Source organism: Neptunitalea lumnitzerae (genome assembly GCF_027924185.1).
Taxonomy (GTDB): Bacteria; Bacteroidota; Bacteroidia; order Flavobacteriales; family Flavobacteriaceae; genus Neptunitalea; species Neptunitalea lumnitzerae.
On sequence record NZ_BRVO01000001.1, the window covers coordinates 1,441,600 to 1,556,617 of the forward strand.

Annotated in this window: 115 protein-coding genes, 3 tRNA genes, 1 pseudogene and 1 riboswitch (2 of these 120 running past the window's edge); of the genes and pseudogenes, 50 read left to right on the plus strand and 69 right to left on the minus strand. The window is 34.4% G+C overall.

Features of this window, described 5'->3' with window-relative positions; all coding sequences use genetic code 11:
• Positions 1-680, plus strand: partial view of an ATP-grasp domain-containing protein gene (locus tag Y10_RS06425; RefSeq protein ID WP_281764537.1) — the 3' portion only. Its footprint begins 349 nt before the window's first position; the window shows 680 of its 1,029 coding nt (coding positions 350-1,029); its start codon lies off the left edge, out of view; its stop codon occupies positions 678-680.
• On the opposite strand, the gene thiD is transcribed toward Y10_RS06425, so the two are convergent.
• From thiD to Y10_RS06450, 5 genes are all read right to left on the minus strand, one after another.
• A complete protein-coding gene (thiD, locus tag Y10_RS06430; RefSeq protein ID WP_281764538.1) occupies positions 681-1,499 on the minus strand; it encodes a bifunctional hydroxymethylpyrimidine kinase/phosphomethylpyrimidine kinase in 819 nt (272 codons plus the stop codon).
• Positions 1,487-2,143 (minus strand): thiaminase II, encoded by a 657-nt coding sequence (gene tenA / locus Y10_RS06435; RefSeq protein ID WP_281764539.1) that lies wholly within the window; start codon positions 2,141-2,143, stop codon positions 1,487-1,489. Before tenA ends, thiD begins: the two co-directional genes overlap by 13 nt.
• On the minus strand, positions 2,140-2,763 hold the full coding sequence (thiE, locus tag Y10_RS06440) for a thiamine phosphate synthase (protein ID WP_281764540.1): 624 nt from the start codon (positions 2,761-2,763) through the stop codon (positions 2,140-2,142). The genes tenA and thiE overlap by 4 nt, the downstream gene beginning before the upstream one ends.
• Entirely contained in the window at positions 2,763-3,560 is a 798-nt protein-coding gene (gene thiM / locus Y10_RS06445; RefSeq protein WP_281764541.1) for a hydroxyethylthiazole kinase, read from the minus strand. The genes thiE and thiM overlap by 1 nt, the downstream gene beginning before the upstream one ends.
• A 77-nt stretch (positions 3,561-3,637) precedes the next feature.
• Positions 3,638-3,729, minus strand: a riboswitch (TPP riboswitch).
• Between the two features lie 42 nt (positions 3,730-3,771).
• Positions 3,772-4,161: a winged helix-turn-helix transcriptional regulator gene (locus tag Y10_RS06450; RefSeq protein ID WP_281764542.1), complete on the minus strand. Its 390-nt coding sequence runs from the start codon at positions 4,159-4,161 to the stop codon at positions 3,772-3,774.
• A gap of 159 nt (positions 4,162-4,320) precedes the next feature.
• On the opposite strand from Y10_RS06450, the gene Y10_RS06455 reads away from it, so the two are divergent.
• Positions 4,321-4,929, plus strand: coding sequence for an FMN-dependent NADH-azoreductase (locus tag Y10_RS06455; RefSeq protein ID WP_281764543.1), 609 nt, complete (start codon positions 4,321-4,323; stop codon positions 4,927-4,929).
• A gap of 66 nt (positions 4,930-4,995) precedes the next feature.
• On the opposite strand, the gene Y10_RS06460 is transcribed toward Y10_RS06455, so the two are convergent.
• Positions 4,996-6,288 carry an alkaline phosphatase family protein gene (locus Y10_RS06460; protein ID WP_281764544.1) on the minus strand — a complete coding sequence of 431 codons (1,293 nt, stop codon included), beginning with the start codon at positions 6,286-6,288 and terminating at the stop codon, positions 4,996-4,998.
• 98 nt (positions 6,289-6,386) lie between these two features.
• Between Y10_RS06460 and trhA the strand changes: the two genes are divergently transcribed.
• Complete coding sequence (gene trhA, locus Y10_RS06465) at positions 6,387-7,013, plus strand: PAQR family membrane homeostasis protein TrhA (protein ID WP_281764545.1); 627 nt, start codon at positions 6,387-6,389, stop codon at positions 7,011-7,013.
• On the opposite strand, the gene Y10_RS06470 is transcribed toward trhA, so the two are convergent.
• From Y10_RS06470 to Y10_RS06480, 3 genes are read right to left on the minus strand one after another with little or no spacing between them, the layout of a single operon-like run.
• Positions 7,006-7,434 carry a DUF4268 domain-containing protein gene (locus Y10_RS06470; protein WP_281764546.1) on the minus strand — a complete coding sequence of 143 codons (429 nt, stop codon included), beginning with the start codon at positions 7,432-7,434 and terminating at the stop codon, positions 7,006-7,008. The genes trhA and Y10_RS06470 overlap by 8 nt on opposite strands.
• Before the next feature lie 6 nt (positions 7,435-7,440).
• The gene (locus Y10_RS06475) at positions 7,441-8,136 is read right to left on the minus strand and encodes a ZIP family metal transporter (protein WP_281764547.1); all 696 of its coding nucleotides are present in this window, start codon (positions 8,134-8,136) and stop codon (positions 7,441-7,443) included.
• Positions 8,136-8,882: a class I SAM-dependent methyltransferase gene (locus Y10_RS06480; RefSeq protein ID WP_281764548.1), complete on the minus strand. Its 747-nt coding sequence runs from the start codon at positions 8,880-8,882 to the stop codon at positions 8,136-8,138. The genes Y10_RS06475 and Y10_RS06480 overlap by 1 nt, the downstream gene beginning before the upstream one ends.
• A 79-nt stretch (positions 8,883-8,961) precedes the next feature.
• Here Y10_RS06480 and Y10_RS06485 point away from each other — a divergent pair, with 79 nt between their 5' ends.
• Positions 8,962-10,140 carry a THUMP domain-containing class I SAM-dependent RNA methyltransferase gene (locus Y10_RS06485; protein ID WP_281764549.1) on the plus strand — a complete coding sequence of 393 codons (1,179 nt, stop codon included), beginning with the start codon at positions 8,962-8,964 and terminating at the stop codon, positions 10,138-10,140.
• A 220-nt stretch (positions 10,141-10,360) separates the two neighbouring features.
• Here Y10_RS06485 and Y10_RS06490 read toward each other — a convergent pair whose 3' ends face one another.
• Genes Y10_RS06490 through rlmD form a run of 3 tightly spaced genes read right to left on the minus strand, consistent with a single transcriptional unit; the run spans position 10,361 to position 13,031 of the window.
• Positions 10,361-11,143, minus strand: coding sequence for a DUF6048 family protein (locus tag Y10_RS06490; RefSeq protein WP_281764550.1), 783 nt, complete (start codon positions 11,141-11,143; stop codon positions 10,361-10,363).
• Positions 11,109-11,615: a DUF6452 family protein gene (locus Y10_RS06495; RefSeq protein ID WP_281764551.1), complete on the minus strand. Its 507-nt coding sequence runs from the start codon at positions 11,613-11,615 to the stop codon at positions 11,109-11,111. The genes Y10_RS06490 and Y10_RS06495 overlap by 35 nt, the downstream gene beginning before the upstream one ends.
• Before the next feature lie 3 nt (positions 11,616-11,618).
• Positions 11,619-13,031, minus strand: a complete 1,413-nt coding sequence (rlmD, locus tag Y10_RS06500) for a 23S rRNA (uracil(1939)-C(5))-methyltransferase RlmD (RefSeq protein WP_281764552.1) — start codon at positions 13,029-13,031, stop codon at positions 11,619-11,621.
• A gap of 198 nt (positions 13,032-13,229) precedes the next feature.
• Between rlmD and rocD the strand changes: the two genes are divergently transcribed.
• Positions 13,230-14,474 carry an ornithine--oxo-acid transaminase gene (gene rocD, locus Y10_RS06505; protein ID WP_281764553.1) on the plus strand — a complete coding sequence of 415 codons (1,245 nt, stop codon included), beginning with the start codon at positions 13,230-13,232 and terminating at the stop codon, positions 14,472-14,474.
• A gap of 50 nt (positions 14,475-14,524) precedes the next feature.
• Here the strand turns inward: rocD and Y10_RS16960 are convergent, their stop codons facing one another.
• The 4 genes from Y10_RS16960 to Y10_RS06520 form a co-directional block, all read right to left on the minus strand.
• Positions 14,525-14,767: a hypothetical protein gene (locus tag Y10_RS16960; protein ID WP_408733609.1), complete on the minus strand. Its 243-nt coding sequence runs from the start codon at positions 14,765-14,767 to the stop codon at positions 14,525-14,527.
• A 151-nt stretch (positions 14,768-14,918) separates the two neighbouring features.
• Positions 14,919-15,179: a CD225/dispanin family protein gene (locus tag Y10_RS06510; RefSeq protein WP_281764554.1), complete on the minus strand. Its 261-nt coding sequence runs from the start codon at positions 15,177-15,179 to the stop codon at positions 14,919-14,921.
• 90 nt (positions 15,180-15,269) lie between these two features.
• Complete coding sequence (locus Y10_RS06515) at positions 15,270-16,676, minus strand: T9SS type A sorting domain-containing protein (protein ID WP_281764555.1); 1,407 nt, start codon at positions 16,674-16,676, stop codon at positions 15,270-15,272.
• Positions 16,677-16,797: 121 nt separating this feature from the next.
• Positions 16,798-18,648, minus strand: a complete 1,851-nt coding sequence (locus Y10_RS06520) for a T9SS type A sorting domain-containing protein (RefSeq protein ID WP_281764556.1) — start codon at positions 18,646-18,648, stop codon at positions 16,798-16,800.
• Positions 18,649-18,718: 70 nt separating this feature from the next.
• Between Y10_RS06520 and Y10_RS06525 the strand changes: the two genes are divergently transcribed.
• A complete protein-coding gene (locus tag Y10_RS06525) occupies positions 18,719-19,255 on the plus strand; it encodes a Smr/MutS family protein (protein ID WP_281764557.1) in 537 nt (178 codons plus the stop codon).
• A gap of 93 nt (positions 19,256-19,348) precedes the next feature.
• On the opposite strand, the gene Y10_RS06530 is transcribed toward Y10_RS06525, so the two are convergent.
• Positions 19,349-20,239, minus strand: a complete 891-nt coding sequence (locus Y10_RS06530; protein ID WP_281764558.1) for a hypothetical protein — start codon at positions 20,237-20,239, stop codon at positions 19,349-19,351.
• A gap of 91 nt (positions 20,240-20,330) precedes the next feature.
• Here Y10_RS06530 and Y10_RS06535 point away from each other — a divergent pair, with 91 nt between their 5' ends.
• Positions 20,331-21,485, plus strand: coding sequence for a cysteine desulfurase family protein (locus Y10_RS06535; protein WP_281764559.1), 1,155 nt, complete (start codon positions 20,331-20,333; stop codon positions 21,483-21,485).
• A gap of 45 nt (positions 21,486-21,530) precedes the next feature.
• On the opposite strand, the gene Y10_RS06540 is transcribed toward Y10_RS06535, so the two are convergent.
• From Y10_RS06540 to Y10_RS06575, 8 genes are all read right to left on the minus strand, one after another.
• Positions 21,531-22,238 (minus strand): DUF4369 domain-containing protein, encoded by a 708-nt coding sequence (locus Y10_RS06540; protein WP_281764560.1) that lies wholly within the window; start codon positions 22,236-22,238, stop codon positions 21,531-21,533.
• Positions 22,239-22,372: 134 nt separating this feature from the next.
• Positions 22,373-24,259 carry a M61 family metallopeptidase gene (locus Y10_RS06545; protein ID WP_281764561.1) on the minus strand — a complete coding sequence of 629 codons (1,887 nt, stop codon included), beginning with the start codon at positions 24,257-24,259 and terminating at the stop codon, positions 22,373-22,375.
• A gap of 78 nt (positions 24,260-24,337) precedes the next feature.
• Positions 24,338-25,159 carry an HAD family hydrolase gene (locus Y10_RS06550; RefSeq protein ID WP_281764562.1) on the minus strand — a complete coding sequence of 274 codons (822 nt, stop codon included), beginning with the start codon at positions 25,157-25,159 and terminating at the stop codon, positions 24,338-24,340.
• Entirely contained in the window at positions 25,152-25,319 is a 168-nt protein-coding gene (locus Y10_RS06555) for an Arc family DNA-binding protein (protein WP_281764563.1), read from the minus strand. The genes Y10_RS06550 and Y10_RS06555 overlap by 8 nt, the downstream gene beginning before the upstream one ends.
• Position 25,320: 1 nt before the next feature.
• Positions 25,321-26,256 (minus strand): alpha/beta hydrolase, encoded by a 936-nt coding sequence (locus Y10_RS06560; protein WP_281764564.1) that lies wholly within the window; start codon positions 26,254-26,256, stop codon positions 25,321-25,323.
• On the minus strand, positions 26,249-26,752 hold the full coding sequence (locus tag Y10_RS06565; RefSeq protein WP_281764565.1) for a hypothetical protein: 504 nt from the start codon (positions 26,750-26,752) through the stop codon (positions 26,249-26,251). The genes Y10_RS06560 and Y10_RS06565 overlap by 8 nt, the downstream gene beginning before the upstream one ends.
• A complete protein-coding gene (locus Y10_RS06570; RefSeq protein ID WP_281764566.1) occupies positions 26,752-26,919 on the minus strand; it encodes a DUF4177 domain-containing protein in 168 nt (55 codons plus the stop codon). The genes Y10_RS06565 and Y10_RS06570 overlap by 1 nt, the downstream gene beginning before the upstream one ends.
• A gap of 10 nt (positions 26,920-26,929) precedes the next feature.
• Positions 26,930-27,790 (minus strand): SPFH domain-containing protein, encoded by an 861-nt coding sequence (locus tag Y10_RS06575; RefSeq protein ID WP_281764567.1) that lies wholly within the window; start codon positions 27,788-27,790, stop codon positions 26,930-26,932.
• 123 nt (positions 27,791-27,913) lie between these two features.
• On the opposite strand from Y10_RS06575, the gene Y10_RS06580 reads away from it, so the two are divergent.
• Positions 27,914-28,699 carry a S1/P1 nuclease gene (locus Y10_RS06580; RefSeq protein WP_281764568.1) on the plus strand — a complete coding sequence of 262 codons (786 nt, stop codon included), beginning with the start codon at positions 27,914-27,916 and terminating at the stop codon, positions 28,697-28,699.
• 14 nt (positions 28,700-28,713) lie between these two features.
• Here the strand turns inward: Y10_RS06580 and Y10_RS06585 are convergent, their stop codons facing one another.
• The 3 genes from Y10_RS06585 to htpG form a co-directional block, all read right to left on the minus strand.
• Positions 28,714-29,301 carry an alpha-ketoglutarate-dependent dioxygenase AlkB family protein gene (locus Y10_RS06585; protein WP_281764569.1) on the minus strand — a complete coding sequence of 196 codons (588 nt, stop codon included), beginning with the start codon at positions 29,299-29,301 and terminating at the stop codon, positions 28,714-28,716.
• A gap of 133 nt (positions 29,302-29,434) precedes the next feature.
• Positions 29,435-29,851 carry a hypothetical protein gene (locus Y10_RS06590; protein WP_281764570.1) on the minus strand — a complete coding sequence of 139 codons (417 nt, stop codon included), beginning with the start codon at positions 29,849-29,851 and terminating at the stop codon, positions 29,435-29,437.
• 125 nt (positions 29,852-29,976) lie between these two features.
• Positions 29,977-31,860, minus strand: a complete 1,884-nt coding sequence (gene htpG / locus Y10_RS06595) for a molecular chaperone HtpG (protein WP_281764571.1) — start codon at positions 31,858-31,860, stop codon at positions 29,977-29,979.
• A 181-nt stretch (positions 31,861-32,041) separates the two neighbouring features.
• On the opposite strand from htpG, the gene Y10_RS06600 reads away from it, so the two are divergent.
• The 6 genes from Y10_RS06600 to Y10_RS06625 all read left to right on the plus strand — a co-directional run bounded on the left by Y10_RS06600 (position 32,042) and on the right by Y10_RS06625 (position 37,167).
• Positions 32,042-32,503: a lipocalin family protein gene (locus tag Y10_RS06600; RefSeq protein ID WP_281764572.1), complete on the plus strand. Its 462-nt coding sequence runs from the start codon at positions 32,042-32,044 to the stop codon at positions 32,501-32,503.
• Between the two features lies 1 nt (position 32,504).
• Complete coding sequence (locus tag Y10_RS06605; RefSeq protein ID WP_281764573.1) at positions 32,505-33,197, plus strand: OmpA family protein; 693 nt, start codon at positions 32,505-32,507, stop codon at positions 33,195-33,197.
• A 368-nt stretch (positions 33,198-33,565) separates the two neighbouring features.
• Entirely contained in the window at positions 33,566-34,222 is a 657-nt protein-coding gene (locus Y10_RS06610; protein WP_281764574.1) for a TetR family transcriptional regulator C-terminal domain-containing protein, read from the plus strand.
• Positions 34,219-35,526 carry an ABC1 kinase family protein gene (locus Y10_RS06615; protein WP_281764575.1) on the plus strand — a complete coding sequence of 436 codons (1,308 nt, stop codon included), beginning with the start codon at positions 34,219-34,221 and terminating at the stop codon, positions 35,524-35,526. The genes Y10_RS06610 and Y10_RS06615 overlap by 4 nt, the downstream gene beginning before the upstream one ends.
• A 219-nt stretch (positions 35,527-35,745) precedes the next feature.
• Entirely contained in the window at positions 35,746-36,756 is a 1,011-nt protein-coding gene (locus Y10_RS06620; protein ID WP_281764771.1) for a 3-oxoacyl-ACP synthase III family protein, read from the plus strand.
• Positions 36,757-36,774: 18 nt separating this feature from the next.
• Complete coding sequence (locus tag Y10_RS06625) at positions 36,775-37,167, plus strand: hypothetical protein (protein ID WP_281764576.1); 393 nt, start codon at positions 36,775-36,777, stop codon at positions 37,165-37,167.
• 37 nt (positions 37,168-37,204) lie between these two features.
• On the opposite strand, the gene Y10_RS06630 is transcribed toward Y10_RS06625, so the two are convergent.
• The gene (locus Y10_RS06630; protein ID WP_281764577.1) at positions 37,205-37,867 is read right to left on the minus strand and encodes a hypothetical protein; all 663 of its coding nucleotides are present in this window, start codon (positions 37,865-37,867) and stop codon (positions 37,205-37,207) included.
• 234 nt (positions 37,868-38,101) lie between these two features.
• Positions 38,102-39,208 (minus strand): alkene reductase, encoded by a 1,107-nt coding sequence (locus tag Y10_RS06635; protein ID WP_281764578.1) that lies wholly within the window; start codon positions 39,206-39,208, stop codon positions 38,102-38,104.
• Between the two features lie 143 nt (positions 39,209-39,351).
• On the opposite strand from Y10_RS06635, the gene Y10_RS06640 reads away from it, so the two are divergent.
• Genes Y10_RS06640 through Y10_RS06655 form a run of 4 tightly spaced genes read left to right on the plus strand, consistent with a single transcriptional unit; the run spans position 39,352 to position 42,900 of the window.
• On the plus strand, positions 39,352-40,695 hold the full coding sequence (locus tag Y10_RS06640; RefSeq protein WP_281764579.1) for an FAD-dependent oxidoreductase: 1,344 nt from the start codon (positions 39,352-39,354) through the stop codon (positions 40,693-40,695).
• Positions 40,695-42,086 carry an MATE family efflux transporter gene (locus Y10_RS06645; protein ID WP_408733610.1) on the plus strand — a complete coding sequence of 464 codons (1,392 nt, stop codon included), beginning with the start codon at positions 40,695-40,697 and terminating at the stop codon, positions 42,084-42,086. The genes Y10_RS06640 and Y10_RS06645 overlap by 1 nt, the downstream gene beginning before the upstream one ends.
• Positions 42,087-42,096: 10 nt before the next feature.
• A complete protein-coding gene (locus tag Y10_RS06650) occupies positions 42,097-42,324 on the plus strand; it encodes a hypothetical protein (protein WP_281764580.1) in 228 nt (75 codons plus the stop codon).
• A 9-nt stretch (positions 42,325-42,333) separates the two neighbouring features.
• Positions 42,334-42,900: a phosphatase PAP2 family protein gene (locus tag Y10_RS06655; RefSeq protein ID WP_281764581.1), complete on the plus strand. Its 567-nt coding sequence runs from the start codon at positions 42,334-42,336 to the stop codon at positions 42,898-42,900.
• Here the strand turns inward: Y10_RS06655 and Y10_RS06660 are convergent.
• The 4 genes from Y10_RS06660 to Y10_RS06675 all read right to left on the minus strand — a co-directional run bounded on the left by Y10_RS06660 (position 42,884) and on the right by Y10_RS06675 (position 47,917).
• Entirely contained in the window at positions 42,884-43,516 is a 633-nt protein-coding gene (locus Y10_RS06660; RefSeq protein WP_281764582.1) for a lipid-A-disaccharide synthase N-terminal domain-containing protein, read from the minus strand. The genes Y10_RS06655 and Y10_RS06660 overlap by 17 nt on opposite strands.
• On the minus strand, positions 43,509-44,222 hold the full coding sequence (locus Y10_RS06665) for a glycosyltransferase family 2 protein (protein ID WP_281764583.1): 714 nt from the start codon (positions 44,220-44,222) through the stop codon (positions 43,509-43,511). The genes Y10_RS06660 and Y10_RS06665 overlap by 8 nt, the downstream gene beginning before the upstream one ends.
• A 64-nt stretch (positions 44,223-44,286) precedes the next feature.
• Positions 44,287-45,369 (minus strand): methylmalonyl Co-A mutase-associated GTPase MeaB, encoded by a 1,083-nt coding sequence (gene meaB, locus Y10_RS06670; protein ID WP_281764584.1) that lies wholly within the window; start codon positions 45,367-45,369, stop codon positions 44,287-44,289.
• Positions 45,370-45,526: 157 nt separating this feature from the next.
• The gene (locus Y10_RS06675) at positions 45,527-47,917 is read right to left on the minus strand and encodes a TonB-dependent receptor domain-containing protein (RefSeq protein WP_281764585.1); all 2,391 of its coding nucleotides are present in this window, start codon (positions 47,915-47,917) and stop codon (positions 45,527-45,529) included.
• Between the two features lie 111 nt (positions 47,918-48,028).
• Here Y10_RS06675 and Y10_RS06680 point away from each other — a divergent pair, with 111 nt between their 5' ends.
• Entirely contained in the window at positions 48,029-48,385 is a 357-nt protein-coding gene (locus Y10_RS06680) for a CoA-binding protein (RefSeq protein WP_281764586.1), read from the plus strand.
• Here the strand turns inward: Y10_RS06680 and Y10_RS06685 are convergent.
• Positions 48,362-49,798 carry a sodium:solute symporter gene (locus Y10_RS06685; protein ID WP_281764587.1) on the minus strand — a complete coding sequence of 479 codons (1,437 nt, stop codon included), beginning with the start codon at positions 49,796-49,798 and terminating at the stop codon, positions 48,362-48,364. The genes Y10_RS06680 and Y10_RS06685 overlap by 24 nt on opposite strands.
• Positions 49,799-49,905: 107 nt before the next feature.
• On the opposite strand from Y10_RS06685, the gene recR reads away from it, so the two are divergent.
• The 13 genes from recR to Y10_RS06750 all read left to right on the plus strand — a co-directional run bounded on the left by recR (position 49,906) and on the right by Y10_RS06750 (position 59,931).
• Complete coding sequence (gene recR / locus Y10_RS06690) at positions 49,906-50,523, plus strand: recombination mediator RecR (protein ID WP_281764588.1); 618 nt, start codon at positions 49,906-49,908, stop codon at positions 50,521-50,523.
• 7 nt (positions 50,524-50,530) lie between these two features.
• Complete coding sequence (locus Y10_RS06695) at positions 50,531-51,679, plus strand: glycosyltransferase family 2 protein (RefSeq protein WP_281764589.1); 1,149 nt, start codon at positions 50,531-50,533, stop codon at positions 51,677-51,679.
• A gap of 90 nt (positions 51,680-51,769) precedes the next feature.
• Positions 51,770-53,095 carry a dihydrolipoamide acetyltransferase family protein gene (locus Y10_RS06700; protein WP_281764590.1) on the plus strand — a complete coding sequence of 442 codons (1,326 nt, stop codon included), beginning with the start codon at positions 51,770-51,772 and terminating at the stop codon, positions 53,093-53,095.
• 114 nt (positions 53,096-53,209) lie between these two features.
• Positions 53,210-53,986 carry a 3'-5' exonuclease gene (locus Y10_RS06705; protein WP_281764591.1) on the plus strand — a complete coding sequence of 259 codons (777 nt, stop codon included), beginning with the start codon at positions 53,210-53,212 and terminating at the stop codon, positions 53,984-53,986.
• A gap of 5 nt (positions 53,987-53,991) precedes the next feature.
• Positions 53,992-54,603, plus strand: coding sequence for a fumarylacetoacetate hydrolase family protein (locus Y10_RS06710; protein ID WP_281764592.1), 612 nt, complete (start codon positions 53,992-53,994; stop codon positions 54,601-54,603).
• Positions 54,604-54,936 carry an Hpt domain-containing protein gene (locus Y10_RS06715; RefSeq protein WP_281764593.1) on the plus strand — a complete coding sequence of 111 codons (333 nt, stop codon included), beginning with the start codon at positions 54,604-54,606 and terminating at the stop codon, positions 54,934-54,936.
• 6 nt (positions 54,937-54,942) lie between these two features.
• A complete protein-coding gene (locus tag Y10_RS06720) occupies positions 54,943-56,193 on the plus strand; it encodes a competence/damage-inducible protein A (protein WP_281764594.1) in 1,251 nt (416 codons plus the stop codon).
• A 76-nt stretch (positions 56,194-56,269) separates the two neighbouring features.
• Positions 56,270-56,509, plus strand: coding sequence for a 50S ribosomal protein L28 (rpmB, locus tag Y10_RS06725; RefSeq protein WP_281764595.1), 240 nt, complete (start codon positions 56,270-56,272; stop codon positions 56,507-56,509).
• Positions 56,510-56,523: 14 nt separating this feature from the next.
• The gene (gene rpmG, locus Y10_RS06730; RefSeq protein ID WP_112373121.1) at positions 56,524-56,706 is read left to right on the plus strand and encodes a 50S ribosomal protein L33; all 183 of its coding nucleotides are present in this window, start codon (positions 56,524-56,526) and stop codon (positions 56,704-56,706) included.
• Positions 56,707-56,718: 12 nt separating this feature from the next.
• Complete coding sequence (locus tag Y10_RS06735) at positions 56,719-56,874, plus strand: DUF4295 domain-containing protein (RefSeq protein WP_281764596.1); 156 nt, start codon at positions 56,719-56,721, stop codon at positions 56,872-56,874.
• A gap of 150 nt (positions 56,875-57,024) precedes the next feature.
• Positions 57,025-57,978, plus strand: coding sequence for a signal recognition particle-docking protein FtsY (gene ftsY / locus Y10_RS06740; RefSeq protein ID WP_281764597.1), 954 nt, complete (start codon positions 57,025-57,027; stop codon positions 57,976-57,978).
• The gene (locus Y10_RS06745; RefSeq protein ID WP_281764598.1) at positions 57,978-58,259 is read left to right on the plus strand and encodes a hypothetical protein; all 282 of its coding nucleotides are present in this window, start codon (positions 57,978-57,980) and stop codon (positions 58,257-58,259) included. Before ftsY ends, Y10_RS06745 begins: the two co-directional genes overlap by 1 nt.
• Before the next feature lie 37 nt (positions 58,260-58,296).
• Positions 58,297-59,931, plus strand: a complete 1,635-nt coding sequence (locus tag Y10_RS06750) for an ABC-F family ATP-binding cassette domain-containing protein (RefSeq protein ID WP_281764599.1) — start codon at positions 58,297-58,299, stop codon at positions 59,929-59,931.
• 91 nt (positions 59,932-60,022) lie between these two features.
• On the opposite strand, the gene Y10_RS06755 is transcribed toward Y10_RS06750, so the two are convergent.
• Entirely contained in the window at positions 60,023-61,645 is a 1,623-nt protein-coding gene (locus Y10_RS06755; RefSeq protein ID WP_281764600.1) for an OmpA family protein, read from the minus strand.
• Between the two features lie 172 nt (positions 61,646-61,817).
• Complete coding sequence (locus Y10_RS06760; RefSeq protein WP_281764601.1) at positions 61,818-63,344, minus strand: GH3 auxin-responsive promoter family protein; 1,527 nt, start codon at positions 63,342-63,344, stop codon at positions 61,818-61,820.
• A gap of 130 nt (positions 63,345-63,474) precedes the next feature.
• Between Y10_RS06760 and Y10_RS06765 the strand changes: the two genes are divergently transcribed.
• Complete coding sequence (locus Y10_RS06765; protein WP_281764602.1) at positions 63,475-64,269, plus strand: DUF2797 domain-containing protein; 795 nt, start codon at positions 63,475-63,477, stop codon at positions 64,267-64,269.
• A 59-nt stretch (positions 64,270-64,328) separates the two neighbouring features.
• Positions 64,329-64,550, plus strand: coding sequence for a hypothetical protein (locus Y10_RS06770; protein WP_281764603.1), 222 nt, complete (start codon positions 64,329-64,331; stop codon positions 64,548-64,550).
• A gap of 51 nt (positions 64,551-64,601) precedes the next feature.
• On the opposite strand, the gene Y10_RS06775 is transcribed toward Y10_RS06770, so the two are convergent.
• The 3 genes from Y10_RS06775 to sppA are packed head-to-tail and all read right to left on the minus strand — an operon-like array spanning position 64,602 to position 69,802.
• Entirely contained in the window at positions 64,602-67,259 is a 2,658-nt protein-coding gene (locus tag Y10_RS06775; protein ID WP_281764604.1) for an AsmA-like C-terminal region-containing protein, read from the minus strand.
• A gap of 56 nt (positions 67,260-67,315) precedes the next feature.
• On the minus strand, positions 67,316-68,023 hold the full coding sequence (locus Y10_RS06780) for a queuosine precursor transporter (RefSeq protein WP_281764605.1): 708 nt from the start codon (positions 68,021-68,023) through the stop codon (positions 67,316-67,318).
• A gap of 3 nt (positions 68,024-68,026) precedes the next feature.
• Positions 68,027-69,802, minus strand: coding sequence for a signal peptide peptidase SppA (gene sppA, locus Y10_RS06785; RefSeq protein ID WP_281764606.1), 1,776 nt, complete (start codon positions 69,800-69,802; stop codon positions 68,027-68,029).
• Between the two features lie 72 nt (positions 69,803-69,874).
• Between sppA and folK the strand changes: the two genes are divergently transcribed.
• Complete coding sequence (folK, locus tag Y10_RS06790; protein ID WP_281764607.1) at positions 69,875-71,005, plus strand: 2-amino-4-hydroxy-6-hydroxymethyldihydropteridine diphosphokinase; 1,131 nt, start codon at positions 69,875-69,877, stop codon at positions 71,003-71,005.
• Between the two features lies 1 nt (position 71,006).
• Here the strand turns inward: folK and Y10_RS06795 are convergent, their stop codons facing one another.
• Together Y10_RS06795 and Y10_RS06800 are read right to left on the minus strand one after the other, a co-directional pair.
• Positions 71,007-71,534, minus strand: a complete 528-nt coding sequence (locus Y10_RS06795; RefSeq protein ID WP_281764608.1) for an RNA methyltransferase — start codon at positions 71,532-71,534, stop codon at positions 71,007-71,009.
• Between the two features lie 79 nt (positions 71,535-71,613).
• The gene (locus tag Y10_RS06800; protein WP_281764609.1) at positions 71,614-72,066 is read right to left on the minus strand and encodes a DUF1573 domain-containing protein; all 453 of its coding nucleotides are present in this window, start codon (positions 72,064-72,066) and stop codon (positions 71,614-71,616) included.
• A gap of 190 nt (positions 72,067-72,256) precedes the next feature.
• On the opposite strand from Y10_RS06800, the gene mutS reads away from it, so the two are divergent.
• From mutS to Y10_RS06820, 4 genes are all read left to right on the plus strand, one after another.
• Complete coding sequence (mutS, locus tag Y10_RS06805; protein WP_281764773.1) at positions 72,257-74,830, plus strand: DNA mismatch repair protein MutS; 2,574 nt, start codon at positions 72,257-72,259, stop codon at positions 74,828-74,830.
• A 123-nt stretch (positions 74,831-74,953) separates the two neighbouring features.
• A tRNA-Gly gene (locus Y10_RS06810) sits at positions 74,954-75,026 on the plus strand.
• A 15-nt stretch (positions 75,027-75,041) separates the two neighbouring features.
• A tRNA-Leu gene (locus Y10_RS06815) sits at positions 75,042-75,127 on the plus strand.
• Between the two features lie 76 nt (positions 75,128-75,203).
• Positions 75,204-75,289, plus strand: a tRNA-Leu gene (locus Y10_RS06820).
• A 76-nt stretch (positions 75,290-75,365) separates the two neighbouring features.
• Here Y10_RS06820 and Y10_RS06825 read toward each other — a convergent pair.
• The 6 genes from Y10_RS06825 to Y10_RS06850 all read right to left on the minus strand — a co-directional run bounded on the left by Y10_RS06825 (position 75,366) and on the right by Y10_RS06850 (position 83,977).
• Entirely contained in the window at positions 75,366-77,603 is a 2,238-nt protein-coding gene (locus Y10_RS06825) for an ATP-binding protein (RefSeq protein ID WP_281764610.1), read from the minus strand.
• An 84-nt stretch (positions 77,604-77,687) separates the two neighbouring features.
• On the minus strand, positions 77,688-78,548 hold the full coding sequence (locus Y10_RS06830; protein ID WP_281764611.1) for a hypothetical protein: 861 nt from the start codon (positions 78,546-78,548) through the stop codon (positions 77,688-77,690).
• Positions 78,549-78,673: 125 nt separating this feature from the next.
• Entirely contained in the window at positions 78,674-80,473 is a 1,800-nt protein-coding gene (locus Y10_RS06835) for an ABC transporter ATP-binding protein (protein WP_281764612.1), read from the minus strand.
• Positions 80,424-82,157, minus strand: coding sequence for an ABC transporter ATP-binding protein (locus Y10_RS06840; protein ID WP_281764613.1), 1,734 nt, complete (start codon positions 82,155-82,157; stop codon positions 80,424-80,426). The genes Y10_RS06835 and Y10_RS06840 overlap by 50 nt, the downstream gene beginning before the upstream one ends.
• A gap of 80 nt (positions 82,158-82,237) precedes the next feature.
• A complete protein-coding gene (locus Y10_RS06845) occupies positions 82,238-83,311 on the minus strand; it encodes an L-dopachrome tautomerase-related protein (protein ID WP_281764614.1) in 1,074 nt (357 codons plus the stop codon).
• Positions 83,312-83,374: 63 nt separating this feature from the next.
• Positions 83,375-83,977 carry an NAD(P)H-dependent oxidoreductase gene (locus tag Y10_RS06850; RefSeq protein WP_281764615.1) on the minus strand — a complete coding sequence of 201 codons (603 nt, stop codon included), beginning with the start codon at positions 83,975-83,977 and terminating at the stop codon, positions 83,375-83,377.
• 99 nt (positions 83,978-84,076) lie between these two features.
• Between Y10_RS06850 and Y10_RS06855 the strand changes: the two genes are divergently transcribed.
• The gene (locus Y10_RS06855) at positions 84,077-84,976 is read left to right on the plus strand and encodes a LysR family transcriptional regulator (RefSeq protein WP_281764616.1); all 900 of its coding nucleotides are present in this window, start codon (positions 84,077-84,079) and stop codon (positions 84,974-84,976) included.
• Positions 84,977-85,100: 124 nt separating this feature from the next.
• On the opposite strand, the gene Y10_RS06860 is transcribed toward Y10_RS06855, so the two are convergent.
• Positions 85,101-87,248: a glycoside hydrolase family 97 protein gene (locus Y10_RS06860; RefSeq protein WP_281764617.1), complete on the minus strand. Its 2,148-nt coding sequence runs from the start codon at positions 87,246-87,248 to the stop codon at positions 85,101-85,103.
• Positions 87,249-87,259: 11 nt separating this feature from the next.
• Positions 87,260-88,630, minus strand: a complete 1,371-nt coding sequence (locus tag Y10_RS06865) for an alpha-amylase family glycosyl hydrolase (protein ID WP_281764618.1) — start codon at positions 88,628-88,630, stop codon at positions 87,260-87,262.
• Between the two features lie 283 nt (positions 88,631-88,913).
• Between Y10_RS06865 and Y10_RS06870 the strand changes: the two genes are divergently transcribed.
• Positions 88,914-90,545 (plus strand): DUF6377 domain-containing protein, encoded by a 1,632-nt coding sequence (locus Y10_RS06870; RefSeq protein WP_281764619.1) that lies wholly within the window; start codon positions 88,914-88,916, stop codon positions 90,543-90,545.
• A 41-nt stretch (positions 90,546-90,586) separates the two neighbouring features.
• Here Y10_RS06870 and Y10_RS06875 read toward each other — a convergent pair whose 3' ends face one another.
• The 8 genes and pseudogenes from Y10_RS06875 to Y10_RS06920 all read right to left on the minus strand — a co-directional run bounded on the left by Y10_RS06875 (position 90,587) and on the right by Y10_RS06920 (position 95,697).
• Positions 90,587-91,366 (minus strand): haloacid dehalogenase type II, encoded by a 780-nt coding sequence (locus Y10_RS06875; RefSeq protein WP_281764620.1) that lies wholly within the window; start codon positions 91,364-91,366, stop codon positions 90,587-90,589.
• Between the two features lie 51 nt (positions 91,367-91,417).
• Positions 91,418-92,023, minus strand: coding sequence for a TetR/AcrR family transcriptional regulator (locus Y10_RS06880; protein ID WP_281764621.1), 606 nt, complete (start codon positions 92,021-92,023; stop codon positions 91,418-91,420).
• Between the two features lie 179 nt (positions 92,024-92,202).
• A complete protein-coding gene (locus tag Y10_RS06885; RefSeq protein ID WP_281764622.1) occupies positions 92,203-92,376 on the minus strand; it encodes a hypothetical protein in 174 nt (57 codons plus the stop codon).
• Between the two features lie 34 nt (positions 92,377-92,410).
• Entirely contained in the window at positions 92,411-92,575 is a 165-nt protein-coding gene (locus Y10_RS06890; RefSeq protein ID WP_281764623.1) for a DUF1328 family protein, read from the minus strand.
• 445 nt (positions 92,576-93,020) lie between these two features.
• Positions 93,021-93,908 carry an ACP S-malonyltransferase gene (fabD, locus tag Y10_RS06900; protein WP_281764625.1) on the minus strand — a complete coding sequence of 296 codons (888 nt, stop codon included), beginning with the start codon at positions 93,906-93,908 and terminating at the stop codon, positions 93,021-93,023.
• A gap of 63 nt (positions 93,909-93,971) precedes the next feature.
• Positions 93,972-94,825: pseudogene (locus tag Y10_RS06910) on the minus strand (fructosamine kinase family protein).
• 4 nt (positions 94,826-94,829) lie between these two features.
• The gene (locus Y10_RS06915) at positions 94,830-95,315 is read right to left on the minus strand and encodes a dihydrofolate reductase (protein WP_281764627.1); all 486 of its coding nucleotides are present in this window, start codon (positions 95,313-95,315) and stop codon (positions 94,830-94,832) included.
• A 7-nt stretch (positions 95,316-95,322) separates the two neighbouring features.
• On the minus strand, positions 95,323-95,697 hold the full coding sequence (locus Y10_RS06920) for a 2TM domain-containing protein (RefSeq protein ID WP_281764628.1): 375 nt from the start codon (positions 95,695-95,697) through the stop codon (positions 95,323-95,325).
• Between the two features lie 121 nt (positions 95,698-95,818).
• On the opposite strand from Y10_RS06920, the gene Y10_RS06925 reads away from it, so the two are divergent.
• The gene (locus Y10_RS06925; protein ID WP_281764629.1) at positions 95,819-96,298 is read left to right on the plus strand and encodes an SRPBCC family protein; all 480 of its coding nucleotides are present in this window, start codon (positions 95,819-95,821) and stop codon (positions 96,296-96,298) included.
• Between the two features lie 10 nt (positions 96,299-96,308).
• Complete coding sequence (locus tag Y10_RS06930; RefSeq protein ID WP_281764630.1) at positions 96,309-97,400, plus strand: aminotransferase class V-fold PLP-dependent enzyme; 1,092 nt, start codon at positions 96,309-96,311, stop codon at positions 97,398-97,400.
• Positions 97,401-97,433: 33 nt separating this feature from the next.
• Here Y10_RS06930 and Y10_RS06935 read toward each other — a convergent pair whose 3' ends face one another.
• The 4 genes from Y10_RS06935 to Y10_RS06950 all read right to left on the minus strand — a co-directional run bounded on the left by Y10_RS06935 (position 97,434) and on the right by Y10_RS06950 (position 101,296).
• Positions 97,434-98,222: a hypothetical protein gene (locus Y10_RS06935; RefSeq protein WP_281764631.1), complete on the minus strand. Its 789-nt coding sequence runs from the start codon at positions 98,220-98,222 to the stop codon at positions 97,434-97,436.
• Between the two features lies 1 nt (position 98,223).
• Positions 98,224-99,195 (minus strand): L-histidine N(alpha)-methyltransferase, encoded by a 972-nt coding sequence (locus Y10_RS06940; RefSeq protein ID WP_281764632.1) that lies wholly within the window; start codon positions 99,193-99,195, stop codon positions 98,224-98,226.
• Between the two features lie 10 nt (positions 99,196-99,205).
• Positions 99,206-100,369 (minus strand): ergothioneine biosynthesis protein EgtB, encoded by a 1,164-nt coding sequence (egtB, locus tag Y10_RS06945; RefSeq protein ID WP_281764633.1) that lies wholly within the window; start codon positions 100,367-100,369, stop codon positions 99,206-99,208.
• 102 nt (positions 100,370-100,471) lie between these two features.
• Positions 100,472-101,296 carry a thymidylate synthase gene (locus tag Y10_RS06950; protein WP_281764634.1) on the minus strand — a complete coding sequence of 275 codons (825 nt, stop codon included), beginning with the start codon at positions 101,294-101,296 and terminating at the stop codon, positions 100,472-100,474.
• Positions 101,297-101,509: 213 nt separating this feature from the next.
• Between Y10_RS06950 and Y10_RS06955 the strand changes: the two genes are divergently transcribed.
• The 3 genes from Y10_RS06955 to Y10_RS06965 all read left to right on the plus strand — a co-directional run bounded on the left by Y10_RS06955 (position 101,510) and on the right by Y10_RS06965 (position 104,041).
• A complete protein-coding gene (locus Y10_RS06955) occupies positions 101,510-102,070 on the plus strand; it encodes a YceI family protein (protein WP_281764635.1) in 561 nt (186 codons plus the stop codon).
• Positions 102,071-102,098: 28 nt separating this feature from the next.
• Complete coding sequence (locus Y10_RS06960) at positions 102,099-103,373, plus strand: hypothetical protein (RefSeq protein ID WP_281764636.1); 1,275 nt, start codon at positions 102,099-102,101, stop codon at positions 103,371-103,373.
• A 137-nt stretch (positions 103,374-103,510) separates the two neighbouring features.
• A complete protein-coding gene (locus Y10_RS06965) occupies positions 103,511-104,041 on the plus strand; it encodes a YceI family protein (protein ID WP_281764637.1) in 531 nt (176 codons plus the stop codon).
• Here the strand turns inward: Y10_RS06965 and Y10_RS06970 are convergent.
• The 4 genes from Y10_RS06970 to Y10_RS06985 all read right to left on the minus strand — a co-directional run bounded on the left by Y10_RS06970 (position 104,030) and on the right by Y10_RS06985 (position 108,131).
• Entirely contained in the window at positions 104,030-105,670 is a 1,641-nt protein-coding gene (locus tag Y10_RS06970; protein WP_281764638.1) for a NupC/NupG family nucleoside CNT transporter, read from the minus strand. The two genes, Y10_RS06965 and Y10_RS06970, sit on opposite strands and share 12 nt — an antisense overlap.
• Positions 105,671-105,687: 17 nt before the next feature.
• Positions 105,688-106,314, minus strand: a complete 627-nt coding sequence (locus Y10_RS06975) for a bifunctional nuclease family protein (protein WP_281764639.1) — start codon at positions 106,312-106,314, stop codon at positions 105,688-105,690.
• Positions 106,315-106,397: 83 nt separating this feature from the next.
• A complete protein-coding gene (locus Y10_RS06980; RefSeq protein WP_281764640.1) occupies positions 106,398-107,360 on the minus strand; it encodes an electron transfer flavoprotein subunit alpha/FixB family protein in 963 nt (320 codons plus the stop codon).
• 24 nt (positions 107,361-107,384) lie between these two features.
• On the minus strand, positions 107,385-108,131 hold the full coding sequence (locus tag Y10_RS06985) for an electron transfer flavoprotein subunit beta/FixA family protein (RefSeq protein ID WP_281764641.1): 747 nt from the start codon (positions 108,129-108,131) through the stop codon (positions 107,385-107,387).
• Between the two features lie 373 nt (positions 108,132-108,504).
• On the opposite strand from Y10_RS06985, the gene Y10_RS06990 reads away from it, so the two are divergent.
• From Y10_RS06990 to Y10_RS07005, 4 genes are all read left to right on the plus strand, one after another.
• On the plus strand, positions 108,505-109,500 hold the full coding sequence (locus tag Y10_RS06990) for a pyruvate dehydrogenase complex E1 component subunit beta (RefSeq protein ID WP_281764774.1): 996 nt from the start codon (positions 108,505-108,507) through the stop codon (positions 109,498-109,500).
• 76 nt (positions 109,501-109,576) lie between these two features.
• Positions 109,577-112,075, plus strand: a complete 2,499-nt coding sequence (locus Y10_RS06995) for a DUF5686 and carboxypeptidase-like regulatory domain-containing protein (RefSeq protein WP_281764642.1) — start codon at positions 109,577-109,579, stop codon at positions 112,073-112,075.
• A gap of 103 nt (positions 112,076-112,178) precedes the next feature.
• On the plus strand, positions 112,179-112,706 hold the full coding sequence (locus Y10_RS07000; protein ID WP_281764643.1) for an inorganic diphosphatase: 528 nt from the start codon (positions 112,179-112,181) through the stop codon (positions 112,704-112,706).
• Between the two features lie 144 nt (positions 112,707-112,850).
• Complete coding sequence (locus tag Y10_RS07005; RefSeq protein WP_281764644.1) at positions 112,851-113,270, plus strand: hypothetical protein; 420 nt, start codon at positions 112,851-112,853, stop codon at positions 113,268-113,270.
• Here the strand turns inward: Y10_RS07005 and Y10_RS07010 are convergent.
• The 3 genes from Y10_RS07010 to Y10_RS07020 form a co-directional block, all read right to left on the minus strand.
• Entirely contained in the window at positions 113,267-113,881 is a 615-nt protein-coding gene (locus Y10_RS07010) for a deoxynucleoside kinase (RefSeq protein ID WP_281764645.1), read from the minus strand. The two genes, Y10_RS07005 and Y10_RS07010, sit on opposite strands and share 4 nt — an antisense overlap.
• Complete coding sequence (locus Y10_RS07015; protein WP_281764646.1) at positions 113,881-114,666, minus strand: hypothetical protein; 786 nt, start codon at positions 114,664-114,666, stop codon at positions 113,881-113,883. The genes Y10_RS07010 and Y10_RS07015 overlap by 1 nt, the downstream gene beginning before the upstream one ends.
• Before the next feature lie 67 nt (positions 114,667-114,733).
• Positions 114,734-115,018 carry the end of an OmpP1/FadL family transporter gene (locus tag Y10_RS07020; RefSeq protein WP_281764647.1) on the minus strand. Its footprint extends 960 nt past the window's final position, so 285 of the gene's 1,245 nt are visible here — the last part of the coding sequence; its start codon lies beyond the right edge, outside the window; it ends in the stop codon at positions 114,734-114,736.

Consider the following 115,018-nt stretch of genomic DNA (forward strand, 5'->3'; position numbering starts at 1 on the left):
TAGGTTTAGAGCAATATCATAGCACGGTGAGAACTTCTTATTTAATACAAGAAGTAATTCCTTTTAAAAATGAAGCGGGGATATTTTACGTTCGTAAACCGAATGAGGATAAAGGAAATATTACAGGTATTGTTTATAAAGAACTTTTAACCGTAGTGGGCGATGGAACATCTTCTGTGGAGGAATTATTGAATACCAATAAGCGCTTTGCTTTTCAATTGAAAACATTGAGACAATCTCATCAAGATGAGCTGAAGACAATACTAGAAAAAGGAGTGTCTAAAGTATTGGTACCTTATGGTAATCATTGTAGAGGCGCTAAGTTTTTAGATGCCCGTAGTATGATAACCCCCGAATTGGAAACTTGCATTGATGAGGTTTGTAAGCAAATTCCAGGCTTTTATTATGGTAGAATAGATTTAATGTTTGCGTCGTGGGAGTTATTATCCGCAGGGAAACAATTTGCTATTGTAGAGTTAAATGGGGCGGTAAGTGAACCCGCCCATATATATGATCCTAAGCATACAATTTGGTTTGCCTGGAAAGAACTTTGGAAACATTTTAATTTAATGGCAGGAATAGCCCGGTTAAATAAATCAAAAGGACTCAAAAATGTACCAGTAACCAAAGGAGTCATTGAACTATCTAAACATTTTAAGTACTTAAAAAGTATTCAGTAGTTAATCCCAAAACTTATAAAAGTGAGCAACGGGTCCGTGTCCTTTTCCTAAGGTATAGTCTTTTCCTTCTACTAAGGCCTCGTGTAAATATTTAATACCTTGTTCAACTGCTTTTTCCATAGAGTTACCTTTTGCTAAAAAAGAAGCTATAGCAGCGGATAACGTACAACCCGTACCATGGGTGTTTGGTGTGTGTATCCTGTTGTTTTTAAAGGTATGTATGGTATCAGTTGTAAAACTATATAAAACATCTGTCAATGTATCTTCTTCAAAGTGGCCTGCTTTTAATAGAACAGAAGTGTTGTATTGTTTTCCTAATACGGTAGCATACTCAGCCAATGTTTCTTGATGCTCAATTTCTTTTCCAATTAATAAAGAAGCTTCAGGTAGGTTAGGGGTTATCAATGTGGCTATTGGTAATAACTCATTTTTAAGGGTAGTTATAGCTTCTTCTCGTAACAACCGATCTCCCGAAGTTGCAATCATTACCGGGTCTAATACAATATTTTTAACAGGGTACTTAGCCAGTGCCTCTTTAACCGTTTGTATAACCTCGCTACTATGTAGCATCCCTATTTTTACCGCATCAAACGCAATATCTGAAAAAACAGCTTCTAATTGGTCCTTTAAAAAACTAACAGGAACCGCATGTATGCCTTGAACCCCTTGTGTGTTTTGAGCAGTTAACGCTGTTATTGCAGAGGCCGCATAGCATCCGCAAGCGGAGATTGCTTTAATATCTGCCTGTATGCCGGCACCACCACCAGAGTCGCTGCCTGCAATGGTAAGTACTTTATGATATTGTTTTATATTTTCCATGATTCTAATTGATAAGCGCTATCCCAAAATAACCATTCCATTTTAGAAGCCATTGTAAAGGCTTTTGTCATTTCGGCTTGTTGTTGTTCAGTAGCTTGTGATGCTATTACGTTGGTAATTTCAATGGCCTTTCTAACAGATTCGGCAAAAGCCTCACCGCCATAGGTGTTTATCCATTCTTGGTATGGGTTTTCTGCTTTTGTTTGGTTCGCTAATATATAATCGCCTACTTCTTTATATATCCAAAAACATGGTAATACTGCTGCAATAGCTACTTCTAACGGTTTGGTGGCTAGTTGAGCTTCTAAATAATTTGTATAAAGGGTGCATGCAGGAGATTTTTCAATACTACTTGCTACATCAAAAGTTGTTAAAAAGGTTTTGTGTAGTTCTCTTTCTACCATAATAGTTCCTGAAGAAAACTCAAGAAAATCTTGTACATGGTTGGCATCTGTAAGTTTACTGGCAATACCAGATAAAACTCTCCCAAATGTAGCTAGATACAAAGCGTCTTGCTGTATATAAAAAGAGAATTTTTCTTTGGGTAAAGTGCCCTCCATAAGTTCAGTAATAAACGGATGTAAAAGAATTTTATCGTAAATAGGAGTAATGGTACTCCAAGCATTGGTACTCCATTTTGTCATGATAATAATTGTTTTAAATGTTTAGCAGCTTTCTCGGGGGAAGGCGCTTTCATAATGGCAGATACTACAGCAATACCATTGGCACCTGCTTGTTTTATTTGTTGCGCATTGGTAGCATCAATCCCTCCAATAGCTACGGTTTTGTGTTTGGTAATAGTGCTTATTTTTGTTACCCCTTTTATTCCAAAAGCTATTTTAGTATCGGTTTTTGTAGGGGTGCTAAACACAGGAGAAATGCCAATATAGTCAACATCTAGTGTATTGGCTTCTTGTACTTGTTCATAGCTTTCTACAGAAAGACCTATAATTTTATCAGCACCTAGTAATTTTCTGGCAATGTGGTATGGCATGTCGTTTTGTCCAATATGCACTCCGTCTGCATCTATGGCTAAAGCAACATCTACTCGGTCGTTTATAATAAGCGGAACGCTATACGTACTTAAGATGGCTTTAAGTTGTTTAGCAATTTCTATAAAGGTTTTGGTGTCTGCTGTTTTTTCTCTTAGTTGTACCATAGTTACGCCTCCCTTAACCGCTTGCTCTACAACCGTAGGTAATTCTTGTAAAGGAACCATGGAACTGTCTGTAACCAAATATAAAAGTAAGTCTGCAGTTTCCATTATGCTTTGTATAAATCTGAAACTTCTTTAGCTGTAATTGAATATAAAGCATCTAAAAAGTGTAATTGTAAAGTTCCTGGGCCTGTAGCTTTTTCTGCGGCTAACTCACCTGCAATGCCCATAATAGCCATAGCACTGGTACATGCTTCTAAGGTATTGTTTTCAATTACTGAAAAAGCCCCACATAGGGCAGAAGCCGTACAACCTAACCCAGTAACCTTTGGCATTAATGGATGTCCGTTTTCAATTGTATAGGTAGTTGTGCCATCAGTAATATAGTCGGTAGCTCCGCTGATAACTACAATACTATTTGTTTTTTTTGCTAGCTCTTTTGCTCCGGTTACAGCATCATCGGAAGCCATGGTACTATCTACACCTTTGGTTTGAATCCCCTCATTTACGAGTGCCATAATTTCAGAAGAATTCCCTCTAATAATGGTAGGATTACAGGTTTCAATAATTTCCCAACACGTTTTAGTTCTGAATGGTGTAGCACCTGCCCCAACAGGGTCTAAAATAATTGGAATACCTTTTTTGTTTGCAGCTTTACCAGCCGCTAGCATACCTTCTACCCATTGCGCATCTAGAGTTCCGATATTGATAACCAAAGTACCGGCAATGGCTACCATTGCTTCCATTTCCTCTATTGCATGCGCCATTACAGGAGATGCGCCAACTGCTAGCAACGCATTGGCCGTATTATTCATAACTACGTAGTTGGTAATATTATGTACTAAAGGACTTTGCTCTTGTACTAATTGAAGATTCTTAATAATGTTTTCTTTGTTGAGTTTCATACTTACATATTTAAAATAAAAACGTCATTTCCTGATACGGTATAAGGAAATGACGTGTCTATGTTTTTTGAAACAAACATTAAAATTAACATCATTCCCTACGCTGGTACTAACCAGATCAGGTAAACGGGTATCATCTCAGCCATACATGGCACCCCGAAATGTTATGGTAAATGTACAATATATAAATAGCTTGGTAAAGCTATTTATATTAATAATCTTCTTTAATTTTTTCTCTGTGATTTAATCCCCATTTGTATAATTCCTGTATGGCGTTGTCTAAAGTTTTACCATAAGGGGTTAAAGCATATACTAAGATGTTCGTATCATCATCTCTTTTTATCTTGGTTACCAGTTTGTTTAATTCCAATTCTTTCAATTCTTTGGCTAACATTCGGTCTGTAATTTTAGGAATATCTCTGCTTATTTCATTAAAGCGTTTGTCGCCAAAAGTAAGGGATACTATAATGGGTAATTTCCATTTTCCATTAATTACGTATAAGCTGTCCTGAACAGCTTTCATGGCTTTTAAACAGTTTTCAGGATTTTTCTCATCATGTTCTAATATTTCTATATCGGCTAATGGTGAAATTTTGTTCATGGTAATATGTTTGTAGTGTAGTCTATTTATAGGTGTTACTATCATTAAGTATAGTGTATAGCTATCTAATAGTACTTACTTTTGTATAGCAAAAATAAGAAATATTTTAAGACCTCTTGGAGAGGTATATCCCCCCAAGCGCAAAATCTAATAGAAATTATGAGTAAAACAATTTTAAAAGTAGTTAGTAGTTTTAGAGGTGATCAATCTGCAAGTAATGCTTTAGCTGATGCAATTGTAGCAAAATTACTGTCTGAAAATGAAGGAGCTAAAGTAGAGGTAAGAGATGTAAGTAAAGGTATGGCACACTTAGATGCTCAATTATTTACAGCCTTTATAACACCAGAAGCTGATAGAACTGAAGATCAAAAAGCAGCAGTTGCAGTTTCTGATGCTATGATAGAAGAATTATTTAAAGCAGATTACTTGGTTATTGGTGTACCAATGTATAATTTCACTATTCCTTCAGTATTAAAGTCATGGTTAGATCATGTTGCTAGAGCTAACGTTACCTTTAAATATACAGAAAGCGGTGCCGTTGGTTTGGTAGAAGATACAAAAGCATATTTGGCAATAGCAACTGGAGGTATTTATACAGATGCTGCTAATGCTCCTTATGATTTTACCGAAAGTTACCTAAAAGCAACTTTGGCATTTATAGGTGTTACAGATGTTGAAACTTTTAGAGCAGAAGGAATGGCTATTCCTGATCTAGCCGAAGGAGCTGTAGATAAAGCTATTAAAACAGTTGAAGCATTTAGTTTTTAATTTAATTTTTCCTTTAAATTTTAAAAAGGTCAATGTTTACAAGAGCATTGACCTTTTTTCTTTTAATTATTCTGTTAATACAGATTGTAATGCTTCAAGTTTTCCGTCAATGGTATCTGTAATATTTAGTTGAAGCAGATGTGCTATCAAAGGATAAATATGTACGTTTTCAACAGCTGATTGCACATAGTTCTTTTTAATATTAGGCCCCTCTATATAGAAAATAGCTCCCATGTTTGTATTTTTAAAAGGATCATACCCATGAGTACCGCTTGGTTTCATGGCTTTAGAGCGTTTACTTTTTCTGTAGGTAATGGTTTTTGGTGCTTCGGTAATTAATACCAAATCTCCTATTTTATCAGGGTTTTGATAGTTTAGGTAGTTAGGTACAGCCTCTTGTTTATAGGTTTTGAAGCCTGTTTGTTGAGAAAGAATGTTGTATAACCTTTCTTTTTCGGTATCATCGGTAGTGTAAATCATGGCTACAGGGCCTTTGTAAAACTTATTTTCGCCCATATCTATATAGTCGTGTAAATTAATTTCTGCTGTCACATCATCCATACCATGGTCTGAAGTAACAATTAGATACACAGGAAGGTTTGATTTTTTAATACCTTCTCTAAGTAATTCAATTTGGTGGTCTACTAGTGCTACAGCATTTTTAACTTTGTTGTTGTCTGTTCCAAAACGGTGACCTTGTGTATCTACAATAGAAAAGTATAAAGTTATCATGTGGGGTCTTCTTTCTTCAGGTAATTCTAACCATTCTAGTACACGCTTTACACGGTGCTCATATAATCTTTGTTGGTTAAATATGTAATAATAGGTAGGGTGCATACCATTTATATTGGCTTCTGAGCCTACCCAAAAATAAGAGGCGCTACACATACCTTGTTGTTGAGCTAAATTCCAGATAGGAGTACCGCCATACCATGCTCCATTTTCTACTACTTCTCTTTTACTTATTTTGTATTGTTCTTGTTTCTTTTTATCGTAAAACGAGTTGGAAACAATACCATGATGGCCAGGGTACAACCCTGTTGCTATGCTATAATGATTTGGGAATGTTTTAGAAGGAAAGCTAGGGATTAATTGTTCAACCGAACTTCCGCTTTTTGCCATCTCCAAGATGTTTGTAGCGTTGTATTTTTGAGCGTAGTCATGTCTAAAACCGTCTATAGAAACCATAATAACGTATGGTTTTTCAAGCGTTTCTTTTGAGTTTGTGATTTCGGTATTGGTAATTTCTTGGGCAACAGTTTCTTCGTAAGAGATGTTTTCTTGCCCCATTGCTATAAGAGAAACTAAGAACAAGGTACTGGTACTTAGTGTTTGAATTACTTGTTTTAAAAAACTCATTTGCTTTCTAGTTTAAAAGGGAAAGATACTAAAAAGAGTAGTTGTAACTATGCGGTTTTCAGTTGCGATAATGTTATTTTTGTAATAAAAAGGAAGCGATGGCTAATCAAACACAAAAAGAAGAGTTTTACAATGCATTAACCCACGGAATAGGGTTTTTGTTAAGTCTTTTAGGGTTTGTTTTATTGTTGTATTATCAGCACGAATCAAAGGTTTGGAATTTTACTAGTATTCTTTTGTATGCTGTATCTCTTAGCTTTTTGTATATGGTTTCAACTCTTTATCACTATGCTAAAAACGAAAAAAAGAAATACTACTTTAGAATATTAGACCATATTAGTATTTATTACTTAATAGCCGGTACTTATAGCCCAGTAGTGTTACTTACCCTTAGCCATAGTAAAGGTTGGTTACTGTTTTGGCTAGTTTGGGGTATAGCAGCGGTGGGTACGTTATTAAAAATATTCTTTACAGGAAAGTTTGAGGTTGTGTCTTTGGTACTCTATTTAGTGATGGGGTGGCTAATTATGTTTGATATAAGTACGCTAAAAGAAGTTTTGCCTGCAGGTGGTATGAACCTTTTAATTGCAGGCGGAATAGCATATAGTGGTGGTATTGTTTTTTATGTATGGGAGAAATTACCTTTTAATCATGTGATATGGCATTTATTTGTACTAGCGGGTAGTATATGCCATTATTTAATGATTTTTATGTACATTATATAGCCTTTATAACATCTTCGTAATCTCTGTAAAAAGCCTCGAATTTTTGCATAGTTTCATTTAAGAATACCATGGCTTCTTGCCAAGTATTTTTGTTATGTATAGAAACTCCCGTTTTTTCAACATAGATTCTAGAAATTTCTTTTCCGTTTTCAAGAAAAAAACAATCTTCATAAATTACATCAGGAATGGTTTCTTCTAGTAAACTTTTTAAAGACACCATTTTTTCATAATAAGCAATTCTTTTTTCTAGGTCTTGATCTTCAATATCAATCATTACCCTTGCTTTTTTGGTGTCAAAATGAAACTTAAAGCTAAAATCTTTAATTTTTGTGTGGTATAAAATCCATTTGGTTGGAAATGATTTTCCAAAAGATATCCAAAATTCTTGTCGTATTTTTCTTGATTCTTCTCTGCTAAACATATTTTTCTAATCAATAAAATAAGCGGCTATAACACCTAAAATAATTACTAGTATTTTGCTAAGGTTAAACTTATGGTTTTCTGAGCTTTCAAACAAGATGGTGCTACCAATATGTAATAATACCCCAATAACTAAAGCCGAAATATAGGCTTCATATTCGTGGAAAATAGTAAGGTTTGTGTTTAAAAAAGTTCCCAGTGGGGTCATTAATGCAAACATTAATAAGAATGCTGCAATTTTTGGTTTGCTAATATCCGACTCTAAAAAGAAGGTACTTAAAATAATTGCAACAGGCAGTTTATGAATTACTATTCCGTATACCAATGTGTCATGGTGGTGCAGCGGAAACCCTTCTAATAACGCGTGAATACTTAAACTAGTAAAAAGCATCCAAGGAAAGCTTTTTTGTTTCTTGTTTAAGTGTACATGGCCATGTTCTGCTCCTTTAGAGAAAAATTCTAAAAAGATTTGCAAAAGAATACCAGCCATTAGAAAAATACCAATAGTTTTAGTATCAGTTTCATGTTCATGTTCATGGTGGTGACCATAAACTTCAGGTAATAAAGAAAAAGCCGTTAGCGATAATAAAAAAGCACCACTAAAGGCTAGTAATAATTTTAGATTATTGGAATTTTTGGGGTGAATTGTCACTACAAACCCAAATCCAACTAGTACTGATACAATGGGTAAAATGTAGTTCATTATTTAAAAATTAGGATCATTCTATCGGATTCTTTTTCGTCAAATTTTTTTAGTTTATAATCTCCAAAAACATCTAAAAGGTATATACCAGCTTGTTCAAAGTAGTTTTCAAAATCTTGTAAAGTGAGTGCTTTAACCCGTTCTGTAAAGTCATAGTCTTCACCATCTTTACTAAATTTTATATTCTTGAAAATATAGCCGTCTTCTACATATTTATGTATGTTAAAGGTAATACCTTCTACTGTTTTCTCCTCTTTAGACGTTAAACACTCTATAACCTTTCTTGTGTTCATAAAATCTATTACACCAAAACCGGTTTCATTCAAGTTTTCTTTTAACGCTTTTAATGCTTGTAGGTTATCTTCTTCATTTTCAAAATATCCAAAACTGGTAAACAGATTAAAAACTGCATCAAATTTTTTGGAGTAGGGGTTGCACATATCGTGTACTTCAAAAAACAAGTTGGGGTTTTCGTATTTTTTCGCATAGGCAATGTTTTCTTCAGAAATATCAATTCCGGTAACATTATAACCTATAGAGTTTAAATAAATACTGTGTCTACCTCTACCACAGGCTACATCTAAAATATGGGCTTGCTCTGGTAAGTTAAGGTAGTTGGTTAGTGTATCCATAAACCCTTTTGCCTCACTATAATCATGGTTTTTATAGAGAATGTGGTAAAAAGGGGTATTGAACCAACAGGCATACCATCCGTTATTATCAGATGTTTTTTTAAATATGGACACTTAATTTTTATCTAAAAAGTTAATCTTACAAATTTACTGTATTTTTGTTGAAAATTTACCATGTTTATAAAATTGAGGTATGGCGCAGAACTTTAAAATGTTAGCAAAAACTCTTTATGGGTTTGAAGATATATTAGCAACCGAGTTAAGAAATTTAGGAGCTCTAAAGGTAGAGAAGGGAGTAAGAGGTGTGTTTTTTGAAGGAGACACCGGGTTTATGTATAAGGCAAATTTATCTTTAAGAACGGCTTTAAAAATTTTAAAACCTATAGCTTCATTTCCTATTAGAAATGAAAAAGACTTATACGATAAAGTATATGCAATGAATTGGGATAGGTTAATGACGGTGAATAATACGTTTTCTATTCATGCTACTTTGTCTGATGCTATTTTTAATCATACGCAATTTGTGGCTTTGAAAACTAAAGATGCAATTGCAGATAAATTTAGAAATACCGAGGGAAGAAGACCTAATGTAGATGTTAAGCACCCTGATATTAGTATTAATGTACATATTCATAAGAACAAAGTAACTATTTCTTTAGATAGTTCAGGAGCCTCTTTACACCACAGAGGGTACAGAACAGCTACTAATATAGCGCCAATTAATGAGGTGCTTGCAGCCGGTATGCTATTGTTAAGTGGATGGGATGGTCAGTGTGATTTTATGGACCCAATGTGCGGTAGTGGTACTATCTTGGTAGAAGCCGCCATGATTGCTTGTAACATACCTGCTAACATTAACCGCAAAGAGTTCGCTTTTGAGAAATGGGCTGATTTTGATGGTGATTTGTTTGAAAAAATAATGGATAGTAGCTTGAATAAGGCAAGAGAATTTCACCACAAAATTTACGGGTATGACAAAGCACCATCTGCAGTAATAAAGGCTAAAGATAATGTTAGGAATGCTAATTTAGCTGAGTATATATCTATTAAAGAGTATAACTTTTTTGACACCTACAAACCTGTAGAAGGTAAATTACATATGGTGTTTAACCCACCTTATGGAGAGCGTTTACAAATTAATATGCCAGAGTTTTACAAGTCTATAGGAGATGCCTTAAAGCAACAGTATTCAAACACCACAGCTTGGTTAATTACTTCTAATATGGAGTCGTTAAAATTTGTAGGGTTAAGACCTTCAAGAAAAATACCTTTATATAATGGTAAGTTAGAAAGTAGATTTGTAAAATACGATATCTATGAAGGTAGTAAAAAAGGTAAATATTTAAATAATAAGCATGAAACCAAAGAATAAGGCTTTAGTTTTTAATTTTATATCTTTTGTATGTGCTTTTCTATTATTAAGATTAGCGGTAATCCCATACTTAGTAAATAACGAAATGTTGGTTATTTTTTTATCAGCATTTCTATCTATACTAATTGCCCCCAAATTTTTCAATCAAAAATTTGAGGGCAAGGAAGTTGTATTTATGAAAATATTGTTTAAAAAAGATCCTATTAAATTAGGTTAGTCACTAATTTAATTCAGTAGGAGCTTCTTCTTTTGTGTCGTTTTCTTTTTTACTAGATTTTGATTTTTTATAAAGAGGAATTAAGTAGGTAAGCGAGTAGTTGTACCCCATTCCAATAGAGCTGCCATCGGTTATTTTATTAAAGCCGGGTACCCAAAGGTTTGGGAAATTATCTGCTGCTTTATCTGTAATCATATAGTTTAGGCGTACAGAACCACCCAAAAATACGTTGTGTACTAATTCTACCTTCATGCCTAATACAAACTCTAACCAATGAGCGCTTAGCCCGCTATGTTCTTGTAAAATAGCCTCGGTTGTGCCAGAAGCAGTTTCATTCCAATACGGATTTCCAGGGAAAGGAGTATATTCACTAACATCTTGGCTAAAAGTAGAAAAACCATATCTAAACCCTAAACTAATTATATTCTCCATCCCAAACCAGTTGTCGTAACTATTATAGTCACCTCCTAGTTTAATATAATTACCTGTTGTAGTAAAAGTATAGTAATCTTCTTCGGTTATTTTTTCTTCATAACCTAATTCTGCAGCTGCATACCATCTGTAATTTAAGCGGTAATCTGCTACAATTTCTAATCCGCTGTAATTGTCATCAGCAAATGATTGAATGAGCCTACTTAAATCTGCACCCACTCGTAACCCATAACGTTGTTTGTATTCGGTAACAGAGTCATTTGTCTCTTCTTCAGGGGTAGTGTTTTCTTGGGCTAGGGCACCTAGACACCAAAAAGCACTAATGATATATGTTAACGTGCGCTGCAACTTCATCAGTAACTTCGTTATTTTCAATTGATATATTTGTTATCCAGTTATCGGTATCAGGTGTTATTCCGGCAGTTAAACTACTATAGTTTACCTTGTAACCACAAGCTCTAGAAACATATATCTCGTTTATATTATAGTAAAAAGTAAGTACATCTGCATTACCAACTTCTTGGTCATTTTCATCATCCCCAGAGTTGGTTATAAATACATAAGAAGTGCTGTCTTCTAAGGTTTTTAACGGTATGGCTATACTATCTGTAGTGGTTCTGTCTATAACAGCACCATCAGGGTCTAAACCTTCACCATATACGCGTAATAGCGTTACATCTTTAGCGTCAGAAACATTATCTTGGTCGTAAAACGTAATAATTAATTGTGGTGTTACCGCATCTACACAGATGTCGTCTTTCTCACAACTAACCATTGAAAGTAATGCTATAATGGGTACAACTATGGCTGCAGCAATTCTTTTCATATATTATTTTCTTTTTTCCAGTAAAACTACGTTCTCAACATGGTGTGTTTGCGGAAACATATCTACCGGTTGTACTTTAGTTACTTGGTATACTTCATCCATTAAAGCAAGGTCTCTAGCTTGTGTAGCACTATTACAACTTACATATACTACTTTATCAGGGGCAATATTAAGTATTTGTTGTACTACATCTTTATGCATACCATCTCTTGGCGGATCTGTAATAATAACGTCAGGATTTCCATTTTCTGTTATAAACTGAGCGTTAAAAACATTTTTCATGTCGCCCGCATAAAATACACAGTTGTCAATTTTATTGTTAGCAGCATTCTCCTTAGCATCTTCAATAGCTTCTGGTACTGCTTCTACACCTACTACTTTTTTAGCTTTTTTAGCTACAAATTGTGCAATGGTTCCTGTACCTGTATACAAATCGTATACCAATTCTTCTCCGGTTAGTCCGGCAAAGTCTCTGGTTATTTTATAAAGCTCGTAGGCTTGTTCAGAATTAGTTTGGTAGAAAGACTTTGCGTTAATTTTAAACTGTAGCCCTTCCATTTCTTCAAAAATATGATCGCGTCCATTATAACAAATTACTTCCTGATCGTATATTGTATCATTCCCTTTTTCATTAATTACATATTGTAATGATGTAATTTCAGGAAATTCAGCTTTTAAATAATCCAATAGCAATTCGCGCTGCTCTTTATTTTCTTTAAAGAACTGGATAAGAACCATAATTTCACCAGTAGAGGTAGTACGTATCATTAAGGTACGTAATAAACCTTCTTGGTTTCTACCATTATAAAATGGTAAATTATGCTTTGTAGCAAAGGCTTGTGTTTTATTACGTATATCGTTACTAGGGTCTCTTTGTAACCAACATTTATTGATGTCTAAAATTTTATCCCAAGCCCCTGGTATATGGAAACCTAGAGCATTTCTATTGTCAATTTCTTCATTGCTTTCAATTTCTTCACGGGTTAGCCATCTGCTATCAGAAAAAGAAAACTCCATTTTATTACGGTAAAAGTATTGTTCTTTAGAACCCGAAATAGGGGTTACCTCCGGAAGCTCAATTTTACCTAGGCGTTGTAAGTTGTTTACAACTTCTTTTTGCTTAAAGTAAAGTTGCTCTTCATACTTCATATGTTGCCATTTGCAACCTCCACAAACACCAAAATGTTCGCACACTGGTTCGGTACGTTTGTCTGAAAGCGTATGAAATTTGATAGCCTCCCCTTCGTAATAACCAGTTCTTTGTTTGGTGGTTTGAATATCTACCACATCACCTGGTATGGCATTGGTTAAAAAAATAACTTTTCCGTCAGGTGCTTTTGCTACACTTTTACCTTTAGCACCAGCGTCTATCACTGATACGTTCTCAAAAACTTTTCTTTTATTTCTTCTACCCATGTGGCAAAAATAGGATGTTTTATTTACATTTTATACTTAAAACTAATTATTGTAGAAACAGGGGTTTAAAAGAGATTAGGTTGAATAAGTTTTAGATGTACTGCATATTTATTAAATTGCAGTGCTTTGGTAAAAGGATGATTTCTCTCCTGTTATAAAAAGTAGGAATGGTGAAAGTTTGATTATAAAAAAGAATGTATGTCAGTATTAGAACAAATGACTTCTCAAGATGCAATTGATTTAGAAAACAAGTATGGAGCTCATAACTACCATCCGCTACCTGTAGTGCTTAGTAAAGGCGAGGGAGTATATGTATGGGATGTTGAAGGTAAAAAGTACTATGATTTTCTATCAGCGTATTCTGCGGTAAATCAAGGGCATTGCCATCCTAAAATTATTGGAGCTTTAACTGAGCAAGCACAAAAACTTACCTTAACCTCTAGAGCATTTTATAATGATGTTTTAGGTGTTTATGAAAAATTTGCGACTCAGTATTTTGGTTTTGATAAAATGTTGCCAATGAATACAGGAGCAGAGGCAGTAGAAACTGCTATTAAGCTTTGTAGAAAATGGGCGTATGAGAAAAGAGGTATAGAAGAGCATAAGGCTAAAATTGTGGTATGCGAAAATAATTTCCACGGTAGAACTACTACTATTATATCTTTTTCTAATGATGAGGATGCTAGAAAGAATTTTGGACCTTATACTCCTGGATTTGTTAAAATACCTTACGATAGTATTGAAGCCCTTGAAGAAGTATTGAAAACAGAAAGTGATATTGCCGGATTTTTAGTAGAGCCTATACAAGGTGAAGCCGGAGTGTATGTGCCAGCTGAAGGATATTTGAAAAAAGCGAAAGAACTTTGTGAAAAGTATGGTGTGTTGTTTATTGCCGATGAGGTACAAACAGGTATTGCCAGAACGGGTAAATTATTAGCAGTTTCTCATGAAGAAGTAACCCCTGATATTTTAATTTTAGGAAAAGCTATTAGTGGTGGGGTATACCCTGTAAGTGCTGTATTAGCTAACGATACCATTATGGAAGTGATAAAACCAGGACAGCATGGGTCTACTTTTGGCGGAAACCCGTTAGCAGGTGCTGTAGCTATGGCTGCTTTAAATGTAGTAGAAGATGAGCAACTTGCAGAAAATGCTGAAACACTTGGGGTTTTATTCCGTGAGAAAATGAACGATTATATTAAAACTTCTAAAATAGTAAATCTTGTTAGAGGTAAAGGGTTGTTAAATGCTATTGTAATTAATGATAGTGAAGATAGTTCTACTGCTTGGGATATTTGTGTAGCTCTTAAAGAAAACGGTTTACTTGCTAAACCAACCCATGGTAATATTATACGTTTTGCGCCACCATTGGTAATGACAGAAGAGCAATTACTAGAGTGTGTAGGTATTATTACTAAAACTTTAGAAGCTTTTGAAGCATAAATTAATTTATACTTTTAAATATATAGAAGGCCGCTTTATAGCGGCTTTTTTTATGGAGCTAATATTGTAAAAGGATACACCGGTATATTACGGAACAACCAAAAAGCTAGTACTGTAATTAAAACTATTATTGGAAATTTTGGGTGATACACCATATTATTAATTTCTTTTTCCGGATGTATTTTTTGAAGTGCTTTTATCAAGAGGTTGTAAAAAAATATTAATAATCCTGGTATAAACAGAGCATTAAATGATAGTGTTTCTAAAAAATGTAAGTGTAAAATACTGTGCATAGCTCTTTGGCTACCACAACCTGGACAGTATAAACCTGTTAAGCTGTAAAACGGACACTTGGGAAAAAGTGAAAACTCTAGCGGATTGTATAAAAAATATATTGCTGCTAAACTTAGCAGCAATATACTTAATATGAAATATGTTATTTTTTTAGTAAGCACCCCCAGCAACACCTGCTACCATTAGTATGATATACAAAATGGTACCTACAAGACCTACTATTAAGCCCCACATAGTCCATTTTTTAGCATTTCTAGAAGCTTCTTCTGCAGCAGCAAAGTTTCCTGCAGCGTACTCAGAATTTACTTTTGAAGCATTTACAATACCAATAATTCCGAAAATAAGACAACAGAAAATGGTGACCAAGATAGATTCTACCAAGTAATTCTTGGGTTTCATAGGTGTTTCCATAGTTAGATATGTTAGTTATATTTATATAAATCTAAAGTATAAAAAAATGAGTAATTATCAAATATTATAAGGTTTTACCTATACTTTTATTTAATCTATAATTATTTTCTTGGTAATTGTTTGGTTATCTGCTGTTACGTTAATTAAATAAATTCCAGGAGCAAAGTTACTGGTATTCACGGTGTAGGTACTGTTATTACTAATGTTAGTATCGTCTAAAATGGTTTGGCCAGTTAGCGTAAATACACTAATGCTCTCAATGCTTTTTAGGGTGTTATTTTCTATAGTAAGCACTTCTGTATACTTATTTAGGTACATAGTAATATCTAGGTTTTGAGAAACTGAATCAGTACTTAAAAAAGCGGGGTCAAAATAGGAGGCTATAAAATTAGGTAAGCCTTGCATAGCTTCTTTATTACTACCCAAATAAATAGCGTCTTGTACATAATTACATCCAGTACCAATCACATTTGGGTTTTCAATTACACTTAAATAATTAGTACCTATAGCATAAGAGACAGGGGTGGTTCTGTAAATTCGCCCATCTTCTGCTAATTGTAATGCTCCTCTATAACCACCAGTACCCGTTACTTGGTCTATTATTAATTGCGAAGCTTCAATATCGGTAGCGGTAAGATCAAACTGAACTAAAGCAGAATCTTGAGTTGAATTATAGGAATGTGCATATAATACATTGCTGTTAGGAGAAAATTCTATTCCGTAAAGTAGATCGGCAGTATAGTTAATCTCAAGTTGAATAGCCGTGTTGACCATTCCTGTGGTAGTATTAAAATCGCATAGGAATAAATTATCTTGATCATTTGTGGCTATAGCAATCTTGCTTCCATCAGGTGAAATTTTGAGGTAGCCTCTAGCATCTGGTGAATTAGAGTTTACATAGCTATCTACAGAAGTTGTGTTTACCCCAGAACTTGTAATTTCAAATGCTTTAAGTAATTCGTATGTATTAGAATTATTCTGAGCAAAAGTGATAACCCAGTAGCCTCCATTTGCGGAGTGGGTAGCACATAATTTTTCAGATGTATTATTTAAGAGTACAATATTTTTTTGAGTGGCAACAATTGCTCCATTACCATTGTCTAAAGTCATATCTACAACAGAGTAAGCCAAGGGGCCTGAAGCATCATCAATGGTAAAAATATAGTATTTAGTTGGGGCATTTACAAAAGGAACAATTAGTGCAGATTGTGTACTTGAGTTATCCCCAAGAAGCCCGGTTCCGTTAACCATGATGTTATTTTGCGCATTGTAAACATCAGTGCCATCTGTATAAAATAGAATGTTTCCAGCTCCGTCACTTATGCAAGCACTCCCTTCTGTGGTATTTAATTGTCCATTTGTAAGTGCTCCTGAAAAAGCATGAGTTGTGGGGTCAAAGGAAATTCCGGCATATTCACCAAAATACCAATTTTCTGTTTGTGCATTTAAAGTGTAAACACATATTACACAAAGTAGTAATACGTAATTTTTTATCATTTTTGTTATTTATTGGTTATCGGCTTCAATGTAATAAATTACTTTTATATATAACTGTACCGAATAAAAAAAATCCTGACTAAAATTTAGCCAGGATTCTTGTTATTTTATATAATAAAGATTATTTCTTAATAACCACCTTCTTAGTAATTACCTGATTGTTTGTTGTAGTAACATTTACTAAATAAACTCCAGTTGCTAAGTTAGAAGTATTAAAGCTATAGTTAGCTTGTGCTCCTAATTTCTGCTCATTAATAATAACCTGCCCGTTCATGTTGTATAAAGAAACATTCTTTAAGTCGTACATGTTAGGGTTTCCAATAGTTAATTGGTGTGTAGTATTATTTTGGTGTACGTTAATACTGCTGCTAGCTAAAACTGTTTCGTTACTCATAGTTGCATTAGAAAAAGATACAAAGTATCTATCTGTTACATCTGTTTCAGTAGTATTAAAGGTGTACGAGGTATTGTTATCAATTTGATAATAAGTACCTGTGTAGCTATCAAAAATAAATACTGGTTGCGTAGAATCTACATTAATATAAGCACCTACTAAAATTTTGAAAGATGAATTAGCTCCGTCTGTTTTAAAATGAAGCGGTATCATTTCGTTTACATTAAAAGCAGTACTTTGAATAAAGTAATCTTCTCCTGCAATATCAAAAGCAGCATCTGTAGCTAAACCAGAAGATGAAATACCATCAAAACCATAATCAAAACCTAAAGAGCTATTATCGTTTAGTGTTAACAATAAATCTCTTGTATACGTTTCATTAACAATTACTTGAAAAACATATTTTGGTCTTTCGTATGATCCGTCTAATGTTTCAGTACCACCACCATTGTTATAAACTACCTCGGTAGCAGTGTTTACATTTGCTGTACCATCATTAGTAAAGGTTTTCTGATTGTTAGCAGCTTCCTTATTAAAAATAGAGTATAAAGCAGTATCTTCTTGGTAATAAACTCTATATGAATTTTTAAAAACAACAGAGGTATCAGCGGTTCCTTCTAACATAAATCCTTGTGCGATAGGAGAAAATCTTCTACCAGAAAAATAGTTTGAGTTAGAAATTACAGAAGAACCAACAGTAGAACCAGCTTGGTCATAAGATTGGTAAGTAGCTGGGGTGTACACTCCAGTTCCGCAATCTGCTAGGTTATCACAGTCTGGTACCCAAACCCCATAACCACCAATATAATCTGCTACGTAGTGGCTAGTAACTGTTTTATCTTGTTCCCAGAATAATATAGAAGGTTCTATTTTACCTTGGTTGTCAGGGTCTAAAAGAAAGGCAGCTAAGTCAATTGCTGATGGGTACGGATTTCCAGCAAGGGTTTCCTGTCCATCTTTAACTTCTACATAAATATCACCATCGTTTGGTCTACCTCTAAAGTCATAAGGTTGTTGATTTCCAGAAATGTTAGTTCCTTTCATACTAAAACCATAACCCGGCTCAGTAAACCCAGTGGCGTTAGAGCTACCAATAAAAGACCAGTTACTGTAGGTAGTACCTGGTAAATATTTGTACAACCACAATCTAGAAATTGTTAATGGTTCTGTAGTCCCGTTATACCCTCCAATAAAAGTAGCATCAACACTGGTTGTTAAACCAGTAGTATCCATAATAGCGCCACTTTCTAAAGGGAAAAAGCGCGCGTTTCCGGTAGCTTCATCTCCAGGGCTACCTACTGGGCTACTCCAGTAGTTGTATGTAAATTGTGTTGCATATCCTTCCTGAATCAAAGAGATTTTTCCGTTACCCGTATTGGTAGACGTTCCATTAGTACCTTGAAGTAATTGACCTTCGTTACGTAAATAAAGAACACCTAAATTACTTAAATTGATATCTTGTTTTACATAAAGGTATGTATCTTTGACATAAACAAACGAGTTGTCATTAACTCGTAACTGGGCATGAGTTACTGCTAGTATCAGTAAAGCTGGTAATAATAAAACAATTTTTTTCATAACTCATTAATTTCGTTAAGTCTAACCTAATTTGGGTTTTGATTTTTAATATAGCAAAAATATATCATTTATGGAAATAAAAAAAGGAGATACGGTAGAAGTAATAGATGATTCGTTGAGTGGTAAGGTTTTGAAGCTGAATGAGAAAGAAGTAACTTTTGAGACAGAAGACGGATTTGAGATGACTTTTCCTAGAAATGAAGTGGTGGTTATTAAAAATGCTATATCGGTAGCTAATTATGAAGTTGCTGAAATATTAAGTGAAAAAGAGCTTAAACCTAGAAAAAAACAAATAATAAAGCCTAAAAAACAACGAAATGATCCTAAATTAGAGATTGACCTTCATATAGAGAAGTTGGTGAAATCTCCTAGGGGTATGTCTAATTACGATATGCTTAATCTTCAATTAGAAGTTGCCGAACGTCAGCTAAAATTTGCTCTAAGCAAACGTATACAAAAAGTGGTGTTTATACATGGTGTAGGTGAAGGAGTGTTAAAAACCGAATTAGAGTTTTTATTTTCTAGGTATGAGAATGTTAGATACTACGAAGCTGATTATAATAAATATGGTCTTGGGGCTATGGAAATTTATATAACACAAAATTAAAAGCGTATTCTAAGTGTTATTTTAGAATACGCTTTTAGGTATATATTTTTAAGATCTTATATTTATTTTAAGCTAACTGTTAAAGTGTAACTATTAAAATTCTGGGGTTTCTTCTATGGTTTCTGTTTCAGAATAAGTGCCAAATTCTACCAAATCTAAACGTAATTCTACACCCTCGTCACTGGTAAAAGAAATGTCGGCACCAGGTACAATATAATTTAAGTAGGTACTATAATACGTGTGTTCTATATATTGTGTAATACTAACTGCTGTGGTTTCAGATGCTAACAAGTAGTTTTGTGTATCGTTGCCGGCTTCATAGTCATCTGTAGGGTCTAAATTACCATTAATATCTTCATAAATAGTATCAACGCCGTCTCCATCATCATCTGCGTCTAAATAATTTGGAGTCCCATCACCATCGGTATCATCGTTGGTTGGGTCTCCATCACCGTCAATATCTTCATCTATAGTAGGTATGTTGTCGCCATCATCATCAAAATCTTTATAGTTTGGTATACCGTCTTCATCTGTGTCTAATGCATCTGGGTATTCTCCGTTTTCATCTATTACCCCTGGTTGTTCATTTTCAAAAGGAACACCATCATTATCGTCTTCCTGTAAGGTGGTGGTAATGGTAACTGTACCACTTAAAACTACCCACTCAGAAACTACCGTCGGGTCGGTTGGTTGAAACTCATTACAGAAATAGTTAGCAGCATTGCCATTATACACGCGGTACACTAACGAGTTTGTTGAGTTGTTAATAGTGTATGTGCTTTCTCCTATTTCTCTGATAATGTTGTTGTTGGTAGGAATGTATAATGATAACGATTCGGTGCTGCTATTTCTCAGTTTGTAAAATAAATATTCTCCACATAGTTGTACATCGCTGTCTGAAAAATCGATATCTGCAACGGCTATTTCTCCGTCATCACAACTAAAAAGTAAAGTAATAAGTAAAAGGGAAAATATTTTTTTCATGTGCATTTTTTTTAAGCTAAGCAAAAATAGTTGAATACAGGTTTATAACGAAGTTAATTGTAAATAATTTTATTTGAAGTAATTTTGCCTAATGAAAAAGGTGTATTTAGATAATGCTGCTACTACGCAATTAGATGAAGATGTGTTGCTTGCTATGCAAGAGGCTTTGGGTAATTATTATGGTAATCCGTCTTCTACACATAGTTTTGGAAAAGCGGCTAAAACATTAGTAGAGAAGGCTAGAAAAAAAATTGCAGGTTTAATTGGTGCCGATGCTTCTGAAATTATTTTTACTTCTGGTGGAACAGAGGCTAATAATATGGTGTTGCGTTCTGCAGTAAGAGATTTAAAGGTAACTACTGTTATAACTACGGCTATAGAGCACCATGCAGTATTTAATACGGTGTTACAGTTGCAAAAAGAATATGCTATTAAAGTAGCATTTGTTCAGGTGCAAGCCAATGGTTTGGTAGATTTAGATCACCTAAAAGCATTGCTAGAACAACACGCTGCAGAAAAAGTATTAGTAAGTTTAATGCACGTGAATAATGAAACTGGGATTATTCTTCCTCTAGAAAGCGTGGGGAATTTGTGTAAATCTCATGGAGTATTATTTCATTCAGATACGGTACAGTCTATACATCATTTACCTTGTAAGCTTTCAGAATTACCTGTTGATTTTATAACAGCTTCAGCACATAAATTTCATGGGCCTAAAGGTATTGGGTTTGTTTATATAAAAAGAGATTCTGGTATTAGAGCTTTGTTATTTGGTGGTGAGCAAGAAAGAGGGGTTAGAGCTGGTACAGAAGCTGTACATAATATTATAGGGCTGGAAATTGCTTTTGCTAAAGCTATTTCTTTAATGGATGTTACAGAAGCTCATTTGCTTGAGATTAAAACCTACTTTATGCAACTTTTGACTACTAATTTTCCAGAAGTGGTTTTTAATGGTGGTTCAGATGATGTGCACAAAAGTGTTTCATCTATACTTAACGTACGGTTTCCTTTTAATGCTGAAAAAGGGAAGTTGTTGTTGTTTCATTTAGATTTACTTGGTGGTATTGCTTGTAGTGCAGGTAGTGCATGCCAGTCTGGTAGTAACAAGCCTTCTCACGTGTTATCAGAAATTTTAACTAATGAAGAACTTAGTAAGCCATCGGTTCGTTTTTCTTTCTCAAAGTATACTACTAAAGAAGATATAGATCATACCATTAAAATATTGGTAGATTTTGCAAAAAAATAACCCCCGATACTATCGAGGGTTGTTTTATAATTTTTATTCAGCAGTTTATTGTTCTGCTTTCTTGATGTCTTTAATAAACTTATCTAACAATTTTCCGTATTTGGAAGCTGCTACCTTATCGGTTAAAGAGTTGTTTATTGTATCTAAGAATTTTACTCCGGTATTGTTTAAATCTGTTAAAGCAATATAAGGAGCCACTTCAGCATCTTTATGATTGATGCAGAAGTTGATACTGTATAAATAACTTCTTTTGGTATTGTTATCAATTAAAACATCAAAAGAATCTATTTTTTGTTGTGATAATTTTTTAGCGCCTTTTAATTTAGTTTCTAACCAGTCTAAATTCTTTCTGTTGAATTTAGATTTTGTTTTGATGTATTCATCATAAATCTCCTGATTTTTAGAGCCTGTAATTTTTGCATTTACTGTAAAATATTGTCTGGTAGATGCCACATTAATAGTTCCAGGTTCTCCAAATACCATTAACTGGTCGTTAAATGGGTTTTCGTCTTTTTTGTCTAAATGCAAAAAGAATACCTCTGGCTCCTCTAACGGAATTTCAAATTTGAATTTTCCTGTTCCATCTAAATTTAAAGTGTCAATATTTACAACGGTAGAATCATTCATTCTTTGGAAATATAAAGTCCCTAATTTAAGACCTTCAATATTACCTTCAAGAATCATGGTGTTTTTGTCTTTACTGCACGCACCAAATAAAACTGCTAATGCAATAACTGTTATAAGTTTTTTCATTCTAATACTGGCTAAATGTAATTGTGGCAAATATCATAGATATTTTAAGAAAACGGAAATTTTTTTCAGAGAACTATAAAATAAAAGGCAACCTATTTAGGTTGCCTTTATATTTTTTAAAAAGTGTACTTGTGTTAGTTTTTCAACCAAGCATTTCTTAGTGTTGTTTGTGCCTCAGTAGCATCATCAGCTGGTTTAAGAATATTTTGAACACCTTTTGGAGCTACGTAAGTACCTTTAAGTGTAACTTCTTCACCATCTCTAACTACAACCATTTCAATTTCATCTCCTGGAGTCCATCCAAAAGAACTAATAATCATTTGTTGTACATTGTCAAGTGTGTATTCTGTACCGTTGATAGATTTAATAACATCACCACCTTTAATACCTAATGCGGTAATAGCAGTATTTAACTCAATACCATCTCTAAAGTAAATGGTTTTGTCTTCTGGGTTAGCATCTATATAAGGTGTTTGTTGATCCATTAAGAAAAAGTTGAAAACATCTACTTCTTGTGTTGCTGGCTCTAAACCTACTTTTGCAAAATAATCGTTGTAAGGAATAGGGTTGTTAGCGCCCACTACATATTTTTCTATGAACTCTCCTACCGCAGGGTAGGTAAGATTAGTAACCTCAGCAATAATTTCTTCATCTTTAAAAGATTTATGCATACCATATTTGGTAGATAATTGCTTCATTAACCATAAAATACCTTTTTCTCCATTACTTTCTTCTCTAATAATAATGTCTAAACACATGCTTATTAATGCTCCTTTTTCGTATACATTAGCATAGTTCTTTTTATAAGGGTCATCTAATACATTTTTACTCATTACAGTAAAAGACATGTTATCATCAAACATTTGAGAGTTGTTTATTTTACCTAAAAGTCTAGAGTAAAATTCTTCCTCTGTAATTAACCCTTGGTTAATTTGGAATAAGTTAGCAAAGTATTCTGTAGTACCTTCATACATCCATAAGTGCTCAGACATTTGAGGGTCGTAATAATCAAAATACTGAATTTCATCTGAGTGAATCGTTAATGGCGCAACAATGTGGAAAAACTCGTGAGAAACAATGTCTGTTAAGCTTTGTTTTAATTGGTCTATTCCCATTGCTTCTGGCATAACTACTGTGGTAGATGTATGGTGCTCTAAAGCTCCAAAACCTTTAGCATCGTCTTCTTTCATAGTAGATAAGTACAATAAAATATCATAGCTTTTTGTACTGTTTATTTCTCCTAAGAAAGTTTTTTGTGCTTGCATCATGGTTTGCATAGCCTCTTTTAGGTCGCTAGCTTTTACTGCTCCTGTTGGAGAATATACAGAAAGCGTAACCTCAATATCATTTACTTTAAATTTAGCTTGATCTAATTTAGAGTACATAATAGGGTTGTCTGTAACTTCAAAATATCTTGAAGCATAGAAAACATCTGTAGTAGGATCTTCTGAAGGAGTTTCAGAACTCTCTAAAGAAGTAGAAGCTTTAAATTCTGCTGGATGCTTAAATGTTAACTCATATGGTCTTTCATCTAATCCTTTAAAATATCCAACAAACATGTGAAGGTTTAAAAAGAAATTTTGACCTTCTAAAATGTTTGTTCCTGAAGGAGAAAAAACATCTTCTCTATCTACAAAAGAAGCACCAGATTCAGAGTCAAACGTATCGTTTACCCAAAACGTAATTTTATCTAATTTGGTAGCATTATTAATTACCCAAGAATTAACGTCTGGTTTAGAAACTGCTAATTCCTTTCCGTTATAATCATATGCTTTAAAATCTTCAATAAACTGCCCGTAGTTATCTGCGCTATACGTACCAGGTACGGTTTTAGGAATATAAAATGTTACAGATTCTTCAGTGAATCTACCCGGATCAATAGTAGACATCACTTTATCGTCTTTAACATTGGTAAGATCTATAGTAGCTTTTACAGGAGTTTCTGTAGCCAGATCATTAACTTTAGGAGTACAGCTGAAAATAAGACCAGCTGAAAATAGGGTTAATGCGAGTTTTTTCATTGTTATCTGATTCTTTTAAGTGTCAAAATTATTTTATAAGACGTAAAGAAATGTATATGTTACAGGTTTCACAAAAAATTATGAAAATATTTGCTTTAAATAAACTGCAACACCGTCTTCTTTATGGTGTAGGGTGATGTCTTTCGCTACTGCTTTTACCTCGTCTCTGGCATTTGCAACAGCAATACCAAAACCTACATTGCCAATCATTTCAGCATCGTTATAATTATCGCCAAAAGCAATAACATCGGCTAAAGAGAAATCTGTGTATTTAAAATCTAATAGTTTTTTAATACCTGTAAGTTTAGAAACCTCTTTAGGAGCAATCTCAATATACGTATCTTTAGCTCTGTATAAGTGTAAGGTATTTTCAAACTTACTTTTGAAATGGTTAAATGCTTCTTCTATAAGGTCGGCATCTCCCATGCAGGTAATTTTATGAGCTCCTTTTTCTTCTTTATCCCATTTTGCAATAGCATCTGCATTAGGTTTAATTTCCGGAGCTACCTTTGTATTATTTTCTTCACGTTTTGCCCAATAATCATATTCTGGTGCGTACCATTCGTCGTTATTATATAAGCTTACATGAAATTTACCTTTTGGGTTATTATTGTTATAGTCAACAATGTATTTAATTACCTCTAACGGTACTTCTACAGAGTGTATAGGTTTATCGTCTACTAAAACGAGGGCGCCGTTATAGGCTATTATAGGTTCTTCTAAAATAGCTAGCTTAGCTTGTAAATGTCTCATTTGTTTAGGCATTCTGGCAGAAACTAAAATAACGGGTACGTTATTTTTAATAGCATTAATTTCAGAAATAGTAGCTTCTGAAAGATCTCTGTCAGCGTTTAGCAGTGTACCGTCAATATCTGAAAAAACAATTTTAGGTTTATTCATCATTTTTATTTTTGGGTTGTCTATTAGCATCTTTTAGCGCCTGCATCAACATCCATTCAATTTGGCCATTAGTACTTCTAAACTCGTCAGAAGCCCACTTTTCAATAGCCTTTAACATGTCTTCATTAATCCTTAATGCAAATGCTTTCTTTTTTGACATATTATTCTTTTATAAATTCTGAAATTGTACTTACCAGTAGAGAAGATAAAGGAAAATCTGGGTTGCTATATGATTGCTGATTTTCTTGCATGTTTTCAACAATTTTAAGAGGATGATTCATTTTAGGAATCACCTTTAAAATAGAGGTAGTATTTTGCTTGTGTAAAGCTTGAGCGTCTTGCTCGGTTACTTGCAAATCTGAACTTCCTTGAAGAATGAGTACCGGTATTTTTAATTTGGCAATTTCTTCTACTGGATTATATGTATTCCACGATTTAAAGAACTTTTGATTTTGAGGAGCAAATATACTCATTAAATTAGGATCTACCTTTGCTATGGTGTCGGTTTCCATGAGTTCTTTAAAATGTGCTTTTAAGATGATACTAAGAGAATCATTACGTTGACTCAATTGCCTTTCAAGCGTTGTTTCTATTTTTGCAGCAGGACCCGCTACCGATATGTATTTGTCTACCTTACATTCTTGTGCAGCTAGCATTGCTATTAACGATCCTTGACTATGACCTATAAGTGTAATGCTGTTAAATCTATGATCGTCTTTAAAGTTATTGGTGGCTAATACAGCATCCTCAACAAAATCTTTAATGTTTACTCCTTTCATTAAAGTTGGTAGGTTTGCTAAGGTGGCCGTTCTTTTATCGTACCGGTAAAAAGCAATTCCTTTTTTGTTTAAGGAATCGGCTAGTTGTTGTATATAACCAGGATTGTAAATACCCGATTGATTTCCGTTTCTGTCTACATTACCGCTTCCATGTATAAATATTGCTAATGGTATTGCTTTGTCTGTTTTAGGATAAGATAAAGTACCGGGTAATTTTATAGAGCCGTTTTTCAAATCAATATCTTCAGAAAGTATTTCCTGAGAAAACGTAAAGTGAGAAACTATAAAGGTAGCTATTGCTATTATTAACTTAGCCATACTGTTCGGTTGTTTTTAGTTTTTTTAAAAGAGTATAAAATTCGTTAGGCTTTTTAGTTCCTATTAAGATTGGTTTTTTAGCTCCATATTCTATTCTAATTACTTTTTCTAGTCCCATAGAGGTAATCATGTCATAATCTTTAAAGAAATTCCATTTACCCATGCCATACCCATAGTTTAGTTTGTCGTAAGATTCTATTTGAAAACTTGTAATGCTTTCTAAGGGAATAGTTCTGAATTTCATTGCAAACGGAGGGTATTTATAATGAATACCATTGATGTCAATTTTAGTATGCTGAATCATATTTACTATAAGTAATGCCGATAGTATGTTAATGCTAGTAACAATACTCATAGCTATTACAAATTCTTTCAAAGGCATTTCACCTTTGTTGTATTGATTAAACATAATGGCTAAAATCATGATAAAATCTACTCCTAGAATAATAAAAATCCAGTTACCAATACGTTGTTTTTCATAAAATTCAGTGTTCATTATCTATCCCTTTCCATAAAAGCCTTTAGGTTACCAGCAGCATCGCCAATAACATTTACCACTTTCCAGCCTATTTTAGCCTCTTGGTTTATAAGTTTTATAAAATCGTCTTCTTTCATTACTTTAAATGGTCCTAAAACCTGACTAATAATTTTGTATTCTCTCATGTTGTTTATTTTAATGATTTAATGTACCTGCATTAACTACGGGCGATGCATCTTTGTCGCCACAAAGTACTACCATAAGATTGCTTACCATAGCAGCTTTGCGTTCTTCATCTAAGTCTACTACCTCTTTTTTACTTAACTCTTCAATGGCCATTTCTACCATGCTTACAGCACCTTCTACAATTTTGTGTCTGGCAGCAACAATAGCCGTGGCTTGCTGTCTCTTAAGCATTGCATTGGCAATTTCTTGTGCGTAGGCCAAGTAACCTATTCTTGCTTCTAGTACTTCTATACCTGCCATAGCAAGGCGTTCTTGAACTTCTTTCTCTAAGTTTTCACTAACCTCGTTTACGCTAGATCTTAATGTGATTTCTTCGTCATGTCCATCGTCATTAAAATTATCATAAGGGTACATACTTGCTAATTTTCTAACAGCAGCATCTGTTTGTACTCTTACAAAGTTTTCATAGTTATCTACATCAAAAGCAGCTTTGTAAGTATCGGTTACTTTCCATACTAAAATGGTGCTAATCATAACCGGGTTCCCTAGTTTATCGTTTACTTTTAATCGCTCACTGTCAAAGTTGCTAGCTTTTAATGATACTTTCTTTTTTGCATATAAAGGATTTACCCAATAAAGGCCATTGGCTTTTATGGTGCCTGTATATTTTCCGAATAGTAATAACACTCTAGATTCGTTAGGGTTTACTAAAACTAACCCGAAGAATAAGATGAAACTAATGGCTGTAACAACAAAAAGTAAAGGGGTTTTAAAATAAATAGCAGCAGCAATACTACCCCCAAATGCTAGTAATAAAACAAAAAACATTAAGTAGCCGCCTGATGGAACAATGGTTTTTTCTTGAGTCATAATTGATATGATATTAAAATGATATCATAAATATATAAAATTAAATTTTAATTTATTGAATGTTTTAACAATTAATTAAAAGTGTGCTACCTACCTTTGCGGTAAACCACAATTTTGTTAGAGATGAAAAGATTATTAGTACTGTTGTTTTTTGTGAGCTCTTTTATGCTGAACGCATCTAATGAGCAACCCGTAATGTGGGGTGCAACGGGCCACCGAGTTACAGGGGAAGTTGCTGCTGATTACATTAAAAAAAGTACCGCAAGAAAAATAGAAAAGTTATTAGACGGACACGGATTGGCTGAAGTATCTACTTTTGGAGATGATATTAAGTCTGATAAGCGCTTTAGAAAATTTGGTGCTTGGCATTATGTAAATATTGACCCTGGAAAAGAATATGGAGATGAACCTGCCAGTGCTTACGGAGATATTATAAAAGGTATTGATACTTGTATGGTGGTTTTGAAAAGCGAAACTGCTACTAAGGCAGATAAGCAATTTTACCTGAAAATGCTAGTGCATTTGGTGGGCGATTTACACCAACCTTTACACGTTGGAAAAGCAGAAGATTTAGGAGGTAATAAAATTAAAGTAACTTGGTTTAGAGAAGATAGTAACTTGCATAGAGTGTGGGATAGTGAAATGCTAGACCATTATAATATGAGTTATACTGAAATTTCAGGGAATTTTCCTGAGCTTACTAAAAACCAAGTGAAACAATTACAGAAGGGTTCTGTACTGGATTGGGTAAATGAAACTCGTAAATTGGTAGATAAGGTGTATGCATCTGCTAAAGATGGAGACGATTTAGGGTACCGATATATGTATGACCATTTTGGTGAAGTACAAGAGCAATTGGAAAAAGGAGGGGTGCGTTTAGCGAAACTGCTTGATGAGGCTTTTAAATAAAATAGAATTTACTATTATACAATCACACGGAACGTTAAATTAATACGTTCCGTTTTTTGTTTTTTGGTTTTGGGAATGCTGTGTAACCAATGGTGTTGTGTGCTACCCTGCATTAGTAATAAACTACCATGGGTTAACTCTATATCTTTTTTAATATTAAGGGTTCTGTGTTTTAGTTTAAATTTTCGGGTAGCTCCAAAGCTTACCGAGGCAATTACGGGGTTTTTTCCTAATTCTTTCTCATTGTCGGCATGCCAGCCGTTGCTGTCTTGGCCGTCTCTATATAAGTTCAATAGGCAGGTTGTAAAATTTGCTTTTACTGCTAGTTCTACTTTAGACTTAATTTCTTCTAATGTTTCCGTAAAAGGTAGTGGTTCCATAGTAATGCCAGAGTAGCTATAACTAAGTTGGTTATTTCCGTATAAAGCAGTAAGTCTTGGTTGTGGGTATGTTTTGCCAAAAACCTTTATATTATCTTGTTGCCAAGGGATGTTTTGTAATAACTCTTGAAAATAAAGATTACTCTCTTCTGTGCTGAAAAATGACTCGTAAAATTGAATGTCTGCATCAGGTAGGTTAAAAGATTCACTTGGTAAACTCATTATTTAAACTCTTAAAGAATACTAAGCCATTTGAAGACTTGGTGTGTGTAAGTGCTTAAAAATACAAAGAAAAAATAAGGGGGATGGTAAGGGTGTTTAATTTTAAGAAGGTAAAGTGAAGGGGGATTGGGTTTTAAGCAATTCTGCTTAACTCTTTCCATTTGGTGTATTCTAGTTTTCTAAAGCGTTTTGCTTTCCAGTTTTTATTGATTTGTTTTTCATCAACAATTTCAAAGCATTCGTTTCTTAACGCTTTCCAATTGTAATTCATGTTAATGTCGGTGGCTACTACAGAAGATTCAGAAGGGAAAGCAATCCATAATTCACCATCGTCATTTACTTTAGGAAGTAAGGTGCTTAGTTGATTTTTTAAATTCTCGATAGACTGTATGAATAGAATACCGTAATCAAACTTGTTGAGTTGCACTAACGATTCGAAGATTTCAACATTTTTAATGGAGCTAAAATTCTTTTCGAATTCCTCCGGGAGATTCAGTACCAGAATCTCTGTCTGAAAAAAGACATTTAGTTTTTTTAGAATAGATTTCATAACACCCTGCATTTTAATTTGTTAACAGCCTTAAGGTACGAAAATTATAAATGCATGAATAAAAAATAATTAAAAAAAGAAACCCCTGCAATTGCAGGGGTTTTATGATGTTAGAAGGACTGATTTTATTTAATCATTCCGTAACTTCTTTTAACAAAGTTGGTAAGCTCTTCACCTTTTAAAAGTCCTTTAGATAGCTTAGCTAAATCTAAAGCTTGGTTGGTAAGGCGCTCTTTATCTTCTTTGCTTTCAGCTTTAAGAATATCACCAATTAACTCAGCGTTGGTATTAACTACTACATTGTACATTTCTGGCATGTTACCCATACCAAACATACCACCACCAGTTTGTTGCATTTCCTTCATTCTACGCATAAACTCTGGTTCTGTAATAATAATAGGTGCAGCATCGCTATCTCTACTTTCTAACTGTACCGTATATTTATCTGCCGGAATAATCTCAGTTAGCGTAGTTTTTAATGTTTCTTGTTCTTCTTCAGAAAGTTTAGAGATTTTCTCTTCGTCTTTCTGAATTAAATTATCAACATGGTCTGCATCTACTCTGGTAAATTTAACCTTCTCTTTGTCGCCTTCTAATTTTTGAATTAAGTGAGCAACAATAGGAGAGTCTAATAAAAGAACTTCGTAACCTTTAGCTTGTGCATCTACAATATAACTGTGTTGCGCTTCTTTATTGCTAGCGTAAAGAATAACGGTATTATCGTCTTTATCTGTTTGGGTAGGTTTTACTTTTTCTACTAACTCATCGAAAGTATAGAATTTACCATCAATGGTTGGGTATAATGCAAATTTGTCTGCTTTTTCGTAAAACTTATCTTCAGATAGCATACCATATTCAATAACTATCTTAATATCGTTCCATTTGCTTTCAAAATCTTCACGGTTTTCGTTGAATAAAGATTTTAATTTATCGGCAACTTTACGAGTGATATAGCTAGAGATTTTCTTTACGTTACCATCGGCTTGTAAATAACTTCTAGAAACGTTTAATGGAATATCTGGTGAATCAATTACCCCGCGTAACATGGTTAAAAATTCAGGTACAATACCTTCTACGTTATCAGTTACAAATACCTGGTTTTGGTATAACTGAATTTTATCTTTCTGAATATTTAAGTCGTTAGTTAACTTAGGGAAGTATAAAATACCTGTTAAGTTAAATGGGTAATCTACATTTAAGTGAATATGGAATAAAGGCTCTTCAAATTGCATAGGGTACAATTCACGGTAAAAACCTTTATAATCCTCAGTCTCTAACTCTGTTGGTTGTTTTGTCCAAGCAGGGGTAGGGTTGTTAATTATATTGTCTACAGTAATTTTTTCTGGTTCTGCACCTTCTTCAGCATCTTCTGGTAATGGTAAAGTTTCTTCTTTAGTACCAAATTTAATAGGAATAGGCATAAACTTGTTATACTTAACCAATAACTCAGAAATTTTATGATCTTCTAAAAACTCTGTTGAGTCTTCAGCAATGTGAAGAATAATTTCGGTACCTCTGTCAGTTTTATCAGCAGCTTCCAACGTGTATTTAGGAGAACCATCACAAATCCAGTGAGCAGCAGGCTCATCTTTAAAAGACTTAGTAATGATTTCTACTTTTTCTGCAACCATAAATGCAGAGTAAAAACCTAAACCAAAGTGTCCAATAATTCCGGTGTCTTTAGCACTGTCTTTGTATTGGTTTAAAAACTCTTCTGCACCAGAAAAGGCTACTTCATTAATATACTTTTGTACTTCGTCAGCTGTCATACCAAGACCTTGGTCTTTAATATGAAGTTTTTTACCTTCTTTGTCTATGCTAACTTCAATAATTGGGTTGCCATATTCAACAGCAGCTTCACCAATACTAGTTAAGTGTTTTAATTTTAAGGTAGCGTCTGTTGCATTAGAGATAAGTTCTCTTAAAAAGATTTCGTGATCACTGTAAAGAAACTTCTTTATCAGTGGAAAAATGTTTTCTACAGATACATTAATATTTCCGGTTGCCATAATTTTAATATTATTTTTTACCGCTTTATTCAAATAAGATACCAAATTAAAATAGCTGACAGATTGACATTTTTAAGAGATTTATAGAACTCTTTAACAAAAGTATAAGTCTAAATTTTTGGAAACAGCTTGTTTTCGAATCTATTTTTGTAGTAGAAAAAATTACAAAGAAAAAATTGCTATGAAAAAAACAATCTTACTGCTTTTGGTAGCAGTTGTAAGTTTAGTGTCTTGTGGGCCTAAACTGAACAATGCAGCTCAAAGTGATTTAAAAGGGAGTTGGACGGTAACCAGTGTTACTTACAAAAACTCTAATGTTATTGATATAACCTCTTTTGGGGTAGCAGAAGCTAAGTGCTTTGAAGGAAGTGTTTGGAACTTTATACCAAACAATAATAAGGGAACCTTAACGCTTAATAATGCTGAGTGCTCTTATTTTGAATCTCCTATTGTATGGACTATTACAGATGCCGGAGCTTTTACCCTTAAGTTTGTAGGGGAAGAGGCAAAAGCAAAAAACGTAACACAAGGTTTTAACCTTACGGTAGGTAATCAAACAGAAACTAGTTTTCAGTTGATAGATTATGTAAATGTAGCTGGTAGTAGTACCAAAGTTGTGTATCAATTTCAAAAAATAAGCTAAGATGAAAAATTATAAAAATTATATAATGATAGGTGCCCTTACGGTAGGTACCTTTTTAAATACTAGTTGTGATGCGGTAAAAAATTCTAACAATACGCAAAAAGGTGCTGTTATTGGTGCCGCAGGAGGTGCTGTTATTGGTGGTGTTATAGGCAACAACGTTGGTAGTAAAGATAATGGTGCTCTAGGTGCTATTTTAGGTGGTGTTATTGGTGGTGCTACAGGTGCTGCTATTGGTAACCGAATGGATAAGCAAGCTCAGGAAATTGAAGAAGTTTTGCCAAGTGCTGAAGTTGAAAGAGTAGGGGAAGGTATTAAGCTTACTTTAGGTGAAGATTCTGTTAGGTTTGATTTTAATAAATCTTCTTTAACCAGTGCAGCAAAAACTAATTTAGATAAATTGGTGCCTGTGTTTGAAGATTATGCAGATACTAATATTGTTGTGTATGGATATACAGATAGTAAAGGTAGTGACGATTATAACTTAAAATTGTCTGAACAAAGAGCTGCGTCTGTAAAATCGTACCTTGCTTCTAAGGGAATTTCTAGTGCTAGAATTGAAACGATGGGCATGGGGGAAGCAGACCCAATTGCAACAAATGATACCGATGCTGGAAGAAGCCAAAATAGAAGAGTTGAGTTTGCTATTGTAGCCAACCAACAAATGGTAAATGATGCACAGACAGGCAATTAAATTTGATTTTTAATATTATTTCGCTAAATTTAACAAAACCTTATATTTATTTATTTTCTAAAAAATGGAAAGAGGTGTAATTTAGCATCATGATTAGGAGGGGGATTTATTGCTAGAAAAAATAAAAGAAAAGATTAAAAAAATAGGTTAGTTTGTTTATTTATTGGTTAGGTTGTTTGAAAACGCACTTTGCTTCTTTAAAGTGCGTTTTCATCTTTTTTAGGCTTATCCTACGCTTCTTCAGAAACCTATTTTTTACACAGTATCCAATAATAAAAAATCTGATTTTCAATAAATTAATGCTTGTACATACTTCGACAGCTTGCCTCGAAGTAGATAATTAATTATTTTTAGTAAAAAAATTGAAGATGGCTACAACAAAGAAAATTACCGAAGACCAAATTATTAGTGCTTATATGAATTTTGTTTTAGAGCATGAGAAAGCTCCTAAGACTGTCTATAAGTTTGCTAAAGAGATTAAGATTAAAGAAGAAGATTTTTACCAGTTCTTTGGTTCTATAGATGCTTTAAAGGGACATATTTGGAAGAAATTCTACACCAATACAGAAGGTGTTATTTCTAAAAATGACGAATACGAAGCATTAACTACCAGAGAGAAAATGCTAACGTTTTTCTTTACTTTTTTTGAGTTACTAACCATGAATAGAAGTTATGTGCTGTTTGTACTAAAAGAGCACCAAAGTGTACTAAGAAACTTAGAGCAGTTAAAAGGATTGAGAAGTGACTTCAAAGGATTTGTAAAAGAGCTTGCGAAAGCTGAAAACAATCATAAGAATTCTAAATTTTTAAAGCAGTCGCCAGAGTTAATAGCAGAAGGTGCATGGATACAGCTTTTGTTTTTAATGAAGTTTTGGATGGAAGATAATTCTGCTGCGTTTGAGAAAACCGATGTGGCAATTGAGAAATCTGTAAATACCATTTTTGATGTATTTGATAATACACCTTTGGAGAGTTTGTTAGATTTTGGAAAGTTTTTAGTTAAAGAAGCAAAAGCAACAGTTTGAAAACATTAGATAAAATACCAACAGGAAAAGTAGAACGTGCTACCAAATTGGTGAAAACCGGTGTTAAAATAGGTGGTAACTACATGAAGTATTATGGCGGAAAGTTGGTGAATCCTTCCTTAACCAAGGATCAGTTGAACGAAGACAATGCTGCCGATATATATGACGGATTAAAAAGCCTTAAAGGAAGTGCTTTAAAAGTGGCTCAGATGTTGAGCATGGAGAAAAATTTATTGCCTAGCGCTTATGTAGAGAAGTTTTCGCTATCTCAATTTTCAGTGCCTCCCTTGTCTGCTCCATTGGTTAGAAAAACCTTTAAAAAGTATTTAGGAAAATATCCTGAAGATATTTACGACCATTTTGAAAAAGATAGTGTAAATGCGGCTAGTATTGGCCAAGTACATAAAGCTACTAAAGATGGTAAGCAGCTTGCGGTTAAAATTCAATATCCGGGTGTTGCAGAAAGTATTAGTAGTGATTTGGCTATAGTGAAGCCTGTGGCTATTAAAATGTTTAATCTACAAGGCAAAGATTCTGATAAGTACTTTAAAGAAATTGAACATAAGCTTGTAGAAGAAACCAATTATGAGCTTGAGGTGAAACAAAGTAAAGAGATTACCGAAGCTTGTAGTGTAATAGATAATATTCATTTTCCTAAGTACTATGAAGAGCTTTCAAGCGAGCGTATCATTACCATGGATTGGATGACAGGTGTGCATTTGAGCGAGTTTACTAAAATACCTTTTTCTCAAGAAGTAGGGAATAAGCTTGGGCAAGCCCTTTGGGATTTTTACATGTTTCAGATACATGGATTGCGTAAAGTACATGCCGACCCGCATCCGGGGAATTTCTTAGTGAATAAGGATAACGAACTTATTGCTATAGATTTTGGGTGTATTAAAGAAATTCCAGAAAGTTTTTATGTTCCGTATTTTGAATTGGCACAACAAAATGTTTTTGAAGATGAAGCCTTGTTCATGGAAAAAATGAAAGAGCTTGAAATTTTTAAGGAGGATGATACTCCTGAAGAACTCACTTTTTTTAAAGCTTTGTTCAAGGAAATGTTAGGGATATTCACATCGCCTTTTAATCAGGAAGAATTTGATTTTGCTTCTGATGATTTCTGGAATGCGATTGCTGCGTTAAGTGAACGTTATTCTTCTGACCCTACTATAAGAAAGATGAATGGGAATAGAGGGTCTAAGCATTTCTTGTATATGAACCGAACGTTTTTTGGTTTGTATAATTTATTACACGATTTAAAAGCAAAAATTGAAGTAAATCATTTTAGAAAATATCTTTAGTGAGCCAAACATTGAAAAGTAGAATTGAGGATTTCTCATTTCTAGGTAAGCTAAGCAGTTTATAAACTCGAAGACTGAGTAGATGTTGAAAATATTAAAAAATCGTCCTTATTGAGGGCGATTTTTTGTTTTTAGTTAAAAATAGCCCCTTTGTTTAATAAAATTGATAAAAAATGTAAATTGCATATCTAATTAAGTTAGATACAATAGATCATGAAAATGTATGCTTCTAAGATTTCCGGATTAGGGTATTACGTGCCGGATAATATAGTTACCAACGATGACTTGTCTAAGGTAATGGACACCAACGATGAATGGATTCAGGAACGAACAGGTATTAAAGAACGTAGGCACGTTATTCCAAATGGTGAAGACTCTACGACAACCATGGGCGTAAAAGCAGCTAGAATAGCAATAGAACGCTCTGGTTTAAGTACAGATGATATAGATTTTGTAGTGTTTGCTACGCTAAGTCCTGATTATTATTTTCCAGGGCCAGGAGTTATGGTGCAAAAAGAACTGGGTTTAAGAACCGTTGGGGCTTTAGATGTTAGAAATCAATGTTCTGGTTTTGTTTATGCACTTTCTGTAGCAGACCAATTTATAAAAACTGGTATGTACAAGAATGTATTGGTTATAGGTTCTGAAGTACACTCAAAAGGATTGGATATGACTACGCGTGGACGTGGCGTTTCTGTAATCTTTGGAGACGGTGCTGGTGCTGCTGTGTTAAGTAGAACAGAGGAGGAAGGAAAAGGAATTTTATCTACGCATTTACATTCTGAAGGAGAGCATGCTGAAGAGTTGGCCTTAATTGCACCAGGTATGGGTAAACGTTGGGTAAACGATATTGTAAAAGATAATGATCCTGATGATACAAGTTACTACCCTCACATGAACGGACAGTTTGTATTTAAGAATGCCGTGGTTCGTTTTTCTGAAGTTATTATGGAAGGCTTACAAACTAATAATTTAGAGGTTGCCGACATTGATATGCTCATACCACACCAAGCCAATTTACGTATCTCTCAATTTATACAGCATAAGTTTAAATTATCTGATGATCAGGTGTATAATAATATTCAAAAATACGGTAATACAACAGCGGCCTCTGTGCCTATTGCGTTAACCGAAGCCTGGGAGAAGGGTAAAATAAAAGAAGGAGATACCGTAGTTTTAGCGGCCTTTGGTAGTGGTTTTACGTGGGCAAGTGCTATAATTAAGTGGTAATTTTGTATTATTGTTAGTATGAAGAGATTACTAGCATTAATTTTAGGTATTTCCCTGTGTTGCATTGGGTGTAGTTCAGACGATTCTGGAACTAGTAGAGTAGAGGTGAGAGTGCAAAATGTAAGCAATTATACGTTTGCTAATGTAGTAATGGATGTTGCTACGGGTAACAAATCGTATGGAGATTTAGAACCTGGCGCGTATTCTGAATACAAAGTGCTTAATTTGGCGTATGCCTTAGCCTATGTGCAAGTAGATATAGATGGAGAAACCTATTACATACAGCCTATAGATTATGATGGTGAGGAGACCTTATCAGGAGGTAGTTACACCTATCAACTTAATGCCAGTGATGACGCTTCTGACCCCTACGGAAGGTTAACACTAACCGTAATTTCTGATGATGAGTAATGTTTAGATACTATTGAATATATGAAAAGCCCATTTTTTAATGGGCTTTTTCTTTTTGTAAATCGTCTTTATAAATATAATTGATAAGAAAAAAAACGGCAATGGCTCCAAAGCTATGCCATAGCCAATGCGTTCCCATAGATAAGTCTAAATAACGGTCGGTAACCCTAAAGGTTATTGCTAACGCAAAACTAACTACTCCTAATACGACCCATTTCAAATATCTCCATTTTGTTTTATACAGGTATACAAAAATAGGAAGCAATACCGCTACTGCTGTAAATACATAGCCTGCTGAAGTGGCAAACTTTCTTGGTATTGGTAAGGCTCTAATTCCGAAGTTTATAGTTAAGGTTAAAAATATCCATATAAGGCGTACCCAAACCAATTTGGAAGATTTGAAGATAAAATAAAAGGTAGCAGCTAGGCACGATAGCATTATAGGCACCCAGTCCATATATAACCATATATTAGCGCTACGAGTAGCGTGATAAATGGTACCACCTATATAGCCAATAAAAATAACCGGTATAATGCAGCTTATAAATACGTGGTTCTTTGGGTTTTTATAAACCTTTAGACTAAAATAAATTAGTACTGCTAAAAACAAAAGATTGCTAAAAGTGTTGAATGGCTCAACAGGAAACCGAGTCATAATGGTTTCCTTGTAAATAGGACCTGAATCGTGGGGTGAAATCATTAACAGTTAATTAGAACGTGTTTTTAAAGATACAAAAGGGTATCGAAAATTTATTTACAGAAAAATGTTTTTTTAACCCGTGTAAAAATGCTTTTGGCACGGCTGTTGATATTACTTTATTAGAGCGTAGGATGATGTTGTATTTTTAAAATTATTTGAACCTAAATTGCTTCCAATAAATAAGCAATACAGCCTGAAGGACATAGCGGACTTCAGGCTGTTTTTATGTGTTTACTAGGCTACCGTTTCTTTGTAAGTAGGATAGTCTATATATCCTTCGGTACCTGGAGTGTAAAAGGTGTCTTGGTCCCAATCGGCAAGGGGTGCATTTTGCTCAAAACGTTCTACTAAATCGGGGTTAGAAATAAATGGTTTTCCATAGGCAACCAAATCGGCATTACCTTCTTCAATAACCTTATTCCCTTTTTCTTGATCAAAGTTGCCATTGATAATTAACGTACCATTATACATTGGGCGGTAGTGCTTAGCAATATCTTTTACCAAAAAGTCTATCTCTGAAACATCTGTAAAAGGTTCAGATAAGTGTAAATACGCTAAATTATAGTCGTTTAATTTAGTTACGATACGGTCAAAAGTAGGAATGGTTTCCTCATCTGCCTTAATACCAAACAGGCCGTGTAGTGATGGATTCAAACGAAGGCCTATTTTATTTTCAGGCATAATAGTTTTTACTTCATCTAACACTTCAAATAAAAAGCGTATTCTGTTTTCAATGCTTCCTCCGTAATCATCGGTACGGGTATTAGATGATTTACTAAAAAACTGATGGAATAAGTACCCGTTAGAAGAATGTATTTCAACACCATCAAAACCGGCTTTCATAGCATTTGCTGCAGCATTTTTAAAATCGGCAATGGTTTGTTTAATATCTTCAACGGTCATTTCTTTTGGGGTTACCGTATCTTTAAATCCTTCCTGTGTAAATGATTTTTCGTTTGGATTAATGGCGCTTGGCGCTAGTGGAAGTTCTCCGTCATGAAAATCAGGATGCGAAATACGCCCTACGTGCCATAGCTGAATAAAAATCTTTCCACCTTCTTGGTGTACCGCATCGGTAACTTTTTTCCAATGTGCTACTTGCTCATCAGAATAAATTCCTGGTGTGTTGATATACCCAACCGCACGTTCCGACACTTGACTACCTTCTGTAATGATAAGTCCGGCACTACTGCGTTGTGTATAGTAGGTAACATGTATATCTGTTGGTACGTGTTCTGGGTTGTTGGCTCTACTTCTGGTCATAGGTGCCATAACTACCCTGTTTTTAAGGGAGATGTCTCCCATTTTATAACTTTTTAATAAAGATTGTTCAGTACTCATAGTTTTTTAATTTTTAATAAAAATAATGATTAGCGTAGTTATTGGCTGTTAATGATGTGCTAAACTCTATAAATGTTAAAGGCGTAGGTTTTAATTGTGTACCTTTGCGGTCTTTATTACGTAGAATACAGAATAGTTTTTTCATGCAAACACCAAATAATGTTGCCATTGTGGGCAGTGGGTTAGTGGGTTCTTTATTAGCAATGTATCTGTTAAAGAGAGGTCATAAAGTAGATATTTATGATAGACGAGAAGATATCAGAAATATAAAGTTTTCCGGACGCTCCATTAATTTGGCTGTTTCAGAAAGAGGATGGCATGCATTAGATGCTATTGGTATAGGTGATGAGGTTAGAAAAATTGCTATTCCTTTGTACAGAAGAGCTATTCATACCCTAGAGCAACCCATGTATTTTCAACCTTACGGAAAAGAAGGCGAAGCTATTTATTCTATCTCTAGAGGGGCATTGAATAAATTAATGATTGACTTGGCGGAAGAAGCAGGAGCCAATTTTCTTTTTGACCAAAAGGTGTGGGATGTTGATTTGCCAGAGGCTACACTTTATACAGGTGGTTCTGATAAGTCTGACCGTAAAGCAAACAAATATGATGTAGTTTTTGGTGCAGATGGTGCTTTTTCTAGAGTACGACATAAAATGCAACGAAGAAGCTTGTTTAACTATAGTCAGGAGTTTTTAGAAACAGGCTATAAAGAACTTACCATTCCTGCTAATGAAGATGGTACCCATAAATTAGATAAAAATTCTTTTCACATTTGGCCAAGAGGTAGGTTTATGTTAATTGCCATGCCTAATACAGATGGTAGTTTTACCTGTACTTTGTTTTTGCCTTATCATGGGGAGGTTTCTTTTGATACTTTGAATACAGAAGAAAGTATCAAAGCGTTTTTTGAAACGTATTTTCCAACGGTTATAGAAGTGATACCTGATTTGATAAAAGACTTTACCGAGCACCCTACTAGTGCGTTGCTTACTATTAAATGCTACCCTTGGACCTATTGGGATAAAGTAGCTTTAATAGGTGATGCTGCCCATGCCATTGTACCGTTTTACGGGCAAGGGATGAATGCCGGTTTTGAAGATATTACGGTGTTAAATGAGTTGATGGAAGCGCATAGCGATAATTGGGAGGCTGTTTTTAAGGCGTATGAAACGTCTAGAAAACCAAATGCCGACGCTATTGCTGAGTTAAGTTATAGAAACTTTATGGAAATGAGTACCAAAACAGCAGATGCTTCTTTTATTTTACGTAAGAAGATTGAAGCTAAGTTTTATACAGAACACCCTGATAAATGGGTGCCGTTATATAGCCGTGTTACCTTTTCTAGAAAGCCGTATGCAGAAGCTTTAGACCAGGGAGATAAGCAACGTTTAATTATGGATGAGGTAATGAAAATGCCTAACATAGAGCAGTTGTGGGATAGTGAGGAAGTAATGAACAAAATTGAACGATTGATTGCAGAGTAATGATTTCGCTTGCAAATTACACTAAAGAGTTTACTTATAATTTAAAGCTTGCATACCCAGTTATTTTGGGTATGTTGGGCCATAGCCTAATAGGTTTTTTTGATAATGTAATGGTAGGGCAGTTAGGTGCTAAAGAATTGGCATCGGTATCTTTAGGAAATAGCTTTATGTTTATTGCTATGTCTTTTGGTATTGGGTTTTCTACCGCCATTACACCATTGGTTGCCGAGGCTGATGCAGCCCACAATAAACATAATGTAAAAGCAGCTTTAAAGCACGGACTGGTATTGTGCACAATAATGGGGTTAGTACTTTCGGTACTATTGCTGTTTGCAAAGCCATTAATGTATACAATGAAACAACCAGAAGAGGTGGTGTTGCTTGCCTACCCATATTTAGATATTGTGTCGTTTTCCTTAATACCTCTTATTGTATTTCAGGCATTTAAGCAGTTTGCAGATGGATTGTCTGAAACCCGTTATGCTATGTATGCTACGTTTTTAGCTGTATTTTTAAATGTAGGTATCAACTACTTGCTAATTTTTGGTATTGGCTTTTTTCCTAAAATGGGCATTATAGGTGCTGCATGGGGTACACTGCTTTCTCGTGTTGCTATGGTGGTGTATATGTGGTATTTATTAGCACGTAGAAAGAAATTTCATGATTATGTAACGCACTTTAATTTTAAAGAAATTAAACGTTCTGTAATCTCAAAGCTGCTAAAACTAGGAATACCATCATCTTTTCAAATGTTGTTTGAAGTGGCCATTTTTACTGCAGCAGTATGGCTAAGTGGTATGTTGGGTACCAACCAACAAGCAGCTAACCAAATAGCGCTAAACTTGTCTAGTATGACATTTATGGTGGCTACAGGGTTAAGTGTAGCTGCTATGATTAGAGTGGGGAACCAAAAAGGAAAAGAAGCTTATGTAGATTTAAAAAGAATTGCTTTGTCGGTTTTTCTTCTTGCCTTGGTGTTTGCTGTTTTCTTTGCACTATGTTTTATATTGTTTAATCAATATTTACCTACTATTTATTTAGATGAAAATGATTTGGTAAACGGAGCAGATAATGTAGAAGTGCTAGCGGTAGCAGCAGAACTCATGTTGGTGGCAGGGTTGTTTCAAATATCAGATGCTATGCAGGTGGTTGGTTTAGGAGCCCTTAGAGGGCTGCAAGATGTGCTAATACCTACTGTTATAACCTTAGTTTCTTATTGGGTAATAGGGTTTCCGGTATCTACTTATTTTGGGTTGTATACCGATTGGGGTAGCATGGGTATTTGGTTTGGTTTACTTGCTGGTTTATCATCCGCTGCAATATTTTTGTATCTTCGTTTTCAATACATCACTAATAAACTTATAAAGCAATCTAAAGAGGTTGCTGTTTAACATATATATTATGGAAATACCTAAATTTTTAATCTGTGACAATACCGATTTCCCTGATGCGAATTTCGTTATTCATACTGATTTTCCTCGATTTATCATTGACTTAGTGACCGATGAGGTGGAGTGGTTAGAAGATATTGATAAGTCTGAAATTAAAGATTTGGAAGAAGAGTTACCTGATTTAATTGAACAGGCTACCGAGTTTTACGATAGAGAAGTAGGTAGATATGATTCTTAATATTTAGACATGGAAGAATTAATACACTTAGACCAACAATTATTTTTGTATTTAAACGGATTAGGATCTGAATCGTTTGATGGGTTCTGGATGTTTATTACTAATAAATGGGGGTCTATACCATTGTACGTTTTACTATTGGTTTTATGTTTTTGGAAATTAGGTTGGAAAAAAACATTGGTAGTATTAGTGATGGTAGCTGTATTAATTGCCGGAGCTGACCAGCTTGCAAATGCATTTAAATATGGTTTTAAACGTTTAAGACCTTGTTATACTGTAAATATTGCAGATCAAATGCGATTGGTAAAAGACTGGTGCGGTGGGCAGTATAGTTATTTTTCTGCACACGCGGCAAACTCTTTTGCTGTAGCTATATTTTTTGGGGTGTTATTTAAACCTTATTTTAAGTGGTTGTTGCCTGTTTTAGTATTATGGGCACTTGCAGTTGGTTACAGTAGAATTTATATTGGAGTACATTTTCCGTTAGATGTTTTAACGGGCTTCTTTTTTGGTAGTCTAATAGCTTCTATTGTGTTTTTTATATACAATAAAGTAATTGCTAAGTGGAAGCTGTAACACATTTTTTGTGAATAGTCATATTTCTTATATAGGTAATAGTACCAAAAATGTGACCTACTAAAAGTACTGGGTCTGCTCTAAAAATGGCGTAGATAATAATTAAAATAGCGCCAGTTAAACTAAATATCCAGAACCCCATGGGTAGGGTAGATTCTTTTTTCTTTTCAGAAACAATCCATTGGTATATAAAGCGTGACTTAAAGATAAGTTGGGCGGTAACCCCTAGTGATAATAACCAAAAAGGCATGGTAGATTCATTGAATAAACTATGCATATCATAACGGTTGTTTTGGAAAGAGTAGGAAATAATAATTATCGGGAAAATCCATAAAAAAGCTTTTAAAGGAATGGTTACTTTTTTCCATTGATGCTGCAATTGAATGTTTCTTATATATATGTAATACGTAAATATTTCGCCTAGAATAATAGGGAAATCATTTCTTAAGTATCCATAGATAAAAAGTAAAAAAGAGGCCACCAGACTTATAATCCAAAAATAACGAGGTATGGTTACCTGTTTGTTTTTTTCTGAGATAATCCATTGTAATAATACCCTCCATGAAAATAGAAGTTGTGCTGTAAGACCAATACCATAAATAATCCAGCTATTCATCTCTCTTGATTTTGTAATTAATATACCGTTTTTTCATCCAGAGAAAAATAAAGCAATCTAATAGTGGACCTACCAATCGGTTCCATATACCAAATTTGGGAGTTCCTGCAATCCTTGGGAAGTGTTGTACGGGTATTTGAAGCACAGTGCCTTTTTGAAGCTGAATCATAGCCGGGAAAAACCTGTGTGTGCCTTTAAACATAGGGATTGTTTTAGCACTACTGGTTTTAAAAACTTTTAAAGGGCAGCCGGTGTCGTCTATACCGTCTTTAGTAAAGGTACGTCTTGTAGTGTTTGCTATTTTAGACGATAATTTTTTTAAGGGAGTGTCTTGTCGGTTGGTTCTTATACCTGTTACTAAATCATGCTCATGTGCATGTGCTAGTAGTAAGTTAAAATCTTGTGGCGAGGTTTGTAAATCTGCATCTATGTAACCTACATACTTGGTTTCTACATGGTCAAACCCAGCTTTAATAGCGGCACTTAACCCTTGATTCTTTTCAAATTCTAAAAATGAAAAATGGGTGTTTCTAGCACAGATGGTTTCTATTAATTGTTGGCTATTGTCTGTAGATCCGTCGTTTACAAATAGAACAGCACTTTGTTTAGAGGCCATAGTAAGAAAGCTGTTCAACGCTTCTTCAAGGCGCAACAGATTCTCTTCCTCATTATACAAAGGAACTACAATTGTAAACTCGTATACCATGCTATACTAACTATTACAAGTATATTTAAGTGGTTTTGTTGCTTGGGGAGCTTATCAAATATAATTATAAATTATAATATAGGTTCAATAAATCGGTAGCAGCAGCAAAAGGGGATGCTTGCATAGCATCTATGGCCGCAATTTTTTCTTTTAGTTCGTTTTTAATAACCGGGTTTTGATAGAAATTAGATTTCAATTGCTCGTCTATAGTTTGTAAAAACCAAAACTTTTGTTGCTCTAATCGCTTTTGGTTAAAATGTCCAGATTCGGTAGTTTGAGTTCTAAAGTTTTCTATCAGTTTCCAAACATTTTCAACTCCTTCGTCATATAAGGCAGAGGCGGTTAACACTTTTGGTATCCAACCGTTGGCTTTTGGTGGGTATAGGTGTAATGCACGTTTAAATTCTACTTTAGCTCTTTCAGCGGGTTTTAAGTTATCGCCATCTGCTTTGTTAATTACAATAGCATCTGCCATTTCCATAATACCACGCTTAATACCTTGCAATTCATCTCCTGCACCAGAAATTTTTAGTAATAAGAAAAAATCTACCATACTATGTACCGCAGTTTCACTTTGCCCAACCCCTACAGTTTCAATAATAATGGTATCAAAACCACAAGCTTCGCACAGAATAATTGTTTCTCGTGTTTTTCTGGCAACACCGCCTAAAGAGTTTCCGCTAGGGGAAGGGCGTATAAAGGCATTTTTGTCTTTTACTAAATCTTCCATACGGGTTTTATCACCTAAAATACTTCCTTTACTAATGGAACTAGAAGGGTCTACTGCTAACACGGCTACCTTTTTTCCTAGTGAGGTAAGGTGTTTTCCAAAGCTTTCTATAAAAGTACTTTTGCCAGCTCCGGGTACACCAGTAATACCTATTCGCACAGATTTATTAGCTTTAGGTAAACAAGTGGTAATAATTTGATTTGCTTTTTTAGAATGCTCTGGATTGGTGCTTTCTACTAAAGTAATAGCTCTACTTAAAGCAATGGTATCACCATTGCATATTTTTTCAGCTAATTCATCAGGATTTACCTCTCTGCTTCTAAACCTTTTTACGTTGTTTATAGCAGTATCACTAGTGTTAAGTGGTTGTGTAACCCCTTTCTTTTCGTGTAGTGCAGATGGTTGCTCTTTGTTCAAAACTAAAAACCTTTTCCTGTAAAAGTAGCAAAGATATTTTCAGTTTCAAAGCTAACAGCAGCCTATTTTAATGAGATTTATCATTGGTAACAGGGTAAAAAAATACCCGAGCAATTGCCGGGTATTTTGTTTACATGTGAAGTGTATTTTTTAGGTTTTAGAACATTCCGCCACCTTGTTTTGTGTTGTCGTCTCTGTTTTTTCTGCGTAAAGCACGGTTTTTACCACTTCCAAAATTATAAGAAGCCCCTAGGTAAAGTGTATTACTTTCCCAAGTAAATTCGCCATTTTGTTTGTATGGTCTGGTAGCATCAAATGCAAAACGCATGGTGTTAAATACATCGTTTACATTTAGGCTAAGCGTACCTTTTCCTTCTGCAAAAGAGTAACGCGCCCCAGTGTTTACAAAATACATAGCCTTTGGGTTAAACTGTAATGATTTATTAGGTCCTCGATAAAAACCAAAAATAGATAAGGTTATTTTTTTAGAAATAGGGAAATTATTGTTCATTCTAAAATTATAAGAAGTGTTGTCTACTTCTGCATATTCGCTACCAACAAAACCTTTTTGAGTTTGGTTAAATAAGTCAAAGCTAGCATTAAAGTTCCACCATTTAGTAGGCTTATAGTTAGATGATAATTCTAAACCATAAGAGTTGTTGTCAGCAAAGTTTTGATAGGTTAATATCAATTTATTTTCATCCAACTCATCTATTAATAAAGCTCTGCTTATTTCATCATTTAATTGTCTGTAAAACACACCACCGGTAAAACTACCTGCTTTTAATCTGCGTGTATAGTTAAAGTCTATAGAGTTTGTAAACTGAGGTGTAAGCGCAGGGTTACCATATGAGGAAATACGAGGCGAACTCCATTCTCTAATAGGGTTTACTTGCGATATACCTGGTCTGTCTACTCTACGGCTAAAGCTTATTTGGTAAGCATTTTTTTCTGTTGGCGTATATTTTACAAAGGCAGATGGGTATACTTGTGTGTATTTATCTGTAAATGCTCTTACCGAATTTGTGTCTGCTTTAATGTCTACGGTTTCAAATCTGGCTCCTACTTGGTATGACCATTTTTTGAAATTCTGACCATAGGTAGCATAGGCAGAATAAATATCCATGTCGTAAACAAAATGGGTGCTAGGGGTAGCAATTAAATCACCAGATGAATTATATGATAAACCAGTAGAATTGTATTTTATATCAGTACTAAATAAACGTGTTTGTGCTCCTAATTCTAGTTTAGAATTTTCGGTTAATGGGTTTACATAATCTAAATTAACAGTGGTTTGCGATCTGTCGGTATCTACAAAATCTTGGTAGTCTGGTAAATCACCAGAGGTGAATATAAAGTTAGAATCTTCATCGTCAGTAAAATCATTATAGTCTGCTTCTAACTCTATATTATGTCCCTCTTTTTTAAAATCATGTTTAAAATCAAAATTGTATTGGCTACTATGATTATTATTAGCGTTGTTAAAATACTGAGTTTGATCTAAGGTAGGATCATCATAAAATAGGATGTCTGTTACCGAATTGTTTTTACCATCAAAAATATTCTGATTGGTGAAAAATGATAACGTGTTATTGTCATTTAGATAATAATCAATACCAATTTTATACAAATGAGATTCATTGTTGTTTCTCATGTCCATAAACTGCTCTGTGTTATCATCAAATCGGTAGATATTCCCGCCATTTACGTATTTGCCAAAGTTATTACCATAGGTGCCGTACAAGTTAAATTTACCGTTACGGTAGTTTAAGTTGATGTTGCTATTAAATTTAGGTTCTTCGCCTTGTGTATACCCTGCCGATACATTTCCGTTGAAACCAATATTTGCATTTTTATGTAATACTATATTAATAATACCGCTCATGCCCTCAGGGTTGTATTTAGCAGATGGGTTGGTAATTAATTCTATTGATTTAATAGAAGAAGATGGTATTTGTTTTAATAATTGATCTACTGGTATGTTAGATAATTTGCCATCTACCATCACGCGCACGTTTTGGTTACCTCTTAATGATAAGTTACCATCTTGGTCTAAATTTACAGATGGAATGTTGTTCATAATATCAGCTGCAGAGGCTCCTACAGTAGTAAGGTCTTTTCCTATATGAACTACTTTTCTATCTATTTTTTGTTCAATAGTAGAACGTTCTGCTACCAGCTCTACATCGTCTAGCTGTGTAACATTTTCTGAAAGTTCTATGGTGCCTAGATTTACATTTCTGGTTCCTTTGTTAATCGTAATATCTTTGGTATAAGGCAAGAAACCTATAAATTGAATGTCTAGGGTATATGCGCCGTCTTCAAGATTTTTAATTTCAAAGTCTCCTTTGTCATCTGTAACTACTCCGGTTATAATTTGTTGGTCTGATTTGCTCTTTACAGTAACCGTAGCGTAGGGAATAGGTTGCTTAGAGGTTTGGTCTATAATAGTACCTTTAATACCTCCTAATTTATCTTCAAGATTATAGGCATGGGCATACGTCGACACTAGCACCATAAGTGCTAAAAAAAAGCTAAATTGTTTCATTTGGTCTGCTCGATTTTTGATTGATGAAATTTAAACGTTATCTTGTAATAGCGTTTGCCTAAAAGACGCGTGAACTGAAAAGGTGTTACAACGTTTAACAGATTTTAACAAATGAAGACTTTAGTTATAGGAGCCTCTACTAACCCGGATAGATATAGTTATAAAGCAGTAAAAAGATTGCTTGATAAAGGTATGGATGTAGAAGCAATAGGAATGAAAGAAGGGAAGATAGGGCCTGTTACCATTAAAACAGATAAGTTTGATACCGATGGTGTAGATACGGTATCGTTATATGTGAACCCAATGATACAGGAGTCTTATTATGACTACGTGGTTAATCTGCAACCACGAAGAGTTATTTTTAATCCTGGAACAGAGAATTACGAGTTTATTCATAAACTGAAAGAAGAAGGTATAGAGGCTGAGGTAGCCTGTACTTTAGTGCTACTTTCTACGAACCAATATTAATAAACCAATAAAGGTTAAAAGTCCATTAATCATTAAAACGGCGTATCCTAGTTTGTGTCCGTTTAGGGTACAGTTATAATCAATTATATAGGAGATAATAGGCGATGCAATGGCTACAAGTGGTACCCAAACATCTTTCACTTTAGCCTTTGTGATTAAACCAAAGCTGTATAACCCTAATAATGGACCATAGGTATAGCCGGCAAAACTGAAAAGTTTGTCAATAATACTTTCGCCGGGTACTACATATCTTAGAATAATAATGGCTAAAAACAAGATGAAAGAGATTAGAATGTGAATTTGTTTTCTAATTTTTACCTGTTTTTGTTCGTCGTATTTTTTATTGATTTCTAAAATATCAATACTGAAACTTGTAGTTAACGAGGTTAAAGCGCTATCTGCGCTACTATACGCAGCAGCTATAAGTCCAATAAAAAAGAAAATAAATACTAAAGATCCAAGGTTGTTTTGAGCAATGGTAGGGAATAGTGTGTCTCCACTAGCTTCAATACCGTTGGCTGTTGCATATTCTGTAAGTAACAAACCTAAGGTTAGAAAAATAAAGTTAACAACTACTAGTATTAATGATAGGGAGAACATATTTTTTTGCGCATCTTTTAAAGATCGGCAGGTAAGGTTTTTTTGCATCATGTCTTGGTCTAGTCCCGTCATTACAATAGTAATAAAGGCACCTGACAAAAACTGCTTCCAGAAATAGCTTGCCTCTCCAGGATTGTCGAAGTAAAAAACTTTAGATAAACTACTTTCCGAAACATATGTAACCAATCCTGTAGCACCAATGTTTAAGTCGTTATAAATAGTAACAATAGTAACCCCTAGTGCTATAAGCATAAACAAGGTTTGTAGGGTGTCTGTCCAAACAATAGTTTTAATACCACTTTTAAAAGTGTACAGCCAAATAAGTAAAATAGTAATGGCAACCGTAACACTAAACGGTATGTTTAGTTCGTCAAAAATTAAAAGTTGTAAAATTTTAGCCACCAAAAATAACCTGCAACTAGCACCAATAATTCTAGAAAGTAAAAAGAAAGAAGCACCTGTTTTATAAGTTGCGTTGCCAAAACGCTCTTGTAAATAGGTGTATATAGAGGTAAGGTTTAATTTGTAATAGAGTGGTAATAATACTTTTATAATAACCAAGTACCCCAAAACATACCCTAAAACCATTTGCATATAGCTAAACTTGCTAGCTGCTACCCAACCTGGCACCGAGATAAATGTAACACCCGATAGCGAGGCTCCTAGCATACCAAAAGCAACTACATACCACGGCGATTGCTTGTTACCTTTAAAAAAAGCATCGTTACTAGAAGATTTTCCTGTAAAAAATGAAACTAGAATTAAAAGCCCAAAGTAGGCCGCAATTATAAGCAATATGTAAAGTGGCGTCATTAGAATATCGTATAAGAGCAAATTACAAATAATTTGAATCAATATGCAAATCTCAATTTTTTCTATAATTAAAACGGAAGAATATTAAAAATTGTACCTTTGCGGCAATGGAATTTTCTTCAAAGCTTTTAGAAAATGCAGTAGCAGAAATGGCTCAATTACCCGGAGTGGGTAAGCGAACCGCGCTACGATTAGTACTTCACTTGTTGAAACAACCTGAAAGTCAGACTGAAAGGTTGGTTTCTGCATTGCATTCTATGCGAAACGAAATCCGATTTTGTAAAAAGTGTCATAATATTTCTGACGTTGCTTTATGTGATATATGTGCCAACCCAAGACGAGAAAGCGAATTGGTTTGTGTGGTGGAAGATGTAAGAGATGTCATGGCAATTGAGTCTACCGGGCAATTTAAAGGGGTGTATCATATTCTAGGAGGTAAAATTTCTCCTATTGATGGCGTAGGGCCAGGCGATTTACATATAGAATCGTTGGTAGAACGTGTGTCTTCTGGGGAAGTTAAGGAAATTATTTTTGCCTTAAGTAGTACCATGGAGGGTGATACCACTAATTTTTATATCTATAAACAAATAGAGCCTTTTAAAATAGTAACCTCTACCATAGCTAGGGGTATTTCTGTAGGAGGAGAGTTAGAATATGCTGATGAAGTAACATTAGGAAGAAGTATTATCAATAGAATTCCTTTTGAAAATTCTTTAAAACAATAAGTATATAATGAGGCTCTCTGTTGTTATCTTAAATTATAATGTTCAATACTTTCTAGAGCTTTGCTTGCAGTCTGTAGTAAAGGCAACGTCTCACCTAGATGCTGAAATTATTGTGGTAGATAATGCCTCGGAAGATGGTAGTGTAGCCATGGTGCAAACACAATTTCCTGATGTGCGGTTAATTGTGAATAAAGATAATACTGGTTTCCCTAAAGGAAACAATATGGGGGTTGATATAGCAAAAGGGGAGTATGTGTGTATTCTTAATCCTGATACGGTAGTAGCAGAAGATACATTTGACAAGCTCTTTGATTTTGCAGAAGGAAAAGATAAACTAGGTATTGTTGGTCCTAAGTTGTTAGATGGTTCTGGTAAGTTTTTGCCCGAAAGTAAAAGAGGAGTGCCAACACCTTGGGTAGCATTTACTAAGTTTTTAGAGTTGTATAGATATTTTCCAAAGCAATGCGGAAAGTATTATTTTATGGAGTTAGACCCTAATGAAACAGGAAAGATAGAGATTTTAGTAGGTGCTTTTATGTTTATGAAAAGAAGCTTGTATTTAAAACTAGGAGGTTTTGATGAAGGCTGCTTTATGTATTCTGACGATGTAGATATATCTTATATGGCACTGAAAGAAGGGTATGATAATTACTATTTTTCAGAAACAAGAGTAATTCATTATAAAGGAGAAAGTACTAATAAAGACGAAACTTTTTTAAGGCGCTTTAGAGAGGCTATGAATTTCTTTTATAGAAAACACTTTAAGGTGAATATCTTATTTGATTTGGTAATGCGTATAGGAGCAAAAATTTTTAGTTTGCTAAAACTACTGCGTATGAAACAACATGCCAATATTCATTTTAAACCAGAGAAGTATTATTTAATAAGTACAGATGCTAGTTTGGTAGAAGATTTAAAAACGTCTTTGAAAAAAGAAGTGATACTAACTACCTTTGAAGAGGTACAGACCATGGGGCCTGATGATAAGCATATAGAACTTCTATTTGATGCTAATACATTAACATTTAAACAAATAATTCAATATTTTAACATATTGAGTGGCAGAGGGTTTACTTATAAGATGATTCCTATGAGTAAACGGTATGTTTTGGGTAGTAATTTTAGTGATGCAAAGGGAGAAGTGAAATTCTTTTAACTAAAATTTATTAAAGAGTATTCAGTTAGATTTAACTTATTTAGTTAATTTCGCAAATATTGTATAAAAAATCAACATTCAATTAGTAAAATGGCAAAATATAAACTATTGTTACCGAAAATGGGAGAAAGTGTTGCAGAAGCAACCGTTACATCTTGGTTAAAAGAGGTTGGCGATACTATTGAAGCAGATGAAACTGTAGTAGAAGTAGCTACAGATAAAGTAGATTCTGAAGTACCATGTGAAGTAGAGGGAGTTTTAGTAGAGAAGTTCTTTGAGGCTAATGATGTTGTGAAGGTAGGAGAGGTGCTTGCTATAATAGAAACTGATGGAGAGGTATCAGATGATGCGTCTGAGTCAGTACAAGTAGTGGCTGAAGAAGCAACAGCGCCAGCTGAAGTAGAAGCTATAGAGGCTACTATGACGGCGGCAAAAGAAACAGTTGCTAACGAAGCGCCTGATTTTGACCAGTCGGAAAGATTTTATTCTCCTTTGGTTAAAAACATGGCTAAGGAAGAAGGTATTTCTATTTCGGAGTTAGAAACTATTTCTGGTACCGGAAAAGATGGTAGGGTTACCAAAAACGATATGCTATCTTATTTAGAGCAACGTAAAAGTGGTGTTGCACCAGCAAAACAGGCTAGCAAACCTGTGCCTGTTGCACCTGTGCAGCCTACACCAAGTAGTGTCCCTGTTTCTGTTAATGGTTCTGATGAGATTATTGAAATGAGCAGAATGGGTAAATTAATTGCTCATCATATGAAAGAGAGTATTAGTACTTCTGTTCATGTGCAAAGTTTTATTGAGGTTGATGTAACTAATATCTGGAACTGGAGAAATAAAGTAAAAGCTGCTTTTGAAAAAAGAGAAGGAGAGAAATTAACGTTTACACCTATATTTATGGAAGCGGTAGCTGCTGCATTAAAGCAATACCCTCTTCTAAATATTTCTGTAGACGGAGATTCTATAGTAAAACATAAAGATATAAACTTAGGTATGGCGGCTGCTTTGCCTGATGGTAATTTAATTGTTCCTGTGATTAAGAATGCAGATCAGTTAAATATGGTAGGTATGGCTAAGAAAGTAAATGATTTAGCTAACCGTGCCAGAAAAAACCAATTGAAGCCAGATGAGATTAAAGGAGGAACTTATACGGTAACAAACATTGGTATGTTTGGGTCGGTAATGGGAACCCCAATAATCAATCAGCCTCAAGTTGGTATTTTAGCGTTAGGAGCTATTAGAAAGGTGCCTGCGGTAGTAGAAACACCTGAGGGTGACTTTATAGGAATACGAATGAAAATGTTCCTTTCTCATAGTTACGATCATAGAGTAGTTAACGGTGCTTTAGGAGGTCAGTTTGTAAAAGCTGTAGCCGATTATCTTGAAGCTTGGAATGTAGATAGAGAAGTTTAGTAAGCAATGTCTTGCTATACTAGAAAAAATATGGGTAAATCATCGTGATAATTTTTTTGATGGTTTACCTTTTCTTATTTTTAACAAAAATGATTTAAAAATCAACGATTCATAATGGAGTTAAATCTTACCAGGCCTATCTGTTTTTTTGATCTGGAAACTACCGGAACAGACATCACAAAAGATAGGATTGTAGAAATATCAATTTTAAAGGTGTTTCCTAACGGAAATAAAGAGAGTAAAACGTGGCTAGTAAATCCTGAAATGCCTATTCCAGATCAGGTGGCGGCTATTCATGGTATCACCGATGATAAAGTGGCAAATGAGCCAACCTTTAAAGAATTAGCTAAAACCGTATATGCTATGATAAAAGATAGTGATTTAGGGGGGTATAATTCTGATAGGTTTGATATTCCTTTATTAGCTGAAGAGATGTTAAGAGCAGACGTTGATTTTGATCTTAAAAACACCGTGGCTGTGGATGTACAAACCATTTTTCATAAAATGGAACAGCGTACTTTAAAAGCTGCTTATAAGTTTTATTGCGATAAAGACTTAGAAGATGCGCATAGCGCCGCTGCAGATACCAATGCTACCTATGAGGTGTTAAAATCTCAGTTAGATAGGTATGAGGGTGTTTTAGTAAACAATATTAAAACGCTGTCTGAATTTACCAAACGTAAAAACAGTGCAGACTTTGCTGGGTTTATAGCATTTAATAAAGAAGGAGAAGAAGTATTTTCTTTTGGTAAACATAAAGGTAAGAAAGTGGAAGATGTATTAGAGACTGAGCCAGGGTATTTTGGTTGGATTATGAATGCAGATTTTCCTTTGTATACTAAAAAAGTGCTTACTAGTATTAAGTTGAGAAAGTTAAATACGAAGCTGTAAGTGTTATGAAAATTATTTGCATAGGAAGAAATTATGTAGATCATATAGAAGAGCTAAAAAATGAACGCCCTTCTGAGCCTGTTGTGTTTATTAAGGCAGACAGTGCAGTGTTGCCAAAACAACAAGATTTTTATATTCCTGAGTTTTCAGATGATGTGCATTATGAGGTTGAGGTATTAGTGAAAATACATAAAGTAGGGAAGCACATAAGTGAGAAGTTTGCTCATAAATATTATGATGAAATTGGTTTAGGGATTGATTTTACTGCCAGAGATTTACAGGCTAAATTAAAAGACAAGGGATTGCCTTGGGAAAAGGCAAAATCTTTTGATGGTGCTGCGGTAATTGGGCAGTTTTTTCCGAAAACTGAATTTGAAGATTTAGACGCAATACTATTTTCATTAGCTAAAAATGATGAGGTGGTTCAGAAAGGAGATACCTCTTTTATGTTGTGGAAAATAGATGAAATTATAGCGTACGTGTCTAAGTATTTTACCTTGAAAAAAGGCGATATAATTTTTACTGGTACACCTGCAGGGGTGGGAAAAGTAAATCCGGATGATGTGTTAACTGGAACATTGAATAATAAGGAAGCATTAAAAGTAACTGTAAGATAAATGTATAATTTAACTAAAATAGAAGAGCTTTCAGGGGGAGATGAAGACTTTATAGTGTCTGTGGTAACTCTTTTTATAGAAGAGGTTCCTGAAGATATGCAGAAGATAGAAGAGGGGATAGCGGAGAAGGATTATCATAAAGTATATCAGAATGCACATAAAATAAAGCCTAACGTAGATTTGGTGGGGCTAGATGTTGCTTTTCAGGCTATTTTAGAAATAGAGCAAAGCGCAAGAGCAGAAAACCATGAGGAAGTAGTAGCTAAATATGAAGTTATTTATAAAGAAATAACTACTGCAATAGCTGATTTAAAAAGAGATTATAATATTTAAACTTGTATGTTTGCTGAAATAATTACCATTGGGGATGAGATTCTCATTGGTCAGATCATAGATACTAACTCTGCTTATATAGCTAAAGAGCTGAATAAAATAGGAGTAGGAGTGTATCAGATTTCTTCTGTTCAAGATACTGAAGCACATATTTTAAATGCCTTAGAAGAGGCGTCTTCTAGAGTAGATATTGTTATTATTACGGGTGGGCTAGGGCCTACAAAAGACGATATTACCAAGCACACTATTTGTAAATATTTTAATGATACCTTGGTTCAAGATGATGCCGTGTTGGCTCATGTAGAGGAGTTGTTTGCTAAGTACATAAAAAGTACACCTATATCCGACCTTAATAGAAAGCAGGCTTTGGTACCTTCAAAAGCAACTGTGTTGATGAATTTGTTTGGTACTGCGCCGGGAATGTGGATAGAAGATAAAGGAAAAATATTTATTTCAATGCCTGGGGTGCCTTTTGAAATGAAAGGTTTGGTAGAGCGCGAAGTATTACCTAGGCTACAGTCTAAATTTACATTGCCATATATTATTCATAAAACGGTTTTAACTGCTGGTTTAGGGGAGAGTGCTATTGCTGAAAAATTAGATGCTTGGGAAGATACATTGCCTGAGTTTGTAAAGCTAGCTTATTTGCCTAATTTTGGTAGAGTAAGATTACGTTTTACAGCTAAAGGAGCTGATAAAGAGGTGTTAGAGCTTGCGTTGAATGCAAAAGTAAAAGAGCTTCATGAGTTGATAGGAGATATTATATATGGCTATGAAGATGATGGTGATATAGAAGTTTTGATAGGGCAGCTCTTAAAACAAGAAGCAGCTACTTTAGCAACTGCTGAAAGTTGTACAGGAGGTAAGATTGCAGAGTTGGTAACATCGGTGCCTGGTGCTTCTGAGTATTTTAAAGGTGCTGTAGTAAGTTATGCTACCGAAGTTAAAGAAAAGGTGTTAGGAGTGCCTAATGAGGTAATAAAAGCACATTCTGTAGTGAGTGCTGAGGTGGTAGAGTTGATGGCTTTAAATGTAAAAGAGCTGTTGGCAACAGACTATGCAATTGCAACAACTGGGAATGCCGGACCAGAAAAAGGAGATTCTGATGCCGAAATAGGTACAGTTTTTATTGCTTTGGCCGGACCTAAGGGGGTGATTTCTAAAAAGTTTAATTTTGGTAAAAACCGCGAAAGGGTTGTTAATAAAGCGGTTTTGGAGAGTTTTGAGCTTTTAAAAAATGAAATTATAAAAAAATAAAGAATCTAACTTGCGCGTTCAAATTATAATTCGTTAATTTGCACCCTGTTTTAAATAACACAAAAGAAATAAGAAGATGTCAAGAGTTTGTGAACTAACTGGTAAGAAAGCTATGGTGGGAAATAATGTTTCTCACGCAATGAACAAGACTAAGCGTAAATTTAACGCTAACTTAACTAAGAAACGTTTCTATATTCCTGAGGAAGATAGATGGATTACGTTAAAAGTTTCAGCAGCAGCTATTAAAAATATCAACAAGAAAGGTATTTCTGCTGTTTTAAAAGAAGCTAAAGCTAAAGGTTATTTAACCAAGTAAAATATTTTTGGACGATGGCAAAGAAAGGTAATAGAATTCAGGTTATATTAGAATGTACAGAGCATAAAGAAAGTGGTATGCCAGGTACTTCTCGTTATATTACAACAAAGAACAAAAAGAATACTCCAGACAGATTAGAGATTAAGAAATTTAATCCTATCTTAAAGAGAATGACTGTACATAAAGAAATCAAATAATTTAACTAAGTCATGGCAAAGAAAACGGTAGCAACTTTACAAACAAGTTCGAAAAGATTAACAAAGGCTATGAAAATGGTGAAGTCTCCTAAAACTGGAGCTTACACTTTCGTAGAGTCTGTAATGACACCAGAATTAGTTAACGACTGGTTAGCTAAACAAAAATAATAACAGTTCACAAAGTTATTTATTTATAATATATAGCTGCTTTCTATTTTAGAGAGCAGCTTTTTTTATATTCCTGTGGTATTTGCTGGTTGGAATTTGTTAATTTCAACTAAAACGCTTTATTTTAGCTTAATATTTACTTTTAATACAATGAGTTTATTTAAACGCATATTTTCCTCAGAAAAAAAGGAAACTTTAGATAAGGGTTTAGAGAAATCTAAGGATAGTTTTTTTTCTAAACTGTCAAAAGCTGTAGCTGGAAAATCAAAGGTTGATGATGATGTTCTGGATAATCTGGAAGAGGTTTTAGTTACTAGTGATGTTGGTGTGGAAACTACATTGAAGATTATTGAGCGTATTGAAGAGCGTGTTGCAAAGGATAAGTATTTAGGTACTTCTGAATTGAATGTGATTCTTAGAGAAGAGATTGCTAATTTATTGGCTGAAAATAACTCTGGAGAAGAAACTGAATTTGTGGTGCCTGGTAATAAAAAGCCATACGTTTTAATGGTGGTGGGTGTAAATGGTGTTGGTAAAACAACTACCATTGGTAAATTGGCGTACCAATTTAAAAAGAGTGGTAAAAAAGTGGTTTTAGGTGCTGCAGATACCTTTAGAGCAGCAGCTATAGATCAGCTACAAATATGGGCAGACAGAGTTGATATTCCTATTGTAAAGCAACAAATGGGTAGTGACCCGGCTTCTGTTGCATTTGATACTTTAAAGTCTGCTGTTACTATGGATGCTGATGTGGTTATAATTGATACTGCAGGTAGGCTTCATAATAAGGTTAATTTAATGAATGAGCTTTCAAAAGTAAAGCGTGTAATGCAAAAAGTAATACCAGATGCCCCGCATGATGTATTATTAGTATTAGATGGTTCTACTGGACAAAATGCTTTTGAACAGGCTAAACAATTTACCAAAGCAACAGAGGTTACTTCTTTAGCGGTTACAAAATTAGATGGTACTGCTAAGGGTGGTGTAGTTATTGGTATTTCAGATCAATTTAAAATTCCGGTTAGATACATTGGTGTAGGAGAAGGAATTGAAGATCTGCAAGTATTCAATAAATTTGAATTTGTAGATTCCTTTTTTAAATAATGAGGGATAGAACAGGTTTGTTGAAAGTAGCCCAAAGGGTTGTTGTATTTTATTGCTTCTTTTATAGCATAGTAAAAGTGTATGCTATCATAAAGGGGAGCTGGTTGCTCCCTAATCTCATGATAATTCTTGGCTTATTAGTACTTGGTGCTATTGGAGCTTATTTAATGAAAATTCATAAGTATACCTGGATATACGCAGGTATAGGAGTGGTTTTAATTTCTGCTTTGCGTTATTATGAGGTGGAATGGGTAACTGCTATGCACGAATTTTTCGGATAGATTTTCATATTTTTTCTAATATAATCTCATACAATCAATGATTACAGTTGATGCTATTAAGGTGGAGTTCGGAGGAACCACCTTGTTTGATAATGTATCATTTGCCATTAATGAAAACGATAAAATTGCATTAATGGGTAAAAATGGTGCAGGTAAGTCTACTTTAATGAAAATTATTGCTGGCTTAGCTAAGCCTACATCTGGGGCAGTATCGGTACCTAAAGAAAGAACCATTGCATATTTGCCACAGCATTTGTTAACAGAAGATAATGCAACCGTTTTTGAAGAAAGTTCTAAAGCATTCGCTACTATTTTTTCTATGAAGGAAGAAATGGATGCTATTAATGAAGAGCTTACTGTAAGAACAGATTATGAGAGTGATGCTTATATGAAGCTTATAGAGCGTGTTTCTGAGCTTAGTGAAAAGTATTATGCTATAGAAGAGATTAATTATGAGGCAGAAGTTGAAAAGATTCTTCTTGGTTTAGGGTTTGTTCGTTCCGATTTTAACAGGCCTACCTCTGAGTTTAGCGGTGGTTGGCGTATGCGAATTGAACTGGCTAAGCTACTGTTGCAAAAGCCTGATTTAATTTTGCTAGATGAGCCGACTAACCATATGGATATTGAGAGTGTGCAATGGTTAGAAGAGTTTTTAATAAATAGTGCTAATGCTGTAATGGTAATATCGCATGATAGGGCTTTTGTAGATAATATTACCAATAGAACTATAGAGGTTACTATGGGGCGTATTTATGATTATAAAGCTAAATATTCCGATTATTTAGTGTTACGACAAGAGCGAAGAGCGCACCAACAAAAGGCATACGATGAGCAGCAAAAAATGATTGCTGAAACCAAAGAATTTATAGAGCGTTTTAAAGGAACTTATTCTAAAACCTTACAGGTTCAATCTAGAGTTAAAATGTTGGAAAAATTAGATATGGTTCAGGTGGATGAAGTAGACACGTCTGCACTTAATTTAAGATTTCCTCCTTCTCCAAGATCTGGCCAGTATCCGTTAACGGTTTCAGATTTATCTAAAAGTTATGACGATCATGTAGTGTTTTCTAATGCTTCTTTAGTTGTTGAAAGAGGGGAGAAGGTTGCTTTTGTGGGGAGAAATGGTGAAGGTAAATCTACCATGATTAAAGCAATTATGGGTGAGATTGATTTTGAAGGTGGTTTACAATTAGGACACAATGTGAAGATTGGATATTTTGCTCAGAATCAAGCGTCGTTGTTAGATGAGTCACTTTCTGTATTTGAAACTATAGATGTAATAGCAGAAGGAGATATAAGAACTAAAATAAAAGATATTTTAGGGGCTTTTATGTTTGGTGGAGATGATGTGACTAAAAGGGTGAAAGTATTGTCAGGGGGCGAGAAAACACGTTTGGCAATGATAAAATTGTTGTTAGAGCCTGTGAATCTTTTAATTTTAGATGAGCCTACTAACCACTTAGATATGAAAACTAAGGATATTATTAAGGAAGCTCTAAAAGATTTTGACGGTACCTTAATCTTGGTTTCTCACGATAGAGATTTCTTAGATGGATTGGTTACTAAAGTTTTTGAGTTTGGTAATAAAAGAGTAAAGGAACATTTTGAAGATATTAATGGCTTCCTTGCCATGAAAAAAATGGAAAACCTTAAAGATATTGAACGAAAATAGTGAGTAGTTTTCTTTTAGAGAATAGCTTATAAAATACCAGAAATAAAAAAGCCTGTCAATTGACAGGCTTTTTTAATATGCTATATTTTTATTAGTTAAGCGCTACAGTAGTGTTTGTTTTTGCTTTAACTCTAATTTGTACTCTTCTGTTTTGAGAAAGTTGAGACTCGTCACATTCGTCACAACTTAATGTTGGGTGGTGTTCACCGTAAGCATTTACATTAATAATTGAAGCATCAACGTTTGTGTTTGCTATGATGAAATCTTTAACTGCTTCACCTCTTCTTTCAGATAATTTCTGGTTGTAATCATCAGAACTTCTTGAGTCAGCAAAAGCTTCAATTGTAATTTCATAAGCATCAGTAGTTCCTAATTCTTGAATTAAGTCGTTTAACTCGTCAGCACTTACAGTTGCTTTGTTAGTGTCAAATAAAACAACTTTATCTAAAATGAATTCTTCAGCATATAATGGCTCAACTTTTTCAAGAGGAATAATCTCATTGTAAACAAAGTCAGCTTTATCACCGTCTAATGCTTCAAATCCTTTAATGTTTTGCTTAAATCCTTCTTTCTCTGTGTAAATAGCGTAAGAAGCGTATGGTAAAACATTTAAGTGAATTTGTCCGTTTTCATCGGTAGTTGTAGTAGCGTACACTCTGTTGTACTCGTCTTTAATAATAACATTTGCATTTGCTAATGGACTGTTGTTATCATCAAGAATTATAATATCTAAGAATTGTTTGATTTTGTCTCTACTAAAAGCATACATATCGTAACCACCTTTACCACCTTCTCTGTTAGAAGTAAAGAAACCTTCGTCTTGAGCGTCAATCATAAAACCAAAGTCATCAGAGATACTGTTTATAGATGATCCCATGTTTACTGGGAAGTGGAATTTATTGTTGATAAACTTACTTTCAAAGATGTCAAAACCTCCTAAACCGTAATGTCCTTCAGATGAGAAATATAAAGCGTTGTTTAGGTAGTAAGGATAATTTTCGTCTTTAGAAGTGTTTATTTGGTTTCCTAAGTTTCTTGGTGTTCCACAAGAACCATCTTCTGCAATATTCACCACAAAAATATCGTATCCTCCTAAAGTTCCTGGCATGTTAGATGCAAAGAAAAGTTGACTACCGTCTTTGGATATGTATGGTGTATCATAGTCGAAACCTTCCATGTTAAAATCTAACATTTCAAGATTTACCCATTGTCTTTCTTTTTTATCTAAAACAGCTCTAAATATTTTTAAAGGCTCTTTATCTCCTTCTTGTACATTTCTAGTAAAGTATACAGTTTTCTCATCACCTGTAAAACTAACGTGAGTTTGGTTTGTCTTTTGTTGATTTAAAACACTAGAGAAAAAAGTTGAGTGAACAATCTCTCTATCTTTAGCGATGTCTCCACAAAATAACTCTTTGTAAGCCTCATTAGTGTTAGGATCGATCTCAGATTTGAAAAGACCAATTTTTTTAGCTGAAGAATAAATTAACTTATTCTTGTATACGTGATTTGTAAGATCTGAGAACTCACTATTTACTTCAAGGTTTTTAACTTCGTAGTTAAATCCGCTTGGATCTAATTTGTTGATTCTTCTTTCTCTAATCGGAAAACGTTCAACTGAATTATTCCCTTCTGCGATTGCAACATCTTCCTGAGCATTGATTCCTGTTAAAGATGCAAAAAATAATAATGCGATTAAATTTAAAGTTTTCATTTCGATTTCGGTTTAAGTATTTTTTAGCGACACTTCAAAAGTACTACTAGAACCCTCCGGAATACAAAAATGTAAAACCTTATTTGTTAAGTTGTTAGTTATCCTCGATTAACTGCATAATTTGTTACTTTTAAGTTTGTGTTAAGCGTATAAAAATATGTAAAGTGGTGATTTATAGCATTATAGTTTGATTCATTTTAAGTAATTCCTCGATGTAACTCCTGTGGTTAGACAGTCTTGGTATTTTATGTTGTCCCCCGAGTTTATTATGTTTTTTAAGCCAATTGTAGAATAATTTTTCTCTAGCAATGTGAACTTTAGGTAAGTTTAGCGTTATGTTTAAATAACGTTTGGCTTCATAATCTGAGTTAAGTTCCATTAGTTTCTTGTCGAGAATAATGGTAAACTCTGTTAGGTTATTCGGACATTTTTTAAATTCTATCATCCATTCATGTGCACCTTTTTCAGTACCTTCCATAAAAATAGGTGCAGCAGTATAATCTATTATTTCACAATCTAATTGTAAGCAAGCATGTTTTAAAGCTTCTTCTGCGTTTTCAATAATTAGCTCTTCACCAAAAGTATTTATGTAATGCTTGGTACGTCCGGTAATTTTAATGCGGTACGGACTTAGTGAGGTGAATCTAACAGTGTCTCCAATTATATATCTCCACAAACCTGCATTAGTAGTAATTACTACAGCATAGTTGGTGTTTAATTGTACTTGCTCTAGAGGTAGGGTTTGTTGGTTAGGGGTACCGTAGGTATCCATAGGTATAAACTCATAAAAAATACCGTAATCTAGCATCAGCAAAAGTTCCTTGCTATCGTTGGTGTCTTGTATAGCAAAAAAGCCTTCAGAAGCATTGTAGGTTTCATAATATCTAAAGTTTCCATTAGGAATGAGTTTTTGGTATTGGTCTGCGTAAGGGGTAAAGCTTACACCTCCATGAAAGTATACTTCCAAATTTTCCCATATTTCTAAAATATGTTGTTTGCCCGTTTTTTCTATCAGTTTGTTTAATAATACTAGCATCCATGAAGGAACACCAGCTAAACTGGTTACGTTTTCTTGCAGGCTTTCTTCTATAATGGCTTCCATTTTATGTTCCCATTCGCTCATTAAAGAAACCTTGTTAGAAGGGGTGCTGCTAAATTCGGCCCACAGGGGCATATTGTCTATTAAAATGGCTGAAAGATCTCCAAAATAAGTGCCATTGTCTTCATAGATTTTTTTACTACCACCAAGGCGTAAACTTTTACCTAAAAATAATTCAGAGTCTTCATTGTTATTTAAGTAAATACACAGCAGGTCTTTGCTAGATTTAAAATGGCAATCTTGTAAAGATTCTTCACTTACCGGAATAAATTTACTTTTAGCGTTTGTGGTTCCACTAGATTTTGCAAACCACTTAATTTCCGTAGGCCAAAAAATATTATGCTCTCTTTTTCTACATCTTTCTATGTAGGGCTCAAAATCTTCATACGTTGTAAGTGGTACGTTGTTTTTAAAGGCTTCGTAGTTTTTTAAACTTTCAAAATCATATTGTTTACCGTACATAGTTTCACCTGCTATATCTAATAGCTGGTGTAATAATTCATTTTGTACTTCATGTGGGTACTTTAAAAATAGTTCTATCTGATGAATTCTTTTTTTTAAAAACCAGGAAGCAACTGAATTGAATATAGGAATCGGCATTTTTTTGGCTACTTTTACAATTGTGAATTTAATCTATTTTAAGTATCCTTAAAATAGAAATCGATTCTCTAAAATAACTATAAAATAGTTAGCTAAAATAGATAGATTAATAAAATATAAAAGATTTAACATGTTTGAAGGTGTTCTTATAAAAATGATAACAGAATTGGCAGACCCAATACAATATTACTTGAAGTTTGCGAATGATTATATAAATATGAACCAATTACTAGACAAAAAGATAGCTATAAAATTTGTGAAGTATGAGTGTTTAAATTGTCATTTGAATAAGCCTATTTACCGTCAAGGGTTTTGTAAGTCTTGTTTTTTTGAGATACCTCAGGCAGCCGATTGGATTATGCGCCCTGAGCTTAGTAAGGCGCATTTGAATGAGGAGGATAGAGATTTGGAATATGAGAAGAAGGTGCAGCTACAGCCTCATATTGTTTACTTAGCTAATAGTAGTAATGTGAAAGTGGGAGTTACTAGAAAAAATCAAGTGCCTACTAGATGGATAGACCAAGGGGCTCATGAAGCTATTGAGGTGGTAGAAGTACCTAATAGATATTTAGCTGGTATAACAGAGGTGGCGTTGAAAGATCATGTGGGTGATAAAACCAACTGGAGAACCATGTTGAAAAATGAGATTAAGGATGAAGATCTTCAGGAATGGAAACATAAATTAAAGGAGTTTTTACCAGAAGAAGTTCAGGAATATTATTTGCCTAATAGCACAGAGCTTAATTTGAATTTTCCCGTATTGGAATATCCTACGAAATTAAAAAGTTTGAATTTAGAGAAGACACCCGAGTATGAAGGGGTGCTGAAAGGTATTAAAGGGCAGTATTTAATTTTTGAAGATAATACGGTTTTTAATGTAAGAGGTAACGAGGGTCAGGTTGTTAATATTTCTGTAGTGCGTTAATTGTTAGTTAAATAGAATGTGTTTGAGGTTGGTTTTAAGTATCTTAAAAAGAAAAACTTATGAAGTTACCAATCTCTTTGTATGTACTTACAACCAGTTTGCTGTTAGTGGCGGTTGTAATAATGGTGGGGATAGAGGTGCCTTTTAAATGGATTTTTATTACAACCATATTTGGGCAGGCTCTTTTAGTTTACATGGTTTATAGGGTATTAAAAGATGAATATGCTACTACCAAAACTTTTGATAATTTTTATGAAGATTATCCCATAGAACGAAAATAAAAAAGGCAGCTTTTAGCTGCCTTTTTTATTATGTACTAATAAGTGATTTCTTTATTCCTTTTCTTCTTCGTCACTTTTCTTTTTCTTGTTAAACAAACCGTTTAATGTGTTTTTTACAGCGTTTTTTACATCGGTTTTTGTATCAGACTCTTTCGTGTCTGTAGTATCTGTGGTGGTTTCGTTATTGCCGCCATTAAGAAAACCTGATAGGGTTTCTTTTACTTTATCAGTACCTTCTTTTACAAGTTTATCTTTTTGTTTTTCTATAATCTGATTGGTTAAATCGGTTACTGCTTTGCTAGCGTCTGTTTTAATTTTAGGACTCGTAAAAGTTCCTGTGATATTTGCGGTTACAGGTACTATGGTGTTCTCCATACTAGAGTCGTTTAGCTGACTTAACAACTTGGTTACATCACTTCCTAAATACTTAGCAGGGATGTTAAATGTAGCATTGTAACTCATGGTTTGGTCAAAACCGTGTGTACCCGATATATCTATAGCGATATCTTTATATTTAATTTGGAATGGAGAAACGGTTACTTTTCCGTTTTCAAATTCTAATAACGCTTTTAAATCTTTAAGGTTTAAATCAGATAAATTAATAAAACTAAGGTTGCTGTCTAAACTACTCAATACTTTAGAGTCGGCAGTATTAATACTATTACCTATAAGTTCTGCTAAGGCATTACCTGATAATGTGGTTAAATCAGGAGCCAAAGAATCGTCTAAATTACCAGATAAGCTTAATGAAGAATTTAAAGTACCTTCAATAGCGTCTGCAATAGGAGCTAAAGCTTTCAATAATTCTAATTCTTTAAATGCCTCAGATATGGTAAAAGATTTAATACCTAGATCCATATTAAAATTAGGAATGTCACCTTTGGTAGAAGCGCTACCATTTAAAGTTACGGTACCTCCTAAAAGGTTGGAAGAAACATCTTTTAGCGTAGCTGTTTCGTCTTTAATAAGTAAAGTACCCTTGGCGTTAGTAAGGTTTAAGTTGTCATATTTTACTTGTTTCGCATTCACAGTAACCGTAGCATCTAAAAAGTCAGGTATTTTTATTTGCGCGTCTTCGGTAGTGGTAGGGGTAGTAGTGGTTTCTGTAGTGGTAGTTTCTGGTTCAGTTTCTTCCACCATAAAATCACTTAAAGCAAAATTGTTAGAAGTAATATCAAAGTTTCCTTTTAGTAATTCATCATTAAACATATAACCTAAGAAATTACTAATGGAACCGGTAGCTTTAATGTCTGTAGAGCCCGATTTAGCATCAAATTCATTCAGACTTACTTTGGTATTATTAAAAGTTAAAGCCGTTTTATTAATAGTTAACGGATTTGCCATAGCATCTGAATTGTAAGTAAAACCGCTCAGTTGCATACTACCACTGTTGGTAGTGTTTTGGTATTGTTCACTTTCTATAGTAGCCATATCAAAAGCTGTAGAAATATCTGCTTTTAAAATACCAGATAATGGAATGTCTAACTCTACAGGGTAGGCTTTGCTTAGGTTAGCTAAGTTTACAGTTCCTTTAAAATTAGCTTTGGCTGTAAAGTTTTCCATTAAGTTGGTCATTAATGCCTTTGCAGCAAAGGTATCTTGGTCTATTTTAAATGAGAAGTTTTCTACGTTTACTACCATATCATCCATCATTCCTGTGCTGTTAGAAATATTAGTTTTAATGCTAATGTTTTCTACAGTTTTAGGTAGGTCTGGATATTTAAAACTTGCATTATCAGAACTAATGTCAACCGTAAGTGTTGGCATATCGTGCGTTTCATCAATCACACCTTTGGCTTCCCCTGTAATACTAAAAGCGCCTTTAGTTTCTACACCTTCAATATCTTTAGAATAAGTTTCAGGTATTAAAGCTAATAAGTTTTTAAAGTCGGTAGTAGGGGTTTTAAAACTAATGTCTACCATTTGGCCTTCGTCTAGTAATTGAACGTATCCATCAAATACCAATGGTAATTTATTGATAAGTAATTTGTTATCTAAAAACGAATATTTGTTGTTTGGTAAATCAATTCCAAATACAGCATCTAAGGTTAGCGCATTGTTGTTTAAATATGCGGTGCTATCCATTATAAAACTAACATTAGCAGTAGTTTTAGTAGTAAGCTTAGAATTATCTAACGATAAATCACCACTTCCAGAGTGGTTTAAATCGGTTACTAGAAATTCCATTCCCGTACTTGCATCAATATAATCTACTTGAGAGTTGGTAATTTCGTATCCTGAAACAGATAGCTCAAATCCTGAAGTACTTTCTGTAGTAGTGGTTTCTTCTTTTGTAGTGGTTGTTTCTTTTGAAATGTCGTAATTAGCTTCGCCGTTTTCGTTTACCAATACTTTTACTTTGGCACCATCAATGGCAAAATAGTCTAAGGTTAGTGGTTCATCTCCACTAGCAAAAAGTTGCGCTAACGACATTTTAAGGTCTACCTGTTTTACGGCAACCAAGGTGTCACCTAAAAACGGAGCGTAATTTACTAAACTAACATCAGATACGCGAACCGATGCATTGGGGAAATTTCTAATTAGACTAATGTCTGTTTCTGCAAATTCTAATTTTGCATTTAAGTTTTCGTTTACACTGTCTTTAATAAGCTGTTCTATCTTGCCTTTAAAAACAAATGGTATAGTAACTAATAATACAAAAATCACAAGAATAACAATTCCTGTAATCTTAAGGATTTTCTTCAGCATTTTGGATATGTTAAATTAGAAAGATGAAATTACTGCATTTGTAATTTAAAGAGTGTTTAATCTATGTTAATTTCTTCTCCTTGCTTTAATTTAAAGCGTTTATTGAACAGGTAAGTGAATAAATACAGCAATGGGGTGTCTAATAGTGCTACTATAAGTTTAAAGATAAAACCACTTATTACTAGACCGGTAAACATGCTCCAAGGTAATACTTCAAACAAGCATAATAATAAGATAACCGTAAGGGTGTCTATAAATTGTGAAGAAATAGTAGAGAAGTTGTTTCGTAACCAGAGGTGTTTTCCATTCGTGAATTTTTTCCAGAAATGGTAAATTCTTATATCTACAAATTGAGCAAATAGGTATGCCATCATTGATGCTAAAACTGCTACAGGGGATAACCCAAAAACTTTAGAAAATACCTCGTTGTTAATACCAGAATAGGAGGTGGCTTCTGTGTGGTTAGCAATAACAATAATGAGCATTGAAAATAACGAGGCTACGATGCCTACTTTTACAACCTGATTAGCTTTTTCTTTGCCGTAGATTTCAGAAATTAAATCGGTGATTAAAAATGTAACCGGGTAGGGTAACAGTCCTACAGAAATTTCAAAAAGCTTTGCACCGTAAATTTCAACCTCTCCAAACGGATACCAAAAAAAGAACTTTTGAAAAATAAGATTCGAAACTACCAAAGAGGTAATGAATATTGCTCCTAAGTAAAGGTAAATTTGAAATGCTAACTTCTTATCTTTTTCTGTCATAGGCTACTTTATATCAAGCTCATAAGGTAGTCTGGCTTGTATTCCTTTTAGTTGGTTTAATTCGTTTAATTTCTTTAAAATAGTATAGGTTTCAGTTCCTAATTCCTTTTCTAACTGTTCTTCTGCCAAAGTACTACTAGAGGCAAAACGGCCTAATAAGGTTTCTAACGAGGTTATATTCTCGTACTTAGGGTAGGTTTCTATGCTATACTCTGTAATATCTTTATCGTTAGCTAATGCTTCTATGGTAGCATTTAGTCCGCCTAGTTCATCTACTAGTCCTTTGTCTAAGGCATCTGTACCACTCCATACTCTACCTCTTGCAACGGCATCTACTTCTTCAAAAGTCATGTTTCTACCTTTAGCAACTTTGTTTACAAAGGTTTTATAGAAGTTTTCAATACTTTCTTGTATTTCGGTTCTTTTTTCCTCTGTTAACCCTTGAAAAATGCTATAGCCGTTAGAGGATTTGTTGGTGCCAACTTGTTGTGAGTTAATTCCCCAATTGTTAGCAAGTTCTTTAATATTTGGTAAAAGTCCAAATACACCTATAGACCCAGTAATGGTATTTGGTTCTGCAAATATTTTTTCAGCACCACAAGAAATGTAATATCCTCCAGAGGCTGCATAATTACCCATAGATACATAAACAGGTTTTACACTTTGTGTAACTTGCACTTCTCTCCAAATAATATCTGAAGCTAAAGCGCTACCGCCTGGAGAGTTTACACGTAGAACAATACCTTGTACGTCGTCATTTTCTCTGGCTTCTCTTAAAGCTTTTATCATTACATCCTGACCAATAATTTGGTTAGAACCTTCTGCATATTGTATTTCTCCTTGAGCAAAAATAACGGCTATTTTATTTGGCTTTTGGCCTATAAACAATTTTTTAGAAATATGCTCGGCGTACTCGTATATATTAACTGTTCTAAGTTCTTCAAAAGCCGGTAAGCCAGAAGCATCTTTTAAAAGCTCTTCGTATTGGTCTAAGTAAAATGCCTTGTCTATAATATGGTTAGCTACGGCTAGTTCGGCAGTTCTTGCGCCAAGTTCATCGGTTATGGTGTTAAATTGAGCAAAGTCTATACCTCTTGAGTTTGCCATGTCTGTGGCAATGGTTTTCCAAATTGAGCTTAATAATTCTGTAATTTGCTCTCTATTAGCAGGGCTCATTTCATTTTGTAAAAAAGGCTCTACAGCACTTTTATATTCTCCGTGTCTAATTACTTCTAATTTTATGCCTGTTTTATCTTGTAGGTCTTTGTAAAATAAAATTTCAGAAGAAAGTCCTTTGAGCTCTAAATCACCAACGGGAGTTAAAAAAACAGAATCGGCTACAGAAGCTAAATAATAGTCTTTTTGAGAATAACCATCAGAATAGCTGTATACAAATTTTCCTGAAGCTTTAAAATCTTCAATAGCGTCTCTAATAGCTTTTATATTTGCAAACCCACCTTGTATAAAGGTTGAGTTTTTAATGCTAATACCTGTGATGTCATCATCTGTTTTAGCATACTCAATAGCATCTAGTATGTGGTATAAGCCTGTATAATTTTCGTAGTTTAAAAATTCTAAATCTACATAGCTGTATTCGCCACCATAATCACTTAAAGGTAAATCAAGGTCAATTTCCAGAATACTATTGTGTTTTACTAGTACAATGTTTTCATCGGTAGAGGCTGCTGCTGTTGCAATTAGCAGAAAAAATAAAAAGATAAGTCCTGTTGCAATAAAGAAGCCTAATATAGCGGCAAGCAAATTTCTTAAAAAAGCCATATAAATCTGTTCATTAAAATACGGGCAAAGATAACTTATTGTGCATTGTTTTTATTTATTTTGCCCTTGATTATGAAAAAGCGTTCAAAAGTTTACATTGCTATTGGTAGCAATTTGGGAAATAAGTTACAGTATTTACAAAAATCATTAGTGTACATCACCAATGAGATTGGAACCATTGTGAAGATATCGCCTATTTTTGAAACTCCTGCTTGGGGTTTTGAAGGTGCCGACTTTTACAATGCATGTATTGCTGTGCAAACTTTTGAACCTGCTCAAGTAGTACTGCAAAAATTATTGCACATTGAAACGGAGTTGGGTAGGACACGTGCTGGAGGAGATGGGTACCAGTCTAGAACCATTGATTTAGATATTCTGTTTTACGATGATGAAGTAATTGATACAACCGATTTGCAATTACCGCACCCACAATTACACTTGCGTAATTTTGTTTTGGCACCCCTAGCAGCCATAGCGCCTGGTAAAGTACATCCTATATTTAAAAAATCAGTATTAGAATTGTTAGAGCAATCACCTGATGCGGGTGTTTGTAAAAATGTGGGGTATTTGCTGGAAGACCCTAAAAGAAAGCAGTTGTTTGCTAACTACAATTACATAGCTATAGAGGGTAATATTGGCGCTGGTAAAACTACCTTAGCAACTAAAATATCGGAAGATTTTAATGCTAAACTGATTTTAGAACGTTTTGCAGATAATCCGTTTTTGCCCAAGTTTTATGAAGATAATGCCAGATATGCATTCCCGTTAGAGATGTCTTTTTTAGCAGACAGATACCAACAGATATCTGATGATTTAGCGCAGTTTGATTTGTTTAAAGATTTTGTGGTGTCAGACTATGATGTGTTTAAATCGTTAATATTTGCAAAGGTAACCTTGCAACAGGAAGAGTTTAGCTTGTACCGAAAACTCTTTACCATTATGCACAAGGAAATGATAAAACCCGATTTGTACATTTACTTGCACCAAAACACGGAAAGATTATTGGCTAATATAAAGAAACGCGGTAGAATGTACGAACAAAAAATACCAGCTAGTTATCTTGAAAAAATAAACGAAGGGTATACTGAGTTTATGCGCTCTAAAAATGAGCACAATGTATTGGTAATAGATGTTTCTGATAAAGATTTTGTAGCCAATCCTGAAGATTATGAGGCTATTTTAGATCAGATTGCTAACTTCTAGGTTATTGTAGTTTTGTAAATAAATCCCATAGTACTACCCCTGTACTTACCGAAATATTTAAAGAGTGCTTGGTACCGTATTGCGGTATTTCAATAACACCATCACAAGCCGAAACAACTTTTTGAGCAACTCCTTTTACTTCGTTACCAAAAATAACAGCATACTTTTTAGAGGTGTCAGGTGTAAATTCATTTAGCATGGTAGCGTTTTCAGCTTGCTCTATAGCTAAGGTTTGTATGTTTTCTTTTTTTAAGTCTTCTACCAATGCTAGGGTATCTTCTTTATATTCCCAGTCAACACTGTCAGTAGCACCTAAAGCGGTTTTGTGGATGTCTTTATGTGGTGGAGTAGCCGTAATGCCACACAGGTAAATTTTTTCTATTAAAAAGGCATCAGAGGTTCTAAAAACAGAGCCAATATTGTTCAAACTTCTAATATTGTCTAGCACCACAATTAAGGGTGTTTTTTGACTTTCTTTAAAAGCATCAACATCTATACGGTTTAATTCGCTGTTTTTTAATTTTCTCATGGTTCCTTCTCTTTGTTTTGTGGTAAAAAAAAAACTTCCTCTGGTTAAGAGGAAGCTTGTATTTGTATGTAATTACAAATTACTTTTTGTCAGTAGCTACAGGAGCGTTAGGATCTGGTTCAACCGTACCGGTAATTCTAACTTTTTTCACTGGTGCATCTACTGCATTTGAGTTTACAGTTACCATTTTAGTAAAATGACCTACTCTGCTAGTAGCATATTTTACTTTAATAACACCTGATTCTCCTGGAGCAAAAGGCTTGTTTAACGGAGCAGTAGGAACTGTACATCCGCAAGAACCTTTTACGCTAGTTAACACTAAAGGAGCATTTCCTGTGTTTGTAAATTTAAACTCTCTAACACCATCACCTTTAAACTCAACTGTACCGTAATCTAAGATTTCAGTATCAAAAGAAATTTTTGGTCCATCAGCAGGAACTTCTTTTGCAGTTGTAGTAGTTGTAGTTGTTTGCGCAAATGTTGCAGTTAAGCTAAATAAAGCTAAACCACATGCTAATATTAAATTTTTCATATCTATAGTATTGAGTTTGTTGGTCAAATATATAAAATACCATGCCAAACAATCAATTTTGTTGCGAATATTTTATTTTTTTTAACAGTTTTAGGAGCTGCTATAATTCCTTAACTTCGCATTTTTAGTAGAAATTATAAAATCATAAGGTTTGTCGGCAAAATCCACTGCAAAAAAGGAAACTCCTTTAATGAAGCAATACAATCAGATAAAAGCAAAATATCCTGATGCGATGTTGCTATTTAGAGTAGGAGATTTTTATGAAACGTTTGGCGAAGATGCGGTAAAAGCATCGCAAATATTAGGTATTGTTTTAACCAATAGAAATAATGGTAGTGAACGTTCAGAGCTTGCCGGGTTTCCGCACCACTCGTTAAATACCTATTTGCCTAAATTGGTCAAAGCAGGGCAAAGGGTGGCTATTTGCGATCAGTTAGAAGACCCTAAACAAACCAAAACCATTGTAAAGCGTGGTGTTACCGAGTTGGTAACTCCAGGAGTTGCCTTAAATGACGATATTCTACACGCTAAAAGCAATAACTTTTTAAGTGCTATTTCTTTTGGTAAAACCTTTATAGGAATTTCTTTTTTAGATGTTTCTACAGGGGAGTTTTTAACGGCTCAGGGCTCTGCGGAGTATATAGATAAACTATTGCAAAACTTTGCCCCTAGTGAGTTATTGATTTCTAAAAAATGTAAAAAGCAGTTTCAAGAAACCTTTGGGAGTGATTTTCATACTTTCTTTTTAGAAGATTGGATTTTTCAGGAAGATTATGCTAATGAAACCCTTACGGGGCATTTTAAAACCAACTCTTTAAAAGGGTTTGGGGTAGCACATTTAACCGATGGTATTTTAGCCTCGGGGGCAGTGCTGCATTATTTAGGGGAAACCCAGCATAAGCAGCTACAACACATTACCACCTTAGCCAGAATTGCTGAAGATGAATATGTGTGGATGGATAGGTTCACCATTAGAAATCTTGAATTGTACAATGCTACTGCAGCTAATGCTGTTACCTTGTTAGATGTGATAGATAAAACTATATCGGCTATGGGAGGGCGTATGCTCAAACGTTGGTTGGCATTACCTCTTAAAAACAAAGACCGTATACTAGAGCGCCACAAAGTGGTGAAGTTTTTATTAGATAACCCACCGCTATTGCAAAAAATGCAATCGCAAATTAAGCAGATAGCCGATTTAGAACGATTGATTTCTAAAGTAGCTACCGGAAGAATTTGTCCGAGGGAGGTAGTGCAGTTAAAAAACTCTTTAGAAGCAGTAGTGCCCATAAAAAGTTTGGCATTACAATCGGGAGATGAGGCGTTGACTGTAGTAGGAGATAAGCTTCACGATTGTGAATTGCTGCGCACTAAAATTAAGGAGATGATTAATGAAGAGGCTCCTGTGAATATTTTAAAAGGACAAACCATTGCGGAAGGATTTTCTGAAGAATTGGATGAGTATAGAGGTTTAGCCTATTCTGGTAAAGATTATTTAGATAAAATGCTGGAGCGTGAAACTGAACGTACTGGCATCCCTTCTTTAAAAATAGCGAGTAACAATGTGTTTGGGTATTATATTGAAGTACGTAATACGCATAGAGATAAAGTGCCAGAGGAATGGACACGTAAACAAACCCTAGTAAATGCCGAGCGTTATATTACAGAAGAGTTAAAGGAGTATGAAGCAAAGATTTTAGGAGCGGAAGAAAAAATAACGGTGCTTGAGCAAGAGTTGTTTCAAAAATTGGTACAATGGTTACAAGGGTATATTACACAAGTACAATCAAATGCGGTACTTATTGCGCAATTGGACTGTTTATGCGGATTTGCACAACTGGCAAAAGAACATAACTACGTACAACCGCAGTTAGATGATACGTTTGTGTTGGATATTAAAAACGGTCGCCACCCGGTAATTGAAAAACAATTGCCTATTGGAGAGCCTTACATTGCCAATGATGTGGTTTTAGATAGAGAACAGCAACAAATTATTATGATTACCGGACCTAACATGAGTGGTAAGTCGGCTATCTTACGACAAACTGCTTTAATTGTGTTGTTAGCGCAAATAGGTTCGTTTGTACCAGCCGATGCGGTAAACATGGGCTTGGTAGATAAAATATTTACCCGTGTAGGGGCTAGCGATAACATTTCTATGGGGGAGTCTACCTTTATGGTAGAAATGAATGAGACGGCTTCTATTCTTAATAACATATCAGACCGCAGTTTGGTGTTGTTAGATGAAATAGGTAGAGGTACCAGTACCTATGATGGTATATCTATTGCCTGGGCTATTTCTGAGTATTTACACGAGCACCCTGCAAAAGCTAAAACTTTGTTTGCAACCCATTACCATGAGCTTAATGAAATGACCAATACCTTTAACCGTATTCGTAATTTTAATGTAGCGGTAAAGGAAACCAAAGACAATGTGTTGTTTTTACGTAAGCTGGTAGAAGGTGGTAGCGAGCATAGCTTTGGTATTCATGTAGCTAAAATGGCAGGTATGCCACAACAGGTAATTAAACGTGCTAATAAAATATTAAAGCAGTTAGAGAAATCGCATGCTGGGGAACACACCAAAGAAACCATGGCAGAGCTAGATGATGAAATGCAATTGAGCATTTTTAATTTAGACGATCCGTTGTTAATGGAGATTAAAGAAGAGATATTACATACCGATATAGATACGCTAACCCCAGTAGAAGCGCTTATGAAGTTGAATGAAATTAAGCGAATGTTGGTAAAGAAAACAAAATGATGAATTGATTTTTAAGGGGTTATAAAAAAATGTGATTTTTTTGATGCAAAAAACTTTGACGTTGCCATAAATGTGTTATATTTGCATCCGCAATCAAGGAATTGCAAACGTTCTTAAAAATATGCGAAAATAGCTCAGCTGGTAGAGCGCAACCTTGCCAAGGTTGAGGTCGCGGGTTCGAACCCCGTTTTTCGCTCATGTACTGTATAACGCTCGAGTGGTGGAATTGGTAGACACGCTGGACTTAAAATCCAGTGAACAGTAATGTTCGTGCGGGTTCAAGTCCCGCCTCGAGTACAAAAAGCCTTATCGCTTTTGATGAGGCTTTTTTTCTATTTTCAAGTAGTGTTATGCAGTTATATATACAATATTCGCTCGAGTGGTGGAATTGGTAGACACGCTGGACTTAAAATCCAGTGAACAGTAATGTTCGTGCGGGTTCAAGTCCCGCCTCGAGTACAAAAAGCCTTATCATTTTTTTGATAAGGCTTTTTTGTTTTTTTAAGGTTTTAAGTGATTTCCACCAATCCTACCGCTAAGAAACCTTCATTGTTTTCTCTGAAAGATATTTTTCTAAGGTAATTTTTAGATTTTCAAACAGTACGGGTTTGGTAATAAAATCGTCCATACCCTCTGCCATAGCTGTTTTACGGTCTTCTTCAAAAGCACTTGCGGTAATTACAATAATAGGGATAGGGGTGGCCTGGTATTTTTTGGTTTGTTTTATTTGTTGGGCGGCTTCTATGCCATTCAGAACAGGCATATGAATGTCCATAAGAATCAAATCAAAATCTTCTTTTTCGTACAGGTCAACAGCTTCTTTTCCGTTGGGGGTAATTACGGTAGTTATTTGCAGTTTGGTAAGCATTCGCTCTATTACCAATTGGTTTATTTTGTTGTCTTCTGCCAACAACACGCGGTTACCTTTTAGTAGGGTATGTTTAGGGGTTTCGGTACCAATAATATTGGGGTGTACTTCATTTACCACTTCAAAAGTAAGGGTGAAGTAAAACTCGGTACCTTGGTTTAAGGTGCTCTCTAAATGCAACTGACCGCCCATAAGCTGTACTAGTTGGTTGCTAATGGTAAGTCCTAGTCCGGTACCACCATATTTTCTGGTGGTAGAAATATCGTTTTGTACAAAGGCTTCAAACAGTTTTTCCTGTTCGTTTTTGGCAATACCTATACCAGTATCTTTTACCGAAAATAATATACTAACGCAACTAGGTGTTTTAGAGGCCAAGGTTACATTTAGGCTTACATGGCCGCTATGCGTAAACTTAATACCGTTACTAATAATATTTAGTAATACTTGTTGTAAACGTAATACATCGCCCTTTATAAATTGTGGTATTGTAGTATCTATATGCATATTAAAGGCAATATTCTTTTCGCTTACTTGGTGTTTAAAAATGCCTTCTAAGTTTTTAAAAATTAAATGAATATTAAATACATTGTTTTCTAGCTTCATTTTATCTTCCTCTAGCTTAGAGTAGTCTAAAATCATATTTACTAACTCTAATAGGTGATTGGCAGAGTATTTAGCCAAGCTAATGTTTTGCTGTTGTACTTTGTTTAGCGGGTCTATTTCTATTACCTGAAGCATGCCAATAATACCATTTAAAGGGGTTCTAATTTCATGACTCATATTGGCAAGAAAACGCGATTTGTAATGGGCATTACGTTCCGACTTTTCCTTTTCTTCATTGAGTCTGCGGATGGTTTTGTTTAACGATTCTTTGAGTAGTTGAAAATTGGCAAATAGCTTTTGTATTTCAATAGACGACAATTTAAAGTCGGGTGTGGGTAGTTTTCTATCCGGGTTGTTTAGGAAATCACTTAAAATATAAAACCTGAAATTTTCGTTGAGTAATTTAATATCGTGGGTAAGCGTTTTTACCAAAAAGGCACTTACTAATATGGCTATAATGCCAATAAATAGGGTTTGAATGATAAGATAATTAGAGTTGGCTTTGGTTAAGGCCAACAACTTTTGCGATACCTCGCCCTTAATTTGAAATAAGGAATTGTTTAAACTGTCGTGTAGATGTTTTACATCGGTAATGAGTCCGGTTTCGTCATAAAACCCAAGAGCTTTGGTTTTGGTTACGTAGAGGTTAAACGTTTCAGCATAGTTTTTAAGTAAATCTTTACCATGTGTGTTCAGGTTGTTTTCTGTTAAGATGGTACTCACGAGGTGGTTGAACTTAGTTTGGTAGATGGTATCAGCCCTCAGCATAAAATCTTTTTCGTGTCTTCTTAGTTGTAAAATAGAAGCTTCAGGTATTGCAGATAAGCGTTCTATTTCGTGTGCCATGGTTCGCATTTTACCTTCAATACCATAGTCTTTAAAGCCTCTTTCTTGTATTGCTTTACGGGTAGTTTGTGATAGCGCTATTAATTGTTGGTACTGTTTCCTTACCTTAATTAGGGAGTCTTGCACCGTTAGACTTAACGTTTTGGACTCTTCTTGTAAGCGTAGTAAGGTTTGGTAATTAACTTTTAAATTGCTGAGGTAGTTGTCTATAGTTTCCTGTTTGTCTTGTGTATAAAACAGAGGATCTTTATAGCCTGCCAAAATGAAATTTTGGTAATGGATGAAATTTTCAGAAAACTTATTTTGTAATTCTGATAGCTGAAATGAGAATATAGAAACCTGATTGGTTTCCTTATCGGTACGCAAATATAGGAATAGCCATAGGGCTAGTATAAGTGCTAAACTGATAAAAGAAAGCCATATTTGAAAGGCTAAATTTTTAGTGCGAATCTTCAAAATTTTGGGGTTATTCTAAAATTTTGAAAATACTATCTAACCAATTCTTTTAGGTTACTGAAATATGAAATAAAGGTTAAACCTTTAAGCTTTTAGTGATACTTGCGGTTTTTTGTGGCTTATAAAATAGTAGGCTATAAAAATAACCAGCAAGGCGCTTAAAATAGATACTTCTAACCAGTACTCTAAAGGATGAATCCATATTTCTTTAAAGAGGTTCCAGCGTCCTAGTATTTCAATGAAATTCCAAAAGATAATTACTGTAGGTACGGCATATCTAATAGCGTAATCAAACTTTTTAATCTTTACAAGGGTTTTCATTAGGTATAACGACCATAATAAAGAGCCAAAGGCAGTGATGTACGTAATAGGGTGTTTGTCTCCGGCAATATCTTTGTCGTACACCATTAGAAGTACTAAATAGAAAGTCCATAAAATCATGATGGTTTCTATAAAGGTAACCAAAGCAAGAGGTCGGCCTTTATCTTTAGATTTTAAACTTTTTTTGATACCAATGTGCTTTTGTATCCAATTAAAAAATTGACATTTATTAGAAGAAAAGATGTAGAGTAAGAAGAAGGAACCTAACAGCCCAATGCTAGAGGGCATGATAAGATATTCTGGTTTTGTAACCACTGTACCATTTTCAGTAAGGGGTAATGTGCCAATTTTTTCAGCAATCCAAACAAAAGAAAATTCAATCCATCCGGTCCATACCAAGACACCGCCGAGTAACCCTAATAAGGTGGCTACCGATTTTTTCTGCTCAAAATAGAAGCCACTACGCAAAGCTATCACTCCTAAAAATCCTATAATAAAAGCACCTGATAGTTTATAATCTGCAAGTATTTGATCGTTGAGTACCATTAAGGCGTGCCCAATAGGCATAAAGAATAGAACAATAAGAAATGAGAGAATCCCTATTTTGTAATGCTGTAGTTTCATGTTTATTTAGATTGAATCTAAACAAATGTAAATAGAAATCTACTACGTATTTTCTTGAAATAACTTTATTACTTTTCCTATGATTTTTGTTAGCTGCTAAGGGTGTTTTTTAAGGGTTTCTTGAATTAAGATGATTTGTGTCCGCTAATAAGTTTTGCAACAGCATCCTGTAAAGAGCCAGCAGGTTCTACTTCTTTATTGTTGATAAAGAAAATTTCATCGGCATTTTCAATTGTATTTAAGCGGTGGGCTATAATTACTGTTGTGGTATGCGATGGTAGTTGCTGTAAAATTTTATCGAGCAACTGTTCGGTAACTGTATCAATATTAGCAGTGGCTTCGTCTAGTATTAAAATATCCGGATTTCTAAGTACGGCTCTTATAAATGCAATCACCTGCTTTTGCCCTAAACTAATACTATTGTTATCGCTTACAGTGGTATGTAAACCATCGTTAAACAAGCTTAATAGTTCTTCTAATCCGGAGGTTTTTAAAAGTTCGGTAAGTTGCGCATCCGAATAATTTACGTAAGCTTCATTACCGTATAAGATATTGTCTTTTACGGTACCTGAAAACAAAAACGGATCTTGTAGAATAAAACCAATTTTTTCTGCACGCTCTTTTGAACTATAGGTTTTTATGTTTTTACCATTTAAAAATATAGTACCCTCGGTAGGGTCAAACAAACGAGCAATTAAGGAAGCTGTAGTGGTTTTTCCACCACCAGTAGGGCCCACCAAAGCGTACGTTTTTCCTTTTTCAAAATGAAAGCTTACATTGTGTAATACCTCTTTTCCTTCTGGGTAGGCAAAATATACGTTGTTAAAACTTAGTGCAAACTCATGGGTTTCTTCAGTAGTAGGTAACGATTCCTGAACCAAATCGTTTTCCATGTTTAGTATTTGCGAAATTCTATCCCAGCCTGCCATAGCTAACTGAAAGTTTGTCCATAACGAGGCTATTTGTTGCAACGGCTTGTAGAAGCTATCCGAATAACTAATATAACTTACCAATATACCCACGGTAAAATCGCCATTGATTATTAAACTAATCCCATAAATAAGCACAATTAATTGTGCAAAATTGGCTCCCAATCCATACACAGGTACAAATAGGTTGTTAGCCAAGCCCGATTTAATAGAAGTCGTATAATTTTCGTTATTGGCTTTAGCAAAGCGCTTTCTAAAATAATCTCTACGGTTAAAGGCTATAATAACTTTAAAGTTATTCAAGCTTTCTTGTACTTCAGAACTTAAGTTGCCCGAGGCTTTTAGGCTTAATGCATTTCGTTTTTTAACCCATGGAGAAATTGCCATGGTGAAAATAAAGATGCAGATACCTGGTACTAAAGTAGCCATCCCTAATTTGGGGTGTATGGTAAGCAAAAATACCGCTGCGCCAATCATCATAGCCATATTACCCACAAACTGCATTAATGATTGTGAGAAAAACTGGTTGATTTTATCGGTGTCGTTGTTTACTCTGGAGATGATATCTCCTGTTTTATTTTGATTAAAAAAGGCAATGGGTAATTCCTGTAACTTATTAAACAACGCATTACGTAATGTAAATAGCATACGTTGCCCCACAGAGCCCATAACTTTGGTTTGCAAATATTGCGTAGCACTGGCAATAAGGTACATAAGTAAAATATACAGCGCATATTTTAATAAGCTCTTATAGTCGCCCGTTACCACCGCATGGTCTATAGCATACCCCACCAACAACGGAGCTACCAATTTAGAAGCCGCATTGATAATGATAATCACCAATGCCAGTAACAAGTTTTTACGTTCGTGCGGAATAAGCTGAAACAACTTACGTAAACCTTTTACGTTAGAAGTTTTCTTCTCTTTATCAAATAAGGTGTTCAGATTATAATTCATACGTACTGGTGCTTTGTTGTGAATTAAATATTTGAACATACTCCGGACTACTTTGCAGTAGGTCTTCATGTTTGCCAGAAGCCAGTAGTTCACCTTCCATTAACAGCAGTATGGTATCATAGTCTTTCACTGCATTTATTTTTTGTGTGACCGATAGTAAGGTAATATCTGGGTAATACGTGCGTAGGTTTTTCCAAATGGTTTGTTCCGTTTTGGTATCTACTCTTGCGGTAAAATCATCTAAAAATAAAATTTTAGGATTTTGCGCTAAAGCCCTTGCCAACATAATACGTTGTTTTTGTCCGCCCGATAGGGTAGTGCCACGTTCCGAAACATCGGTATCTAGCCCTTGTGGTAGGTCTTTTATAAAACCTGCTAAGTCTGCGGTTATAATTGCTTTTTCTAGGTCGGCATCACTTACATCATTGCTAAAAGAAATGTTTTCTCTAATACTCATGTTAAACATTACACTGTCTTGAAAAACCAATCCTACCTGCTTAAAAAAGGCATTGGTTTCAAACGCTTCCATGGGAGCATTGTTATATAAAACACTACCGGAATCTGGTAATAATAACCCAGTTAAAATATTTAGTAATTGTGTTTTTCCGGCTGCGGTAGGACCAATTATTGCGGTCCGTTGTCCGGGTTCAATGGTAAAACTTACATCCTTCAACACAGGCTTTTGTTCAAAAGACAGGTGAATGTTTTGCACTGAAATTTCACCTGTTAAATCATCGGTTTTGGTACCTGAATACTCTGTGTCTTCAGCTTCTAAAACATCTTTAATTCTGCTGTACGATGCAGTAGCCTGGGCTATAATATTGCTCATAAACCCAATAACCAAAATAGGAAAAATTAATAAAGCCAAGTAGCTTCTAAAAGCGGCAAAATCACCAAGGGTCATATCGTCTTCAATTACATAATGTCCTCCCAAAGTAAGAATGGTAAGGTTTGCTAAATTGGCTACCAAAATGATGATGGGAATTAACGAGGCGAATAAGGTAACTATAGAAATACCTAAGTTCTTAGCCTTATCATTCATTTGCATGAATTTGTAATATTCCAATTGCTGTGCGTTGATAACACGTATCAAAGCAGCGCCAATAATACTTTCACTAATAATATTGTTGAGTTTATCTATTACCTCTCTACTTTCGGTAAACAATACTTTTACTTTTTTAAGCACTAAATAGAATGCTACCCCAATAATAGGGATAATAGCAATTACAGTAAGTGCTAATTTCCAATCGATGGTTAATAGTAAAACACAGCCCCCAATAATAACAAAGGAAGAAGAGGTTATAGAAACCACCGCCTGTGATACAAATAGCTTTATAGAATCTATATCTGAGGTGAAGTTGGTTAATAATTTTGAAGGATTAGCCGACTGCACAAAAGCATGACTTTGATTGGATATTTTATTGGACAAGCGCGTACGCAAATCTCGGGCAACCTTTTCAGAGGTGTAGGTTTGTAAAATACTCTGTAGGTAGGTAAAAATAAAAATAACTACCACCACTATGCCAAACATTTTTAGCAAGGCATCTGAGTTAAATTGATTGTTGGTAAAATCATCAATTCCGTTTCCTATAATTTTAGGAATCCACAAATTGAGTCCGTTACTTACTAACGCAAAGATAACTAGCAGTACCACCAAACTACGGTAGGGCTGTAATATCTTAAATATATTCGGTTTTTTGGCTTTTGGTGATTTAGATTTCACTTACGTATGTTCGTTAAGATGAATAACTAAATTCAAAAGTATAATTATTTTTTGGTTATGTGTTTTAAGCCTATGGTAAATTATAGTTTCACCTTATAAATCGTAAACTCCATATCAGAGATATCTCCTTTCACTTCATGAATGCGGGAGTTGGTATAGTATAGAAAACCATCAAAAATACTAAAGGTATCTGCCCATTTAACGTGGTCTCCTTCTAGTAGTGTTTTTAATTCTCCGGCAGGTGTTACGTAATTAATTTTATCATTTTCTATATCGGCTAAGTAGAGGTTTCCTTTGTTGTCGAAAATCATACCATCGGGTGCTCCGGTAGTAGCAATTTTGGTTACACTTTCTTCAATGCCTTTTTCAGTTCCGTTACGTAGGGAGTCGGTAGGTACGGCATATAACGTGTAGCCCGTTAAGGCATGGTAAAATAAGCTATCGTTTTTTAAAGCTATACCATCGGAGTGTACGGTACGTTTTTGGGTTTCGCCATTAAAGGTTAATTCATGTACTTCTGCACTGGTAGAAGTGTGTGCATCTAGCAGGCGCTTACTGGTATTTGTGTCTAAGTTATACACCACCAAACCGGGGGCTGCACTATCTGTAAAATAAAGACTGTTGTGTTTGGTGTCTATACGTATATCATTAATGTATGAGGTAGGCTTGTAACTACCTTCGGTAAGTTTTAAAATGCTTTGAAGTTGATTGGTATTAAGGTTAAACACAAAAACTCTGGGTGTATCCAATACTTTTTTAAATTGTGGGTTTCGGGTATCTACCACATACAATAAACTGTCTGTAGCTACTACCGATTGCACTGCTACAAAAGTAGAGTCGGTAATAGGTTGGCCAATTTCCCAGGTGTTCCAATCGGCATTAGGGTAGGGCTTAGGAATATCGTTTTCAAAAACTTCTATAACCGAATTGTGTACTCCTTTTCTCCATCTAGGGAAGTTGGCAAAAATTCGTCCGGTTTCAGTTACGGTAATACCAGTAACTTGTTGTCCTTTAAAGCGGGCAACCTCAATAGCAGTATTTGCTTTTGCTATGGTGTCGTTTATTTCTTCTTCCTTTTTTGTTTTAGTAGTATGGCAAGAGGTTAATAGTATTGTAAATAAAACAGGAAGCAGTTTAGTTATGTATCGTTTCATTTTTTTATTTAAAAATAAATAAGTTGGCTTTAGAAACCAACTTATTAAGGAAACTTAACTGTTTTAGTTAATAAACAATGTGTTTAAATGTGTAAGATATTCTTTTTTCAATGCTTCAATACGTTTGGTACCTCCGTTTTTTTCAACATCGTGAAAGTGCATGCTAGGAAGTGCTTCCATAGCGATAAACTCGTTCATTCTATGAAACCCAAATAGAATACCATCATCTACACTTGTTTCTTTAAAAAATTCACCTGGTAATGTGAAGGCTGTTTCAGGAGCATTCCAGCTGGTGGTGACCATGTATTTTTTACCATGTAGTAAACCTCCTTTGCCGTAATTAACATTAGGGTTATCACTTTTTCTACCGTCGCTATAATACATGCCTTTCCTATGTCCGGCAGTAAAAACTTTATCTATATATTCTTTTAAAGCAAATGGCATAGCAAACCACCATATAGGAAAATGGTATATTACAATGTCTGCCCATAAGTATTTATCTACTTCACTTTCTAAATCATAAGGTTCATTAATGTCTGTTATTTTTAATTCAAAAGAGTTGTTACGAGTAAAAAACTCTTGGTCTAGTTCTAATAAGGTTTTGTTGAATCTGCCTGGAGAGTGTGCAAATATTTTGCCTCCATTTATTACAAAAATTTTCTTCATACTTTCTTGATTATAATTATTTCAGACAAATTTATGGAGATGTGTTTTCTAATAAAAATAATATAAATTTGCAATTAGTATAATAAAAGTTATAGATGTATGGTGGCTAATTTAGAATGGTTTAGAACTTTTAAGGCAATCTATGAAACCGGGACAATGAGTGGAGCAGCTAAAGAACTCTATATTTCGCAACCAGGGGTAGGCTTACATTTAAATGCATTGGAAGCCTATACAGGTTTTGCCTTATTTGAGCGTACTGCTAGAAAAATGATACCTACGGAAAGAGGTAGTTTACTCTACCAGCAGATAAATGCATCTCTTGTAAATCTCACGGACATTGAAGGTAGGTTCAAAAAAAAATCTGGAGAGGAACGGCTTACCGTTAGTGTAGGGATGTGTGTTGAAACGTTTCAGCAGGCCTTGGAAAAGCACATACCTACATTAGACTTTAATTTAATTATGCAGTTTGACTCTAATGAGAAATTAGTAACAGCTTTGGAAAATGGAGCTATAGATTTGATATTAACTTCTGAAACAAGAGGTAATAATTTATTAAGTTTTACACCTTATACAACTGAAAAATTAATGCTTATAGCGGGTAAAGAAATGAAAAAGGAACTAGAAGAGATGCCTGATATGCAAGATTTTAAAACATTTAAAAAATGGTTAAAGGAGCAGCTCTGGTATAATACTGCTGCAGACATGAAGCTTCTTATAAAGTTTTGGGAGCAAAACTTTAAGGAACTTCCAGACTTTTTACCAAACTATATTGTGCCTAATAAGTTTTCTATTATCAGATGTTTATCTGCAGGGAAAGGACTAGCGGTATTGCCCGATTACTTATGTCAAAAGGCATTAGAGACTGATGAAATAACAGTAGTATGGGAAGGGTATTCTCCTGTTGAAAATCCGTTATACTTTGGGAAAAGAAAAAAGACTTTATTAATGAAAGAGATTTTGCATTTGGAAAATTTACTATTAAAAGAGTTTAGTAAATAAGTGAAGTTTGATAAAAAAGCAACTCCTATCAAAAGGAGTTGCTTCGTTTTTTGGTTTGTGCCAAAATAACATGTTGGAGGTTTATGCGTTGTTACAGCACATAAACAGCTTTAAGTGTTTATTGTTATCGGATTCTTTTTAATCCTTTTAGTTCTTCTTTACTTGTAGGAGCTTTAATGCTTATAGCAAACCCGCCGCTACGTGCTATCCATTGTTTAAGTTCACTTTTAGAAGTAACCACAACTTTAGTAATGGTATATGCCATGGAGTTTTTATCAAAGCTAGCATCTTTAGCATCGGCATAAATGGTAGCAATAAATTTTTCTCCTTCTGGTAAAAAGCTAAAGTCTACTGTGGCAGTACGTTCGTTTTCATCGGTAATAGCACCCACAAACCAAGCATCTTTACCTTTAGCTTTTCTGGCAATGGTGATATAATCGCCTGGCTCTGCTTCTAGAATATAAGTGTTGTCCCAATCTACCGCTACGTCTTTAATAAACTGAAAGGCATCTGAAAAACGCTTGTAGTTATCTGGTATATCTGCTGCCATTTGTAACGGACTATACATGGTAACATAATACGCCAATTGTTTGGCGAGGGTAGTGTTTACTCTTTGCGTACTTCCTATACCATAATAACTTAAATCAGTTTGAAATATCCCTGGAGTAAAATCCATTGGGCCACCCATTAAACGGGTAAACGGTAATATGGTTGTATGGTCTGGGTTTAAGCCTTGCATAGCTTCAAACTCGGTACCTCTTGCGGACTCTTGCGCAATCCAGTTAGGATACGTTCTATGTAAACCAGTAGGTCGTACAGCTTCATGACTATTTACCATTACTTTATAATCGGCTGCTCTTTTAGCTACATGAATATAATGGTTCACCATCCATTGTGAGTCGTGATGCTCACCTCTAGGGATAATTTGTCCAACATATCCTGTTTTTACTGCATGATACCCATTATCTGCCATAAACTGAAAAGCTCTGTCTAAACGACGCTCATAGTTAGTAGCCGATGCAGACGTTTCATGGTGCATAATTAATTGTACCCCTTTACTAGCAGCATACACTTTTAACTCTTGTACATCAAAATCTGGGTACGGAGTAACAAAGTCAAAAACTTCTTCTTTCCAGTTACCAATCCAGTCTTCCCATCCAATATTCCAACCTTCTACCAATACACCATCGATACCATTTTCTGCAGCAAAGTCTATATATTCTTTTACATGGTCAGTGGTAGCACCATGCTTTCCATTAGGAGTTAGTTTCGTAAAATCGTCTGAAAGTTTTACGTTATTTTCTTTACCATATGCCCAAGTACTTTTGCCTGCTACAAAGTATTCCCACCATACGCCAATATATTTCATTGGTTTAATCCATGAGGTATCTTGGTAATCGGTAGGCTCATTTAAATTTAATATAAGGTTAGAGGCTAATATATCTCTGGCATCATCACTTACAATAATGGTTCTCCATGGGGTTTGCGTTTGCGTTTGCATATACCCTTTGTTACCCACTGCATCAGGTGTTAAGTGCGACTTCATTGCAAAGGTTTCTGGGTCTACCTCAAGTGCCATTGCCGGGTAGTTAACCAAAGCAGCTTCGTGAATATTAATGTACAAGCCGTCTTCAGATTTCATCATAGAAGGTGTTTGTACCGAGGTAGTTTCAATAGGACTTTGCGCACTGATGTACTCAATACCTTCCTTTTGTATTGCTGCTATTTCTGAAATTTTAGAGGTTTTGTACGCATACTCATTGGTGTCATAATCTCCTGGAATCCAAAATATTTTATGATTTCCTGCTAACTGAAATTGCGTATGTTCCTCTTTAATCACAAAGTATTTTAGGTGGTCTTGCTTAGGGAATTCATATCTAAAACCAAGCCCATCATTAAAAAGGCGGAACCTTACTAAAAGGGTTCTGTTTTCAGAGGGCTGGTTTAAGGTAATCAAGAGTTCTTTATAGTGATTTACTATGGTTTTCTGCTCTCCCCATACCGGATTCCAAGTAGTGTTTGTTTCCGTCTCTTTGGTCTCGGTAATTTCAAAATTGTTTAAAAACGAAGCACCTCTGGTTAATTCTATCCCCAGTGTACTTGGTTTAATAACAGCCTTACCTTTGTAGGTAAGACTGTATTGAGGGGTGCCTTCATCGGTAAGATGAAATGATAAAGTCAACTCGTTGTTAGGAGATGTAATAGTTTGTGCCTGGGAAAATATGACTAGCATTAAACATGCTAGCAGTACTATTATTTTTTTTGTAGTCATGATCATGTGCATTAGTTATGTACTACAATATATTGGTAAGGAGCTAAAGCTACTGTTCCGTCTGTTGTAAAATCAGTACCCGAATATGCATCTACCCATCCTGTTTGTGATAGACCTTCTGGTAAGGTGTAGGTTGTATTGTTGTTAGCAACATTTACCATTACTAGCACAGTTTCAGTAGTAGTTTCCATAGTGAACGCCACAACCGATCCGTTACTATATCCCGTAAACGTTCCTGTTTTTAAAGCTTCACTGTTTTGTCTGAAAGCTAATATTTTTTGATATTCAGCATATACATCATAGTCAGCCATACTCCAATCAATTGGGTCTGGAGAGAAAAATGTTAATTGTTGGTTATAACCAACTTCCTGACCGTTGTAGATAAATGGAACCGATCTCATATAAGAAGCTAATACAAAAGCAGCATTAGCACCCTGCTGACCACCAAAAAGCGCATTTGGAGTGCCATCGGTATGGTTTACATCGTGGTTTGTAGTGTAACGTACAATTCTATCTGTTTCGGCAACTGAGCTATATGCCGTTTCACTAGATGATTGTAAACCATTTGCGTTACCACTGTTAAAAGCTGTTTTTAATGCACCGTAATAATTAAACCCGAATATATAATCAAAACCAGCATCAAAATGATTGGTTCTGTCCCCTTCAGCTAAAAATAACATCTCTTGGTTTTTGATAGTTCTTAAGGCTGCAATACCATCTGAATAGAAAGCAAAAGGCATTCCGTCTGCATAATCAAATCTAAACCCGTCAATATTGGTATTATACACCCAATACGCTAAGGCATCTACCATAGCCTCTCTTACGTTAAACATGGTGTAGTTTAATTGGGCAACATCTGTATAATTTGTGTTTGGGGGAGAAATAATATTTCCTTCATTATCTTGTTGATAATATTCAGGATGTTCTGTAATCCATGGGTGGTCCCATGCAGTGTGGTTAGCTACCCAGTCCAATATTACTGCCATGTCTAAACTATGTGCAGTTTCTACCAAGGTTCTTAAATCTGCTAACGTTCCTAAGTTCGGATTTACCGAGGTATAATCTTTTACGCTATAAGGAGAACCAATAGAATTTACTTCTCCTATTGGGTATATAGGCATTAGGTAAACTACATTAGCTCCTAAGTTCTTAATGTGTTGTAAATTTGCTGTAACAGCGTTTAAAGTACCTTCATCTGAAAATGAAGTAATGTTTACCTGATAAATAATAGCATCTTCTTTAGATGGCATATTAGTAAAGGTTTCGCCATACTGTTCATAATCAAATGAAACTTGTTGAGTGTTATCATCATCTGAGTCGCAAGAGATACTAAAGAACCCTACGGCTAAGATTAAAAGAAAAGGGATGAATATTCTTTTCATAATTTGTTTAAATAAATGATTTAACTTGTATATTTTGTTTGTTAGCCCAAAAATAGCTACAACGATGTACTATTAGAAAAGGTAAGACTGTAAATCAAGGTTTTTATTTGATTAAAGTGTTGTTTTATAGTTTTTTAAGTAAATTTTAAGGGTTCGAAATCAAGATTTTTTTTAAATATTTCAAGGTGATATAAGTTATATTTTTAGTAGTTTTTTAAATGATAACGATTTCTTTTGTAACATTGCAAAAAGGTATGGGGCAAACTAAAGTGTAAGATGATATATGCATAAAGAGGAGAGAAGACAAATGTTATGTTTGGTATGGATGCTTATGGGTTTTTTGTTGCTAATGCCTATAACAAATGCTTATGGACAAGATAAAAAGTTATTAAAAGAACTAGATGCCGTTATAAGGGAAAGTGTCCGGTACCAGAATGATAAATATGCTAGCATAGAAAAACTAAAGCCAAGCATCACCCAATATACTTATGCAGGTAATCAGGTAGCGCTATTAGCTACGTATACAACCCTCTTTAGAACCTATCGCTCTTTTCAGTATGATTCTGCTTATTTGTATTTAGATAAAGCGAAGCAATTGGCTACAGTAATACATGCTAACGATACATTAAGCGATTTACAAATAGAGGAAGGTTTTATATTAATGTCGGCTGGTTTGTTTAAAGAAGGACTTGATGTGTTAGAAAGCATTGATGTGAGTGCCTTAGATACTATACAAAGTTTTAAGTACTATAATACCAAAGCACGTACCTATTTTGATTTAGCAGCGTATACAGATGATGATAGGTTTAGTATACAGTATGTTCAAAAAGGAAATACTTTGCTAAATAAAGCTATTGCATTTACCGATAAAGATTCTCCAGAGTATTGGAGTTCTATAGCGCTTAGGTACCTTATGATAAGAGATTGGGATAATGCCCATAAAAGTTTTACGTATTGGTTAGATAATTTTGAACTTTCACCAGAGGCGTATGCTATTGCCACTTCTTCGTTAGCCTATGTATATGAAATGACTGGAGATAAGGATAAGCAGATGAACTACCTTATTAAAGCGGCAATAACCGATATAAAGCATGGCATAAAGGAAACGGTAGCCTTACAGAACTTAGCCATTATTTTATATGATAAGAATGATGTAGCGCGTGCTTATACCTACATCAGTCAGGCAATGGAAGATGCTTCTTTTTATAATGCCAGACATAGAAAACTAACAATATCATCTATATTACCCATTATAGAGGAGGCTCAGCTAATGCAAATGGAACAGCAAAAAAGCAAGTTAAGTTTTGTTGTTGTTATTTTAGGAGTATTAGCGGTGTTAAGTGTAGTGCTTCTGTTGGTATTGATAAAGCAATTAAAAGAAAAAAATGCTTCTAGAAGTATGTTAGAAGCTAGTAACCAAAAGTTGCAAGAACTGAATAGAGACTTGCATGAGGTAGACAGTATTAAACAAGAGTATATAGCGTATTTTTTAAAAACATCTTCTTCTTTATTAAATAAGATAGATTCTATGCAAAAAATTGCCCACCAAAAAGTAATAGTTAATAGAACTTCTGAGTTATTAAAGAGTTTGCGAAAATATAATGTTAAGAATGAACGTGCTTTTCTGTTTCAGCAATTTGATGAGGTATTTCTACAACTTTTTCCATCGTTTATCACAAGATATAATGAGTTGTTTTCTGAAGAAAATAGGATTGTAATAGCAGAAGGAAAAGGTATGAATACAGAAGTTAGAATTTTTGCACTGTATAGACTTGGAGTTCAAGATAGTCAGCAGGTAGCGGAGTTTTTAGATTTATCTGTCAATACCATTTACAGTTATAAAGCAAGGGTAAAAGCAAAATCGTTGTACAAAGAAGACTTTGAAGCTAAAATTATGGAAATTAAACAGCTTTAAATATAAGAGGTGATTAGTATCACCTCTTTAGTTATAAACCTTTACAGATTAATCAATTTTTTAGAGATACGAGATAAATCAAATTCATTAAGCTCTGGAGAAGGGGCTAAGGGGTATAGCTGAGCTCCGGGTCTGTTAACAAAAGCTGCACGCCAACCTGCTGCAAGAGCACCCGCAATGTCCCATCCGTGAGCGGCTATAAGCATGGATTCACTAGGTTCAATATTCATTTGCCTAGAAGCCCAAGCGTATGTTTCATGATGAGGTTTAAATTTTCCAAGGGCATCTATGCTTAACATCTTGTCAAAGTAGTGTGTTAGACCGGCATTTTTAAATTGGGTACTAACACCCTTTTGTGATGAGTTGGTGAATGATACTAATGTATAATTATTTTTTTTAAGTAGTTCTAGTGCTTCAATAACTTCTGGGTGTGGGGGTAATGATCTTAATGGAGGGATGATAATGTTTTCAGCCTCTTTTTGTGAAATTTTTATGTTATTGTTAGCGGCAACCATTACCAATGCGGCTGCACCAATTTTACCAAAGTCATCATATTGGCGAGTAACAGTAGTTACCAAAGAGTATTGTAACATTGTGGTAAACCATAACTTTAATAAATCCGTATTTCCATTTAAAGCATTAGAAACATTTGTTTTCATAGCTGTTAGGTCTAGCAATGTTTCGTTTACATCAAAAAATAAGACTTTTGGTCTTTTATTGGGGGTGCTGCTTAGTTCTTCTGCACTAGCAAAAGTAGGGGTGGTGATTCCTGCAATACCTGCTAAACTTGCTTTTTTAATAAATGATCTTCTTGAACTCATAGGTGTTAATTTTAAAAACATACTTAGCGGTATGTTTTGGGTTAAAAAAAATTATAGTGAATCTATATAGTTTTCTAAGGCTAGTATATATTGGTTTATAATAATGTCGTTACCATTATATAGTTTTCTAATGCCTCGTACGCCTTCAAAAGTGCTAATTAAATAAAGGGCTGTAGCATTACTGTTGATGTTTTGTTTTATTTCTTTATTAAATTTACCCTTTTCAATAAGCTCAGCAAGTGCATGTTGCCACTCTTCAATAATATTTTTTAGTGCATTTTGGTATAGTACATCCGTATTTCCAATTTCATGGATAAAGTTGTTTACTGGGCAACCTAAATTTTTTTCGATTGATGAAAAAGATTGTATCCTTTCTACAAAAAGTAGTTTAAGAAGTTCTTTACTAGGTGTATCAGGATGATTATAAATGGGAGCAATCATACCAGTAAGAATACGATCTTTAATTTTTTGCTGAATAACAGTGGCTCCTAATTCTTTTTTGTTTTTAAAATGGTGGTAAAACGCACCCTTAGTCAACTTCAAATCAGAAGTAATAGTGTCTATGCTTGTGTTGTTAAAACCATACTGGTAAAAGCGTTCAAAAGCTTTCGTTACAATAAGATTCTTTGTTATTTCTGATTTTACATCTTGCTTCATAATTACAAATATACAAAAACATACTTACTAGTATGTTTTGATGAAAAAAATAAACGCATTTTAATTTTTAAAATGCGTTTATTCTAAACTTTATAAAGTTTCACGATAATCGATAGTAAAATCGATTCTTGTAGTACCTAGATTATGGGGGTTACCATAAAATAGCATACCTAATATCTTTAATCAACAGCGTCTTCTACGTCGTCGGCTGCATCTTCAATGCCGTCTCCTACGTCATCGGCTGCATCCTCAATTTTCTCTCCTGTTGTTTTGTTCTCTCTACAACTTACAAAAGTTGTGGTGGCAGATAATGTCATAAACATTACCATAACCGTTAAAAATGTTTTCTTCATAGCTTTTATTTTTTTTAGGTTAATTAATGTTATCTTAGTATTTTCTTGCTCCTCTGGTTAATAGAGAAATAACAAATAATACTAAAAATACAAAGAATAAAATTTTAGCAATTCCTGCAGCTGCTCCTGCTATTCCACCAAATCCTAAAACTGCGGCTACTAGAGCAATAACGATAAATGTAATAGACCATCTTAACATAACTTTCTTTTTTTTAAATTAATATGATATAAAGATACTGGTCATTTGTTCTGAAAATTTTATTTTAAAAGTATTTAACGTTATTCTCAAAATAAATGTTAAACCGTTGATTTTATGATAATTATTAACACTTTATTTGGATTTCTGTGTAAAAAGTGTATTATTGGGTACGAATCAAAATTTTATACCATTTCATGAAACTGATTAAAGTTCAAAGAAGAACTAAACAGGAAAAAAGGTTTTCAGAAGATATGGGTATGTTAAATGCAAAGGTTACCTACATAAAAAAAACATTTGCAAGCGTACCGTACAAAACTTTGCATAAGTACCGTGAAACGTACTATGGAAAAGTAAAAGATTGCAGCGATTGTGTAATTGATCTTTAAATAATAAAAAAAATCCCTTTCATTTGAAAGGGATTTTTTATTTGGTACTTACTGTATTGTTATTCTTCTATAGTTGCAGAAGCAACATCCGAAGCTCTGTTGATTTTTTTAACCAATCCTTGTAATACTTTACCTGGGCCTACTTCTGTAAATAACGTAGCGCCATCTGCAATCATTTGCTCAACACTTTGTGTCCATTTAACCGGAGCAGTAAGTTGTGCAATTAAATTCTTTTTAATTTCAGAAGGATCTGTAACAGCAGTAGTAGTTACATTTTGATAAATAGGACACGTTGGTGTATTAAATGTAGTAGCTTCAATAGCTGCTGCTAATTCTTCACGTGCTGGCTCCATTAGTGGAGAGTGGAATGCACCTCCTACAGGTAATACCAAAGCTCTTTTAGCTCCTGCTTCTTTCATTTTCTCACAAGCTGCGTTGATAGCTTCTATTTCTCCTGAGATAACTAATTGCCCTGGGCAGTTATAGTTTGCAGGTACCACTACACCTTCTATTTCTGCACAAATTTTTTCTACTTCTGCATCTGGTAGGGCTAATACTGCAGCCATAGTACTTGGGGTTACTTCACAAGCTTTTTGCATTGCCATAGCTCTTTTAGAAACTAAGGTAAGTGCATCTTCAAACTGTAAAGTGCCATTGGCTACTAAAGCAGAGAATTCTCCTAAAGAGTGACCAGCAACCATGTCTGGTTTAAAGCTGTCTCCTAATACTTTGCTTAAAATTACTGAATGTAAAAATATAGCAGGTTGTGTTACCTTAGTTTGCTTAAGGTCTTCCGCAGTACCTTCAAACATAATGTCGGTAATATGAAATCCTAAAATGTCATTAGCTTTTTCAAAAAGCTCTTGCGCTAAAGGACTCTTTTCATATAGGTCTAACCCCATTCCTACAAATTGTGCTCCCTGTCCGGGAAATATGTATGCATTCATAATTTTCTATTTAATTGATGGCAAATTTATAAAATTCTAATCTATTGAAGTTTAAACTGGCAATTATCTATTGTAATTATTGTAAATTCTCTTTACACTCCCAAGATAACTTGACCCAAAAAGGTTTAAGTGTACTAATAAATAATAGAGTTGCCATATATCTAATCGTTTTTTCCAACCATTTTGTAGCGGGAATGTATTGTGGTAAGATTTAAATAGTGTTTCTGAAAACCACCAAACAAATGCATCATGGCTATATCCATTTCTCTTGGGGCGTATGCAACAGCAGGGTCTATAAGACAAGGATTCCCGTTTTGATTCACCAAGTAATTACCACTCCACAAATCACCATGAATAAGAGAGGCTGGCTCATCTGGTATTTCAGCCTTGATATTCTTATAAAACGTGTGTAAGTTGCCAAAGGTAAAACCGTTTTTAGCAGCCATTTGAAACTGTGGTTCTAGTCTTTTTTCTATATAAAACTCCGGTGCCTTTGTGTAATTACCTTTATTATATTGGGGTAGGCTTCCTATATAGTTATCTGTTTCTAATCCGAATACAGAATGCTCCTTTTTATGAAGTAGCGCCAATTGTTGACCGAAATCTTCCCAAAAAGAGCTAGACGGAGATTCGGTAACAATGTGCTCCATTATAATATAGGAGGTACTTTCTAACTGGCCTGTACTATATACCTCGGGTATTACAATGCAATTAGTTTTTTTAAGAAGCCCTAGGCCTACAGATTCCGCTTCAAACATTCCCGGAAAGGTATGTGCATTATTTATTTTAATAACCCTGTTTCCTTCAGAGGTAGCTAGTAAATAGGTGTCATTAATATCTCCGCCAGATAAAGCGGTATAATTGCTTAATTGAAACCCCTCTTTTAAAGCTATCTTATGTAGAATTTCTGAACCGATGCTTTTATTTTTTTCTTAAATAAGTTTCATAGGTAAATGAATAGGCGTGTTTTGCATCCTTATCATGAAATTCAGAATTCATTATTTTCCAATTTTGTGGTTTTATTTCAGGGAAAAAGGTGTCTGCCTCAAAACTGCCATGCACTCTAGTTAACTCAACACAGTCTGCGTAGGGTAGCCCTAATTTATAAATTTCGCCACCCCCTATAATGTAAGGTTTGTCATCGTTTTTGGCTATAGCCAAAGCATCCTCCATAGAGTTAACCACAATACAACCCTTAGGACTATAGTCTGTACTTCTGGTAATAACAACATGAGTTCTGTTAGGTAATGGTTTTGGAAAACTTTCAAAGGTTTTACGCCCCATGATAATGTGGTGACCAGTAGTTAATTGCTTAAAACGTTTAAAATCGTCTGGCAAGTGCCAAACCAAATCATTGTCTTTACCCAATTCATTGTTTTCGGCTGCTGCGGCAATGAGAGTTAGCATATTATTACTATTTTTTTGGGATTAATGGATATTCTTTATCTACTTCTTCTTGTAATTTAGCTATTCTTCTTTTTTGTATTTTAACAAGCTTATCTCTTTGCGCTCTTTGCCATTCTTGCCCTAAAAATCTATTAATAATAAATACATTTATGGCGTGGATACAAACTAAAAATGCCCAAACGGTCATAGCCCAAAGCGCCCAATTGGTTTCTGGGTAATAGTTTAAAACTTTATTAAATAACAATAGGAAAATGCTCCCTACAAGAAATAATATGGCGTGAATATATAAAAACCTTTTTTGTTTTATTCTTTTTTGTGCAGTTTCTATAAGTTCATGCTGTGATATTTCTAAAGTATCTTCTTTTTTCTTTTGGGTGGTCATAATCGTGTTTTTTATAAAGATACAATTTTCTTTAGCTGAGTGCTTGTAGGTTTTTATAAATGTGAGTTAAAAATACTTAGAGATATCTAAATAATGTAAATCACTGTATTACATTTGTTGTATGCCAATAATAGAATTAAAAACCTATATAAATGCTCCCATAGAAACGGTATTTAATTTATCTAGAAGTGTAGCGCTTCATACATATTCTACTATTAAAACTAATGAAGAGGCTGTAGATGGTGTTACCGAGGGATTATTAAAAGAAGGTGATACGGTTACTTGGAGAGCTAAACATTTTGGAGTTTACCAATATTTAACGGTTGCAATAACGGCCTATGATTTTCCGTGTTTTTTTCAAGATAGTATGCTGAAAGGCATTTTTAAACAAATGGAACATCAACATTTTTTTACTAAAGTGGGTGAAGCAGTTTGTATGCATGATATTTTTGAATATAAAGCCCCTTTAGGAATTTTGGGTACTGTGGCAGATGTATTATTTTTGAAGCGTTATATGTACAATTTTTTAAAAGAAAGAAATAGAATTATAAAACAGGTTGCCGAAAATGATGAAGCCTCTTTGCAATTCTTAAACAAATAAAATCCTTATAATGAAACAAGTTCAAAAAGAGTTTCCGGTAGCAACTACGTATACCTATGTAAATACAGCAGCAAGTGGTTTATTGTCTGAAAATATGTTAGACTACAGACAAGAGCATGATCTTGATTTTTTAATAGGAGGAAGTATGTTTAGAGAAAAGCAAGTGTCTTTTTTTAATGAAGTACGTGCTTCGGTAGCTGGCTTTTTTGAAGGAGCTAAAGATAAGGTGGCTTTGGTACCTAATTTTAGTTGGGGTATGAATGCTTTATTAGAAGGGTTACCTTCTAATTCTAAAGTATTATTGCTTGATATGGATTATCCCTCTATTAATTGGCCTGTAGAGAGCAGATTTAGTTCAGTTATAAAGTTGCCAATTACTTCAAACTTGGAAACGGTGATTAAGGAAACTGTAGCTAAAGAAGGCGCTACCGTTTTTGTTTTTAGCATTGTTCAGTTTATTAATGGAGTTAAAATAGATTTAGATTTTATTAAAGAATTAAAAGCTGAATATCCTGATTTGTTATTGATAGCAGATGGTACGCAGTATTTTGGTACAGAGCCTTTTAATTTTACGGAGTCTGGAATAGATGTAATAGGAGCCAGCGCTTATAAGTGGATGCTAGGAGGTTATGGTTGCGGTTTTTTTATGTTTACAGATGAGGCTCTTAAAAGATTTGATGTAAAAACGGTAGGTATGGCATCTGCCGACGGAAACATGAACGCCGAAAACATATCATTAGTTAAAAAATTAGAACCAGGGCATTTAGATACGCTTAGTTTTGGTACCATGAAATTTGGTATAGATTACTTAATGAGCTTAGACCTGAGTGCTGTAAAAGAATATCTTACAATTTTAACGGAGAAAGCGTTTAATGGGTTTAAAGATTTAGGACTGTTAGATGCAGAAGTTGTAGATAGAGAAGCGCACAAGTCTACTATATTTAGTTTAAAGCTAGAAGAAAAGTATATAAGCATTCTTAGAGAGCAAGGCATTATAACATCGTACCGCGGGGATAGATTACGTGTTAGTTTTCATGTTTATAACACCGAGAAAGATGTAAATAAACTTTTACTTGCTTTACGTAAGTCGTTAGGTAAATAATATTACCTAGATATTGGCTATTAGAAAATATGTCTAAAGTATTTTGGTTAGGGCAAAAACAGCTTCGTTATAAAAACTGGTTACACTGTTTAAAGTAATGTTATCTGTAAAGTTTGCAGGTAACAAAATACCTTTCCAGTCTTCTTTAATATGCCATTGCCCAACAGAAAGTTGGGTAGGGTTGGTATAAGACAGGTTTTCATCTTTAGCCCATGCGTATGCATAGAAATAAGGTACATTGCAAATATGGTCTGCAATGGCATAACCGCACCCAATAATTTTTTCAAAGCTATCGTCAGTAGCTTTGTTAATGAGCATGCCAGTATCAAAATGATGAGGCCATACAAATATTTCTGAGGTTTTAGAGTGTCCATTCACTGCTAAAGATTCTAAACACTTTTGAGCTATATTTCTATGTTCTATAGCTGTGTAAATAGCCATCTCATCTTCGTTGTCAACAGCAACAAATCCGTTAAATGGAGTTGGTAATTTGTATCCTAAGTTGGTAGTAAAGTTTTCGGCTGAAATACCGAAGTCTTCTAAATTTTCTACAATCCAGTTTTTGATAGTGTCAAAATCTACACCTAACAGGTCTAATTCATAAGTAGTGTCATTGTGCTTTATTCGTAGCATAATGTCCTTATAACTTAATTCTATATAAGTGTTACTAACTTTTTGTGATTGTAAGGCGCTTTTACCTATGTCCCATTTCATAGCAGTTTGACTATCGTCTGATTGTTTAGGTAAAAAACTATTACTAAAAGCACCAAGAAATTGCGCTATATGGTGAAATTTTTCTTGTATACTATTTAATATAACCATGCTATGAAGATTTAAATAAGTAATTCTTAAAACATTTTTTAGCGTCGGTAAAACTATTTACTAAATTAAGTCCGGTTTGGTTTGCTAGCCATTTTACAATAGTGTCATCATACTTTTGTGAGATTTCAGTATGTATGGTTTCCCATTCATCAAATTTCACTTTCATATCTAAAGCATTAATATCTACCTCTTGTTTTTTGGTAGCAACCAAATAGCTTTTAGCGGTTCCTGTTTCAGGGTCATAGGTTTCCCAATGCATAAAGTTAGCCAAATTAAAATTAGCATCTAGCTCTTTATTAATTCTATGTAGTAAGTTCTTATTAAAAGCAGCTGTAACTCCTTTGGGGTCGTTGTAAGCATTTATAATTTGTTGCGGATGCTTTTTCATGTCAAGCCCCATAAATAAAAGATCATTGGGGTTCATTGCCTCTTTTATTTGTTTTAAAAAATCGATAGCCATTGGGTGGGGTAGGTTCCCTAAGTTAGACCCCAACATCATAATAACCTTTTTTCTAGAGGAAATACTCTTAAGTTGTTTTAAAACCTCAAAATACATTCCTTGCTGTGGTGCTATTGCCACTTTTGGTAGTTCGGTATGAATAGATGCTTGTAATTGATCTAAAGCGTTTTGACTTATATCTATCGGTTTATAGGTGAAGCTGTAGTTTCCTGTTGTTAACTCTTTCAGTAATACTTTTGTTTTGGTGCCATCTCCGGCACCTAGTTCTATAAGGTCAAAACCTTCTTGTGTTGTATCAAAGGCTTTACAAATATTAGTTTTTTCAGTGTTCAGTATTTCATATTCACATCTGGTAAGATAGTATTCCGGTAATTGCATTATTTGCTGGAATAACTTATCGCCCTCAGAATCGTAAATATATTTAGAGGATAATTTTTTAGGGAAAGACATTAAGCCTTTATAAACATCTTCTTCAAAAGAAGACTTAAATATGTGTGCCGATTTTGTTTTCATAGGGTTTGTTTTATTTAGCAAGTCTAATACCTGTAAATTGCCATCTTTGTGAAGGATGAAAAAAGTTTCTGTAAGTGTTTCGAGTATGTTTTTCTGGGGTAGCTATAGAACCTCCTCTTAAAACCTTTTGGCTTACCATAAATTTACCATTATATTCTCCTAAGGCACCTGTAGGTTTTTTATAATTGGGGTAGGGTAGGTAGGCACTTTCTGTCCATTCCCAACGTTTTCCCCATTCAAATAATCCGCTAGCTATTTCCCACTCAAACTCTGTAGGTAGTCTAAGTCCTTTCCATTGTGCAAAGGCAAAGGCTTCGTAATAAGAAATATGAGTTAATGGAGTTTCTTTGTCGATTTTTTGTAATCCGCTGAGGGTGTAATGGTGCCATTCATCATCAATAAAGTGCCAGTACATTGGGGCTTTCACTTGGTGTTGTTTAACCCAGTCTAGCCCTTCGGCATGCCAATATTCAAAATTTGAATAGCCGCCATCGTTAATAAAATCTATGTAATCACCATTTGTTACCAATGAATTTGAAATTTGATATTCATTAACAAATACTTTATGCGCGCCCATTTCATTATCATAACAAAAAGAAGCATCGGTATGGCCTATAGTATAAAGACCTTCTTCAATGGTTATAAATTCAGGAAATGTTTCTTCTTTTTCGTGTGCTTCTATAGCGTTTCCGTAAGCTGGTAACAAAGGATTGTGACCTAAAATAAATTTAATATCAGTAATTAAAAGTTCTTGATGTTGCTTTTCATGGTGGATACCAATTTCTAAAACTGCTGCAATTTCCTTGTCAATACGTCCTTTTTGCCAAAATACAGAAATAGCATTGGTTACATAATTTCGGTATTCGTATATTTTAGTAACAGAAGGGCGAGATAAATTACCTCTATTTGCTCTCACTACTCTTTTACCAACCGTTTCATAGTAGCTATTAAAAACAAAAGAAAAACTTTCGTCAAACAATTTGTAGCCTGGGGTATAAGGTTTAAGAATGAATTCTTCAAAAAACCAAGTGGTATGTCCTAGGTGCCATTTAGGCGGAGAAACATCTGCAACGGGTTGTACCACATAATCTTCAGTTTCTAACGGAGCACAAATTTGCTCAGAGGTTGAACGGGTTTCTAAAAAGAGTTCAAGTAGCGTATCTGTTAAAACCATAAAAAAAAGGATAATTCATTTTTTTGAATTATCCTTAAATATACAGTGAATGGTTTTAAAAATTATTAAAATAATGGTTAAAACCTTGTTAATGCAATTATTTTAGATGGCTACAGCTCCTTTTATATGCGGGTGCGGATCATAATTTTCAAGAGTAAAATCTTCAAACTCAAAATCAAAAATTTCTTTTACATCCGGATTAATTTTAATAGTAGGTAGAGTTCTTGGTTCTCTTGATAATTGAAGTTTCACTTGTTCTATATGGTTGTTGTAAATATGTACATCACCAAAGGTGTGAATAAAGTCTCCTGGCTCATACCCGCAAACCTGAGCAACTATCATAGTAAGTAACGCATAAGATGCAATGTTAAAAGGTACTCCTAAAAATACATCGGCACTACGTTGGTATAATTGACAAGATAATTTGTTGTTAGCTACATAAAATTGAAAGAAAGCGTGGCAAGGTGGCAAAGCAGCTTTACCATTGGCTACATTTTCTGCAAACGAAACAGAGGTGTTAGGCATCACACTTGGGTTCCAGGCAGACACTAGCATTCTTCTACTGTCTGGGTTTTTCTTTATAGTTTCAATGATATCTTTAATCTGGTCAATTTCTTCTCCGTTCCAATTACGCCATTGATGGCCGTAAATAGGACCTAAATCACCATCTTCATTGGCCCATTCGTTCCAAATTCTAACACCATTATCTGTTAAGTATTTAATATTGGTATCTCCTTTTAAAAACCAAAGTAATTCATAGATAATAGACTTTAAATGTAATTTCTTGGTAGTAACCATAGGAAATCCTTCACTTAAATCAAATCGCATTTGATATCCAAATACGCTTTTAGTACCAGTACCTGTACGGTCTTCTTTAGTATTACCGTGGTCTAGAATGTGCTGCAGAAGGTCATGATATTGTTTCATATAATGCTTTGTATTTGGTATTTACATGAAGATACAAAAAATTCACATATCTCAATAAAATACAGTTGTAAATGTAAAATTCCTACTAAAAAACACTTTGAAAATTAATATCCGTAATTCGGTGATAATTTTCTCACGTGAGAACTGATAATTATCATGTGCTTTTGAAAATCTTCAAAGTAGTTTTGAACTGTAAAATTAAAACAAATAAAAATGAAACGATTGGTTTTTACATTACTATTTACAGTTTTAGGACTTGTACTAGGAAACGCCCAAACATATACAGCTGATGCAGCAAAATCTGAATTATCAGTTAGTGGTACTTCAAGCTTACACGATTGGCATTGTGCTGTTAAAAGTTTTTCAGGAACTATTAATGCTACCGTAGAGAATGGTAAAGTTACCAAATTAAGTGACTTTAACTTTAGCTTTAATGTTACCTCTTTAGATAGTGGTAAAGGAGCAATGGATAAGAAAATGTATGAAGCACTTAAGGAGGAAAATAATCCTAAAGTTACTTATAAAGGATCGGAAGTAATTATGAATGCTGATGGAACTGCAAAATTTAAAGGACAAATGACCATGGCAGGAGTAACTAAGTATTTTGAAACTATAGTAAAGCTTGGATATGAAGGATCAACTTTAGAATTAAACGGTAGTAAAGCTTTCAAATTAGCTGAATTTAAAATAGACCCTCCAACAGCTATGTTCGGAACTATAAAAACAGGTGAAGAGGTTAGTATTCATTACAACATCTCTCTAACAACTAAATAAATTTTTTAACTCAACAATTATTAAAATCATGAAACAGCAATTAAATTGGTTATTAGTACTATTGGTAATGGTGTTAGTAACAGGAACAGGTTTAGCACAGGAAACCGAGATGGGTTATTACAATGAACCAGGAAAGAAAAGTATAAATAAGTTTGAAACAACAAAAGTAGATAGCGCTGCTTTTGATAAAGTGAAAGTTAGAGTTGGTGGTGCATTTGCATTACAATTTCAAGGGTTAGAGCACTCTAATGAGTCTGGTGTACCTTTAGCAGATATAGGTAACGAGTTTAACCTTGCTACAGCAAACTTAAACTTTGATGTTCAGTTAGCAGAAGGTGTACGTATGAACTTAGTAACGTATTTATCTTCTAGACACCACGAAGAAACATGGGTAAAAGGTGGATACATTCAGTTTGATAAACTTCCTTTTGTAAACAGTGAAGCGTTAGATAAATTAATGGAAAACGTGACTATTAAAGTGGGGCACATGGAAATTAACTATGGTGATGGTCACTTTAGACGTACAGATAATGGTAACGCAATTTATAACCCATTTGTAGGTAACTTATTAATGGATGCTTTTGCAACAGAAATTGCAGGTGAGGTTTACTATCAAAAAAATGGATTTTTAGCAATGGTTGGTGCTTCTAATGGTGAGATTAAAGGTGATGTTACTACTCACGAAGCTGCAGACCCTTCTATTTACTTTAAATTAGGATTTGACAAACAAATCAACGATGAATTAAGAACAAGATTAACAGGTTCTTACTATTCAACTAACAAATCTGCTAACAATACCTTATATGCTGGTGACAGAGGTGGATCTAGATACTACTACGTAATGGAGCCAGAAGCTGCAGAAGGAGATTTTTCTAGCTACTTCCGTTCAGGTAGAGTTAACCCAGGGTTTAACTACAAAGTTCACGCTCTTATGTTCAACCCATTTGTGAAATATAACGGATTAGAGTTCTTTGGTACAGCAGAATTTAGTAGTGGTAGAACTGCTGCTGAAACTGAAAACAGAAACGCAACTCAATTAGCTGGAGAGTTATTATACAGATTTGGAGCTAATGAAAACTTCTACGTAGGTGGTAGATATACAACTGTAAATGCTGAATTAAACGGATTTGATGAAGAAGTGAACATCAACAGAATTCAAGCAGGTGCTGGTTGGTTCTTAACAAACAATGTGTTAGCAAAATTAGAATATGTTAACCAACAATATAAAGATTATCCTGCAGGAAGTATTTTAGAAGGTGGAGAGTTTAAAGGATTTATGGTTGAAGCTGTAATTTCTTTCTAAGCACACCACGCACTAACTAAAATAAGTATATAGTGTAAGTAATAGTTATAGAGTAGTCATTAAAATAGAAAGCAGTACATATCTTTAAAATAAAGTTGTACTGCTTTCTTGTTTTATCTTCTTATCATTGTATTAGTATGAAAACAGTAGTAACCGTAATATGTAGCTTGTTTTTTATGTTATTGCATACACAGGCTAAAGCACAAGGCAAAATTAAAGTAGATATATTTACGAATGTAAATAGTTTTAGTTGTGTTTGTAACGAGGCTGACTTTGTTTATACAGAAGTAGATAAAAATGTTGCTATTCTATTTCCTTTGGTGCAATTTGATTGCCCTAAAAAAATGATGGAAAGGGATTTGTTAGAGTTGTTTAATGCAGATAATTATCCGCATGCAAAACTTACCATAGCCGAAATAGAAACTACCAAGAGTGATACAGAGAAAGTAATAAAGTTTAAACTTACTTTAAAAAATATAAGCCAGTATTATAAGTTAACCCTATCTAGGGTAAAGTATGGCAGTAAAACATACTTAGAAGGCTCACAAAAGGTTAGTTTGTCAGATTTTAAAGCTGTACCACCCACTAAAATGATGGGGTTAATTAAGGTAGAAGATGAGGTGTTAATCTCCTTTAAAATTCCTGAAAAAGAATTATTACCCAATTAAAATACCTGCAAGCGCTGCTGATAAAAGTGAAGCTAACATACCGCCAATCATAGCTTTTAAACCATACTTAGAAAGTAGTGCTCTTTTACCAGGAGCTAAAGACCCAATACCACCAATTTGAATACCAATAGAAGCAATATTAGCAAAGCCTGATAGCATAAAAGTAGATATTACTATAGACTTCATTTCTATAAAAGCACCAGCATTTTTTAAACTGTTTAAGCTATTGTAGGCAATAAATTCTGAGGCAATTAGCTTTTCTCCTAATAAACGGCCAACTAAATTAGCGTCTTCCCAATTTACACCAATTCCGTAAGCTAGCGGAGAAAAAACCGTTCCTAAAATATATTCTAGAGAAAGTGCATCGTATTTCTGATCGGTTGCTGCTGCAATAGTAGCGTTTAAAGAAGTAAAATCTCCTATCCAGCCTAATAAGCCATTAATCATAGCAATAAAAGCAACAAAAACTAATAACATAGCACCAACGTTTGCAGCTAGTTTTAAACCTTCTGTAGTACCAACGGCAATAGCATCTAAAAAGTTAGATCCTATTTTATCTGACGATACTTTTACAGAAGTGTCAATACCTTCTGTTTGAGGCACCATAATTTTAGCTATTACAATAGCACCTGGAGCTGCCATAATAGAAGCCATTAATAATTGCTTGGCAAATAACAAACGCATGGCGTCGTCTCCACTACCTAATAAATCTATATAAGCAGCTAAAACACCACCAGCTAGCGTGGCCATACCACCTACCATTACCAGAAATATCTCAGACTTATTCATACGTTCTAAGTAGGCTTTAATCATTAGAGGGGCCTCAGTTTGTCCTAAGAATATGTTACCTGCAACGGCCAAACTTTCTGCTCCTGAAATTTTTAATCCTTTGGTCATAACCCAAGCAAGGCCTTTTACAATAATTTGTAAGACACCCAAGTAGAAAAATAAAGAGGTAAGCGCAGAGAAAAATATTACGGTTGGTAAAATTTGAAATAAGAAAACAAACCCAAAAGATTGAGAGTCCATTAATTTATCGCCTAATAAAAAGGTACTACCCGCTCTAGTAAAATCTAAAATAGTTACAAAAGCACCACTTACTACATCAAAAAACCATTGTATAGCAGGTATATAAATTATACCAATAGCAATACAAACTTGTGCCAAAATACCAAAGCCTACAAGTTTCCATGGTACACGTTTCTTGTCAGAACTAAAAGCGTAAGCAATTAGCAATATTAAAACCATACCCAAGGCTCCTCTCCATAGGTTATGAAAAGAAAACCCTTTACTTTCTAATTTAATAACTTCTTTTACCGGAGCTTTAACAGTGTTGAAAGCAAACTTATCTTGTTTGTTTGAAAAGATAAAAGTAGAGTCGGTTAGTTCAGAAATTCTGTACGTTACTGTAGAATCTGTAGGTTGTTGGTAATACAAAACAACAATGTTATTTTGGTATAAATAGTCTCCTTTTAAATTTTCTTGATTGTTTTTGTATGTAAACTTTCCTTGACTAAACTCTAAGATGTTCTTTTCTGCATCAATCCATTTTTTTTCAATCTTATCTTGAGCGTTTATAGTGTTGATACTGCATATTAAGGCAATAATCAGGCAAAGAAACTTATTCATGTAGTGCTATTTATGGGTTATTTCTGCTCTCTTTTAGAAATTTCGTCTCGAATACGAGCTGCTTTTTCGTAGTCTTCATTATTCACAGCTGTTTCTAACATGGTATGAAGTTCTTTAAGAGAATATGTTTTATAGGAATCAGAAGATGTGGTTTCTACATTTTCTGTATCTGGTTCTATTACTTCATTAACCAATACATCATCAGAAGGATCTGAATCTGTGCTGCCTTCAAAATTCAAATGAATGCCTGCTTTATCTAAAATATTTTTATAGGTGAAAATAGGCGCTTCAAATCGAAGGGCTAGTGCAATGGCGTCACTTGTTCTCGCATCAATTATTTCTTCAATACGATCTCTTTCGCATATTATGCTAGAGTAGAAAACACCATCTACTAATTTATGGATGATTACTTGTTTAACAACAATATCAAACCTATCAGCAAAGTTTTTGAATAAATCATGTGTTAAGGGTCTTGGGGGCTTAATTTCTTTTTCTAGAGCAATTGCAATAGATTGAGCTTCAAACGCACCAATTACAATAGGTAATTTTCTATCTCCGTCAACTTCATTTAGTATAAGGGCGTAGGCGCCATTTTGAGTTTGACTATAAGATATCCCTTTAATATTCAGTTTTACTAGACTCATAAACACATAACTTCATATAAAAAAAGGCTGTCTAAATAGGCTTATATTTAGACAGCCTTTTTGAGAGGCGTAAGTTAAAAAAATTATGCGTTATTCGCCTTATATTCTTTTAATTTTTCTATTAAAGCAGGTACTACTTCAAAGGCATCGCCAACAACCCCGTAATCTGCCGCCTTGAAAAATGGAGCTTCCGGATCGTTGTTTATCACTACTTTTACTTTAGAGGCGTTTACCCCAGCTAAATGTTGAATAGCGCCTGAGATACCTACGGCAATGTATAAATTAGAAGCAACAGGTTTTCCTGTTTGCCCTACGTGTTCACCATGAGGTCTCCAACCTAGGTCAGATACTGGTTTTGAACAAGCAGTAGCAGCGCCTAATGTCTCTGCTAATTCTTCAATCATTCCCCAGCTTTCTGGTCCTTTAAGTCCTCTTCCTCCAGAAACCACAATTTCTGCATCTGCAATAGTAACTTTACCGGTAGCTTTGTCGGTGTTAGTAACTTTAGTGTTGCTAGCAGGTAGGGTAGGAGCAAAGTCTTCTGTAGCGCCTGTTGTAGTAGCTTCTTTTAAGCCAAATGAATTTTTAGCTAAGCCGATAATAGCGTTCTCGGTAGTTACTTGTGTTAAACTAAATGCTTTGTTAGTAAAAGCTGTTCTTTTTAATGTTAACGGACTGGTGCTTTCTGGTAATGCTACTACGTTTGGTACATAACCCGCATTTAGTTTTATAGCTAAAAGCGGTGCTAAATATTTGTCGTTAGCAGCAGAACCTAAAACTAACGTTTTTGCATTCTCTTGGTCAAATGCCTGTTTTATTACATCTGCATATAGTGCAGCGTTAAACGTAGTTAAAGCATCATTAGATACTTTAAGAATTTTATGCACACCATATTTATATAGCTCTTCTGTGTTGTCGGAGTTTATGGTTACTGCGGTAACGGTGCTGCCTGCGTTAGCTGCAAGTGCTGCTGCGTAAGATGCTACCTCAAATGCTGCTTTTTTAAGTGTTCCGTTTTCTGACTCTGTATATATTAAAATTGACATGTTTTTACGTTTTTAAAATTAGACTTAAATTACTTTGGCTTCATTGTGTAGTAAATTAATTAGCTCGTCTAAATTATCTGGACTTACTAATTTTACTTCTCCTTTAGGAGCAGGTTTTTCAAAACCACTAATTGTTGTAGTAGCTGTAGTATCATCTGCAGCAACAATAGTTAGTTGTTTTTTACGAGCCATCATAATTCCTCTCATGTTAGGAATTCTTAAGTCTTTTTCTTCTACAATTCCTTTTTGAGTTCCAATAACTAAAGGTAGGGTAGTTTCTAATTCTTCTTTTCCGCCGTCAATTTCGCGTGTAGCTTTTGCAGTAGTGCCATCTACTTCTAAACCAATGCACATATTTACAAAGTTTGCGCCAATAAGCTCGGCAAGCATGCCAGGTACCATGCCTCCATTGTAATCAATAGATTCTCTACCAGCGATTATAAGGTCAAATTGGTTTTCAGAAATTACTTTGGCTAATTGTTTTGCAACAAAAAAACCATCGGTAGGTTCGGCGTCAATTCTAATAGCATCATCGGCACCTATAGCCAAAGCTTTTCTTAGTGTAGGTTCTGTTTCTGCAGTACCTACATTTATAACGGTAACCGTAGCGCCTTGCTTTTCTTTAAACCACATGGCTCTTGTAAGTCCAAATTCATCGTTAGGATTAATAACAAATTGTACACCGTTTTTATCAAACTCAGTGTTGTTATTGGTAAAGTTTATTTTAGAAGTTGTGTCAGGTACATGACTAATGCAAACTAATATCTTCATTTTACTATCTTTTTTTTGAGAAATCAATAATTTGATTACGAAGTTAATGATAATTTTTAAAATATACTATGCATGCATAATAAATTTTTTCTTTTTAAAAATTTTGTCTTATGAGCTGGGAAGGTTGCGAGTTGTAAAGGTAATTTTAAATTTTTGACTACCCTATAATTTTGTTTAGATAGTAGCTGTTACAAGTGCTTATTTCAGTACAACTCATTTAAAAGGGTGTTATATTTTTTTTTGAAATAATAAAAAGCGTGAATTAAACACTATTTTGTGTTTTTTTAATGGGCTAGATATTAAAATAGTTTTAAAGAATTACTATTTTTGTGGAGCCGATTAAAAATCTGCTTAATAATATATAGAGATAAACATATTCAAAAAAGTTTCAATGAGAACAATTCAATTTAGAGAAGCAGTTTGCGAAGCCATGAGCGAGGAAATGCGCACAGATGATACAATTTATCTAATGGGTGAGGAAGTTGCAGAATACAACGGTGCTTATAAAGCATCTAAAGGTATGTTAGACGAATTTGGTCCTAAACGTGTAATTGATACTCCTATTGCCGAACTTGGTTTTGCAGGTATAGCAGTTGGTTCTGCTATGAATGGTAACCGTCCGATAGTTGAGTTTATGACCTTTAACTTCTCATTGGTAGGAATAGACCAAATAATAAACAACGCTGCTAAAATACGTCAAATGTCAGGTGGGCAATTTAACTGTCCTATCGTTTTTAGAGGGCCTACAGCTTCTGCTGGTCAATTAGCGGCTACTCACTCTCAAGCTTTTGAAAGTTGGTATGCTAACTGTCCTGGGTTAAAAGTGGTTGTTCCTTCTAATCCTTATGATGCAAAAGGGCTTTTAAAGTCTGCTATTAGAGATAACGATCCTGTTATCTTTATGGAGTCTGAGCAAATGTACGGAGACAAAGGTGAGGTGCCAGAAGGAGAATACACAATTCCATTAGGGGTTGCCGATATTAAAAGAGAAGGTACTGATGTGACTATTGTTTCTTTTGGTAAAATCATCAAAGAGGCTTACGTAGCTGCTGATGAATTAGCTAAAGAAGGTATTAGTTGTGAGGTTATAGATATTCGTACCATTCGTCCTATGGATTATGATACTATTATAAAATCTGTAAAGAAAACAAACCGTTTGGTAATTTTAGAAGAAGCTTGGCCATTTGGTAACGTAGCTACTGAAATTACTTTCCAAGTACAATCTCAGGCATTTGATTATTTAGATGCTCCTGTTCAAAAAATTAATACGGCTGATACCCCAGCACCATATTCTCCTGCTTTATTGAAAGAATGGTTGCCTAATAGTGGAGATGTTATTAAAGCTGTAAAAAAAGTTATGTACAAATAAAAATGCAACTTTAGCGTTTAAAAACTTCACCGTTAGGTGAAGTTTTTTTATTTTGGACCATACTTTTATAAAATACATGAGCAAAAAAATATTAGTTTACTACTTCTTGCTCTTTTCTTGTTCTCTTATAGCCCAAACCAAAGTAGGGGGAACAGTTAAAGATGAGGCAGGAGCCCCCGTAGCATTTGCTAACGTAATGTTTAAAGAAAACCCTTCTGTTGGTGTTATTACCAATGATGATGGTAGTTTTTATTTAGATACCGATGAAACCTATAAGACATTGGTGGTGTCTCTTTTAGGTTTTGCTACTCAAGAAATAGATTTAACCAAAAGAGTTACGTACGATATAGAAGTTGTTTTAACCGAAGGAGAGCAGCTTGAAGAAGTTGTTGTGTACTCTGGTAATATGTCTAAAAAGAACAACCCAGCTATTGACATTTTAAGAAAAATTTGGGCAAAAAAAAGAGTTAATGGCTTACACCAATACAAACAATTTGAATACGATAAATATGAAAAGGTTGAGTTTGATTTAAACTCGATAGATAGTGCTATGATGAAAAGTAAACTCTTTAAAGGAATGGAGTTTATTTTTGAAGAAATTGATACCTCTAGAATTACAGGTAAAACCTACCTGCCTATGTTTATTAATGAAGCTGTGTATGAAGTATATGGCGATAATAATCTAGGGAAGGAAGTGGAACGCCTTACTGGTAACCGAAACTCTGGTTTTAGCTCTAATCAAAATATTATTTCATTTATACAAGATTTATATACCGACTACGATATTTATAATAACTACTTGGTGTTTTTTGATAAAAGTTTTGTGAGTCCTCTTTCTAGAACTGGTATAGATGTATACAACTACGTGTTAAATGACAGTGCTTTTATAGATAATAAGTGGTGTTATAATATTGTGTACTATCCCAGACGAAAAAACGAACTTACTTTTAAAGGAGACTTTTGGGTAAATGATACCACGTTTGCTATTAAAGATATTAACCTGCAAGTAACCAGAAGTGCTAATATTAACTGGGTTAAAGATATTTATATAGAACAGGAGTTTGAAGTAGTTAATGATTCTACTTTTTTATTGAAGCGCGATTACATGATGAGTGATTTTAGTTTGAATAAAAAGGAGAAGTCTAAAGGTATTTACGGTAAACGAACTACTGTTTATGATAATTATGTTTTTGACAAAGAAAAACCAAGAAGTTTTTATGAAGCTAAGGTAGACCCTTATAATGAAAAGGCGTATAACAGAGATGAGGCCTTTTGGGAGACTAGTAGGTTAGAAAAATTAAACGAAGATGAGAAAAAAGTGTATACCATGTTGGATACGCTTAAAACGGTACCAAAATTTAAAAAGCTTTATAGCTTAGCTAGTATTTTAGGATCGGGGTATATAGAGGTAGATAAATATAATTTTGATTACGGACCAATCTTTTCAACCTTTGGTTATAATGAGAAGGAGGGAGTACGATTACGCGTTGGAGGTAGAACCTATTTTGGCCGTAATGATATGTGGCGTATAGAAGGTTATACTGCTTATGGTTTTAAAGATAACCAATTTAAATATGGTATTTCAGGTAAGGTTTTATTAGACAGAAAAACGCGTTTAATACTTTCTGGAGGTAATAGAAGAGATGTAGAGCAAATAGGGGTAAGTTTAACCGCTACTAATGATGTGCTTGGTAGAAGTTTTGCTTCATCTTCAGTATTTACTACGGGGTCTAATAATACGTTAACAGATATTAAACTATCTACATTGGCAGTAGAGTTTGAGCCTGCTAAGAATTTTGTTTTTAAAGTGCAGGGTTCTCATAGAAGTTTACGTTCTGCGTTGCCAGAAACTTTTAGTTTAAGTTATGTAGATATTGAATCGCCTACTGGTGTAGAAAGTGAAACCAATCAGTTTGAGATGATGACCTCTATAGAATTTACTCCTAAAAGAAAAACAATGGGATATGGGGTAGAGCGAATAGATGTTAATGATGATTATGCTAGGTATGCTTTGTTATATACATCAGGTATTAAAGATGTATTGAATAGTGATTTTGATTATCAGAAACTGCAATTGTATTACAGGCAGCCTATAAATGTGGGTGGTTTTGGTAGGTTAACAAGTACCCTAGAAGCAGGTAAAACCTTTGGAGAAGTGCCGCTTGGGTTGCTAAGTGTAATACCAGGTAACCAAACGTATTTTTCTATATTTAATACGTTTCCTAATCTAGATTTTTATGAGTTTGTTACAGATACGTATGTGTCTGTTCACTTAGAACATAATTTTAACGGAAGACTTTTTGGTAGAATACCAATGTTGCGCAAATTAAATTTGAGAGAAATTGTTGGGGTTAGAGGAGTTTATGGAGCTTTATCTGATGAAAATATAGCTTTAAGCGCACCTACATCTATACCGCTAAGAGCGCCTGATGCAGAGCCTTATTGGGAGTACTCTTTTGGGGTAGGTAATATTTTTAAAGTTTTTAGAATAGACTTTAACTTTAGAGGTAATTATTTAGATATTCCAGGGGCTAGACCTTTTAGTGTAACAGGAGCCTTTGGGTTTTCTTTTTAACCATAACGTCATTAAATATATAGCAAGTAAGTAGAATATATTTTGCTTTTTAATAGGCGTTCATCTATTTTTGAAAAACGATACATTTAAGTAAATAAAAATCATGAGCGAAATCCCTACTTTTGACGTCCTTGTGGAGATTCCAAAAGGAAGTAGAAACAAATATGAATACGATTTTGATAAGAAAAGAATAAGATTTGATAGAGTTCTTTACTCTGCAATGTTTTATCCTGCAGATTATGGATTTATTCCTGAAACAATGGCTCAGGATGGTGATCCGTTAGATGCAATGGTGTTTTTTACAGAGGCTACCGTTCCAGGTTGTCTTGTAGAAGTAAAGCCTATAGCAGTTTTTAAAATGTCTGATGATAAAGGACCAGATGAAAAAATTATTTGTGTTCCTGTATCAGATCCTATTATGAATAAGTTGAATGATTTAGGAGATCTTAACATTCATACCTTAAAAGAGTTTGAGCACTTTTTTCAAGTGTATAAAGATTTAGAGCAAAAGTTTGTAGAAGTAGAAGGATGGGGAGATTTAAATGAAGCTTTAAAGTATATTCAAGATTCCAAAGATAGATTTGAAGCTATGAGTGAAGAAGAAAAGAAGAAGTATTCTATAGACTTTTAGTGCATATAGTATAAAAAATAAGAAATCCTCAATTACCTACGTGTAGTTGAGGATTTTTTTTTAAAAAGAATGTGAGAATTGGTTTTTGTTTGTGTATGATAAAAAAAAGAAGGAAATTAGTGGCGCCTAACTTAAACCAACACGATGAGATTATTAAAACTGTTTTCAGAAAAACGGAGTTTTTTTGATACTGCTCCACACGTTGCTTTTGTGGTCGCAAAATCTTCTAATGGATCTACCATAGGCTGGCAAATAGCTTGGGGTAAGGGTGTGAAGATTAATACAAAAGCACGTAAAAATTTAAAGAAAAAAGTATCAGGTAAAGTGATATTTCAATCTGCTCATGAGGAACATGGTCATTTTTCACCACGTGGATTTTGGGTTGTTATTAAGAGTAAGAGAAATTTAAGTTCCAATTCAGATTTTATATCGTATGGAATGGGAGCAGATACTGGTAGCTACCAAAATGCCGAAGAAAAAGCATTGCTAAATCTTAGGCATTATGATAGTGATTGGAATGAGAGCCATGGTTACACCATTTCAAAAAAAGGTGTTTTTCATTAGAATAAACCATTAAGCTCGGCGTCAATTCTATTGATGATGTCTCCTAAATCTTCAGGGTTTTCTACAAAATCTATATTGTCTACATCTACGATAAGGAGTTTTCCTCTATCGTAGCCTTGTATCCATGCTTCGTATCTTTCGTTTAACCTACTCAGGTAGTCTATAGAAATTGTGTTTTCATAATCTCTACCTCTTTTATGTATTTGTTTTACCAAATTGGGTATAGAGCTTCTAAGGTAAATTAAAAGGTCTGGAGCTTGTACTAAGCTTTCCATTAGCTCAAATAATGACGAATAGTTACCAAAGTCTCTATTGGTCATAAGTCCCATTGCGTGTAAGTTTGGTGCAAAAATATGAGAATCTTCATAAATGGTTCTATCTTGTATAATAGTTTTACCACTCTCTCTAATTTGAAGTATTTGACGAAATCTACTGTTCAAAAAGTAAATTTGTAAATTAAAACTCCAACGTTCCATTTGGTTGTAAAAATCATCAAGGTAGGGGTTGTCTACTACATCTTCTAAATGTGGTTCCCAATTAAAATGTTTAGCCAATAACTTTGTTAATGTTGTTTTACCGGCTCCAATATTTCCTGCTATTGCGATGTGCATTATTCTATATTTTGTTTGGAGTATGTTGTTAATTTGTTCGTCCCGTCAAAAATATATAAGTTCTCTTTATTTAAAAAAATATCTTGTATCAAAATAGACTCGGGAAGCGATATTGCTTTTAATTCTGTCTGGTTTAGATTATAAATCTTATTGTTTGTAGTAACTATTACTACATTATTTTTATAGGAGCTCATGGTTTTTCCGTTCTCAAACGGAATTTTACTCAAAAGACTGCCATACGTATTGTATTTAAGTATATGTTTTGAGGTAAGTAACCAACAAAAGTTGTAGTTAGATTTCATGTCAATTACGGTTTCCTGAATAGGAAAACCTATAGGGAGAAATTCCGCTTTGTTTATATCGTGTATGAACAACTGCTGAGCGTTCATATCAAAAACCCAATTGTTGTTAGAATTTGCTGTTGTGGCAAATTGTATGTTTTTAAAATTAGTTAGTAACGAAAAGTTAATCTCCAATACACTGTTTAAATTATTGTCTAGAACTTCAGCTGTATTTAACTTTTTATAAAATACAGTGATACGTAATGGGTTTAGTATGTCTACACTGGCAATATTACTTAAAACGAGATTGTTGTATTGGTAGGTAGTTTTATCTGTTTGTTTGTAAAGCACATTTTTTTTTGAAAAGTATAAGTTTAGAAAATCATCTACCCCGTAAAAAGAATCAGCCTCTAAAGTAGTAGATGCTACTTTTTTGTAAACAATATCATTTTGTGAAAATGATAATTGACTGATGATAAAGCAGATTATAAAAAAAATGCGCATTTAGTAATTTTTTTTAAAGGTACTAAATGCGCTAAATAAATCAATAAAAATCTAAATGAATACGGTCTTAGTTTATTTTAGATTTGACAAACCAAATATTTTCCAAACTTAAGTTGATACTTAGTAAATGATAATTTTCTTTTGTTAGGGTAGAGGAAACAACACCCCTTTCTCCATAAGAGTATGATACATTTATAAAGGAGTTATTTTTTAAACTTAGTGGCAACCCTAAACCTAAGGTAAGTGCTTTATTATTAATGGTTTCTTGGTTAATAGATAAGTAACCATTGTCATATGTTAAACCAGCTCTATACCTAACACGATCCCAATATTTAAAGCTTCTTACGTTTCC

What these genes read in the sequence shown, in the direction of transcription:
- Y10_RS06625 (WP_281764576.1), top strand. Translation starts at nt 36,775, where the DNA reads ATGAAGAGATTACTAGCATTAATTTTAGGTATTTCCCTGTGTTGCATT.
- Y10_RS06530 (WP_281764558.1), bottom strand. Translation starts at nt 20,239, where the DNA reads ATGAAAAAAATATTTTCCCTTTTACTTATTACTTTACTTTTTAGTTGT.
- recR (WP_281764588.1), top strand. Translation starts at nt 49,906, where the DNA reads ATGGAATTTTCTTCAAAGCTTTTAGAAAATGCAGTAGCAGAAATGGCT.
- thiD (WP_281764538.1), bottom strand. Translation starts at nt 1,499, where the DNA reads ATGGAAAATATAAAACAATATCATAAAGTACTTACCATTGCAGGCAGC.
- Y10_RS06860 (WP_281764617.1), bottom strand. Translation starts at nt 87,248, where the DNA reads ATGACTACAAAAAAAATAATAGTACTGCTAGCATGTTTAATGCTAGTC.
- Y10_RS06965 (WP_281764637.1), top strand. Translation starts at nt 103,511, where the DNA reads ATGAAAACAGTAGTAACCGTAATATGTAGCTTGTTTTTTATGTTATTG.
- sppA (WP_281764606.1), bottom strand. Translation starts at nt 69,802, where the DNA reads ATGGCTTTTTTAAGAAATTTGCTTGCCGCTATATTAGGCTTCTTTATT.
- Y10_RS06650 (WP_281764580.1), top strand. Translation starts at nt 42,097, where the DNA reads ATGGAAATACCTAAATTTTTAATCTGTGACAATACCGATTTCCCTGAT.
- Y10_RS06645 (WP_408733610.1), top strand. Translation starts at nt 40,695, where the DNA reads ATGATTTCGCTTGCAAATTACACTAAAGAGTTTACTTATAATTTAAAG.
- Y10_RS06715 (WP_281764593.1), top strand. Translation starts at nt 54,604, where the DNA reads ATGTATAATTTAACTAAAATAGAAGAGCTTTCAGGGGGAGATGAAGAC.
- Y10_RS06755 (WP_281764600.1), bottom strand. Translation starts at nt 61,645, where the DNA reads ATGAAAACTTTAAATTTAATCGCATTATTATTTTTTGCATCTTTAACA.
- Y10_RS06975 (WP_281764639.1), bottom strand. Translation starts at nt 106,314, where the DNA reads ATGAGTCTAGTAAAACTGAATATTAAAGGGATATCTTATAGTCAAACT.
- Y10_RS06695 (WP_281764589.1), top strand. Translation starts at nt 50,531, where the DNA reads ATGAGGCTCTCTGTTGTTATCTTAAATTATAATGTTCAATACTTTCTA.
- Y10_RS06940 (WP_281764632.1), bottom strand. Translation starts at nt 99,195, where the DNA reads ATGAAAACAAAATCGGCACACATATTTAAGTCTTCTTTTGAAGAAGAT.
- Y10_RS06600 (WP_281764572.1), top strand. Translation starts at nt 32,042, where the DNA reads ATGAAAAAAACAATCTTACTGCTTTTGGTAGCAGTTGTAAGTTTAGTG.
- Y10_RS06795 (WP_281764608.1), bottom strand. Translation starts at nt 71,534, where the DNA reads ATGAGAAAATTAAAAAACAGCGAATTAAACCGTATAGATGTTGATGCT.
- Y10_RS06545 (WP_281764561.1), bottom strand. Translation starts at nt 24,259, where the DNA reads ATGAAAAAACTCGCATTAACCCTATTTTCAGCTGGTCTTATTTTCAGC.
- Y10_RS06535 (WP_281764559.1), top strand. Translation starts at nt 20,331, where the DNA reads ATGAAAAAGGTGTATTTAGATAATGCTGCTACTACGCAATTAGATGAA.
- Y10_RS06510 (WP_281764554.1), bottom strand. Translation starts at nt 15,179, where the DNA reads ATGGAAACACCTATGAAACCCAAGAATTACTTGGTAGAATCTATCTTG.
- Y10_RS06995 (WP_281764642.1), top strand. Translation starts at nt 109,577, where the DNA reads ATGAGCAAAAAAATATTAGTTTACTACTTCTTGCTCTTTTCTTGTTCT.
- rocD (WP_281764553.1), top strand. Translation starts at nt 13,230, where the DNA reads ATGTCAGTATTAGAACAAATGACTTCTCAAGATGCAATTGATTTAGAA.
- Y10_RS06830 (WP_281764611.1), bottom strand. Translation starts at nt 78,548, where the DNA reads ATGAAACTACAGCATTACAAAATAGGGATTCTCTCATTTCTTATTGTT.
- Y10_RS06865 (WP_281764618.1), bottom strand. Translation starts at nt 88,630, where the DNA reads ATGAAAAGAATATTCATCCCTTTTCTTTTAATCTTAGCCGTAGGGTTC.
- Y10_RS06540 (WP_281764560.1), bottom strand. Translation starts at nt 22,238, where the DNA reads ATGAAAAAACTTATAACAGTTATTGCATTAGCAGTTTTATTTGGTGCG.
- Y10_RS06470 (WP_281764546.1), bottom strand. Translation starts at nt 7,434, where the DNA reads ATGTTTAGCAGAGAAGAATCAAGAAAAATACGACAAGAATTTTGGATA.
- Y10_RS06515 (WP_281764555.1), bottom strand. Translation starts at nt 16,676, where the DNA reads ATGATAAAAAATTACGTATTACTACTTTGTGTAATATGTGTTTACACT.
- Y10_RS06880 (WP_281764621.1), bottom strand. Translation starts at nt 92,023, where the DNA reads ATGAAGCAAGATGTAAAATCAGAAATAACAAAGAATCTTATTGTAACG.
- Y10_RS06565 (WP_281764565.1), bottom strand. Translation starts at nt 26,752, where the DNA reads ATGAACACTGAATTTTATGAAAAACAACGTATTGGTAACTGGATTTTT.
- Y10_RS06640 (WP_281764579.1), top strand. Translation starts at nt 39,352, where the DNA reads ATGCAAACACCAAATAATGTTGCCATTGTGGGCAGTGGGTTAGTGGGT.
- Y10_RS07005 (WP_281764644.1), top strand. Translation starts at nt 112,851, where the DNA reads ATGAGATTATTAAAACTGTTTTCAGAAAAACGGAGTTTTTTTGATACT.
- Y10_RS06970 (WP_281764638.1), bottom strand. Translation starts at nt 105,670, where the DNA reads ATGAATAAGTTTCTTTGCCTGATTATTGCCTTAATATGCAGTATCAAC.
- Y10_RS06950 (WP_281764634.1), bottom strand. Translation starts at nt 101,296, where the DNA reads ATGAAACAATATCATGACCTTCTGCAGCACATTCTAGACCACGGTAAT.
- Y10_RS06685 (WP_281764587.1), bottom strand. Translation starts at nt 49,798, where the DNA reads ATGACGCCACTTTACATATTGCTTATAATTGCGGCCTACTTTGGGCTT.
- fabD (WP_281764625.1), bottom strand. Translation starts at nt 93,908, where the DNA reads ATGAATGCATACATATTTCCCGGACAGGGAGCACAATTTGTAGGAATG.
- rpmB (WP_281764595.1), top strand. Translation starts at nt 56,270, where the DNA reads ATGTCAAGAGTTTGTGAACTAACTGGTAAGAAAGCTATGGTGGGAAAT.
- Y10_RS07010 (WP_281764645.1), bottom strand. Translation starts at nt 113,881, where the DNA reads ATGCACATCGCAATAGCAGGAAATATTGGAGCCGGTAAAACAACATTA.
- Y10_RS06555 (WP_281764563.1), bottom strand. Translation starts at nt 25,319, where the DNA reads ATGTCAAAAAAGAAAGCATTTGCATTAAGGATTAATGAAGACATGTTA.
- Y10_RS06720 (WP_281764594.1), top strand. Translation starts at nt 54,943, where the DNA reads ATGTTTGCTGAAATAATTACCATTGGGGATGAGATTCTCATTGGTCAG.
- Y10_RS06660 (WP_281764582.1), bottom strand. Translation starts at nt 43,516, where the DNA reads ATGAATAGCTGGATTATTTATGGTATTGGTCTTACAGCACAACTTCTA.
- Y10_RS06525 (WP_281764557.1), top strand. Translation starts at nt 18,719, where the DNA reads ATGGAAATAAAAAAAGGAGATACGGTAGAAGTAATAGATGATTCGTTG.
- thiM (WP_281764541.1), bottom strand. Translation starts at nt 3,560, where the DNA reads ATGAAACTCAACAAAGAAAACATTATTAAGAATCTTCAATTAGTACAA.
- Y10_RS06930 (WP_281764630.1), top strand. Translation starts at nt 96,309, where the DNA reads ATGAAACAAGTTCAAAAAGAGTTTCCGGTAGCAACTACGTATACCTAT.
- Y10_RS06915 (WP_281764627.1), bottom strand. Translation starts at nt 95,315, where the DNA reads ATGCTAACTCTCATTGCCGCAGCAGCCGAAAACAATGAATTGGGTAAA.
- Y10_RS06560 (WP_281764564.1), bottom strand. Translation starts at nt 26,256, where the DNA reads ATGGCTAAGTTAATAATAGCAATAGCTACCTTTATAGTTTCTCACTTT.
- Y10_RS06925 (WP_281764629.1), top strand. Translation starts at nt 95,819, where the DNA reads ATGCCAATAATAGAATTAAAAACCTATATAAATGCTCCCATAGAAACG.
- Y10_RS06620 (WP_281764771.1), top strand. Translation starts at nt 35,746, where the DNA reads ATGTATGCTTCTAAGATTTCCGGATTAGGGTATTACGTGCCGGATAAT.
- Y10_RS06590 (WP_281764570.1), bottom strand. Translation starts at nt 29,851, where the DNA reads ATGAAATCTATTCTAAAAAAACTAAATGTCTTTTTTCAGACAGAGATT.
- Y10_RS06580 (WP_281764568.1), top strand. Translation starts at nt 27,914, where the DNA reads ATGAAAAGATTATTAGTACTGTTGTTTTTTGTGAGCTCTTTTATGCTG.
- Y10_RS06920 (WP_281764628.1), bottom strand. Translation starts at nt 95,697, where the DNA reads ATGACCACCCAAAAGAAAAAAGAAGATACTTTAGAAATATCACAGCAT.
- Y10_RS06935 (WP_281764631.1), bottom strand. Translation starts at nt 98,222, where the DNA reads ATGGTTATATTAAATAGTATACAAGAAAAATTTCACCATATAGCGCAA.
- rlmD (WP_281764552.1), bottom strand. Translation starts at nt 13,031, where the DNA reads ATGGGTAGAAGAAATAAAAGAAAAGTTTTTGAGAACGTATCAGTGATA.
- Y10_RS06585 (WP_281764569.1), bottom strand. Translation starts at nt 29,301, where the DNA reads ATGAGTTTACCAAGTGAATCTTTTAACCTACCTGATGCAGACATTCAA.
- Y10_RS06980 (WP_281764640.1), bottom strand. Translation starts at nt 107,360, where the DNA reads ATGTCAATTTTAATATATACAGAGTCAGAAAACGGAACACTTAAAAAA.
- Y10_RS06610 (WP_281764574.1), top strand. Translation starts at nt 33,566, where the DNA reads ATGGCTACAACAAAGAAAATTACCGAAGACCAAATTATTAGTGCTTAT.
- Y10_RS06520 (WP_281764556.1), bottom strand. Translation starts at nt 18,648, where the DNA reads ATGAAAAAAATTGTTTTATTATTACCAGCTTTACTGATACTAGCAGTA.
- Y10_RS06780 (WP_281764605.1), bottom strand. Translation starts at nt 68,023, where the DNA reads ATGACAGAAAAAGATAAGAAGTTAGCATTTCAAATTTACCTTTACTTA.
- rpmG (WP_112373121.1), top strand. Translation starts at nt 56,524, where the DNA reads ATGGCAAAGAAAGGTAATAGAATTCAGGTTATATTAGAATGTACAGAG.
- Y10_RS06475 (WP_281764547.1), bottom strand. Translation starts at nt 8,136, where the DNA reads ATGAACTACATTTTACCCATTGTATCAGTACTAGTTGGATTTGGGTTT.
- Y10_RS16960 (WP_408733609.1), bottom strand. Translation starts at nt 14,767, where the DNA reads ATGCACAGTATTTTACACTTACATTTTTTAGAAACACTATCATTTAAT.
- Y10_RS06775 (WP_281764604.1), bottom strand. Translation starts at nt 67,259, where the DNA reads ATGCTGAAGAAAATCCTTAAGATTACAGGAATTGTTATTCTTGTGATT.
- folK (WP_281764607.1), top strand. Translation starts at nt 69,875, where the DNA reads ATGAAAAAGCGTTCAAAAGTTTACATTGCTATTGGTAGCAATTTGGGA.
- Y10_RS06575 (WP_281764567.1), bottom strand. Translation starts at nt 27,790, where the DNA reads ATGACTCAAGAAAAAACCATTGTTCCATCAGGCGGCTACTTAATGTTT.
- Y10_RS06955 (WP_281764635.1), top strand. Translation starts at nt 101,510, where the DNA reads ATGAAACGATTGGTTTTTACATTACTATTTACAGTTTTAGGACTTGTA.
- Y10_RS06450 (WP_281764542.1), bottom strand. Translation starts at nt 4,161, where the DNA reads ATGAACAAAATTTCACCATTAGCCGATATAGAAATATTAGAACATGAT.
- Y10_RS06855 (WP_281764616.1), top strand. Translation starts at nt 84,077, where the DNA reads ATGGTGGCTAATTTAGAATGGTTTAGAACTTTTAAGGCAATCTATGAA.
- Y10_RS06710 (WP_281764592.1), top strand. Translation starts at nt 53,992, where the DNA reads ATGAAAATTATTTGCATAGGAAGAAATTATGTAGATCATATAGAAGAG.
- Y10_RS06835 (WP_281764612.1), bottom strand. Translation starts at nt 80,473, where the DNA reads ATGTTCAAATATTTAATTCACAACAAAGCACCAGTACGTATGAATTAT.
- Y10_RS06485 (WP_281764549.1), top strand. Translation starts at nt 8,962, where the DNA reads ATGGCGCAGAACTTTAAAATGTTAGCAAAAACTCTTTATGGGTTTGAA.
- mutS (WP_281764773.1), top strand. Translation starts at nt 72,257, where the DNA reads ATGAAGCAATACAATCAGATAAAAGCAAAATATCCTGATGCGATGTTG.
- Y10_RS07000 (WP_281764643.1), top strand. Translation starts at nt 112,179, where the DNA reads ATGAGCGAAATCCCTACTTTTGACGTCCTTGTGGAGATTCCAAAAGGA.
- Y10_RS06800 (WP_281764609.1), bottom strand. Translation starts at nt 72,066, where the DNA reads ATGAAAAATTTAATATTAGCATGTGGTTTAGCTTTATTTAGCTTAACT.
- Y10_RS06705 (WP_281764591.1), top strand. Translation starts at nt 53,210, where the DNA reads ATGGAGTTAAATCTTACCAGGCCTATCTGTTTTTTTGATCTGGAAACT.
- Y10_RS06765 (WP_281764602.1), top strand. Translation starts at nt 63,475, where the DNA reads ATGTTTGAAGGTGTTCTTATAAAAATGATAACAGAATTGGCAGACCCA.
- Y10_RS06845 (WP_281764614.1), bottom strand. Translation starts at nt 83,311, where the DNA reads ATGAAACGATACATAACTAAACTGCTTCCTGTTTTATTTACAATACTA.
- tenA (WP_281764539.1), bottom strand. Translation starts at nt 2,143, where the DNA reads ATGACAAAATGGAGTACCAATGCTTGGAGTACCATTACTCCTATTTAC.
- Y10_RS06750 (WP_281764599.1), top strand. Translation starts at nt 58,297, where the DNA reads ATGATTACAGTTGATGCTATTAAGGTGGAGTTCGGAGGAACCACCTTG.
- Y10_RS06745 (WP_281764598.1), top strand. Translation starts at nt 57,978, where the DNA reads ATGAGGGATAGAACAGGTTTGTTGAAAGTAGCCCAAAGGGTTGTTGTA.
- Y10_RS06885 (WP_281764622.1), bottom strand. Translation starts at nt 92,376, where the DNA reads ATGAAGAAAACATTTTTAACGGTTATGGTAATGTTTATGACATTATCT.
- htpG (WP_281764571.1), bottom strand. Translation starts at nt 31,860, where the DNA reads ATGGCAACCGGAAATATTAATGTATCTGTAGAAAACATTTTTCCACTG.
- Y10_RS06890 (WP_281764623.1), bottom strand. Translation starts at nt 92,575, where the DNA reads ATGTTAAGATGGTCTATTACATTTATCGTTATTGCTCTAGTAGCCGCA.
- Y10_RS06655 (WP_281764581.1), top strand. Translation starts at nt 42,334, where the DNA reads ATGGAAGAATTAATACACTTAGACCAACAATTATTTTTGTATTTAAAC.
- Y10_RS06985 (WP_281764641.1), bottom strand. Translation starts at nt 108,131, where the DNA reads ATGAAGATATTAGTTTGCATTAGTCATGTACCTGACACAACTTCTAAA.
- Y10_RS06850 (WP_281764615.1), bottom strand. Translation starts at nt 83,977, where the DNA reads ATGAAGAAAATTTTTGTAATAAATGGAGGCAAAATATTTGCACACTCT.
- Y10_RS06550 (WP_281764562.1), bottom strand. Translation starts at nt 25,159, where the DNA reads ATGAATAAACCTAAAATTGTTTTTTCAGATATTGACGGTACACTGCTA.
- ftsY (WP_281764597.1), top strand. Translation starts at nt 57,025, where the DNA reads ATGAGTTTATTTAAACGCATATTTTCCTCAGAAAAAAAGGAAACTTTA.
- Y10_RS06735 (WP_281764596.1), top strand. Translation starts at nt 56,719, where the DNA reads ATGGCAAAGAAAACGGTAGCAACTTTACAAACAAGTTCGAAAAGATTA.
- Y10_RS06875 (WP_281764620.1), bottom strand. Translation starts at nt 91,366, where the DNA reads ATGAGTTCAAGAAGATCATTTATTAAAAAAGCAAGTTTAGCAGGTATT.
- Y10_RS06605 (WP_281764573.1), top strand. Translation starts at nt 32,505, where the DNA reads ATGAAAAATTATAAAAATTATATAATGATAGGTGCCCTTACGGTAGGT.
- Y10_RS06960 (WP_281764636.1), top strand. Translation starts at nt 102,099, where the DNA reads ATGAAACAGCAATTAAATTGGTTATTAGTACTATTGGTAATGGTGTTA.
- Y10_RS06700 (WP_281764590.1), top strand. Translation starts at nt 51,770, where the DNA reads ATGGCAAAATATAAACTATTGTTACCGAAAATGGGAGAAAGTGTTGCA.
- Y10_RS06680 (WP_281764586.1), top strand. Translation starts at nt 48,029, where the DNA reads ATGAAGACTTTAGTTATAGGAGCCTCTACTAACCCGGATAGATATAGT.
- Y10_RS06870 (WP_281764619.1), top strand. Translation starts at nt 88,914, where the DNA reads ATGCATAAAGAGGAGAGAAGACAAATGTTATGTTTGGTATGGATGCTT.
- Y10_RS06460 (WP_281764544.1), bottom strand. Translation starts at nt 6,288, where the DNA reads ATGAGTTTTTTAAAACAAGTAATTCAAACACTAAGTACCAGTACCTTG.
- Y10_RS06770 (WP_281764603.1), top strand. Translation starts at nt 64,329, where the DNA reads ATGAAGTTACCAATCTCTTTGTATGTACTTACAACCAGTTTGCTGTTA.
- thiE (WP_281764540.1), bottom strand. Translation starts at nt 2,763, where the DNA reads ATGGAAACTGCAGACTTACTTTTATATTTGGTTACAGACAGTTCCATG.
- egtB (WP_281764633.1), bottom strand. Translation starts at nt 100,369, where the DNA reads ATGGTTTTAACAGATACGCTACTTGAACTCTTTTTAGAAACCCGTTCA.
- Y10_RS06630 (WP_281764577.1), bottom strand. Translation starts at nt 37,867, where the DNA reads ATGATTTCACCCCACGATTCAGGTCCTATTTACAAGGAAACCATTATG.
- Y10_RS06760 (WP_281764601.1), bottom strand. Translation starts at nt 63,344, where the DNA reads ATGCCGATTCCTATATTCAATTCAGTTGCTTCCTGGTTTTTAAAAAAA.
- trhA (WP_281764545.1), top strand. Translation starts at nt 6,387, where the DNA reads ATGGCTAATCAAACACAAAAAGAAGAGTTTTACAATGCATTAACCCAC.
- Y10_RS06675 (WP_281764585.1), bottom strand. Translation starts at nt 47,917, where the DNA reads ATGAAACAATTTAGCTTTTTTTTAGCACTTATGGTGCTAGTGTCGACG.
- Y10_RS06455 (WP_281764543.1), top strand. Translation starts at nt 4,321, where the DNA reads ATGAGTAAAACAATTTTAAAAGTAGTTAGTAGTTTTAGAGGTGATCAA.
- Y10_RS06570 (WP_281764566.1), bottom strand. Translation starts at nt 26,919, where the DNA reads ATGAGAGAATACAAAATTATTAGTCAGGTTTTAGGACCATTTAAAGTA.
- Y10_RS06635 (WP_281764578.1), bottom strand. Translation starts at nt 39,208, where the DNA reads ATGAGTACTGAACAATCTTTATTAAAAAGTTATAAAATGGGAGACATC.
- Y10_RS07015 (WP_281764646.1), bottom strand. Translation starts at nt 114,666, where the DNA reads ATGCGCATTTTTTTTATAATCTGCTTTATCATCAGTCAATTATCATTT.
- Y10_RS06490 (WP_281764550.1), bottom strand. Translation starts at nt 11,143, where the DNA reads ATGAAGTTGCAGCGCACGTTAACATATATCATTAGTGCTTTTTGGTGT.
- Y10_RS06665 (WP_281764583.1), bottom strand. Translation starts at nt 44,222, where the DNA reads ATGGTATACGAGTTTACAATTGTAGTTCCTTTGTATAATGAGGAAGAG.
- Y10_RS06495 (WP_281764551.1), bottom strand. Translation starts at nt 11,615, where the DNA reads ATGAAAAGAATTGCTGCAGCCATAGTTGTACCCATTATAGCATTACTT.